The organism is Dyella solisilvae, from assembly GCF_003351225.1.
Lineage (GTDB): Bacteria > Pseudomonadota > Gammaproteobacteria > Xanthomonadales > Rhodanobacteraceae > Dyella > Dyella solisilvae.
In genome coordinates this window covers 115,344-228,235 of record NZ_QQSY01000001.1, presented here as the reverse complement: position 1 = coordinate 228,235, position 112,892 = coordinate 115,344, and the positions used below count along the sequence as shown (strand labels likewise).

General features: G+C 64.8%; 104 protein-coding genes and 1 tRNA gene (2 of these 105 cut by a window edge). 60 read left to right on the top strand and 45 right to left on the bottom strand.

All coding sequences use genetic code 11. The annotated features are described in order from the left end of the window. Positions 1–707, bottom strand: partial view of an SDR family NAD(P)-dependent oxidoreductase gene (locus DVT68_RS00975; protein ID WP_114823206.1) — the 5' portion only. It extends 109 nt beyond the left edge of the window; only the first 707 of its 816 coding nucleotides appear in the window; it begins with the start codon at positions 705–707; its stop codon lies off the left edge, out of view. Between the two features lie 121 nt (positions 708–828). Here DVT68_RS00975 and tpiA point away from each other — a divergent pair, with 121 nt between their 5' ends. From tpiA to DVT68_RS00955, 4 genes are all read left to right on the top strand, one after another. Further along, a complete protein-coding gene (gene tpiA, locus DVT68_RS00970; protein WP_114823205.1) occupies positions 829–1,578 on the top strand; it encodes a triose-phosphate isomerase in 750 nt (249 codons plus the stop codon). Positions 1,579–1,603: 25 nt separating this feature from the next. Beyond that, on the top strand, positions 1,604–2,053 hold the full coding sequence (gene secG, locus DVT68_RS00965) for a preprotein translocase subunit SecG (RefSeq protein ID WP_114823204.1): 450 nt from the start codon (positions 1,604–1,606) through the stop codon (positions 2,051–2,053). Between the two features lie 11 nt (positions 2,054–2,064). Then, positions 2,065–2,149 (top strand) — tRNA-Leu (locus DVT68_RS00960). A 166-nt stretch (positions 2,150–2,315) separates the two neighbouring features. After that, a complete protein-coding gene (locus DVT68_RS00955; protein WP_114823203.1) occupies positions 2,316–3,512 on the top strand; it encodes a DNA cytosine methyltransferase in 1,197 nt (398 codons plus the stop codon). Between the two features lie 244 nt (positions 3,513–3,756). On the opposite strand, the gene DVT68_RS00950 is transcribed toward DVT68_RS00955, so the two are convergent. Then, positions 3,757–4,230 (bottom strand): very short patch repair endonuclease, encoded by a 474-nt coding sequence (locus DVT68_RS00950; protein ID WP_114823202.1) that lies wholly within the window; start codon positions 4,228–4,230, stop codon positions 3,757–3,759. Between the two features lie 219 nt (positions 4,231–4,449). Here DVT68_RS00950 and DVT68_RS00945 point away from each other — a divergent pair, with 219 nt between their 5' ends. Further along, on the top strand, positions 4,450–4,875 hold the full coding sequence (locus tag DVT68_RS00945; RefSeq protein ID WP_114823201.1) for a GFA family protein: 426 nt from the start codon (positions 4,450–4,452) through the stop codon (positions 4,873–4,875). A gap of 35 nt (positions 4,876–4,910) precedes the next feature. On the opposite strand, the gene DVT68_RS20235 is transcribed toward DVT68_RS00945, so the two are convergent. Beyond that, positions 4,911–5,093 carry a hypothetical protein gene (locus DVT68_RS20235; protein ID WP_147281651.1) on the bottom strand — a complete coding sequence of 61 codons (183 nt, stop codon included), beginning with the start codon at positions 5,091–5,093 and terminating at the stop codon, positions 4,911–4,913. A 233-nt stretch (positions 5,094–5,326) separates the two neighbouring features. Between DVT68_RS20235 and DVT68_RS00940 the strand changes: the two genes are divergently transcribed. The 7 genes from DVT68_RS00940 (at position 5,327) to lysS (ending at position 11,299) form a co-directional block, all read left to right on the top strand. Next, a complete protein-coding gene (locus tag DVT68_RS00940; protein ID WP_114823200.1) occupies positions 5,327–5,614 on the top strand; it encodes a 2-hydroxyacyl-CoA dehydratase in 288 nt (95 codons plus the stop codon). Between the two features lie 80 nt (positions 5,615–5,694). After that, entirely contained in the window at positions 5,695–6,087 is a 393-nt protein-coding gene (locus DVT68_RS00935) for a SpoIIAA family protein (protein ID WP_114823199.1), read from the top strand. A gap of 52 nt (positions 6,088–6,139) precedes the next feature. Continuing rightward, the gene (locus DVT68_RS20785) at positions 6,140–6,268 is read left to right on the top strand and encodes a hypothetical protein (protein WP_267897391.1); all 129 of its coding nucleotides are present in this window, start codon (positions 6,140–6,142) and stop codon (positions 6,266–6,268) included. A 97-nt stretch (positions 6,269–6,365) separates the two neighbouring features. Beyond that, a complete protein-coding gene (gene asnB, locus DVT68_RS00930; protein WP_114823198.1) occupies positions 6,366–8,039 on the top strand; it encodes an asparagine synthase B in 1,674 nt (557 codons plus the stop codon). 162 nt (positions 8,040–8,201) lie between these two features. Continuing rightward, positions 8,202–9,327 (top strand): peptide chain release factor 2 gene (gene prfB / locus DVT68_RS00925; RefSeq protein ID WP_114823197.1). Its coding sequence is split into 2 segments (ribosomal slippage): positions 8,202–8,276 and positions 8,278–9,327, totalling 1,125 coding nucleotides; the frame shifts between segments, so codons are not numbered across the junction. Positions 9,328–9,369: 42 nt separating this feature from the next. Then, on the top strand, positions 9,370–9,675 hold the full coding sequence (locus DVT68_RS00920; protein WP_114823196.1) for a hypothetical protein: 306 nt from the start codon (positions 9,370–9,372) through the stop codon (positions 9,673–9,675). A 103-nt stretch (positions 9,676–9,778) separates the two neighbouring features. Continuing rightward, positions 9,779–11,299, top strand: a complete 1,521-nt coding sequence (gene lysS, locus DVT68_RS00915; protein ID WP_114824325.1) for a lysine--tRNA ligase — start codon at positions 9,779–9,781, stop codon at positions 11,297–11,299. Positions 11,300–11,350: 51 nt separating this feature from the next. On the opposite strand, the gene yidC is transcribed toward lysS, so the two are convergent. Beyond that, the gene (gene yidC, locus DVT68_RS00910; protein WP_158543434.1) at positions 11,351–11,992 is read right to left on the bottom strand and encodes a membrane protein insertase YidC; all 642 of its coding nucleotides are present in this window, start codon (positions 11,990–11,992) and stop codon (positions 11,351–11,353) included. A 120-nt stretch (positions 11,993–12,112) separates the two neighbouring features. Between yidC and DVT68_RS00905 the strand changes: the two genes are divergently transcribed. The 7 genes from DVT68_RS00905 (at position 12,113) to DVT68_RS00875 (ending at position 21,277) form a co-directional block, all read left to right on the top strand. Further along, positions 12,113–12,418: a YciI family protein gene (locus tag DVT68_RS00905; protein WP_114823195.1), complete on the top strand. Its 306-nt coding sequence runs from the start codon at positions 12,113–12,115 to the stop codon at positions 12,416–12,418. Then, positions 12,415–12,681 carry a BolA family protein gene (locus DVT68_RS00900; RefSeq protein WP_114823194.1) on the top strand — a complete coding sequence of 89 codons (267 nt, stop codon included), beginning with the start codon at positions 12,415–12,417 and terminating at the stop codon, positions 12,679–12,681. The genes DVT68_RS00905 and DVT68_RS00900 overlap by 4 nt, the downstream gene beginning before the upstream one ends. A gap of 21 nt (positions 12,682–12,702) precedes the next feature. Then, positions 12,703–14,268: a hypothetical protein gene (locus DVT68_RS00895; RefSeq protein WP_114823193.1), complete on the top strand. Its 1,566-nt coding sequence runs from the start codon at positions 12,703–12,705 to the stop codon at positions 14,266–14,268. An 86-nt stretch (positions 14,269–14,354) separates the two neighbouring features. After that, positions 14,355–17,864 (top strand): chromosome segregation protein SMC, encoded by a 3,510-nt coding sequence (gene smc / locus DVT68_RS00890; protein WP_114823192.1) that lies wholly within the window; start codon positions 14,355–14,357, stop codon positions 17,862–17,864. A gap of 11 nt (positions 17,865–17,875) precedes the next feature. Then, positions 17,876–18,901 (top strand): cell division protein ZipA, encoded by a 1,026-nt coding sequence (gene zipA, locus DVT68_RS00885; RefSeq protein WP_114823191.1) that lies wholly within the window; start codon positions 17,876–17,878, stop codon positions 18,899–18,901. A 78-nt stretch (positions 18,902–18,979) separates the two neighbouring features. After that, the gene (locus DVT68_RS00880) at positions 18,980–20,554 is read left to right on the top strand and encodes a phospholipase D family protein (protein ID WP_114823190.1); all 1,575 of its coding nucleotides are present in this window, start codon (positions 18,980–18,982) and stop codon (positions 20,552–20,554) included. Between the two features lie 405 nt (positions 20,555–20,959). Then, positions 20,960–21,277, top strand: a complete 318-nt coding sequence (locus DVT68_RS00875; RefSeq protein ID WP_233523309.1) for an antitoxin Xre/MbcA/ParS toxin-binding domain-containing protein — start codon at positions 20,960–20,962, stop codon at positions 21,275–21,277. Here the strand turns inward: DVT68_RS00875 and DVT68_RS00870 are convergent. The 4 genes from DVT68_RS00870 to DVT68_RS00855 all read right to left on the bottom strand — a co-directional run bounded on the left by DVT68_RS00870 (position 21,271) and on the right by DVT68_RS00855 (position 24,736). After that, complete coding sequence (locus DVT68_RS00870) at positions 21,271–22,860, bottom strand: PepSY-associated TM helix domain-containing protein (protein ID WP_114823189.1); 1,590 nt, start codon at positions 22,858–22,860, stop codon at positions 21,271–21,273. The genes DVT68_RS00875 and DVT68_RS00870 overlap by 7 nt on opposite strands. Before the next feature lie 3 nt (positions 22,861–22,863). Continuing rightward, positions 22,864–23,121 carry a hypothetical protein gene (locus DVT68_RS00865; protein WP_114823188.1) on the bottom strand — a complete coding sequence of 86 codons (258 nt, stop codon included), beginning with the start codon at positions 23,119–23,121 and terminating at the stop codon, positions 22,864–22,866. Next, a complete protein-coding gene (locus DVT68_RS00860) occupies positions 23,118–23,390 on the bottom strand; it encodes a hypothetical protein (RefSeq protein WP_114823187.1) in 273 nt (90 codons plus the stop codon). The genes DVT68_RS00865 and DVT68_RS00860 overlap by 4 nt, the downstream gene beginning before the upstream one ends. A 110-nt stretch (positions 23,391–23,500) precedes the next feature. After that, entirely contained in the window at positions 23,501–24,736 is a 1,236-nt protein-coding gene (locus DVT68_RS00855; RefSeq protein WP_158543433.1) for an OprO/OprP family phosphate-selective porin, read from the bottom strand. A 324-nt stretch (positions 24,737–25,060) separates the two neighbouring features. On the opposite strand from DVT68_RS00855, the gene DVT68_RS00850 reads away from it, so the two are divergent. From DVT68_RS00850 to DVT68_RS00835, 4 genes are all read left to right on the top strand, one after another. Continuing rightward, on the top strand, positions 25,061–25,630 hold the full coding sequence (locus tag DVT68_RS00850; protein WP_233523308.1) for a LexA family protein: 570 nt from the start codon (positions 25,061–25,063) through the stop codon (positions 25,628–25,630). Positions 25,631–25,642: 12 nt separating this feature from the next. Continuing rightward, on the top strand, positions 25,643–26,266 hold the full coding sequence (imuA, locus tag DVT68_RS00845) for a translesion DNA synthesis-associated protein ImuA (RefSeq protein ID WP_114823185.1): 624 nt from the start codon (positions 25,643–25,645) through the stop codon (positions 26,264–26,266). Positions 26,267–26,278: 12 nt separating this feature from the next. After that, a complete protein-coding gene (locus DVT68_RS00840) occupies positions 26,279–27,688 on the top strand; it encodes a Y-family DNA polymerase (protein WP_114823184.1) in 1,410 nt (469 codons plus the stop codon). A gap of 112 nt (positions 27,689–27,800) precedes the next feature. Then, positions 27,801–30,878 carry an error-prone DNA polymerase gene (locus DVT68_RS00835; RefSeq protein ID WP_114823183.1) on the top strand — a complete coding sequence of 1,026 codons (3,078 nt, stop codon included), beginning with the start codon at positions 27,801–27,803 and terminating at the stop codon, positions 30,876–30,878. Between the two features lie 58 nt (positions 30,879–30,936). Here DVT68_RS00835 and DVT68_RS00830 read toward each other — a convergent pair whose 3' ends face one another. From DVT68_RS00830 to DVT68_RS00820, 3 genes are read right to left on the bottom strand one after another with little or no spacing between them, the layout of a single operon-like run. Beyond that, positions 30,937–32,340, bottom strand: coding sequence for an MBL fold metallo-hydrolase (locus DVT68_RS00830; protein WP_114823182.1), 1,404 nt, complete (start codon positions 32,338–32,340; stop codon positions 30,937–30,939). A gap of 56 nt (positions 32,341–32,396) precedes the next feature. Further along, the gene (locus DVT68_RS00825) at positions 32,397–33,233 is read right to left on the bottom strand and encodes a universal stress protein (RefSeq protein ID WP_114823181.1); all 837 of its coding nucleotides are present in this window, start codon (positions 33,231–33,233) and stop codon (positions 32,397–32,399) included. Between the two features lie 17 nt (positions 33,234–33,250). Beyond that, on the bottom strand, positions 33,251–33,688 hold the full coding sequence (locus DVT68_RS00820) for a universal stress protein (RefSeq protein WP_114823180.1): 438 nt from the start codon (positions 33,686–33,688) through the stop codon (positions 33,251–33,253). Between the two features lie 237 nt (positions 33,689–33,925). Between DVT68_RS00820 and DVT68_RS00815 the strand changes: the two genes are divergently transcribed. Continuing rightward, positions 33,926–34,357: a universal stress protein gene (locus tag DVT68_RS00815; protein WP_114823179.1), complete on the top strand. Its 432-nt coding sequence runs from the start codon at positions 33,926–33,928 to the stop codon at positions 34,355–34,357. A 48-nt stretch (positions 34,358–34,405) separates the two neighbouring features. On the opposite strand, the gene DVT68_RS00810 is transcribed toward DVT68_RS00815, so the two are convergent. Then, a complete protein-coding gene (locus tag DVT68_RS00810) occupies positions 34,406–34,633 on the bottom strand; it encodes a hypothetical protein (protein ID WP_114823178.1) in 228 nt (75 codons plus the stop codon). A gap of 149 nt (positions 34,634–34,782) precedes the next feature. Here DVT68_RS00810 and DVT68_RS00805 point away from each other — a divergent pair, with 149 nt between their 5' ends. Then, positions 34,783–34,986 (top strand): hypothetical protein, encoded by a 204-nt coding sequence (locus DVT68_RS00805; RefSeq protein ID WP_114823177.1) that lies wholly within the window; start codon positions 34,783–34,785, stop codon positions 34,984–34,986. Here DVT68_RS00805 and DVT68_RS00800 read toward each other — a convergent pair. From DVT68_RS00800 to DVT68_RS00790, 3 genes are all read right to left on the bottom strand, one after another. Further along, positions 34,983–35,993: an NAD(P)H-quinone oxidoreductase gene (locus DVT68_RS00800; protein ID WP_114823176.1), complete on the bottom strand. Its 1,011-nt coding sequence runs from the start codon at positions 35,991–35,993 to the stop codon at positions 34,983–34,985. The two genes, DVT68_RS00805 and DVT68_RS00800, sit on opposite strands and share 4 nt — an antisense overlap. Before the next feature lie 8 nt (positions 35,994–36,001). Continuing rightward, positions 36,002–37,012, bottom strand: coding sequence for an MBL fold metallo-hydrolase (locus DVT68_RS00795; RefSeq protein WP_114823175.1), 1,011 nt, complete (start codon positions 37,010–37,012; stop codon positions 36,002–36,004). A 186-nt stretch (positions 37,013–37,198) separates the two neighbouring features. After that, positions 37,199–37,612, bottom strand: coding sequence for an OsmC family protein (locus DVT68_RS00790; protein ID WP_425477420.1), 414 nt, complete (start codon positions 37,610–37,612; stop codon positions 37,199–37,201). A gap of 353 nt (positions 37,613–37,965) precedes the next feature. On the opposite strand from DVT68_RS00790, the gene DVT68_RS00785 reads away from it, so the two are divergent. The 3 genes from DVT68_RS00785 (at position 37,966) to pgm (ending at position 41,713) form a co-directional block, all read left to right on the top strand. Beyond that, on the top strand, positions 37,966–39,459 hold the full coding sequence (locus DVT68_RS00785; RefSeq protein WP_114823174.1) for an efflux transporter outer membrane subunit: 1,494 nt from the start codon (positions 37,966–37,968) through the stop codon (positions 39,457–39,459). 149 nt (positions 39,460–39,608) lie between these two features. Further along, on the top strand, positions 39,609–39,875 hold the full coding sequence (locus DVT68_RS00780) for a DksA/TraR family C4-type zinc finger protein (protein ID WP_114823173.1): 267 nt from the start codon (positions 39,609–39,611) through the stop codon (positions 39,873–39,875). 185 nt (positions 39,876–40,060) lie between these two features. Further along, positions 40,061–41,713, top strand: coding sequence for a phosphoglucomutase (alpha-D-glucose-1,6-bisphosphate-dependent) (gene pgm, locus DVT68_RS00775; RefSeq protein WP_114823172.1), 1,653 nt, complete (start codon positions 40,061–40,063; stop codon positions 41,711–41,713). 394 nt (positions 41,714–42,107) lie between these two features. Here the strand turns inward: pgm and DVT68_RS00770 are convergent, their stop codons facing one another. The 4 genes from DVT68_RS00770 to DVT68_RS00755 all read right to left on the bottom strand — a co-directional run bounded on the left by DVT68_RS00770 (position 42,108) and on the right by DVT68_RS00755 (position 47,763). Beyond that, positions 42,108–43,133 (bottom strand): aldo/keto reductase, encoded by a 1,026-nt coding sequence (locus DVT68_RS00770; RefSeq protein ID WP_114823171.1) that lies wholly within the window; start codon positions 43,131–43,133, stop codon positions 42,108–42,110. A gap of 78 nt (positions 43,134–43,211) precedes the next feature. After that, positions 43,212–44,882, bottom strand: coding sequence for an ArnT family glycosyltransferase (locus DVT68_RS00765; protein WP_233523307.1), 1,671 nt, complete (start codon positions 44,880–44,882; stop codon positions 43,212–43,214). Positions 44,883–44,958: 76 nt separating this feature from the next. Further along, a complete protein-coding gene (locus tag DVT68_RS00760) occupies positions 44,959–46,728 on the bottom strand; it encodes an ArnT family glycosyltransferase (RefSeq protein ID WP_233523306.1) in 1,770 nt (589 codons plus the stop codon). Between the two features lie 6 nt (positions 46,729–46,734). Next, positions 46,735–47,763: a glycosyltransferase family 9 protein gene (locus DVT68_RS00755; protein WP_158543432.1), complete on the bottom strand. Its 1,029-nt coding sequence runs from the start codon at positions 47,761–47,763 to the stop codon at positions 46,735–46,737. 592 nt (positions 47,764–48,355) lie between these two features. Between DVT68_RS00755 and DVT68_RS00750 the strand changes: the two genes are divergently transcribed. Continuing rightward, the gene (locus DVT68_RS00750) at positions 48,356–49,441 is read left to right on the top strand and encodes a trehalase domain-containing protein (RefSeq protein ID WP_147281650.1); all 1,086 of its coding nucleotides are present in this window, start codon (positions 48,356–48,358) and stop codon (positions 49,439–49,441) included. 93 nt (positions 49,442–49,534) lie between these two features. On the opposite strand, the gene ald is transcribed toward DVT68_RS00750, so the two are convergent. Continuing rightward, positions 49,535–50,653, bottom strand: a complete 1,119-nt coding sequence (gene ald, locus DVT68_RS00745) for an alanine dehydrogenase (protein WP_114823167.1) — start codon at positions 50,651–50,653, stop codon at positions 49,535–49,537. A gap of 160 nt (positions 50,654–50,813) precedes the next feature. Here ald and DVT68_RS00740 point away from each other — a divergent pair, with 160 nt between their 5' ends. The 8 genes from DVT68_RS00740 (at position 50,814) to DVT68_RS00705 (ending at position 60,746) form a co-directional block, all read left to right on the top strand. Then, complete coding sequence (locus DVT68_RS00740; protein WP_114823166.1) at positions 50,814–51,287, top strand: Lrp/AsnC family transcriptional regulator; 474 nt, start codon at positions 50,814–50,816, stop codon at positions 51,285–51,287. A 69-nt stretch (positions 51,288–51,356) separates the two neighbouring features. Next, positions 51,357–52,598, top strand: a complete 1,242-nt coding sequence (locus DVT68_RS00735) for a molybdopterin-dependent oxidoreductase (RefSeq protein WP_114823165.1) — start codon at positions 51,357–51,359, stop codon at positions 52,596–52,598. Positions 52,599–52,608: 10 nt separating this feature from the next. Further along, a complete protein-coding gene (locus DVT68_RS00730; RefSeq protein ID WP_199535937.1) occupies positions 52,609–52,959 on the top strand; it encodes a hypothetical protein in 351 nt (116 codons plus the stop codon). A gap of 321 nt (positions 52,960–53,280) precedes the next feature. Next, on the top strand, positions 53,281–54,060 hold the full coding sequence (locus DVT68_RS00725) for an enoyl-CoA hydratase/isomerase family protein (protein ID WP_114823164.1): 780 nt from the start codon (positions 53,281–53,283) through the stop codon (positions 54,058–54,060). Between the two features lies 1 nt (position 54,061). Next, positions 54,062–55,840, top strand: a complete 1,779-nt coding sequence (locus DVT68_RS00720; RefSeq protein WP_114823163.1) for an acyclic terpene utilization AtuA family protein — start codon at positions 54,062–54,064, stop codon at positions 55,838–55,840. 87 nt (positions 55,841–55,927) lie between these two features. Then, a complete protein-coding gene (locus DVT68_RS00715) occupies positions 55,928–57,547 on the top strand; it encodes an acyl-CoA carboxylase subunit beta (RefSeq protein WP_114823162.1) in 1,620 nt (539 codons plus the stop codon). Between the two features lie 43 nt (positions 57,548–57,590). Then, entirely contained in the window at positions 57,591–58,748 is a 1,158-nt protein-coding gene (locus DVT68_RS00710) for an acyl-CoA dehydrogenase family protein (protein ID WP_114823161.1), read from the top strand. Between the two features lie 3 nt (positions 58,749–58,751). Beyond that, positions 58,752–60,746, top strand: coding sequence for an ATP-binding protein (locus DVT68_RS00705; protein ID WP_114823160.1), 1,995 nt, complete (start codon positions 58,752–58,754; stop codon positions 60,744–60,746). 61 nt (positions 60,747–60,807) lie between these two features. Here the strand turns inward: DVT68_RS00705 and DVT68_RS00700 are convergent, their stop codons facing one another. The 3 genes from DVT68_RS00700 to DVT68_RS00690 all read right to left on the bottom strand — a co-directional run bounded on the left by DVT68_RS00700 (position 60,808) and on the right by DVT68_RS00690 (position 62,969). Continuing rightward, the gene (locus tag DVT68_RS00700; protein ID WP_114823159.1) at positions 60,808–61,476 is read right to left on the bottom strand and encodes a TetR/AcrR family transcriptional regulator; all 669 of its coding nucleotides are present in this window, start codon (positions 61,474–61,476) and stop codon (positions 60,808–60,810) included. 174 nt (positions 61,477–61,650) lie between these two features. Continuing rightward, positions 61,651–62,406, bottom strand: a complete 756-nt coding sequence (locus tag DVT68_RS00695; protein WP_114823158.1) for an alpha/beta fold hydrolase — start codon at positions 62,404–62,406, stop codon at positions 61,651–61,653. Positions 62,407–62,555: 149 nt separating this feature from the next. After that, on the bottom strand, positions 62,556–62,969 hold the full coding sequence (locus DVT68_RS00690; protein ID WP_114823157.1) for an organic hydroperoxide resistance protein: 414 nt from the start codon (positions 62,967–62,969) through the stop codon (positions 62,556–62,558). Between the two features lie 311 nt (positions 62,970–63,280). On the opposite strand from DVT68_RS00690, the gene DVT68_RS00685 reads away from it, so the two are divergent. The 3 genes from DVT68_RS00685 to DVT68_RS00675 are packed head-to-tail and all read left to right on the top strand — an operon-like array spanning position 63,281 to position 65,928. Continuing rightward, on the top strand, positions 63,281–63,823 hold the full coding sequence (locus DVT68_RS00685) for a redoxin domain-containing protein (protein WP_114823156.1): 543 nt from the start codon (positions 63,281–63,283) through the stop codon (positions 63,821–63,823). A 30-nt stretch (positions 63,824–63,853) separates the two neighbouring features. Then, complete coding sequence (locus DVT68_RS00680) at positions 63,854–64,594, top strand: response regulator (RefSeq protein WP_114823155.1); 741 nt, start codon at positions 63,854–63,856, stop codon at positions 64,592–64,594. Between the two features lie 41 nt (positions 64,595–64,635). After that, entirely contained in the window at positions 64,636–65,928 is a 1,293-nt protein-coding gene (locus tag DVT68_RS00675) for a sensor histidine kinase (protein WP_233523305.1), read from the top strand. 274 nt (positions 65,929–66,202) lie between these two features. Here DVT68_RS00675 and DVT68_RS00670 read toward each other — a convergent pair whose 3' ends face one another. Then, positions 66,203–66,688, bottom strand: coding sequence for a hypothetical protein (locus DVT68_RS00670; RefSeq protein ID WP_114823153.1), 486 nt, complete (start codon positions 66,686–66,688; stop codon positions 66,203–66,205). Between the two features lie 338 nt (positions 66,689–67,026). Continuing rightward, a complete protein-coding gene (locus DVT68_RS00665; RefSeq protein WP_114823152.1) occupies positions 67,027–67,428 on the bottom strand; it encodes a YciI family protein in 402 nt (133 codons plus the stop codon). Between the two features lie 269 nt (positions 67,429–67,697). Here DVT68_RS00665 and DVT68_RS00660 point away from each other — a divergent pair, with 269 nt between their 5' ends. Continuing rightward, positions 67,698–68,009, top strand: a complete 312-nt coding sequence (locus tag DVT68_RS00660) for a DUF2249 domain-containing protein (RefSeq protein ID WP_114823151.1) — start codon at positions 67,698–67,700, stop codon at positions 68,007–68,009. Positions 68,010–68,121: 112 nt separating this feature from the next. Here the strand turns inward: DVT68_RS00660 and DVT68_RS00655 are convergent, their stop codons facing one another. From DVT68_RS00655 to DVT68_RS00630, 6 genes are all read right to left on the bottom strand, one after another. After that, a complete protein-coding gene (locus DVT68_RS00655; RefSeq protein ID WP_114823150.1) occupies positions 68,122–68,550 on the bottom strand; it encodes a hypothetical protein in 429 nt (142 codons plus the stop codon). Then, positions 68,547–68,879 carry an autorepressor SdpR family transcription factor gene (locus DVT68_RS00650; protein WP_114823149.1) on the bottom strand — a complete coding sequence of 111 codons (333 nt, stop codon included), beginning with the start codon at positions 68,877–68,879 and terminating at the stop codon, positions 68,547–68,549. Before DVT68_RS00650 ends, DVT68_RS00655 begins: the two co-directional genes overlap by 4 nt. A 489-nt stretch (positions 68,880–69,368) precedes the next feature. Further along, a complete protein-coding gene (locus DVT68_RS00645; protein ID WP_158543431.1) occupies positions 69,369–70,157 on the bottom strand; it encodes a hypothetical protein in 789 nt (262 codons plus the stop codon). Positions 70,158–70,918: 761 nt separating this feature from the next. Beyond that, positions 70,919–71,644 (bottom strand): hypothetical protein, encoded by a 726-nt coding sequence (locus tag DVT68_RS00640; protein ID WP_114823147.1) that lies wholly within the window; start codon positions 71,642–71,644, stop codon positions 70,919–70,921. 319 nt (positions 71,645–71,963) lie between these two features. Continuing rightward, entirely contained in the window at positions 71,964–73,352 is a 1,389-nt protein-coding gene (locus tag DVT68_RS00635) for a metal-dependent hydrolase family protein (protein WP_114823146.1), read from the bottom strand. Between the two features lie 192 nt (positions 73,353–73,544). Beyond that, entirely contained in the window at positions 73,545–74,486 is a 942-nt protein-coding gene (locus DVT68_RS00630; protein WP_114823145.1) for a LysR family transcriptional regulator, read from the bottom strand. 99 nt (positions 74,487–74,585) lie between these two features. On the opposite strand from DVT68_RS00630, the gene DVT68_RS00625 reads away from it, so the two are divergent. The 3 genes from DVT68_RS00625 (at position 74,586) to DVT68_RS00615 (ending at position 76,520) form a co-directional block, all read left to right on the top strand. Beyond that, the gene (locus tag DVT68_RS00625) at positions 74,586–74,870 is read left to right on the top strand and encodes a DUF4242 domain-containing protein (RefSeq protein WP_114823144.1); all 285 of its coding nucleotides are present in this window, start codon (positions 74,586–74,588) and stop codon (positions 74,868–74,870) included. 590 nt (positions 74,871–75,460) lie between these two features. Next, positions 75,461–76,069: a hypothetical protein gene (locus DVT68_RS00620; RefSeq protein ID WP_147281649.1), complete on the top strand. Its 609-nt coding sequence runs from the start codon at positions 75,461–75,463 to the stop codon at positions 76,067–76,069. A gap of 145 nt (positions 76,070–76,214) precedes the next feature. Next, positions 76,215–76,520: a hypothetical protein gene (locus DVT68_RS00615; RefSeq protein ID WP_114823142.1), complete on the top strand. Its 306-nt coding sequence runs from the start codon at positions 76,215–76,217 to the stop codon at positions 76,518–76,520. 29 nt (positions 76,521–76,549) lie between these two features. On the opposite strand, the gene DVT68_RS00610 is transcribed toward DVT68_RS00615, so the two are convergent. From DVT68_RS00610 to DVT68_RS00585, 6 genes are all read right to left on the bottom strand, one after another. After that, a complete protein-coding gene (locus DVT68_RS00610) occupies positions 76,550–77,017 on the bottom strand; it encodes a nuclear transport factor 2 family protein (RefSeq protein ID WP_114823141.1) in 468 nt (155 codons plus the stop codon). A 110-nt stretch (positions 77,018–77,127) separates the two neighbouring features. Next, positions 77,128–78,894, bottom strand: a complete 1,767-nt coding sequence (locus DVT68_RS00605; RefSeq protein ID WP_233523304.1) for a retroviral-like aspartic protease family protein — start codon at positions 78,892–78,894, stop codon at positions 77,128–77,130. 292 nt (positions 78,895–79,186) lie between these two features. Further along, entirely contained in the window at positions 79,187–81,199 is a 2,013-nt protein-coding gene (locus tag DVT68_RS00600; RefSeq protein ID WP_114823140.1) for a M61 family metallopeptidase, read from the bottom strand. A 158-nt stretch (positions 81,200–81,357) separates the two neighbouring features. Continuing rightward, positions 81,358–82,332 (bottom strand): GlxA family transcriptional regulator, encoded by a 975-nt coding sequence (locus tag DVT68_RS00595; protein WP_114823139.1) that lies wholly within the window; start codon positions 82,330–82,332, stop codon positions 81,358–81,360. A 218-nt stretch (positions 82,333–82,550) separates the two neighbouring features. Then, entirely contained in the window at positions 82,551–83,516 is a 966-nt protein-coding gene (locus tag DVT68_RS00590) for a universal stress protein (protein ID WP_114823138.1), read from the bottom strand. Positions 83,517–83,622: 106 nt separating this feature from the next. Then, the gene (locus tag DVT68_RS00585; protein WP_114823137.1) at positions 83,623–84,027 is read right to left on the bottom strand and encodes a cupin domain-containing protein; all 405 of its coding nucleotides are present in this window, start codon (positions 84,025–84,027) and stop codon (positions 83,623–83,625) included. A 92-nt stretch (positions 84,028–84,119) separates the two neighbouring features. Here DVT68_RS00585 and DVT68_RS00580 point away from each other — a divergent pair, with 92 nt between their 5' ends. The 6 genes from DVT68_RS00580 to DVT68_RS00555 all read left to right on the top strand — a co-directional run bounded on the left by DVT68_RS00580 (position 84,120) and on the right by DVT68_RS00555 (position 90,264). Further along, positions 84,120–84,503, top strand: a complete 384-nt coding sequence (locus DVT68_RS00580; RefSeq protein ID WP_114823136.1) for a hypothetical protein — start codon at positions 84,120–84,122, stop codon at positions 84,501–84,503. Between the two features lie 69 nt (positions 84,504–84,572). Continuing rightward, the gene (locus DVT68_RS00575; protein WP_114823135.1) at positions 84,573–85,388 is read left to right on the top strand and encodes an SDR family NAD(P)-dependent oxidoreductase; all 816 of its coding nucleotides are present in this window, start codon (positions 84,573–84,575) and stop codon (positions 85,386–85,388) included. Positions 85,389–85,608: 220 nt separating this feature from the next. Further along, complete coding sequence (locus DVT68_RS00570) at positions 85,609–86,673, top strand: HlyD family secretion protein (protein WP_114823134.1); 1,065 nt, start codon at positions 85,609–85,611, stop codon at positions 86,671–86,673. Continuing rightward, entirely contained in the window at positions 86,670–88,208 is a 1,539-nt protein-coding gene (locus DVT68_RS00565; RefSeq protein WP_114823133.1) for a DHA2 family efflux MFS transporter permease subunit, read from the top strand. Before DVT68_RS00570 ends, DVT68_RS00565 begins: the two co-directional genes overlap by 4 nt. After that, positions 88,198–89,658, top strand: a complete 1,461-nt coding sequence (locus DVT68_RS00560; RefSeq protein ID WP_114823132.1) for an efflux transporter outer membrane subunit — start codon at positions 88,198–88,200, stop codon at positions 89,656–89,658. The genes DVT68_RS00565 and DVT68_RS00560 overlap by 11 nt, the downstream gene beginning before the upstream one ends. Positions 89,659–89,670: 12 nt before the next feature. Further along, the gene (locus DVT68_RS00555) at positions 89,671–90,264 is read left to right on the top strand and encodes a TetR/AcrR family transcriptional regulator (RefSeq protein WP_114823131.1); all 594 of its coding nucleotides are present in this window, start codon (positions 89,671–89,673) and stop codon (positions 90,262–90,264) included. A gap of 5 nt (positions 90,265–90,269) precedes the next feature. Here the strand turns inward: DVT68_RS00555 and DVT68_RS00550 are convergent, their stop codons facing one another. After that, the gene (locus tag DVT68_RS00550) at positions 90,270–91,727 is read right to left on the bottom strand and encodes a glycoside hydrolase family 125 protein (protein ID WP_114823130.1); all 1,458 of its coding nucleotides are present in this window, start codon (positions 91,725–91,727) and stop codon (positions 90,270–90,272) included. Positions 91,728–92,257: 530 nt separating this feature from the next. On the opposite strand from DVT68_RS00550, the gene DVT68_RS00545 reads away from it, so the two are divergent. Continuing rightward, positions 92,258–93,340 (top strand): AI-2E family transporter, encoded by a 1,083-nt coding sequence (locus DVT68_RS00545; protein ID WP_114823129.1) that lies wholly within the window; start codon positions 92,258–92,260, stop codon positions 93,338–93,340. Positions 93,341–93,389: 49 nt separating this feature from the next. Here the strand turns inward: DVT68_RS00545 and DVT68_RS00540 are convergent, their stop codons facing one another. Beyond that, positions 93,390–93,935, bottom strand: a complete 546-nt coding sequence (locus DVT68_RS00540; protein ID WP_199535936.1) for a TIGR00645 family protein — start codon at positions 93,933–93,935, stop codon at positions 93,390–93,392. 479 nt (positions 93,936–94,414) lie between these two features. On the opposite strand from DVT68_RS00540, the gene DVT68_RS00535 reads away from it, so the two are divergent. The 5 genes from DVT68_RS00535 (at position 94,415) to DVT68_RS00515 (ending at position 101,728) form a co-directional block, all read left to right on the top strand. Further along, on the top strand, positions 94,415–94,873 hold the full coding sequence (locus tag DVT68_RS00535; protein ID WP_114823128.1) for an outer membrane lipoprotein: 459 nt from the start codon (positions 94,415–94,417) through the stop codon (positions 94,871–94,873). 78 nt (positions 94,874–94,951) lie between these two features. After that, a complete protein-coding gene (locus DVT68_RS00530; protein WP_114823127.1) occupies positions 94,952–95,452 on the top strand; it encodes a DUF6491 family protein in 501 nt (166 codons plus the stop codon). 672 nt (positions 95,453–96,124) lie between these two features. Further along, positions 96,125–97,180 (top strand): efflux RND transporter periplasmic adaptor subunit, encoded by a 1,056-nt coding sequence (locus DVT68_RS00525; RefSeq protein ID WP_158543430.1) that lies wholly within the window; start codon positions 96,125–96,127, stop codon positions 97,178–97,180. Continuing rightward, positions 97,177–100,317, top strand: coding sequence for a multidrug efflux RND transporter permease subunit (locus DVT68_RS00520; RefSeq protein ID WP_114823125.1), 3,141 nt, complete (start codon positions 97,177–97,179; stop codon positions 100,315–100,317). Before DVT68_RS00525 ends, DVT68_RS00520 begins: the two co-directional genes overlap by 4 nt. After that, positions 100,286–101,728: a TolC family protein gene (locus DVT68_RS00515; RefSeq protein ID WP_325050392.1), complete on the top strand. Its 1,443-nt coding sequence runs from the start codon at positions 100,286–100,288 to the stop codon at positions 101,726–101,728. The genes DVT68_RS00520 and DVT68_RS00515 overlap by 32 nt, the downstream gene beginning before the upstream one ends. A gap of 63 nt (positions 101,729–101,791) precedes the next feature. Here DVT68_RS00515 and DVT68_RS00510 read toward each other — a convergent pair whose 3' ends face one another. Next, positions 101,792–103,189 (bottom strand): tetratricopeptide repeat protein, encoded by a 1,398-nt coding sequence (locus DVT68_RS00510; protein WP_114823123.1) that lies wholly within the window; start codon positions 103,187–103,189, stop codon positions 101,792–101,794. Between the two features lie 305 nt (positions 103,190–103,494). Between DVT68_RS00510 and DVT68_RS00505 the strand changes: the two genes are divergently transcribed. Together DVT68_RS00505 and arcA are read left to right on the top strand one after the other, a co-directional pair. Further along, positions 103,495–104,919 (top strand): basic amino acid/polyamine antiporter, encoded by a 1,425-nt coding sequence (locus DVT68_RS00505; protein ID WP_114823122.1) that lies wholly within the window; start codon positions 103,495–103,497, stop codon positions 104,917–104,919. A gap of 32 nt (positions 104,920–104,951) precedes the next feature. Then, complete coding sequence (gene arcA, locus DVT68_RS00500; RefSeq protein ID WP_114823121.1) at positions 104,952–106,205, top strand: arginine deiminase; 1,254 nt, start codon at positions 104,952–104,954, stop codon at positions 106,203–106,205. Positions 106,206–106,280: 75 nt separating this feature from the next. Here arcA and DVT68_RS00495 read toward each other — a convergent pair whose 3' ends face one another. Beyond that, positions 106,281–107,258, bottom strand: coding sequence for a LysR family transcriptional regulator (locus DVT68_RS00495; protein WP_114823120.1), 978 nt, complete (start codon positions 107,256–107,258; stop codon positions 106,281–106,283). Between the two features lie 302 nt (positions 107,259–107,560). On the opposite strand from DVT68_RS00495, the gene DVT68_RS00490 reads away from it, so the two are divergent. Continuing rightward, positions 107,561–108,787, top strand: coding sequence for a YbfB/YjiJ family MFS transporter (locus DVT68_RS00490; protein ID WP_114823119.1), 1,227 nt, complete (start codon positions 107,561–107,563; stop codon positions 108,785–108,787). A 54-nt stretch (positions 108,788–108,841) separates the two neighbouring features. Here the strand turns inward: DVT68_RS00490 and DVT68_RS00485 are convergent, their stop codons facing one another. The 4 genes from DVT68_RS00485 to larE all read right to left on the bottom strand — a co-directional run bounded on the left by DVT68_RS00485 (position 108,842) and on the right by larE (position 112,215). Next, complete coding sequence (locus DVT68_RS00485; RefSeq protein WP_114823118.1) at positions 108,842–109,468, bottom strand: DNA-3-methyladenine glycosylase; 627 nt, start codon at positions 109,466–109,468, stop codon at positions 108,842–108,844. Positions 109,469–109,535: 67 nt separating this feature from the next. Then, positions 109,536–110,582 carry a HoxN/HupN/NixA family nickel/cobalt transporter gene (locus tag DVT68_RS00480; RefSeq protein WP_114823117.1) on the bottom strand — a complete coding sequence of 349 codons (1,047 nt, stop codon included), beginning with the start codon at positions 110,580–110,582 and terminating at the stop codon, positions 109,536–109,538. Between the two features lie 125 nt (positions 110,583–110,707). Beyond that, positions 110,708–111,394 (bottom strand): nickel pincer cofactor biosynthesis protein LarB, encoded by a 687-nt coding sequence (gene larB / locus DVT68_RS00475; protein ID WP_114823116.1) that lies wholly within the window; start codon positions 111,392–111,394, stop codon positions 110,708–110,710. After that, complete coding sequence (gene larE, locus DVT68_RS00470) at positions 111,391–112,215, bottom strand: ATP-dependent sacrificial sulfur transferase LarE (RefSeq protein WP_114823115.1); 825 nt, start codon at positions 112,213–112,215, stop codon at positions 111,391–111,393. The genes larB and larE overlap by 4 nt, the downstream gene beginning before the upstream one ends. A gap of 496 nt (positions 112,216–112,711) precedes the next feature. Between larE and DVT68_RS00465 the strand changes: the two genes are divergently transcribed. Continuing rightward, positions 112,712–112,892: the 5' portion of an aldo/keto reductase gene (locus DVT68_RS00465; RefSeq protein ID WP_114823114.1), read on the top strand. The gene runs 926 nt beyond the window's last position; the window shows 181 of its 1,107 coding nt (coding positions 1–181); it begins with the start codon at positions 112,712–112,714; its stop codon lies beyond the right edge, outside the window.

The following is a 112,892-nucleotide window of genomic DNA, read 5'->3' as shown; positions in this document are numbered from 1 at the left end:
CCACCCGTGACGTGCACCACTTCACCACGCTCGACCGCGTCGTGTCCTTCGCGCACCACTGCCTCGGCGGTCTGCCACATGAAGCCCGGCAGCTTGTTCATCAGCTCGCGCGTGCCGGTGACATCGTGGAATTCCGACCAGGTGAAGCCCGGACAGAGCGCGCAGACATGCACGCCAAGGTGGCGGTTCTCCAGGGCGAGCGACTGCGAGAACTTGATCAGATAGGCCTTGCTCGCCGCATAGAGCGTGTGACCCGCGGAGCCCGGCACGTGGCCCGCCAGCGAGGCGACGTTGATGATTCGGCCGTAGCCACGCTGGCGCATACCTGGCAGTAGGCGCCACGCAAGTTCGGTTGGCGCGGTCATGAGCACACGGATGAAGGCCTCGTGGGTCGGCCAGTCGTTCGCCTCGAAGGTGCCCGGCACGCCGTAGCCAGCGTTGTTGATCAGCCAGTCCACCGCCAGACCACGCGCCGCCAGGGCGTCACACAGAGCAGAGACGGCATGTGGATCGGCCAGATCTGCGGGAAGCACCGTCACGGTCGAGGTGTGGCGGGCCCTCAATTCTTCGGCCAGCGATTCCAGGCGATCAGCGCGACGGGCGGTAAGTATGAGATCGTGCCCGCGTGCCGCCAGATCGCGGGCAAAGGCGGCGCCGATTCCGGCGGACGCGCCGGTGATGAGCGAGACGGGGCGGGCTGGCGGCATCAACTGGTCTCCTTGTGGTTCGGTGGATTTTTGTCGTGGCGGCAATGGGTTGTCGGCGCTGGCATTGCCTGTCGCCGGGCCGATCGCTAAGCTTTCGGGTTTACACGCAATGGAACTGGATATGCGCAAGAAGCTCGTGGCGGGCAACTGGAAGATGCATGGTAGCCGCAGCATGGCTGCCGCCCTGGTGGGGGACATCGTCGCCGCGCTGCCATCTTCCATCGACGTCGCCGTGTTTCCACCGTATCCGTACCTGGGCGAGCTGGCCTGCCAGCACGCCGGTTCCGGCCTCGGTTTCGGCGGGCAGGATGTGAGTGAGCATGACGGGCAGGGCGCCTATACCGGCGACGTGTCGGCCGCGATGCTGGCCGACGTGGGCGCACAGTGGGTGATCGTCGGGCATTCCGAGCGCCGCCAGTACCACCAGGAAACCGACAAGATGGTGGCCCGCAAATTTGCCGCTGCGCGCGCGGGTGGCCTTACGCCCATCCTCTGCGTGGGAGAGACCTTGGCCGAACGCGAGACCGGCTTGACCGAAGCCGTGGTCGCGCGTCAGCTCAAGGCCGTGATCGAGCACAACGGCATCGCTAGTTTCGACACTGCGGTGATTGCCTACGAGCCCATCTGGGCCATCGGCACAGGGCACACGGCCACGCCGGAACAGGCGCAACACGTTCATGCGTTCATCCGTAGCCAATTGGCAAAAGAAGATGCTATGATTGCCCGTCTGACCCGGCTACTTTATGGTGGCAGCGTCAAAGCGGCGAATGCTGCGGATTTGTTCGCGCAGTCGGACGTGGATGGAGGATTGATCGGGGGCGCTTCACTGGCGGCTGCCGATTTCCTGGGAATCTGCGCTGCGGCGCACTGAGCGCTACGGACTCTTAAAGAGAACCATGTTCGTCATCTTCAGCGTTTTCTACATTCTGATCGCCGCGGCGATGATCGTGCTGATCCTGATGCAGCGCGGTGCAGGCGCAGACGCAGGCTCCGGCTTCGGCGGCGGCGCGTCCGCAACCGTGTTCGGCGCGCGCGGCTCGGCCAACTTTCTGACCCGCGCCACGGCGGTGCTGGCCGCGTTGTTCTTCCTGCTCAGCCTGGGGATGGGCATGTACCTCGGTCACCACGGTCAGCCGCAGGCTGAAGCCGGCAGCGATCTGGGTGTGATGTCCGGTCTTGCCAACAAGCCGGCTGCAACGCAGAATGCGCAGCCCGCTGCTCCGGCCAATGCAGTTGTTCCGCAGGCCACCAAGCCGGCGGCCAGCCAGGAAGTTCCGGCGGCCACCACTCCGGCCAAGCCCGCGGGTGACGTGCCAGCCGCGACGGAGCCGGCGAAGAAGAATTAAGCAAGACACCTGCCCAGGTGGCGGAATTGGTAGACGCACTACCTTGAGGTGGTAGCGCCGAGAGGCGTGGGGGTTCGAGTCCCCCCTTGGGCACCAACACAAGTTTCAGGGAATCTCAGCGACTCTCATGAAACGCACGAAACCCCGCATATGGCGGGGTTTTTTGTGCCTGCGATTTTCAGCGCGTCTCAGTGAGTCCCGGAATATTGGGTATGCTCTTGTGCATGAGGGTGACTTTTGTACACCTGAGTGGTCCTTGCTGATGCCTGAGCATGCAACGCCCTTCGTGAGTCACGACGCTTGCGCGAACTCGACGCGCCACGCCTTCTACGAATTCTTTGCCGGTGGGGGCATGGCCCGCGCCGGCCTCGGCCCTGGCTGGGAGTGTTTGTTCGCAAACGACTTTGATCCCATGAAGGCGCGGGCATACCGCGACAACTGGGATGGCGGCAGTGACTTGTTGGTTGAAGACATCAACAAGGTGGACACCTCGAACCTGACTGCCCATGCCGATTTGGTTTGGGCATCGTTTCCTTGCCAGGACTTGTCCTTGGCCGGCAACTACAACGGCATCGGCCATTGGCAGAACAAGGCGCCGACCCGTTCGGGCACGTTTTGGCCCTTTTGGCGGCTTATGCGCAGCCTGATGGATGAGAGGCGCGCTCCGAAATTGATCGTGCTGGAGAACGTCTACGGTGTTCTGACTTCGAATGACGGCAAGGACTTTGCCGCCATTGGCTCGGCGTTCTCGGGGGCTGGCTATCGCTTTGGCGCCATGGTCATCGACGCCCGCCACTTCGTTCCGCAGTCACGACCTCGTGTATTCGTAGTCGGCGTCCGGCCAGGTGTAGAAATCCCCGCCTCTCTGGTTTCGCCCGTGCCGGTGTCCCCCTGGCACCCCGACGGCATGACGGAAGGCCATCGGCGGCTCACCAAGGAAGCCAGGAAAAACTGGGTGTGGTGGAATTCTCCCGGCCCTTCTGCGCGACAGAAGAATCTTGTCGATCTGATTGAAGACAATCCGTCTGGCGTCGCCTGGGATACCGCAGAGAGGACGAAGAAGTTGCTCGCGATGATGAGCGACGTGAACCGCGAAAAGGTGCGCCAGGCACAAGCCTCTGGCATCCGCACGGTGGGCGGCCTGTACAAGCGAACCCGGCTCGACAAGGACGGCCGCAAAGTACAGCGTGCGGAAGTACGCTTCGATGATGTTGCCGGCTGCCTCCGTACACCTGGCGGCGGGTCGAGTCGGCAGCACATCCTGCTGATCAAAGGCAAGGACATTCGATCTCGGCTGCTGTCGCCGCGTGAGGCCGCGCGGCTGATGGGGCTGCCCGACACCTACAAGCTGCCGGACAACTACACCGATGCCTATCACGTTGCGGGCGATGGCGTTGCCGTGCCGGTCGTAAGACACCTGGCCAAGACCATCTTTGAACCGATACTTGGGGCGGAGTAAAACGCCATTCGAAGTAAATGCGACCTGAGGTTGCGTGAGCCACGCGCCTCACTTCAGATATTCAGGTGTTTGTGAATAAGCAGGAACGCAGAACACGCACGCATTGGCCCGCGCGCGCAACATCAAACTGTGGGTCGTAGTGATGTTCGGGATCGAGCTCACATGCACGGATGTGGAAGCGGTCAACCGCATTCGCCCGTTCTCCATCTCCGCCTGGTGAAGTGCCTTTATGCGCAACCCGACGTTAGTTGCCGGCCGTTTCCACTGAGGCGCCAGGTATGACGTGAACGGTGGCGCCGTCGTTATCGGTGCGTATCCACTCAGCGCCTTCGTCGGCCGTGGAGTCAAGAAGGCTGCTTTTAAGGGCGCATTCCCAAACGATCAATACCCGCCAGCCAAGCGCGACTAACGCGTTTAGGTTGGCCTGATCGCGCGCCTGGTTGCGTGCGATCTTCGCTTCCCAGTAGGGCCGATTGGTGGCGGGCATGCGGCTGCGGGTGCACCCATGCCAATGCCACTGGCAGCCATTCACGAAGACAACGGTCTTGGGGCCTGGCAGTACGAGATCCGGCGTCCCGGGCAGCGTTGCATCGTGGAGGCGGTAGCGCAGGCCGCGCGCATGCAGCGCGTGGCGCAGGCGCAATTCCTGCGTGGTGTTCTTGCTGCGCACGCGCGCCATGATTCGGCTACGCGTGGCCTTGTCGACGGTATCGGCCAAGTGGTGATCCGTGTATGGGAGTTGGCGCGGCGCCCCAGCACGGGCGATTCTCCGCTGGTGTTGCGCGGGGTCAAGATGGTGCTTTCAATGTTGTGAAGAGCGCGGACTGGGCGAAATGTCGCCAAGCCATCGTTCGGAGGTCTCGTGCCCCTCGTTCGCGCATGTGTCAAAGTTGGTTGAGACGATCAGTGGCAGGGGCGCCACCACGAGGAGACAGGCATGGCGATGTCGAGCAGCGAGGTACGCCTACTCGAAGGCGCGTGCTTTTGCGGCGCTCTGCGCTATCGGGTCGAGGATGCATTTCTGTATGCGGCGTATTGCCATTGCTCGCAGTGTCGCCGCACCACGGGTTCGGCATTCAAGCCGTTTGCCGGCATCGAGCGCGAAAAGCTGGTCCTGATGCAAGGGTTGGAAGAGTTGCTGATCGTTGGCGATGCGCAGGGTCACGATGCGCATTGCAGCCATTGCGGTTCGTTGCTGTACTCGGTGGTTCGTGCGGGCGCCTTCGCGCACGTGGCGATGGGTACGCTGGTGGACGCGCCAAGCATCCGTCCCGACAAACACATCTTCGTGGGCTCCAAGGCGTCGTGGTTCACCATCACCGACGATTTGCCCCAGTTCGTCGAACACGCTACAGGCAGCTGAAAGGAAAAGCCCCGCACTTTGCGGGGCTGTCGAATTCAGACGGAGAGGGCCGGCATGGCCTTGAGGCGATGTTGGTAAGTTGCCTCAGTCTCCTGGTACAGGCCGGACCATGGATTCAGCACATAGCCATCCTGTGGATCCGGCGAGACGCGGCGAGCGTCGGGGGAGTATTCGGTGTTGGCAATGGGGGCGGTAAGGGTCGCGGGATCCATAAGCATGCCTCGATGTCTTCGCTTGGGTATTCAGCGTATCGATCCACTTGTTCGAGCGCGGTTAAAGAGCGTACGTCTGGGCATCAACGCAAAACTTATGAACCACGCCGAGCATGTGAGAGTTGACGATTTGATGACGCGCCACCGTTGCAAGGCAGGTCGCGTGATCAACCGCATTCATCCACTCGCGGTGGCGCGTGCCACAATGCGTCTCCCCTCATCGCCCCGAGCATGCCGCGATGGCCATCTCCAAAGACGCGTACCGGCAGTTTCAGGAAGAGCTCGCCGCCCTCGATCGAGATCAGGAAGATCGCCGCAAGCAAGCCGCCGAAGCGCCCATGGAGCGCGCCAGGCGTGAGTTCAACGAACTGCGCGAGCGCTATGGGCTCAGCGTGGCCGACGTGGTGGCGTTCTTTCCCGAGGAAGAGGGCATTGCCTACCTGCAGCAGCTGATAGCGGCATCGGCGGCTCCCTCCGGCGCGGTGCGCAAACGTCGTGCCAGGCGTGGGGACGATACGACTCATTAGGCGCGCCGCGCGCGCCGCTCATGACGTCTTCGTGACAGGGTGTTTGCGATACAGAAGGACAACATGAGCAGGAGGTCGCCATGATCGAGCAAATCGGAGGATTGCCGCCCGGCGCGCTGGGTTTTCGCGCCATCGGGCAGGTGACGGCGGCTGACTATGCGCAGGTGCTGGTGCCCGACATCGAGGCGGCGTTTGCCATGAACCGCAAGCTGCGCTTGCTGTATCAGGTGGGGCCGGAGTTCACCGGCTTCGACCCCGGCGCCATGTGGGAAGACGCGATGCTTGGCTTTCGTCATTTCAGCGGCTGGGATCGCGTGGCGCTGGTGACAGACGTTCAATGGCTGCGCATCACGGCCAAGGCGATGGGATTCGCGGTGCCGGCGGAATTCAGGCTGTTCCAGGACGCCGAGTTGCAGCAGGCCATTGCGTGGATCAGCGAGCCGCGCGCGGACAGTGATGATGGGAACAAATGAAACTGTCGTGACACCCTTGCCAGGCGTTGCGGCATGTGCTGAACTCGGCGTCATGTCCAGCATTCACGCCCGCCTTGTCACCATGATTGCCGCCGTCGCCACGGCGAACGATCGTGCGCGCGCGCTGAATAACAATAACGCCAATAACAATACCCGCATCGACGGGTGGGCCGGCGTGTAGACAGAGCAACACACATACACACGCAAAAAGGCCCGCTACCAGCGGGCCTTTTTGTTTTTCCACCACGAGAAAAGCAGACCTCAAGGAATCCCTAGTCATGTGTTCGATCTTCGGCATGTTCGACCTGCAACCCGGTGATGACCTGGCCACGCTGCGCCAGCAGGCGCTCGAGCTTTCCCAGCGCCAACGCCATCGCGGGCCGGACTGGAGCGGCGTCTTCGTAGATGCCGGCGTGATCCTGGTGCACGAGCGCCTGGCGATCGTCGACCCGGCCAGCGGCGCGCAACCGCTGCGCTCGCGCGACGGCACGCTGGCCCTGGCGGTGAACGGCGAGATCTACAACCATCGCGAACTGCGCGCCGCCAGTGACTACGACTTCACCACCGGCTCGGATTGCGAGGTGATCAATGCGCTCTACCGGGCGCAGAGTTTGCCGACCGAATGGGTCTCCACGCTCAACGGCATTTTCGCCTTCGCACTGTGGGACAGCGAGTCGGCGCGCTACGTGATCGCCCGCGATCCGATCGGCGTTTGCCCGCTTTATTGGGGCCACGACGGCCAGGGGCGCCTGTGCGTGGCTTCGGAAATGAAAGCGCTGGTTGGGGTATGCAACGACGTGGCGCCATTCCCGCCGGGGCATGTGTACGACAGCGCCGTCGGTGAGTTGCAGCGCTACTACCACAAGCCGTGGCGTGACTATGCGCAGACCAGCGGGCATGACGTGTCAGCCACGGACCTTCGCGAGGCCTTCGAGCAGGCGGTGCACCGCCAGTTGATGACGGACGTGCCCTATGGCGTGCTGTTGTCCGGCGGATTGGATTCCTCTCTGGTGGCAGCGTGCGCGGCGCGCTTCGCGCGGCATCGCGTGGAAGAGGATGACCGCGCCGAGGCCTGGTGGCCGCGGCTGCACTCCTTCGCGATCGGGCTGGAAGGTTCGCCGGACCTGGCTGCCGCACAGGTCGCGGCCGATGCGCTGGGCACCGTGCATCACGGATTCGTTTACACCTTCTGGGAAGGGCTCGATGCGCTGCCCGAGGTCATTCGCCACATCGAGACCTACGACGTCACCACCATCCGCGCCTCCACTCCCATGTATCTGCTGGCGCGGCGCATCAAGGCGATGGGCGTGAAGATGGTGCTGTCGGGCGAAGGGTCCGACGAGATCTTTGGCGGCTACCTGTACTTCCACAAGGCGCCTTCGGCGGAGGCCTTCCACGAGGAAACCGTGCGCAAACTCGATGCCCTGCACAGCTACGACTGCCTTCGCGCGAACAAGTCGATGATGGCCTGGGGCGTGGAGGCGCGAGTGCCTTTCCTGGACCTGGCGTTCCTCGACGTGGCGATGGGCATGGATGCGCGCCACAAGATGGCCGGATCGGGGCGCATCGAGAAGGCCGTGTTGCGCGAAGCGTTCCAGGGCGCGCTGCCGGACGAAATTCTGTGGCGGCAGAAGGAACAGTTCAGCGATGGCGTGGGCTATGGCTGGATCGACGGGCTGAAGGCGCACGCGGAACAGGCGGTCAGCGATCGCGAATTTGCCGCGGCGGCCACGCGCTTTCCGCACAACCCGCCCGCGACCAAGGAAGCCTATCTGTACCGCCGGATCTTCGAACGCTTCTATCCGGGGCAGGCTTGTGCGGAGACCGTGCCTGGCGGCAAGTCGATCGCCTGCTCGTCGCCGGCGGCGCTGGCGTGGGACCCGGCGTTCGCGGCAGCGGCCGACCCGTCAGGGCGCGCAGTGAAAGGCGTGCATCAGCAGGCCCTGGCCTGATGCCTCGACCCCCTCTCCTTGCCGGGAGAGGGGGCGGTCACGGGCGAAATGAAAGAGCCCAAGGGACTGGCTGTGCCGTTTTGCGGGCTCCGGCCCGCATCCGGCGCTCCTTGCCCACACTCTGTTAACATGATGGGCCGTTTTTTTGATGATTTCCCATCCATGATCGAGACCAATCCGATCCTTGCGCAGATCGCGGACCTCAAGGGCCGCGTCGAGTCGCTTAGGGGGTATCTTTGACTACGCCACCAAGCGTGAGCGTCTCGAAGAAGTAAGCCGCGAACTGGAAAGCCCCAACGTGTGGGACGATCCGCCGCGCGCACAGGAGCTGGGCCGTGAACGCGCCCGCCTGGACACCATCGTCAGTGGCATCGACAGCCTCACGGCCGGCCTGGCCGACGCGGGCGAGCTGCTCGATATGGCCGCCGCCGATGGCGACGAGGACACCATCCAGTCCGTGGTCACCGATCTGGCCGGTCTCGAGGCCAAGGTGGCCAAGCTTGAATTCCAGCGGATGTTCTCCGGCAAGATGGACGCCAACAACGCATTCGTGGACATCCAGGCCGGCGCCGGTGGCACCGAGGCGCAGGACTGGGCGGAAATCCTGCTGCGCATGTACCTGCGCTGGGCCGAATCGCGGGGCTGGAAGACCGAGCTGCTGGAAGTCTCCGGCGGCGAAGTGGCCGGCATCAAGTCCGCCACGTTCCGCGTGGAAGGCGATTACGCCTATGGCTGGCTGAAGACCGAGATCGGCGTGCACCGCCTGGTGCGCAAGAGCCCGTTCGATTCGGACAACCGTCGCCACACCAGCTTCACCTCGGTGTTCGTGTCGCCGGAAGTGGATGACGACATCGACATCGACATCAATCCCGCCGATCTGCGTACCGACGTGTACCGTTCGTCCGGCGCCGGTGGCCAGCACGTCAACAAGACCGAATCGGCCGTGCGTATCACGCATATCCCGACGAATACGGTCGTGGCGTGCCAGACCGAACGCAGCCAGCATGCCAACCGCGATCGCGCGATGAAGATGCTGGCCGCCAAGCTGTACGAGCTGGAGCTGCAAAAGCGCAATGCCGAAAAGGATGCGCTGGAGGCTTCCAAGTCCGATATCGGCTGGGGCAGCCAGATCCGCAATTACGTGCTGGACCAGAGTCGTATCAAGGATCTGCGCACCGGAGTCGAGCGTTCGGATACGCAGAAAGTGCTCGACGGTGACCTCGACGAATTCATCGAGGCCAGCCTGAAGTCGGGCCTGGATGCGGGCGCCAAGCGCGTGGATGCTTGATTGCGAGCCATTGAACCTGCCGACGACCGAGGTGTTGCCCGCATGAACAGAAGGAAGACATTCCCTATCCTGCTCGTGTGGGCTGCCCTCGCGGCATGCAGCGGAGTGGCGAGCGCGCAGCAGGAAAACACGTCCTCCTCTTCCGGCCAGGGCATCAAGCAGGACGCCAAGGCGGCAGGCAAGGATATTGGCAACGGCGCCCGCGATGTCGGGCACGCGACCAGGGACGTAGCCATAAAAGTTGGCCACGGCGCAAAAGAAGCCGGCCAGGGCATCGGGCATGGCGCGAAAGAGGGCTGGGACGCCACCAAGCACGCGGTAAAGCACGTGTTCGGCAAGGACAATTGATCGTCGGCGCAGCGGGCAAGTACCGTCCTGCGCGCCCGGTGATCGGATGACAACACACATGCGTCCGCAGAACCGTGCGGACGCCGGCAGCTACGGAAACCCCATGACTGAAACGACCGACATCCAGCCCATCGACGAGAACAAGCTGATCGCCGAGCGTCGCGAGAAACTGAAAGCGTTGCGCGGGCAGGGCGTGGCGTTTCCGAACGACTTCAAGATGGACGCGTTCGCCGGCGACCTGCAGGCCGAATTCGCCGATGTCGAGAAGTGGACGGCCGAGGCCATCGAGGCGCTGGGCCGTCGCGTGAAGGTGGCTGGCCGCGTCATTCTCAAGCGCGACCAGGGCAAGGTCGCCTTCGTCCAGATGCAGGATTTCAACGGTCGCATCCAGCTGTTCATCCACCAGGGCACGGTGGGCGAGGACACCTACAAGGCGTTCAAGAGCTGGGACATGGGCGACATCGTGGGCGCCGAAGGCGCCCTGATGCGCACGCGCACCGGCGAGCTGTCGGTGAAGGTGGAATCGCTGCGCCTGCTCACCAAGAGCCTGCGCCCGTTGCCGGACAAGCATCACGGCATGGCTGACGTGGAGCAGCGCTACCGCCAGCGCTACGTCGACCTGATCGTCACCGAGGAAGCGCGTCGCACGTTCGCGCAGCGCTCGAAGATCATCGGCTTCATCCGCAAGTGGCTGGAGGCCGAGCCGCGCCGCTTCATGGAAGTCGAGACGCCGATGATGCACGTCATCCCGGGCGGCGCGACGGCGCGTCCGTTCGTCACGCACCATAACGCGCTGGACATGGACCTCTACCTGCGCGTGGCGCCGGAGCTGTACCTGAAGCGCCTGGTGGTTGGCGGTTTCGACCGCGTTTACGAGATCAACCGCAATTTCCGCAACGAGGGCGTGTCGACCAGACACAACCCCGAGTTCACCATGCTCGAGCTGTACCAGGCCTACGCCACGTACACCGAGATCATGGACATTACCGAGGAAGTGATCCGCGAGACGGCGAAGAACGTCATCGGGACCACCACCCTGAGTTGGGAAGGTACCGAGATCAACGTCGGTCCGGCGTTCCGTCGCTGGAGCATGGAAGACGCCGTGCTCGAACTGAATCCGGAAATCCGTCGCGAAGACCTGCGTGATCGCGGCGCCATGGCCGCGCACGCCAAACGCCTCGGCTGCCAGGTGAAGGATGACTTCGGCTGGGGCCGCCTGCTGCTGGAGATCTTCGAGAAGACGGTGGAGCACACCCTGATCCAGCCGACCTTCATCACGCAGCATCCGGTGGAAGTCTCGCCGCTGGCCCGCGAAAGCGACACGGACAAGGGCATCACCGATCGCTTCGAGCTTTTCGTCAACGGCAAGGAAATTGCCAACGGCTTCTCCGAGTTGAATGACCCGGAAGACCAGGCGGCGCGCTTTCAGGCCCAGGTGGAGGCCAAGGCCTCCGGCGACGACGAGGCGATGCACTTCGACGCCGACTACATCCGCGCGCTGGAAGTGGGCCTGCCTCCGACCGGCGGCCTGGGCATCGGCATTGACCGTCTGGTGATGCTGCTGACCAACTCGTCGTCAATCCGCGACGTGCTGCTGTTCCCGTACATGCGACCGGAAGCGTAAGCACCACGTCCACCGAAAGCCCCGGCCTTGCCGGGGCTTTTCTTTTGAGGGTCAGAGAGCGAGGCGGCGCAGGCGGCGACGTAACAGCGCCGCCTGCAACACATTCACCCCGCTGGAGGCGGCCCAGTACAGGCCGAGCCCCGCGGCGGCGTGCCAGACCACCACGAAGGACACCAGTACCGGCAACACCTGCAGCAGGGTCTTGGCCTGCGTCGACATTGCCGGATTCAGTGCGATCGCGGCGTAGCTCAACGCCGCCACCAGCAGCGCCAGCCACAGGTCGGGCCGGGCCAGGCGGGGAATCCACAGGAACGAGCCGGCTCCGGCAAGGCCTTGCCGTATGGCGCTGTACACGCCAAGGCCCAGCGGGGCCTGCACCAGAGCGGTCAGCAGGCCGCCGCCCATGCCCAGGCCCACGCCATGCTCGCGGTACATCGCGCGCATCGCTGCGGCATGCGCCGCCGGGTCGCTGGCGTGGCGTTTGGCCAATTGCTCCAGTTGGGGCTTCAGCGCTTCCATCTTGCGCCGTTGGACCCACCCCTGTTCGGCGGCGCGCAGTGTCCAGGGCAACAGGCCCAGGCGGACCGCCAGCGCCATGGCGATGATGGCCAGGCCGTAACTGTGGTCCAGCCCTTGCGCCAGGCTGCCGAGCAACTGGCGTATCACGGCGACGAATGCATTCCATGGTTCCATGTCGATCTCCCCCTGGTGATGGCTGGGACATGGGCGTGTTGGGTGGCGTTTCAAGCCCGCCGAGACGTCGCCGTGGCGATAGTCGGCTAAACTTCCGCCTTTGCCTGCAGGAGCTGCGCCATGTGGTTTGCCATCACCGGTACCGACGTCCCTGATTCCCTGGAGAGGCGCAAGGGCGCGCGTCCGGCGCATATCGAGCGCCTGCAGAAGCTGCTGGACGAAGGCCGCCTGTTTGTGGCGGGCGCCTTCCCGGCCATCGAGTCGGAAGACCCGGGCCCGGCCGGCTTCACCGGCAGCCTGATCCTGGCGCAGTTCCCGTCGCAGGCAGAGGCCGAAGCCTGGGCCAAGGACGATCCGTACGTGGCGGCTGGCGTCTACGCCAGCGTCAGCATCAAGCCGTTCCGCAAGGCGCTGCCGGCCGCATGAGCACGTCGATGGCCGAACAGATCCGCGAGCGCCTGCAACAGGCGCTCGACCCAGTGGCCCTGGAAGTGCTGGACGAGGGCTACAAGCACGTCGGGCATGCCAACGAGGGCAAAGGGCATTTCCATGTGCGCATCGTCAGCACCGCCTTTGCGGGGCAGCTGCCGATCAAGCGTCATCGGATGGTCTATGCAGCGTTGGGTGATCTGATGGAGCATGGCGTCCATGCATTGTCCATCGATGCGGACGTGCCAAAGCAGGGGTAAGGCGTCATCCGGGGAGGGGATATGGGGTTGGCAACCGGCGCGGCGGATCCGCGCCGTCTGGAAGGTTGGGCGATTTGGTCGCTTGTGGCTTTGTTTGTGGCGTATTACGCCATCTACATCCTGCGCCACTGCGACTTCAACAACGACGATCTGGATAACTTCCTGCTCATGCGCAGGATGGCTCTGTGGCCGTTCTTGCTGACGCCCACCGACGTCCACTTCGTTCCCGGGCACCGGTTGCTGACCTGGCTTGTCTACCATCTGGCGCCGATGAACTTCGGCGTAGCCGTGGCCGTGCTGATGGCGTTCCACGTTGGAACGCTGGTCTATCTCAATCGAATCTGCCGTCTGCTGGCTCTGGAGCGCGGCGGCCAGGTGATCGTCGGGCTTTACGCCGTGTCTTGCCTGGTCGCCTTTGGCCTCATCTGGTGGGCGCACGCGCAGCATCGCGCGCCGTATGTTTTCCTTGGCATGGTCGCGGTATTCCACTACTTGGCGTGGCTGCGGAGAGGTGGGCGTTCGCATATCGCCATCGCCGCGATCTGCACCGTGCTGGCGATGGCGTTCTATGAAAAGGCCGTGCTGATCCCCGTACACATGCTGGTATTTGGCTGGCTCACCCGCGAACGCCCGTGGGGGCGCGATGCACTGAGGCTGGCAGCGCCGCCGCTGGCCCTGCTGTGCGTGTCCGCCCTGTACGTGGTTCTCTACATTCGGCTGAATCAGCCCGGGCTGGCGGACCAGGTGATCCAGATCCGTTCCCTGAAAATGGCGGTGCTGGCCCAGTACATCAATCAGCCTGCCGAGCTGGAAAAGCTCCGGGCGATGCGGCCACTGCTGTTGCGCTGGCATCTTTTCCTGTTGTCGTGTCGTACCGAGCTCGAATTCCTGAAGCAGATGCTGGGGGCCGTGACTGGCCTGAGTAGTGAAGGCAATCGAGATCTGCCTTTGGGCGGGCTGGGGCCGCGTGGCTGGTTGGCGCTCTGCCTTGCCGGCGCCTTCGCTTCGTTCAGCGTCTGGAAGTTTCCCCGGACGTGGGTCGTTCTGTTGGGCCTGCCACTCGTGCTGGCTCTTGACTTTGCGCCCATCGCGTTCTCCAGCCGTGGCACGTTGCTTGGCTTTCAGACGGCTCACTTCGAGCGATTCCTCTACGAGGAATGGCACATCGTCGCGCTGTTCGCCGTGGCGTGGTGGCATTGCGTTCTGTCGACAAACCCTGAATTCAAGAATGGTCGGTTAGCGTGGTCTGCTGCGTTGGCGGGGGTGGCGGCCTATGGCGTCATCAATGCCGTCAATTTGCACGCCACCGGACATTCGCAATGGAGCATGTTGTGGTTCATGAATCAGAGTCATGACTATGCCCACAATCTGCGCGCAGGACTGAGCTCGATCGACGAGTCTCGGCCGTCCTTTGTGAATAGCGACGTGCCCAAGTGCATGTCCTTGCTGCAGCTCGTCAAGGACACCCGGACCTTGCTGCCGCTTTACAGGCCGGATGCCCGCTTCGACGCGCCTGATGCGGCCTACAGGGTGGCGCCTGACGGCAGGATCGTCGGTCTTTCGGCAAATACAGGCCGGGCGCCCTGATCTCCGGACCAGATGTCGTCGTCTGAGGTCGAGATCACGTTCCGGAAAAGCTAGCTTTCGCCACCACTTTCAAGTATTTACCTCCCATGCGCCTGACCACGATCAAACTCGCCGGCTTCAAGTCCTTCGTGGACCCGACCACTCTGCACCTGCCGACCAACATGACCGGTGTGGTCGGGCCCAATGGTTGCGGCAAGTCCAACATCATCGACGCCATCCGCTGGGTGATGGGCGAAAGCGCGGCGAGCCGCCTGCGCGGTGACTCGCTCACCGATGTGATCTTCTCCGGCTCCAACGCGCGCAAGCCGGTGGGTCAGGCTACGGTGGAGCTGATCTTCGACAACGCCGACGGCACCATCCAGGGCGAGTACGGGCAATACGCCGAGATTTCGGTGAAGCGGCAGGTGACCCGTGACGGTCAGTCGGCGTATTTCCTCAACGGCGCCCGCTGCCGTCGCCGTGACATCACGGATCTGTTCCTGGGCACCGGCCTGGGGCCGCGCAGCTACTCGATCATCGAGCAGGGCATGATCAGCCAGATCGTCGAGGCCGCGCCCGATGAGCTGCGCACGCACCTGGAAGAGGCGGCCGGCATCTCCAAGTACAAGGAGCGCCGCAAGGAGACCGAGAGCCGCATCAAGTCCACCCGCGAGAACCTCGACCGCGTGCGAGACGTGCGCGACGAGGTGGACAAGCAGCTCGAGCACCTCAACCGCCAGGCCCGCGCCGCCGAGCGCTGGAAGGCGCTGAAGGAAGAGCAGACGCGCAAGGAAGCCGAATTGCGTGCGCTCGAGTACCGCGGGCTGAAGGGTCAGCACGACCGTGAAGGCTCGGGCCTGACGGCCGCCGAGATCGAGATCGAGAAGCAACTGGCGGGGCAGCGCCATGTCGAGGCGCAGCTGGAAAGCGTGCGCGAGCGCCACATCGGCGCCACCGAGCATCTCAATGGCGTGCAGGCCGAGGTCTACAAGGTCGGCGCCGAGATCGCCCGCGTCGAGCAGCAGGTGCGCTTCAACCGCGAGACGGCCGAGCGCCTGCTGCGCGCCCAGGGCGACACCGAGCGCGAACATGCCGAGTTGGCCGAGCACATCGCCAACGACCGCACGCAGGTGGAAACCCTGCGCATGGCGCTGGCCGAGGGCGAGCCCAAGCTCGAGGCCCTGCAGCAGATGCAGGACGACACCGCCGAGGCGGTTCGTGACACCGAGACCAAGCTGGCCGACTGGCAGCAGCGTTGGGACGCGCATACGCGTACCGCGGGCGAATCCAGTCGTGCCGCCGAGGTGGAGCGCACCAAGCTCAACTACCTCGACCGCCAGACGGTGGACTTGTCGCGCCGCCGCGAGACGCTGGAAGCCGAGCAGAAGGCCACCGACGTGGCGGCGCTCGATGCGGCCGCCGAGCAGTTGCACGTCGAGCATGACACCCAGCGCGAACGCGTGGAGTCGCTGGGCGTCCTGCTCGATCAGCACAAGTCGGCCTACGAAAAAGTGCTCGACGAAGAACGCCAGGTGCAGTCCTCGCTCAACGAGGCGCGCCAGCAGCTGCAGACCGCGCGTGGCCGCCAGGCCTCGCTGGAAGCGCTGCAGCACGCGGCGCTGGGCCAGGAGGAAAGCGCGGCAAGCGGCTGGCTGGCTCGCCTGGGCCTGGACAAGTCGCGCCGCCTCGGTGAGTCGCTGCAGGTGGAGGCCGGCTGGGAAACCGCGGTCGAGACCGCGCTGGCGGGTTTCCTCGACGCGGTGATGGTCGACGAATCGCACGGGCTGGCCGCCGAATTCGGCACCCTGCAGAACGCGGATGTCGCCCTGCTCGATGCCATCGAAGGTGGCGTCAACACGGCCGGCACGCTGGCCGCGCATGTGCGTGGCCCGGCGGCTGCAATCTCCATTCTCGGGCATGTGTTGACCGCCGATTCGATCGAGCACGCCCACCAGATCGTGGCGGGCCTCTCGGCGCTGGCGCCGTACCAGTCGGTGATGACGCGCGACGGCGAGTGGCTGGGACCGGGCTGGGCGCGCGTGCGCCGCGCCCAGGGCAACCAGGTGGGCGTGCTGGCCCGCGAGCGCGACATGCGCACGCTGGCCGAGCAGATCCTCGCGCTGGAAGAGCGCATCGAGGAGGCCACCAACACGCTCGATGACCTGCGCACGCGCAAGTTCGAGGCCGAGCGCTCCCGCGACGACGCGCAGCGCGAGCTGTACAACGCGCACCGCCGACAGTCCGAGCTGGCCGGTCAGCTGCAGAGCCACCGCGGCAAGATGGAAACCGCGCGTGCCCGCGCCGAGAAGGTCGCTGGTGAACTCAACGACCTGGTCAACCAGTTGGATGAGTTGCAGACGCAGACGCGCGAGGCGCGCGCCCGGCTGGACGAGTCGGTCGGCCACATGGGCGACCTGGAGGACGAACGTCGCGAGCTGGAGAACGAGCGCCGCGCGCTGCTCGAGGCGCGCGAGGAAGCGCGCATGAATGCGCGTGAGGCGGCGGACCAGTCGCATGCACTGGCGCTGTCGATGGAGTCGAAGCGCTCCTCGCTCACCTCGCTGGAGCAGGCGCTGGCCCGCATGGAAACCCAGCTGCGCCAGATCGAGGCTCGCCGCAGCGAGATTGCCGAACAGCTCGCCGCTGGCTCCGATCCGATTGCCGAGCTGGAAGCCGAGCGCCAGACCTACCTCGACCAGCGCCTGCTGGTGGACCGGCAACTGGTCGACGCGCGTCGCGCGGTCGAGGATTGCGACGCCGAGTTCCGCCGCCTGGAGCAGGAGCGCCAGCGCATCGAGCAGGGTCTCAACGTCCTGCGCGAAAACCTTTCGCAGAAGCGCCTGGCCGCCCAGGCGCTGCAGCTACGCGCCGAGCAGTTGGCCGAGGCGATCGCGGCTTCCGGTCTGGAGTTGGAGCAGCTGCTGGCCGAGCTGGCCCAGGATGCCGACGCCAGCCAGTGGCGCACCCAGCTCACCGACATCGGCCAGAAGATCGTCCGCCTGGAGCCGGTCAACCTCGCGGCCATCCAGGAGCATGCCGAGCAGAGCGAGCGCAAGACTTATCTGGACAATCAGCTCGCCGACCTCGTCAGCGCGATGGAAACGCTGGAGGCGGCGATCAAGAAGATCGACCGCGAAACGCGCCAGCGCTTCAAGGAGACCTTCGATCGCGTCAACGCCGGCGTGCAGGAGTTGTTCCCGCGCCTGTTCGGTGGTGGCCATGCCTATCTGGAACTCACCGGCGACGACCTGCTCGACACCGGCGTGGCCATCATGGCGCGCCCGCCCGGCAAGCGCGTGTCCAACATTACCCTGCTTTCCGGTGGTGAGAAGGCGCTCACCGCCGTGTCGCTGGTGTTCGCCATCTTCGGCCTCAATCCCGCGCCGTTCTGCCTGCTGGACGAGGTGGACGCGCCGCTCGACGAGGCCAACGTGGGCCGCTTCTCCAACATGGTGAAGGAGATGAGCGAGAAGGTGCAGTTCATCTTCGTCAGCCACAACAAGGCCACCATGGAAGCCGCCACACAGCTGTGCGGCGTGACCATGCGCGAGGCTGGCGTATCGCGACTGGTGCAGGTGGATCTGGCCGAAGCCGCTAAACTTGCGGGAGCAGCTTGAGGATTTTCGACATGACCCTACAACCCGTACTCGCCTTTGCCTGGAATCCCGCCGTGGGCATTCCGATGCTGATCGTTGGCCTGATCGTGCTTGCCCTGATCTGGTTGTTCGGCCAGCCAAAGAAAGAGCAGGGGCGGCGTAGGGTGGCGCCGGGCGCAACCGGCGAGCGGCGCGAGCCGACCTTCGGCGGCGACGGCGATGGCGAGGTGATCGACGAACCGTCATTCAGTGCGCGCGACGACTTCCGGCTCGATCCGCTGGAGGAGCCGCATCTGCCGCAGCAGGGCGAGCTCGACATGGGCCTGCGCGAAGAACTGGAGCGACTGGGCGCTACGCTGGCCGGCAAGGACCGCTCGGATGCGGTGACCGCCAAGCCGCAGGGCATTGCGGCATCCATCGTCGATGCGCTGCGCGCGCCGCCGGAGCAATTCGAGCACAGCCTCGCTCATGGCGCAGGCGTCGATCCGGTGTCGTCGCGGCCGGTCGAACCCGCGCCGGCGGCGCCGGTAGCCGCTCCCGCGCCATCGCCGGCGCCGGCGGCGCCGCGCGTGCCGCCGACTTCGGAGGTCGGTCGTCGCCCGGAGCGCATGGCGGTCGAGCGCATCGTCACGCTGTTCGTGGTCGCCCGTGAAGGCAGCGTCTTCAATGGCGCGGACCTGATCGTGGCGGCGGAGAAGGCGGGTCTCGAATATGGCGACATGGGCATTTACCACCGCCTGGTCGACGGCAAGCGCGATCTGGGCCCCATCTTCAGCGTGGCCAACATGGTCAAGCCGGGCAACTTCGACCTGACCCGGCTCGACGCGCTGCACACGCCGGGCTTGAGCTTCTTCATGACCCTGCCGGCGCCGATCCCCGCGCTCGATGCGTGGGACACCATGCTGCCCACGGCCCAGCGCCTGGCGGAGCTGCTCGACGGGCAGGTGCTGGACGAGGAGCGCAATGCGCTCGGTCGCCAGCGCGTGGCGCACATCCGTGACGAGCTGCGCGGTTGGGACCGCGACCACGAAGGCAAGGAAATCACCTTCGGCCGTTGATCCCCCGCGTGACCGCTTCACGGCGGCTACGCGCATGCCTTGCGCGCCTCCATTAGAGTGGGCGCCAAGGAGGGGAGCATGACACGTGCACCGCTGCGTCACCTTGCCTGCATCTGGCTGCTGGCGCTGGCCGCTTGCACCCACTCGGACTTCCGCCCCGACTATCCACGGGTGGCCAGCACCGTGCTCCCGGTGCAGGCGGATGCGCCACTGGTGGCCTATGCGGGCCGGCTGACCGCCAAGCACGGCTCCGAATCGGGTCTGCGCCTTATCAGCGACGCCAACGACGCCCTGCTGGTGCGCATCGCGCTGGCCAACCGCGCCGTCCATTCGCTGGACCTGCAGTACTACATGTTCCACAGCGATGCGACCGGCGAACTGCTGGCGCAGCGGTTGTTGGCGGCGGCCGATCGCGGCGTGCGCGTGCGCCTGTTGCTGGACGACCTGCACGTGGCGGGCAACGACGACGTGCTGCGCATCCTCGATGGCCACCGCAACATCGAGATCCGGTTGTTCAATCCGTTCCTCGAGCGCAACTCGTCGATGTGGGGCATGGGTAAGCAGTTCGCCGGCGACTTCTCGCGGCTGAACCGGCGCATGCACAACAAGGCCTTCATCGCCGACGGCGCGATGGCGGTGGTGGGCGGACGCAACATCGGTGACGAGTACTTCAACGCGAACAGCAACGTCAACTTCCGCGATCTGGACGTGCTCGCGGTGGGTCCTGTGGTGGCTGAGATGGGGCAGACCTTCGACCGCTACTGGAACAGCACGCAGTCGTATCCGATCGGGGCCTTCCATCTCCACCAGACTTCGCCAGCCCAGCTGGACCAGCTGCGCAAGTCGATGTATGCCAATGCACGCCAGTTCAGCCAGACCAGTTATGCGCAGAACCTGGTGACCCGTGCGGGCGATCTGGTTCACGAGGCGCCCGCTGGCGAATGGGCCTGGGGGGCGGCCACTTTCCTGGCCGACGATCCGGACAAGGCGAACCCGGCCGCCAACAGCAAGGACCTGCACATGGCGCCAGCGATCCATGCCTGGCTGGACGGCGCGCAACATCAGCTCGTGCTTATCTCGCCGTACTTCGTGCCGGGCAACAGTGGGGTGGCCTACCTGAAGGGCATGCGCGGCCGCGGCGTCGACGTGGAAGTGCTCACCAATTCGCTCGCCTCGACCGACGCGGGCGACGTGTATGCCGCCTATGCCTCCTATCGCGTGCCGATGCTGCAGGCCGGCGTCCGGCTCTATGAGCTCAAGCCTGAAGCCACGCGCACCAAGGGGGGAGGCAGCCACATCTTCGGCTCGTCGTCGGGAAGCAGCAGCCTGCACGCCAAGGCCATTGTGGTGGATGCGACGCACGCCTTTGTCGGCTCGATGAACCTCGATCCGCGCTCGCGCGATTACAACACCGAAGATGGTGTGATCATCGACTCATCGGTGTTGGCGAAGGAACTGCTGGTGATCTTCGCCGACATCACCGAGCCCATCGACAGCTATCAGGTGCTGCTGGCGCCGGATGGGCGTGTGTACTGGGAGGGGCGCGAGCCGAACGGCGAGATGGTTCGTTTCGACCATGCCCCCGGAACAAGCGGGTGGCGCCGGTTCCGGGTCAGCGTGGGCGGCCTGTTGCCGATCGAGGGTCTGCTGTGACGATCCCCCAGGCTCGCTGACGCGGCGCCGTCGTGGGCCGGTCGATGGGTGAAGCCGGTTCACACGATGAAATTTCGTCATCGGTGACGTGGTTGGGCGGCGATGGGCGGGGCGAGATCCGTTCGCCGCGTGGGTCGGTTACCTCAGGCAGAACAACCGTCGCGACGGCCTATTTCGGCCTTGGCATCCCATCCAAAAGTCTTAGGCAATACGCCCTCCGTTTTCACGCCAATTCAGCATTTGCTTGCGCATGATCCAAGCGCGCGAAGCCGTCATGGGTTTCGTCGTAGCAGGCAGTCAGAACGCTCATGGAGGAGAGGTGGCGGTCCGGGCGCGGCCCTGCCGACAGGGGCGTGCTTCGGATCCAGTGAGCGGACGGCGTGGGGGGGGAGAGGGAGTGAGCGTATGCGCAAGATGACCATCAAATTTCAGGACGTCGCCACCGAGCTAGCCCAGATCAACGCTCAGCGGGATGGGGTGATGGAGCGTGCCTTCAGCGTACTCGAGGAGCGGCACGCCACGCTGGCCGCCATGCTGGTGCAGAGCCTGGGTGATCGCCAGCGCGCCGTGCGCTGGATGTGCCGGCATCAGAACGCGTTCGGGGGACGCACGGCCTACGAGCTGATTTCCGATGGCGAAGAGGATGCCATCTGGGATGAGATCGCCCTGATGAGCGAGGCGCCGGTTGCGGCCCGGGTCCATTCGGCCCGCATGGCCTATTGAGTTTGCTCCGATTCGGCAGAAGCCTCGGGCGTTGGCGGGTACGCCCACAAACTGTTGACGTCGCCGCTGCGGGCGCGGCGTGCGGTGGCGCGAGCCAGGCAGGCAAAGCCCATCGCGAGTGCGATGCCGGTGAGGTCGACGCCGAGTGCGCGCCACGCCAGGGGGCCGGTGTCCTGCAGCATCGACGAAGCGCTACCGGCGAGATCGACCAGGGCCACCAGACCGGTCAGCGTCGCGGTCATCCATAGCAGTTCCACCGCTGCGCGTGCGATCGGCCGGACGCACGCGTAGGCGCAGGCGGCCAGGAACAGGCCGTAACAGGCAACGCGTTGCGGCAGTCCCGCGTCCACGCCGTTGCGCGTCGCGATCCAGGTCGCCGCAAACGCGCCGGAGATCCCCAGGCAGGCGCCGATGAACACGCCGACGGTGGCGCGCGCCATCACCTGCGTGCGGCGCGGCTGGTCGGCATGGCGGCGTTTGCGCCTCGATTCGATCCACAACAGGTTGCCGGAGTAGAACAGGAAGGCGCCGGCCAGGCCCAGGACAAAATAGAGCCACTGCACGGTGCGCCCGCCGAAACTGCCGAAATGCAGGCCGAACAGCGCCGCATAGCTGATCCCGTTGAGGCTGAGGCGATCGCCGACGTAGTTGGCCAGCACGCGGCCATCGTGGGCGGACAGCGCGACCGTGCCGTACGTGCCGAGCGTGTGTAGTGAGCGTCCGCGCACCTCGGCTACGGCGTTGCGATCGCCATAGTGGACGAAGTGCAGGTAATCAGGATCAAAGCTGGTGACGCCACTGGCCAGTGCTTCCGTACGCGCCCGTTCGATCAGCGTGTGGGTGGGCAGCATGGCTGCCGGCACGCCGCTGGCCGTGACCGCCGGCGTGGTCTGGGTGGCCCTCGCGAAGGCGTCGAACAGCTTGCCGTCGAAGGCGACCGTGTTGAGCGCGGCGAGCGTGATGGTGAGCAGGCAGAACAGCGCGCCGGTCACGGCGAAGATCACGTGGAAGGGCAGGCTGATCACGCCGATGGCGTTGTGCGCATCCTGCCACAGGCGCTTCAGATTGCGCCCCACGCGCATGGCGAAGAGGTTGCCCAGCAGCTGCGGCAGGTGAATGAGGACGCCCGAAACCAGGGCCAGACCGTACAGCACGCTGACGATGCCCATCAGGTAGAGGCCGACCACGGGCAGGCCGAGCGAGTCGTGCAGGGCGTAGATGAAATCGGCCAGCTCGTTCTCCGCCGCGTCGCTGCGCGGCGCGCCCATCTGGCTCGCGGTGGCGAAGCGCGTGTCGCTCCCATCCTGCCAATAGGCGTAGGCGGCATGGGCGTCGTCGGTGGGCAGGACGATGCCGAAATCTGCACGCGCCGCCGGGTGGGCGGTGAGTAGTCGTTCGATCAACTGGTCGGTCGGCACGCCGGCATCGGTGGCGCTGCGCCAGGGCGGGTTTTGCCAGGTGGCGATGTCGTCGTGGAACACCGTCAGTGCTCCCGCGTAGAACGCAACGAACAGCGCGAAGCCGGCGAGCAGCCCCGTCCACGTGTGCACCGTCTGGTAGGTGCGGATGGTGGCGGCCTTCATGGTCTAGGGCCCCGGCTGCCGGCCCGCCCACAGGGCGAGGAACGCGACGGCATTGGCCAGGCCCAACAACAGCCACGCGCGACGTCCGCTGCGAAACTGGTAGGCGCCGGCCATCAGCGCCGTCCACAACGGAAAGAACAGGATCAGCGCTGGGACCAGCAGGGCTTGGCCGTGGTTCGGGAGCCAGTACAGCGCCAGCGCCAGCAGGGCGGCGGCGAGCGGAAAGCCGAGCAGGGCGCCGGCCAGGCAACGGGCGATCATCGTTCGGACGCATCCGTGGCGGGAGCCCGCCACCAGGCCAGGTAAGGCAGCGCCACCCACGCGAGCATGAGTGCACTCAAGGCGCCTGCGATGCCCGCGCCTGCGCCCGCCATGCGCCACCAGTACAGGGTGCCCATGGCGATGAGCAGCCAGCCCGCCGCACGGGCCGCGGCCGGCAGCGGCGCGAGACGCAGTCGCTGTTGGGTGCTGGTCAGGTAAACCAGGGTGGCGCCTGCCAGGATCGGCAGCAGCGCGATGAGCGAGGACACGTCGGGTCTTCCTTGCCGGCCGACGGGAGTCGGACCGGATATCTTTTTGGTGAGAACAATTCTTATTTGCGAAGCGTGGGCTGTCAACCAGTTATCGCCCACCGGCCGGCTCAGAACTGGTATTGCAGGCGGCCTACCAGGGCCGAGGGATGCTTGCCGTCGTAGGGATTGCCGGGCTTGCTCAGGTCGACGGCGTGCACCACGTTGGCCGAGAGGCGCAGCGACTTGTCCAGGTACCAGTTCACGCCGAGCGTGAGGTTGGTCTCCTGGCCGCCGCGGACGTCGTGGTCGTTGAGATTGGTGCGGCTGAGTCGCACGGCCAGTTCCAGGGCGCCGCCGCCATGGCCATTCCAGGCAACCTGGGGCACGACCTGGCCGAACGTGGCGTTGCTTTCGCGGTAGTTGCGGCTCTCCCCGGTAAGCATCCAGCTGGCGAAGGCATACCAGCCCTGGAAGCGCAGCGTCGGCAGGCCGTTGTCACGCTGAAGGTGCGCTTCCATGTACTCCGACTGCCAGGAGAACGGCCCGCTGACGTGGGCTGCCTCCAGGCCGTAGCGCTGCACGCGGTTGGAGCCGGTGATGTTGCCGGTGTCGAGGAAATGGTCGCCGGAATTGAGCGCCACTTCCGGCGCGGAATCGAAGCGCTGGTCGTTATCGGGGCCGTAGCGCCGGGTCGAGTAGTTGATGGCCAGGTGATACGGGCCGCGCTCCGTTTGCAGCATGTAGGCCAGGCGGCCGGTCAGCGCCAAGCCGCGCTGCTGGCGTCCCTCGTCCTTGCCGCCCGCGGTAAAGAAGCCGTAGCTCCAGATCCACGGACCGTGGAAATCGCTGGAGGTGATGCCGATGCTTCGGCTGGGCGCCAGGGCGCTGGTGGTTGCGCGTTCGAGGAACGTGGTGTTCCTGAAGCTGCCGTACTGCTCCAGCCCGAACGGCTCCTGCTGGTTGCCGATGGTCACCACGCCGAAGTACGGGGTCTGCTTGCGGAGGTAGATGTCCTTGAGTTCGAGGCGGCCATCGACCAGTTGCGTGTCGGCGTAGAACAGCCAGTCGCGCCACAGCTGGCGCTGGAAGTTGATGTCGGCGCGGCGCAGGCTGAACTGGGTGTCGCCCAGCCCCCTGCTTGAGTAGGCGGCAGCGTCGACCATCACGTAGCCGTGGATCTGGATATGGGTCAGCGGCGTGTTGATGCCACCCTCGAGTGGGCGGAACAGCGACAGGCGGCGCAAGGCATCGGCCGCCGCGCCGCTGTCGGCCGACGGCGGGCTTGCCGTAGGCGTGGTGTCCTGCGTCGGCGAAGGCGATTGGGCGTCGGGCCGGGACTGCGGAGTGACGCAGCCGGCCAGCATGACGCAGGCCAGGGTCGGCAGGAACCGCCTCGACGCCCGGCATGTCGGTGACTGGCGCCCAGGGCCTGTCCTCATAGTCCCGATCGTCCTCGATCGCTGCGCATCGACTGGCGATGGCGGCTGGCTGGTCCGTTCCGTCGTCTCATTCCGCAGTGATTGCGCGGGTGGAGTGTGGATGGGGCCATGTATGGGAAAGGTGGTTTTGCGATGGGGCAGCGCCGGATGGGGCAGTCGGTTGCGGCCTGCAAAAACGTCAGATATCTCAACCCGTGAGATGTTGATGGTGGTATCTTGATTGCCGTCCCGGTAATCAAGTTGCTGCTCATGCCTCCTTCCGATCACGGTGGAAGTCGTCCGGGCGCCGGCCGTCCCGCCGGCGAACCCAGCCTGCGCATCCGTGTGCCTGAAAGCCAGGCGCCGGCGGTGCTGGCTTATCTGGAGGCCTACCGCAGCAAGGCGTCACTGGAGGCGCCGCGACCGGTGTCGCTGATGCCCTCGACGGTCGCGCTCACCGCCTTCCTCAGCCGCGTGCCGGCCGGCGTGCCATCGATGGCTGGCGACGATGTCGACGAGGTGGTCGACCTCAACCAGCACCTGGTGCTGCCCGGGCATGAGCCGAGCACCTTCATCATCCGCGTGTCGGGCTGGTCGATGATCGGCGCGGGCATCTTCGATGGCGACGAAGTGCTGGTGGACCGTGCGCTGGCGCCGCGCCAGGGCGACATCGTGGTGGCGGTGGTCAACAACGAGCTGACCATCAAGCGGCTGGGCAAGGTGGATGGGCATATCGCCCTGTTGCCGGAGAACGCGCACTTCAAGCCCATTGTTTTTCGTGACGGCGAAACCCTGTCGATCTGGGGCGTGGTTACGCGCTGCCTGCGCACCCTGCGCTGAGGGTGGCGCGCCATGGGTCAGGTCGTTGCGCTCGATAGCTTGCTTCACGCCCGCCAGGTCTGGCACGGCCGCGCCACGCCAGCGCCCGACAGCAGCCAGCCCACCGGCTGGCCCGACCTCGACGCCATCCTGCCGGCGGGTGGCTGGCCCGAGCATGCGCTGACCGAAATCCTGTTGCCCGCCGACGGTGTCGGTGAGCTGCAACTGCTGCTGCCCACGCTGGCCCGGCTGACCCGCGCCGCGCGCAGCGTGGTGGTGATCGCGCCGCCCTACCTGCCTTGTGTGGCCGGCTGGGAAGCACGCGGCGTGGCGATGGCGCAGGTGGATATCGTGCAGGCCGGCGAACGTGACGTGCTGTGGGCGGCCGAGCAATGCCTGCGATCGGGCAGTTGCGCGGCGGTGCTGGCGTGGCCGGTACAGGCCGACGATCGTGCGCTACGCCGCCTGCAGGTGGCGGCCGATACCGGCAAGGCGCTGGCCTTCGTGTTCCGCGATCGCCGTCATGCCGTGCAGGCGTCGCCAGCCGCCTTGCGGCTCGAACTGGAAAGCACGCCCGGCTGGCAGGTGCGCGTGCGCAAATGCCGTGGCGGCAATCCGCCGGTCGGCGCCGTGCCGCTTGCCTCAGGCTGGTCGTGAGGAGCGCGCCGCATGCTGTGGGCTTGCGTATTGCTGCCGCAACTGGCGCTGGACGGTGTCCTCCGGCGGCGGCCGCCCTCGGACGAGCCATTGGTGCTGGTCAGTGGCCCGGCGCAGGCGCGCGTGGTGCATGCGGCCAATCCGCCGGCACGCGCGGCGGGCCTCTATCGCGGGCAACGGCTGGCGGCGGCGCAGGCCTTGCTCAGCCAGTTCGCGATGGTCGAGCACGATCCGGACGACGAGGCGCGCTGGCATCGCCTGCTGGCGGCCTGGGCGTATCGCTACAGCGCCGAGGTGGGCCTGTTCGCCCATGCGGTGGTGCTGGAGGTCAGCCGCAGCCTCAACCTGTTCGGGCCGTGGCCGCGTTTTGAATCCTTGCTGCGCGACGACCTGAAAGAGCTGGGCTTCCGCCATCGCGTCGCGCTGGCGCCGACGCCGCATGCCGCCTATGTGCTGGCCGGCGTGCACGACGGCATGGCGGTGATGTCGCCGGACATCCTGCGGCAGGCGCTGTCGCCCATCGCCATTGCCCATGCGCGGCTGCCGCCGGAGGCGGCGCAGGCGCTGCCGTCGATGGGCGTGCGCACGCTGGGGCAGCTGATGGCGTTGCCGCGCGCGTCGCTGCAGCGCCGCTTCGGCGGCGAGCTGGTGGCGCAGCTGGATCGCCTCAGCGGCGACGAACCCACGCCGATGGAAAGCTACCGGCCGCCCGACACGTTCGAGCAGCGCATGGAATGGACGCACGAGATCGAGCACGTCGAGGCGCTGGTGTTCCCCTTGCGCCGCCTCACCGGCGACCTTGCTGCCTACCTGGCCGGTCGCGACGGCGGCGTGCAGCGCTTCGAGCTGGCGCTGGAGCATCGCAGTGGCCCGCCGACTGTGGTGACGGTCGGCATGCTCACCGCCGGGCGTGACGCTACGCTGCTGTTCGACTGTGCGCGTGGCCGCCTGGAGCGGCTGGCGCTGACGCAACCGGTGGTGGCGATGCAGTTGCTGGCGCGCGAGTTGCCGCCGTTCGTGCCGGCCGGGCGCGACCTGTTCGATATGCGTCCCACCCATGCCGTGCCGCTGGAGCAACTGCGCGAACGCCTGCGTGCGCGACTGGGCGAGGCGTCGATCCAGCACCTGCGACGCACCGTGGATCCGCGTCCCGAACGCGCGCAGACCTGCGCACCCGGTGTGTCGTCGGCACGGACGATCACGCTGCCGCGCCCGACGTGGCTGCTCGATGCGCCACACCCCTGGCGCGGCCCGCCGCCCGAAATTCTGGCTGGCCCCGAGCGCATCGAGACCGGCTGGTGGGATGGCGGCGACCTGCGCCGCGACTACTACGTGGTGCGCACCGCACAGGGCCAGTGCGCGTGGATGTATTGCGCGCCGGGCGAGCAGGGCGCCTGGATGTTGCACGGGTGGTTCGCATGAGCGGGCTGTGGATGGCGCGTAATTTCTGTTCTTTGCCTTGGAGGGTGAAGTCACTGGATCCCAGCGCAAGCTGGGATCCAGTGACTTTCGCCCCGGCCCTGCCGAGCCCCGCATGAGCGACTACGCCGAACTGCATTGCCTGTCCAACTTCTCGTTCCAGCGCGGGGCCTCGAGCGCGCGCGAGCTGTTCGAGCGGGCCAGGGATTGCGGCTACCGCGCGCTGGCGATCACCGACGAATGCTCGCTGGCCGGCATCGTGCGCGCCTATGAGGCTTCGCGCGATACCGGCGTGGCGCTGATCGTCGGCGCCGAGTTCCGGCTGGAGGACGGGCCGAAGCTGGTGCTGTTGTGCGAGAACCTGGACGGCTACACCGCGCTGTGCGCACTCATCACGCGAGGCCGTCGCGTGGCCGAGAAGGGCTCGTACCGTGTGACGCGCGCGGACTTCGCCGATGGCCTGCCGGGCACGCTGGCGTTGTGGCTGCCCGAGGCGGAGCCGCAGCCAGAACACGGCGCATGGCTGCGCACGCTCTTCCCCGGACGCCTTTGGCTGGCGGTCGAGCTGCATCGTGGCCCCGACGACGCGCGTCGCCTGGCGCAGTTGCAGGCATTGGCCGAGGCACTGTCGCTGCCGATGGTGGCGGCGGGCGACGTGCACATGCATGTGCGACGGCGCCGCGCCCTGCAGGACGTGATGACCGCGTTGCGCCACCATCGCACCGTGGCCGAGGCGGGTGACCTGCTGTTTCCCAATGGCGAACGCCACCTGCGCACGCGCGAGGCGCTGGCGGCGATCCATCCCGCCGAATTGCTGGCCGAGAGCGTGCGCATCGCCAGTCGCTGTCATTTCGTGATGACCGACCTGCAGTACCGCTATCCCGCCGAGCTGGTGCCGGCAGGCCATACGCCCACCACCTGGCTGCGGCAGTTGACCGAGGAGGGCGTGCTGCAGCGCTGGCCGCAGGGCGCGCCGCCCAAGGTGCGTGCGCAGATCGAGCACGAGCTGACGCTGATCGCACAGCTCGAATACGAGTCGTACTTCCTCACTGTGCAGGAGATCGTGAGCTTCGCGCGCAGCCAGGAGATCCTCTGCCAGGGGCGCGGTTCGGCGGCGAACTCGGCGGTCTGCTACGCGCTGGGCGTGACCGCGGTGGACCCGGACAAGACCACGCTGCTGGTCGAGCGCTTCATTTCCGCCGAGCGCAACGAGCCACCGGACATCGACATCGACTTCGAGCACGAACGGCGCGAGGAAGTCATCCAGCACATCTACCGCAAGTACGGCCGCGAACGCGCCGCGCTGGCCGCCACGGTGATCTGCTACCGCGGGCGCAGCGCGGTGCGCGACGTGGCGCGTGCGCTGGGCCTGCCGCCGGACCAGATCGACCTGCTGTCGCGCACCTTCGCCTGGCAGGACGGCGACGATCCGATCGAAGGTCGGCTGCGCGAGCGCGGCTTCGACCCGGACAGCCCGGTATTGCGGCGCGTGCTGGCGCTGACCGCGGAGTTGCAGAATTTTCCGCGCCATCTCTCCCAGCACGTGGGCGGCTTCGTCATCTCCGACCAGCCTTTGTCGCACCTGGTGCCGGTGGAAAACGCCTCGATGCCCGACCGCACCATCATCCAGTGGGATAAGGACGACCTGGACACCATGCGACTGCTCAAGGTCGACTGCCTGGCGCTGGGCATGTTGACCTGCATCCGCAAATGTCTGGACCTGCTGCGTACGCATCATGATCGCGTGCTGACGCTGGCGACGATCCCGCCGGAAGATCCGGACACCTATGCGCTGATCCAGCGCGCCGACACCATCGGCGTGTTCCAGATCGAATCGCGCGCGCAGATGGCGATGCTGCCGCGGCATCGCCCGCAGAACTTCTACGATCTGGTGATCCAGGTGGCGATCGTGCGGCCCGGGCCGATCCAGGGCGATATGGTGCATCCCTATCTGCGCCGCAAGCGTGGCGAGGAGGAGGTCACCTTTCCTTCGGAAAAGCTGCGCAGCGTGTTCGAGCGCACCCTCGGCGTGCCGCTGTTCCAGGAGCAGGTGATGAAGCTGGCCATCGAGGCGGCTGATTACACGCCGGGCGAGGCCGACCAGCTGCGCCGCTCGATGGCGGCGTGGCGACGCAATGGCGACATGGAAGGCCATCGCCGGCGGCTGATGGACGGCATGCTGAAGAACGGCTTCACGCCGGACTTCGCCGCGCGCCTGTTCGAACAGATCAAGGGTTTCGGTTCCTATGGCTTTCCCGAGAGCCACGCGGCGAGCTTCGCCTTGCTGGTCTATGCCAGCTGCTGGCTGAAATGCCATTACCGCGCCGCCTTCATGTGCGCCTTGCTCAACGCGCAGCCGATGGGCTTCTACGGGCCCAGCCAGATCGTGCAGGACGCGCAACGCCACGGCATCAAGGTGCGGCCGGTGGACGTACGCCACAGCGACTGGGACAACACGCTGGAGGCCGATGCCTCTTCGCGCGACGGCTATGCCTTGCGGCTGGGCTTTCGCCAGGTGCGCGGCTGCCGGCAGGACGTGATGGAACGGCTGGTGGTCGAACGTACGCGCCGCGACTTCGACGACGTGGCCGACCTGTGCGCCCGCGCCGGGCTTAATCGCCACCAGCAGGAAGCGCTGGCCGAGGCCGATGCGCTGCGCGGGCTGGCCGGTCATCGCCATCGGGCGCGCTGGGCGATGGCGGGCATCGAGCCGCAACTGCCGCTGTTCGGTCATGTCAGTCCGGCCGAAGAGGCGGTGGCCTTGCCGCCGCCCTCGCAGGGCGAAAACACCCTGGCCGATTACGCGCGCACGGGTCTCAGCCTTGGGCCGCATCCGCTGCAACAGATCCGTGACCGGCTGCGCGCCGCGCGTTGTCTGGATTCGCGCAGCCTGCATGCCCGTCCGAACGCCAGCCAGGTGCGGGCGGCTGGCCTGGTCACCCAGCGACAGCGCCCGCAGACGGCCAGCGGCGTCACCTTCATCACCATGGAAGATGAGTTCGGGTCGATCAACGTGGTGGTGTGGAGCCAGGTGGCCGAGCGCCAGCGCCGCATCTTCCTGGAGTCGCGCCTGCTGGGCGTGGACGGTCGCTGGGAACAGGTGGATGGCGTGAGCCACCTGATCGCGCATCGGCTGATCGATCTGAGCGAGCTACTGGGCACGCTGGACAGTCGCTCGCGCGATTTCCACTGAGGCGGGTTGTTGCCAGCTGAGCCTGCGTGACGTCGCCCAAGTCGAGCCCGAGCGGAATTCAATCCAGCACAATGGGCTCATGCATGCCCGGCAGACGCGTGGTCACGCCACGCGCGGCGAGGGCTGATTCCATGGCCTGCATGCCGCGCTCGACCTCGCCATGCACGAGGAACACCGTGCGCCGTGGGTGCGATCCCAGCCAGCTGATCAGTTCGTCGCGACCGGCGTGGGCCGAAAAGCCGTTGATGGTCCAGACCCGCGCGTTCACTGCGATGTCCTCGCCGAAAATCGACACGCGGCGGGCCCCGTTGATGATGCGCCGGGCCAACGTGCCTTCGGCGGCATAACCCACGAACACGATGCCGCTCCTCTCGCGCCACAGGTTGTGCCGCAGGTGATGGCGCACTCGGCCGCCGTTGCACATGCCTGAGCCGGCCATGATGATCGCGCCGCCTTCGATGCGGTTGATCGCCATCGAATCGCTGGCGTCGCGCGAAAAGCGCAGGTTGGGCATGGAGAACGGATCGTCCTGCCGCAGCGTCGCGGCGAATTCCTCGTCGAAGCATTCGGGGTGGCGACGGAAGACATCCGTGGCCGAGATGGCCATGGGCGAATCGAGGAAGACCGGTGTGTGTTCGGGAATGCGTTGCTGGCGCATGCCCTGGTGCAGGTAGTACAGCACCTCCTGTGCGCGTTCGAGTGCAAAGGTGGGAATGATGACGTTGCCGCCGCGCGCCAGCGTGCTGCTGACCGCTTCGTACAACTCGTCGATGGAGTCGGGCAGGGCGCGGTGGTCGCGATCGCCATAGGTGCTTTCCATCACCACGTAGTCCGCTGGCGGCGCCGGCGTGGGGTCACGCAGGATTGGCCGGCCGGAACTGCCCAGGTCGCCGGAGAACAGCATGCGGCGCTGCTGCGCGCCTTCGCCGAGCGTGAGCAGGATGCTGGCCGAGCCGAGGATGTGCCCCGCGTCCAGGAACTGCGCGGTGATGCCCTGAGCGACCGGAACCACCTGGTCGTAGCCGGCCGGATCGGCGAACAGGTTCAGTGCGCGGAACGCATCGTCCAGCGTGGACAACGGCTCGGGCGCGGGTTCGCCGCGGCGATGCCCACTGCGCTCGTTGCGCGCGGCATCCTCCTCCTGCAGGCGTGCAGCGTCGAGGAGCACGATGCGCGCGAGGTCGCGGGTGGCCGCCGTGGTGATGATGCGGCCGCGAAAGCCTTGGCGGACCAGGCGCGGAATACGGCCGCAATGATCCAGATGGGCATGGGTCAGCAGCAGCGCATCGACCTGTGCCGGATCGAAGCCGAACGGTTCGGTGTTCGCCTGCTCTTCCTCGTGTCTCCCCTGGAACATGCCGCAATCGATCAGTACCTGGTGCTCGCCACAGCGCAGCAGATGGCAGGAGCCGGTGACCTGCTTGGCGGCGCCGTGACAGCTATAGACCAGGGACGACTGCATGCCGGGTTTCCTTGGTGAAATGGGGGGAGCGGACTTTCGTCGAGTGGTCGCCCCGGTCAGTGCTGCATGAACACGGGCACCCGCGCGTGCTGCAGCACGTGGCGGGTGGCGCCGCCGAGCACCCGCTCCCGCACGCGGGAATGGCCATAGGCGCCCATGACCAGCAGATCGCCGTGCACCTGCGCCGTTTCGCGCAGCAGCGCCTCGCCCGCTTCATGCGGCGCGACGTGCAGCCGACGCGTGCGTGCCCGTACGCCATGGCTGGCGAGGTAGGCCACGGCGTCGAAGTGCGGCGCGCGCGGCTGGTCGTCTTCGTAGTGGGGAGATTCGCCGTCGATGAGCACGGTCTCCTGCGCCATCTGCAGGAACGGCAAGGCGGCATGGATGGTGCGGATAGCCTCGATCGAGCCATTCCACGCCAGCACGATGCGGCCGAAACGCGGGGCGCCGTTCCAGCCCGACGGCAACACCAGGCTCGGCGCCCGGCACATCATCAGCGCTTCGCCGAGTACGTCGAAGAAGATGCTTTCGTCCACCAGGTCGCGGTCGATCACCACGAGGTCGTGCCACGCGCCGAGCTGCCGCACGGTGGCGGCGATGCTGGCGCGGGTGACCAGCCAATGCGCATGAGGGACATTGGCGGCGCGTGCGAGCGAGGCAAAGGCGTCGCGGTCGTCCGCATTCTCAGTCGGCGCATCCAGCAGCAGGGCAAGCACGGACGGCTCGGCCTCGCCGCCATGCAGCATGCGAAGCGACGCATCCACGTAGCAGCCGCTGACGTTCGCCTGGCACTTCGCCGCGATGGCGATCGCAGCGGTGGCGGCGGCGCTCCACGGCGAAGTGGAGGTCACCAGGGCCAGTACGTCGCCGGGCAGGCGGGTGGGCGTGTTCATGGGCGCCTCCCGCAGCGTCAGTGGCACACCAGGACGGGAACGTCGCAACGCAGCAGCACCTTCTGCGTCTCGCTGCCCAACAACAGGCGGGTCATGCCGCGCCAGCCGTGCGAGCCCATCACCACCAGGTCGCACTGCTTGTCGGTCACTGCCTGCACGATGATCTCGAAGGGCTGGTCGCCGAAGATGGCCTCGCCCTGGCAGGGCACGCCGGCCGCATCGGCAACGGCCTGGACATCGGCCAGGTAACGCTCCGCGTTGTTCCTGGCCTCCTGGTCGTAGGCGATTTCGGTAGCCGCGAGGATCGCGCCCATATAGGCAATGGTCTTGAACGGCGAGATCACGTGAAGGATCGAGACGCGCCCTTGGCTCATCTTGGCCAGCTCGATGCCGGTGCGGGCGGCGCGCATGGAAAGTTCCGAGCCGTCGTAGGGAATCAGGATGTGCTTGAACATGGAAATCCTCGTTGGGTGGCGTGAGGACAAGTCGGTTCGAAGGCCGTCATCCAGCGTCGCGCACGGCATGTGCAGTACCTGTCACGATGACTGCCGGTGCTCAGGGTAGGCGCGAGCAACCATGGATGGCGCGCAGGGCGGCAATCTGTCGCGCCGGCTGCGACCACGGCAATCTGCACGCGGTGCAAACAGTGCCCGATTACACTGAAGCAGGATGCTGCGAATGGAGGGCGTGCCATGTTCCAGTGCATTCTCTTGCCGGTCGATGGATCCGAACAGGGTTACCGGGCTGTCGATATCGGCATCGAGCTGGCCAGCCGGCTGCAGGCGCGCGTGGTGGCCGTACACGTCTTGCCGCCCCTGTCCGCCGTTTCCTATGTTTCAGAACTGATCCAGTCGCAGGGCTCCTACACGCAGCCTGCATGCGAGCGTGCAAAGGCCTTTCTGAATGAGGTTTCGGCGCGGGCCAAAGCGGCGAACGTGCCGTGCGAAACCGAATACGTCTCCGACCTGCGCCCCTATGCCGGCATCGTCGGTCTTGCGGCGAAGCATCAGTGCGACCTCATCGTGATGGGCTCGCGGGGGCACCAGGGTCTCGAACGGTTGCTGCTGGGTAGCCAGACGCACAAGGTGATGCTCAGCACCGATGTGCCCGTGTTGGTTTGCTAGGGCGATGGGGGTATCCGTCCGCGCCGTGCGGCAGATGATGCGGGGAAATCAGATCTGGTCGGCGGGCGGCACCAGATGGTGCTTCACCTGGATCGCATCGAGGCGATCGCAGACCCATCCATGGTCATCGGGGCCAGCGCAGGCCTGAACCTTGTTGGCCATGCTGGCGAAGGCCGTCCAGAAATCCTCGGCGCGGGGCTTCGCTTCAACCAGTCGCGGGATGGCGGCATCCACCGCGTCCAGCATCTGCTCGAGTTCGGCATGGGAGCGAGCCATGTTTCGAGCGTACACCCGGCGAACATCAAGGTTCCGCGAAATCCTTACCCAAAGGGTCACACTGGCTTAACGGGTATCAGGGCAGCTTCATTCTCCCCACCGGCGAAAAGGCGGTGCCTGGTATGGAATGGGATAGAGAAAACGACCTCTTGTCCCGCGCTTGCGACGAACTGCTGGAGCAGAACTCGTTGCTGCAGCAGGAAATCGAATTGCTGCGCGCGCAATTGCGTCGGCATCCCACCGGAGAGCTGCAGATCCGGGAGGCGCGGCGTCAGATGGACGAGCTGCTGGAAACGACGGGCGGCCATACGCCATTCCCCGCGCAGGCACACCAGCAGGCTTCCGCCTACTAGGCGACGTCGACGGCCAGCACGATCTTGCCTATGTGGCTGCCTTCTTCCATGGCGCGGTGCGCATCTGCTGCGCGCGCCAGCGGATATATCGCGTGAATCAATGGCAGGCAGCGCCCCTCGGCCAGCGCCGGCCACACCTGTTCGCGTAGCGAGGTGGCGATGGCTGCCTTCTCCGCTGAGGTGCGTGGTCGCAAGGCCGAACCTGTCACTACCGCGCGTTTGGCCATGATCACGCTCAGGTTGACCTGCGGCGCCACCTGGCCACCGAGAAAGCCCAGCAGCAACAGCCTGCCGTCGCGCGCGAGGGTGGCGAGGTTGTCGGCGAAATAGCTGGCGCCCATGATGTCGAGGATCAGGTCGGCGCCATGGCCGTCGGTCCGGGTCAGCACGACATCGGCGAACGACTCCTGACGGTAGTGGATCGGCTCGCCGCCCAGCTCCCGGATCGCCTCGCACTTGGCCGCGCCGCCGGCCGTGGCGAAGGTGCGGAGGCCAAACTCGCGACACAGCATCAGCGCGGTGGTGCCGATGCCGCTGGCGCCGCCATGGATCAGCGCCACCTCGCCGCGGCGGGCGCGCCCCATCAGGAACAGGTTCGCCCAGACCGTGAAGAAGGTCTCCGGTATGGCTGCCGCCTGCAGCATGGATACTCCGGCGGGGATGGGCAGCACCTGACCGGCCGGGGCGGCGCAGTACTCGGCATAGCCACCGCCGTTGGTGAGGGCGCAGACGGCGTCGCCTACGGCAAATCCGCTGACGTCTTCGCCCAGTGCCACCACGGCGCCGGACACTTCCAGCCCGGGCGTGGGGTTCGCGCCGGGTGGGATGGGGTAGTGACCAGCCCGTTGCAGTACGTCTGGCCGGTTTACACCGGCGGCCGCCACCCGTACCAGCAATTCGTCGCTTGCCGGTCGTGGCGTGGCGACCACGCGAGGCTGCAATACCTCGGCGCTGCCCGGCGAGGTGATGTGGATTTCCGTCATCGTCGCGGGCAGCGTCGAAAGCATGTGAGTGATCAGGTGGGAAGGGAGGTGGCCAGCGCCGGGTCGGCGCGCCGCCGACGGCGATGGCGCAGCCACCACACTAGGGTCAGCGTGATGATGGCGAGGAGAAGAAGCGCAGCGGCAGCCATGAGCTGGAGCATGCGGGCCTGGCTGTACATCACGTATTCGCCGGACTGGCCGTAGATGCCGTTGAATCCCGCCAGCATGGCCGGCAGTTTGCGCAGGTCGGCCATGTCCAGCGGCAATGGACGCTCATCCGGATGGAAGTTCGAGCCCATCGGCTCGGGCTGGCCGTGGCGATCAAGTTCGATGTGGCCGCCAAGGATGTAGCTCACCGGCCGGTTGCCCAGGAAATCGAGCAGGCGACGCGCGCTGGCGCGGTCGGCATCGACGTCATCGATGATCAGACGGCCTGGCAGGAAAAAATCACCGCTGAAGACCAGGCCGGTGGAGCGGTCGTAATAGCTGACATGCGACGGCGTGTGCCCCGGCGTGGGAATCACGTCCACCACGCGATCGCCGAGGTCGACCTGCGCCACGTCGTCCGGCCAGTGGCGGAAGCCGAACGTCTGAATCACATGGGGAAGATCGGCGCCGACGACCGTGACCTGGGGCAGGCCGGCGAACTGCACATCGCCCGCGCGGTGGTCCAGGTGGCTATGGGTGTGCACGACTTCCAGCGGCATGCGCGCGCCATTCACCTGGGGCAGCAGGGCGATGACGGTGGCTGCCAGCGGCGCCTTGCTCGCGTCCGCCACGTCGCCGCTGTCGATCAGCAGCGCCTTCGACGAGCCGATCAGCAGATAGATGAAGGGGCCCTCGTAAGTCTGGCAAAGGCTTTCGCGCAGGATGTAAGTGCGTTCGTCGTAACGATGCACCTGCAACGGGCGGGGCGGGTGTCCCTGGCAATCCGCCGAACCGGGGTCCCAATGCACATCGATCGATCCGGTGGAAGGTTCGGCGTTGGCGAGAGGCGCCATCAGGCAGAAAAGCGACAGCAGCGCGGCGAGGACGGTCTTCATCGTGGCCTCTGGGGCGCCCGTGAGGGCGTCGGGAGTGACGGAACCTGCGTTTCGGGCATCGGATGCACGCGGGCCGCGCTCGGTTTAGTGGCCCGCGCGGTGATCGGGCCTATCCATTCAGCGTGCAGTTGCCTTTGGCCGGGCTATCCGCCACATCACTACGGCGACCGGACCATCATTCCTTTCTCAGCCGGTGGTGGTGTTGCCGCGTCGGCTCTCGATGGTCGCGCCCTCGCGCATGGCCTTGGTCACCGGCGTGTTGGCCACGATTTCGAGCAGGCGCTGCCACTGTTCGTCGCTCAGCGGCTGGTCCGAATGCAGGGTGCGCTGCACGTGCAGCTTGCCGTCGTCGTCGCGTGTCAGTTCCAGCTCGGCGCGAAACGCGCCCAGGTTCCAACCCTTGCGTTGCGCGTACATGCGCAGAGTGATGGCCGTGCAGGCGGCCAGCGAGGCGAGGTAGTAGTCGAATGGCGCCGGTCCCTCGCCCTGGCCACCGAGCTTCACGGGCTCGTCGGTGTCCATCACGAAGTGGCCTGCATGGATGTGATGCAGATAGTTGCTGTCGGTGGAATCGATCGTGGCGGACGACACGTGTGTCATGGCGCGGGACTCCTTCAGTGCCGCATCGGCACAGGTGGGCGGTGTGTGGGCGAGCCAGCGTAGAAGCCCTGCACGACGACGCCAAGTGCACGCGGAACGAAACATCCTCGCTTGCGCTATTCGACCAAGGTAGATGTCGGGGCAATGCATCGGCTCGCCTGGCCGCGATACAGCATCGACGCTGCGCCGATATAATGTACCGCCGAGTCTGTTCTCCTCCCCCGCCAGGCCTCACCGGCGCCTGGCGACGCCGCCGTCGAGCGAACCCCGCGCCATTCGCCAGCGCGCACGTCGACAAAGAAGCCGCGCCGCCACCTCGCCGCAGCCTGACCCACGCCCGGATGCCCCACGCCATGCGTTCTTCCACACTTACCGCTTCCATCGCGCTCGCACTCCTGCTCTCCGGATGCGTCACCAGCCGTGGACTGCATACCACCGGCACAGTGACCGATGCCGCGCAGCTCAAGTCAGAGCGCAGCCTCGCCGATGTGCAGCTCAGTCCGACCGCGTGGCCTGCACAGGACTGGTGGGTCAGCTACGGCGATCCGCAGCTGACCGCGCTGATCGAAGAGGCGCTGAAGAACAACCCGAGCCTGGACCAGGCCCAGGCCCGCGCGCGCCTGGCGCAGGCGGTCGCCCAGAGCGTCAACGCCGGCCGCATGCCGCAGATGGAAGGCTCGGCCTCGATCACCGGCGCCTGGCTGTCGGAGAAGAATCCGATCTATCCCAGCTACGTGCTCGGCAAGTTTGCCTGGAGCAAGGAGATCGGCGTGGGCTTCTCCTGGGATCTGGACCTGTGGGGCGGCAAGCGCGCGGCGTGGGAGGCTGCGCTGGGACGCAGCCGTGCCGCTGAAATCGACGCCTACGCGGCCCGCATCGAATTGTCGGTGAATGTGGCGCGCGCCTATGTACGGCTCAGTTACGCGTTCGCCCAGAAAGACGTCGCCGATGCCGAACTCGAGCGCTCCACGCGCTCGCTGGAAGTGACCAAGCGACTGGTCGCTGGCGGTCTGGACACGCCACAACAGCAACATCTCGCCGATTCCCAGGTGGCCGGCGCCGAGCAGCAGAAGGTGGCGGCCGACCGCGCCATCGATGCTGCGCGCAGCAGCCTGTCGATCCTGCTCGGGCAGGGACCGGATCGCGGCCTCGCCATCGAGCGCCCGCACATGGCCGATCTCGGGCCGGCGGTCGTGCCGGACAAGTTGTCGGTGGACCTGATCGGTCGCCGCGCCGACCTGGTGGCGGCGCGCTGGGAGATCGAGGCCGCCAGCAAGGAGGTCAAGGCGGCCAAGACCGAGTTCCTGCCCAACCTCAGCCTGTCCGCGATGGCGGGCCTCATTGCCGTGGGCGGCAGCACCAATTTGTTCCAGCTGCCGGCGCGCAACTATGCCTTTGGTCCGGCGCTGAGCCTGCCCCTGTTCGACGGTGGTCGTCGCCGTGCCGGACTGTCGATGGCCGATGCCGAATACGACGCCATGGTGGCGCGCTACAACGGCCTGTTGATCAGCGCGATCAACGATGTCTCCGACCAGGTTTCGGCGCTGACCTCGATTCGCCAGCAGATCACGCTAGAGAAGCGGGCCGTGGATGATGCGCAGAAGAGCTGGCAGGACGCCCTGAAGGCCTACCAGGGCGGGCTGAGCGGTCCGCTCACGCCGCTCACCAGCCGTCAGCAGTTGCTCACCGCCCAGCAGAGGCTGGCCTTGCTGGAGAGCGAGCAAGCGGAAATTTCCGTGCGGTTGATCGAGTCGCTGGGCGGCGGTTTCGATGGCGGCGCGGACGTGGCCACGATCGACCAGGCGCAGTCACCGCAGGCCTCGGCGGCCGCCAGCGGCTCGCGCTGATCCCTTGCTCGTAGCGTCACGTAATTAACGTCAGAGGGCGTGGTGGCTGGAAAGCGTCGGCCATGCCCCCATGTTCGATGGCAGCGGGCGCGTCACGGGAATTTCCGGGCGCTGCATCGCGTGCAAGGTCCTTGTGACCGGGAGATGACATGGCGACGGGCTGGGCCGGCGACGGCGCGGTACAGGATCAGATCGATGCGACCGTGGAAGACGCGGTCAAGCGTGCGCGCAGCCGCATGCAATCGGGTCCCGGTCTGACCCATTGCGAAGAGTGCGATGCACCGATACCGGAGGCGCGACGTCACGCCGTGCCCGGGGTGCGCCTGTGCGTGGCCTGCCAGTCTGCACATGATCGCGACGAAGCGGCGTTCGCTGGCTACAACCGTCGCGGCAGCAAGGACAGCCAGTTGCGCTGAAGTCGCGTTTCACGCGTCGGCTGCAAACATGAAGCGTGGCTTGGCGACAAGCGGCCGCCGCTATTGACGGCTGGGGCGGGCGAGGGTCAATGTCTCCCTTTCCGTCGCCAACGAGTACACCCTCGCATGACTCAGTCAGTCCGCCGCCGCATACGCCAATTGTCGATGTCTGGCGAGGTGGCCCGATGAGCGGCCGGTTCAGTACGCTGGCCGGCAAGCCGGCGCCCGAGTCGATGCTGGTGGATATCGCGCGGCTGCGTGATGCCTATGTCGACCTGCGCCCCGATGCAGGTGTGCCGAGCCAGCGCGTGTCGTTCGGCACCTCCGGCCATCGCGGCGTCTCGTTCGAGCGCAGCTTCAACGAATGGCATGTGCTGGCGATCACCCAGGCCATCTGCGAATACCGCACGGGGCAGGGCATCGATGGCCCGCTGTATATCGGCATCGATCCCCACGCGCTGTCGCAGCCGGCCTTCGAGAGCGCGCTGGAAGTGCTCGCGGCCAACGGCGTGCAGACGCGCATCGCCAAGGGCGGCGAATACACGCCGACGCCCGCCATCTCGCATGCGATCCTCACCCACAACCGCGGGCGCACAGCCGGTCTTGCCGACGGCATCGTGGTTACGCCCTCGCACAATCCGCCCGATGGTGGCGGCTTCAAGTACAACCCGCCCAATGGCGGCCCGGCAGACACCGACGTCACCGGCTGGATCCAGAAGCGCGCCAACGCCTTGATTGAAAGCGGCCTGCGCGATGTGCGTCGCACCCCGTACGCGCAGGCTTTGCGCGCATCCACCACGCACGAGCATGACTTCATCGCTGCCTACGTGGCCGACCTCGCCAACGTGGTCGACTTCGACGCGATCCGCGGCAGCGGCGTCCATCTGGGCGTGGACCCGCTCGGCGGCGCGGGCGTGCACTACTGGGGGCCGATCGCCGAGCGCTACGGCATCGACCTCACGGTGGTGAGCGACGAGGTCGATCACACCTTCCGTTTCATGAGCGTGGACTGGGACGGCAAGATCCGCATGGATCCCTCGTCCTCGCATGCGATGCAGCGGCTGATCGGCCTGAAAGACCAGTACGACGTGGCTTTTGCCTGCGATACCGACCATGACCGCCATGGCATCGTCACGCGCAGCTCGGGCCTGTTGCTGCCCAACCACTTCCTGTCCGTGCTGGTCGACTACCTGTACCAGCACCGCCCGCACTGGCGCGCCGATGCCGCGGTCGGCAAGACGCTGGTCAGCACCGCGCTGATCGATCGCGTGGCCAAGCGTCTGGGCCGCCGACTTCACGAAGTGCCGGTGGGCTTCAAGTGGTTCGTCGATGGCCTGTTCGATGGCTCGCTGGGATTTGGCGGCGAGGAGAGCGCGGGCGCCTCGTTCCTGCGCCGTGACGGCACGGTGTGGTCCACCGACAAGGACGGCATTGCGGCGGCGCTGATGTCCGCCGAAATCACCGCGCGCATGGATCGCGATCCGGGCGAGTTGTATCGCGAGCTGACCGGCGCCTTGGGTAGCCCAGTGTCCGAGCGTGTCGATGCGCCGGCCAATGCCGAACAGAAGGCGCGGCTGTCGAAGCTGTCGCCGCAACAGGTGAAGAGCACCGAGCTGGCTGGCGAAAAGATCGAGAGCGTGCTCGATCGCGCGCCAGGCAACGGCGCTGCGGTCGGCGGCATCAAGGTGTGTTCGGCCAACGGCTGGTTTGCGGCGCGTCCGTCGGGGACCGAGGACATCTACAAGATCTACGCCGAGAGCTTCAAGGACGAAGCGCACCTGCAGCGTCTGCTGGAAGAGGCGCAGGCGATGGTGGATGAGGCGCTTGGCGCGACTTGAGCGAACGACATTGCTGAGGCAGAAGGGATTCGGCGCCTTGACGCACCAGTGAAAAGGCACTGGATGACTCGCTGCGCTCGCCCCTTCGGGGCCGCCCTGCGGGCGTTCTCCGCGCTGCGCGCTACGTCCGGCCTTCGCCGGGATGACGGTGTTGAGTCGTGGGGGTGCTTCCAGTTCAACACCACCCTTCACCCCCGTCATTCCTGCGAAAGCAGGAATCCAGCGCCTTTGCTCACGAACTGGAAGGCACTGAATGACGAGCGGCGCTCGCTCCTCCGATGCCACCCGGTGGGCGCTCTCCGCGCCACGCGCTCCGTCCGGCTTTCGCGGGGATGAGGTTGTTGAGTCGTGGAGGGCGCCTTCTGAGTCAACGCCACTCCACAACCCCGAAACATCACACCGGTGACGGATTCAGTTCCTGGAATCCGCGCTGGTGCCAATACGGGTACACCGGCGCCACTTCGCTGGCCTGGTCGAGTCGGGCCACCTGCTCCTTGGTGAGGTTCCAGCCCACCGCTCCGAGGTTCTGCCGCAACTGCTCCTCATTGCGGGCGCCGATCACCACGGTGGAGACGGTGGGGCGCTGCAGCAGCCAGTTCAGTGCGATCTGCGGCACGCTCTTGCCAGTTTCGGCCGCGATCTCCTCGAGCGCATCGATCACGCGATACAGATAATCGTCGGTCACCTGCGGACCCATCTCGCCGGTCTTGTGTAGGCGGCTGGTACTCGGCAGCGGGGCGCCGCGGCGCAGCTTGCCGGTGAGGCGGCCCCAACCGAGCGGGCTCCACACCACCGCGCCCACGCCCTGGTCCAGGCCCAGCGGCATCAGCTCCCATTCGTAGTCGCGGCCGATCAGCGAGTAATAGGTCTGGTTCGCCACGTAACGCGGGTAGCCGTAGCGATCGGCTACCGCCAGCGACTTCATCAGGTGCCAGCCGGAGAAGTTGGACACGCCGACGTAGCGGATCTTGCCCGCGCGCACCAGGTCGTCGAGCGTGGACAGCGTCTCCTCGACCGGCGTCTTCGCATCGAAGCCGTGCAGCTGGAAGAGGTCGATGTAATCCGTGCCCAGGCGCTTTAGCGCGGCGTCGCAGGCCTTGATCAGGTGGAAGCGCGAGGAGCCGACGTCGTTCGGGTCTTCGCCGGAGCGGAAGGTGGCCTTGGTCGAGATCAGTACGCGGTCGCGGCGGCCCTTGATGGCCTCGCCCAGCACCGACTCGGCGACGCCGCCGGAATAGATGTCCGCACTGTCGAACATGGTGAGGCCGGCATCCAGGCAGATGTCGACCAGTCGTCGTGCCTCGTCGGCCTCGGTGTTGCCCCAGGCGCCGAAAAATTCACCCTTGCCGCCAAACGTGCCGGTGCCAAAGCTCAGCACCGGAACCTTGAAGCCGGATGCACCCAATTGCCGAAATTCCATGAGAAAGCCTCTTGCTGGGACAGAAGCTTTCTTCATGGGGCCGGACGTCGGCGATCCAAGTCGCCGTGAGCGTGCGGCCTAGTTGGTCAGTGCGCCTTTCGACTGCGCCTCGACGAAGGCCTGCACCGGCCACACGGCCAGCCAGATGCCGCGGAACGGCTGGATGTACACCGCGTGGGCGTGATCGAGTTCGGTGAGCCGCTTCGGATAGGTGATGATCAGGCCGTCAGGATGGTCCTCGGCCCAGCGCCGGACGTCCTGCATGCCGTGCAACTGCGTCACCGGTTGGGTGAGGCGTCCGAGGAAGGTGTACTGGCCGTCGTTCGATTCGAGGTTGGCGATCGGCTGTCCGCTTGCCTCGGCCTTGGACAGCATGGCGGCGACCGGATTGAAATCGTAGGCCGGCCACAGCGTCAGCGTGAACAACCCATTGGCGGCGACCACCGCAATCAGGCCAGCGCCGGCGACGCGGAAGAGCTCACCCCGACGCAGCAGCACGAGCGTCGCGGCGATCAGCAGGAACAACACGCCGAACGGCAGGCCGTAACTCACCAGGCTGGCCAGTTGCGCGTGCTCGAGCCGGGCATGCAGGGTCGGAAGGCGGAGCGCGATCAACACGGCGCCACAGATCGCATACGCCAGCGCCAGCGGCCAGGGACCCAGCCACCGCGAGGTCGAGGGACGGCGCTCATGCAGCAGCACGAGCGATGCGGCGATCAGCAAGGCAAAGCCGCCGTACTCGGGCAGCGGGTAGTAGGCCTGCTTGCCGCTGACCAGCGAAAAGCCAAGCAGCACCGGCCCCAGCCAGGCAAACAGGAAGCGCAGGCCGTCCTCGAATGGGCGGCGCAGCGAGGCCAGCGCCACCCACATCCGCGGCCACAGCGCGAACGGGAAGATCAGCACCGGCAGCAAGGGGATGTACCACCAGAACGGTTCGGCATGGGCGAAGGCGTCGACCACGCGGCCGGCGGTCTGGTGCACCACCAGCCTCTGCCGGTAGGCCTCGCCGCCGGCGCCGGTGGCCAGCAGCACCCAGGCCACCAGCAGGAGGCTGCCGACGAGCAGGGCGATCGCGCCGCGCACGTACCATTGGCGACGTTCGCGCCTGGCCCAGGGATGCCACAACGGCCCAAGCAGGAAGGGGAAGGCGACATGCAGGAACATCACCGGCCCCTTGGTGAGCAGGCCCAGTCCCACCGCCAGCGCGAACCACCCGAAGCGCGGCGCCTCGCGTTCCGGTTTTGGCGTCAGGCAGAGCAGGGCGGCCAGCACGCAGTTGGCCAGCAGCACCTCGTACATCACCTGCAGGCCGAACAGAAAGCCGAAACTGAAGGCGGCGAGGATCCACGGCGCGGTGCGCGCCACCTCGGGGCGCTGGGGAAACAGGCGCTGGGCCAGCTTCCACAGCAAGACCAATTGCAGGCCGCCCAGCAGTACCTCCAGCAGGCGCGGCCACACGTCGCCGACGCCGCCGACCGCCCAGCCCAGGTGGATCAGCCACAGCAGCAGCGGCGGCTTCTCGCTGTAGGGAAGTCCGTTGAGGTAGGGCACGATGAAGCTCTGCCGCTCCCACATCTCCCACGCGACCGACAAGGTGCGCGTGGAGTACATCGGCATCGGCCCGTGCTGGAAGATCGCCACCAGCGCCGCCACCAGCCAGCACCAGAGCCACGGCGTGGCCATGACGCCTTCACGCAAGGCGCGAAAGACGGAAGGGGCCGGGTCACGTCGGGTGTCGATGGATGTCACGCTGGAAACTCGTAGTGGGTAAAAGACTCAGTCGGCCTTGAACGCACGAACGGGCGCTCGTGCCGACCGGCGAGGCTCAACGATGCTTGTCGACGCCGCCCCAGTCCTCGACGGCGCCCACCGGCACCACGCCGCCGCGGCAGGCCGGCGCCACGGCATCCAGCCGATAGAGCCGCCAATCGCGCCCGCTGGTGATGCCCATGTCGATCGTGGCGTCCTGGTTGATGCATGGCGCCATGACGTCGGCCAGGATCAGCACCCAGCGGTCGGCCGGCGCCTGCTCTTGCCAGCGAATTGAATCCGCCAATTGCTGGTGCCACGGCGTCACGAAGCCGAAGTCGATGGTGGGGCGTTCGAAGGCCAGCGGCAACTCTTCCTTCCACGCCACCAGGGCCAGTTCCGCGTGCGGCCCGATGGTCTGTTCGACGCGTTGCACCAAAGGCGCTTGCGAGCTGGCTCTGGCCAGCAGCGGCGCGGCCCACAGGCCCCACAGCAGCCACACACCGGCCAGGCTCGTCAGCACGGCCAGGCCGGCCCGGCGCAGGCGGAATGCCGCCACGCAAACCAGGATCCAGGCGCCCAGCACGATGAACATGATCCACAGCGCGTTCGTCTGGTCACCGAGTTGGCGAGCTTGCGCAAAACGCATGGTCCACGCCGACGGATGCCACAACGCTTGCAGGCCGAGGGCCAGCGTGGGCAAGGCCAGCGCCAGCAGGAACACCAGCGCCGTCCACTGCGCCCAGCGGCGCTGCAGGATGTCGCGCAGGAACGGGCCGGCGCACAGCGCGAGCAGCGGCAGCGCCGGCATGATGTAGACGTCACGCTTGGCCCGCGTGATGCTGAAGAACACGATCAGCAGCACCGACCACGCCAGCGGCAGCAGGAAGCGCGCATCGCGCTCGCGCAGTCGTTGGCGCCAGGCAGGCAGCAGGCCCGGCAGCGCCAGGCTCAGCGGCAGCCACGAGGTGAAGATGACCTCGATGTAGAACCACGGCGGCTGGAAGCTGTTCCACGGATGCACATATCGGTGCACCGTCTGGTTCACGAAGATGTCGCTGATGTAGGCGCGCGCCTCGGCGCTGTCGTGCGCGTGCACGTAGAGCAGCAGCGGGACCAGCCACAGCGCGAGTGCGGCGATGAACGCCACGACGCCACCCAGCCAAGTCGCCACTCCGCCAGTGGACGGCGACAGGCCCTGCCATGCGCGATGCCGCGCGAACAGCCACGGTACGACCATAAGGAACGCCAGCACGCCGACGCCCTTGGTGATCACACCCAGGCCGGCCGCGAAGCAGCCCACCCAGAAGGCGCGGCGATCCGGTCCGAGCAGGAAGTGCCGGAGCAGGCCGGCATTGGCCAGCGTGACGAAGAAGGTGACGGTGGGGTCGATCTGGCCACGTTTGGCCTGGAACACGAATTGCACCGTGCACAACAGGCCCAGCGCTCCCCACATGCCCGCGCGGTGTCCCCACAGTCGGCGGCCAAGGTCGTAGACCAGCCACAGGGTGCCGAGTGAGCACAGCAGCGAGGGCAGCAGGAAGGCGATCTCCCAGTTGCCCGTCAACGCATGGGACGCAGCCTGCATGGACATGAAGGTCGGCGGCTTGTCCGAGTACCAGTCCGTGCCCCGATGCGGGATCAGCCAGTTGCCGGACGCGGCCATCTGATGCGCGACCAACGCAAAGCGCGGTTCATCCGAAGGCGTGGGCGTGCGCATGCCGATGCCTGCGGCGAGCAGCAGCAGGCTGCCCAGCATCAGCAACCAACGCTCGATCTTTTCACGCCGCCCATCGGCACCCGCGGCCGACGGGGTCAATCGGCCCGCCTCAAACACGTGCAACACCCGGCATCAGTGCGTCAGCCCCAGCTGGCCCAGTTCGCCCGGCGCGTTGATGCCTTCGGCTCGCGGCGTAGTGGCGGTCGCTGGCTTGGCGTCGACGGGGCCAGCCTGGCCCAGCACGGTCGCGTAGTCGCGCACGATCTGCATCGCGGTCTCTCGCGCGGACAGGCCCTTGGTCAGCAAGGCGCGGCTGCCACATCCATAAGGTTCGTACACCGAGGCATCGGTCACGCTGAACATGCCCACTGTCGGAACCCGCGAGGCCACGGCGAGGTGCATCACGCCGCAATCGGCGGTGATGAACAGGTCCATGCCCGCCATCACGGCGCCCATGCGACGGATATCGGTGGAGTAGTAGCCCGGCCATTGGTCGCCGAGCATGGAACGCCCATGCATGGGAATCAACTCGATGAGGCTCGAGGCTGGGCACATCTCCTTGAAGGTGGTGATGAACTCGTTCCACCATTCGGCGGGATAACGCTTGGCGCCCGTGGCGTTGCCGAAAATGCCCACCACCGGCGACGTCGTCGTGCGCTGCGACGCCGGCGACAACTGCTCGATCACCGCGCGCCCTTGCGCCAGTTCGGTGTCGGTCAGGCGGATGTCCAGCGACGGATAATCGGTGGCGTCGTCGACCACACCGGCATAGTGCTGGCGCGCCCAGCGCAGCAGGTTGATCGGACGCTGGGCCATATGCTGCCGGGCCGCCTCGGTGGGCACCGGGTGCGTCAACTTCGAGTCGGCCGGCTTGTCGCTGAAGCCCAGCTTGAAGCGCCCCTTCAGGAAGCCGGTGACTGCACGGGCGAAGCCCGAGCCCAGGCAGGGGTCGACGATCAGGTCGTACTGGACCTTGCGCACGCGAAACAGCGTGGCCAGGAATGAAACGGGACGCTTGAAGCCGCGCTTGGGCAGGCAGTAGATGTTCTTCACGCTGAAGAAGGTCGAGAACACTTCTTCGGCGATATCGCCCTCGGAAAGGATGTCGATCTCGACGCCCTTGTAGAGGCGCTCCAGCTCAGCGATGAGGGGGGTAAGCAAGATCGTGTTGCCCAGCCGATGATTCGGCCGGCACACGAGGATGCGGTAAATCCCTTTTCGTGGCATGGGCTCCTGCCCTGTATTCACGACGGATGTATTCAAGCGACACCAGCAACGATAGACGTTGTCATTGAGTTAAAATCCGCATCCCAGCGCAAACGCCTGATCACAAAGCGTTTCCCGCGAGCTCTCGGCAGACCGCCCCCAAGCTTCTGCAAGTTGGCGTTCGCCAAGTTTATCCGGGGTCTCCATGCGTTGGCGATCTCGCTCCACCGTCAGACGGCGGACCGGCGATGGATCGCGAATGGCATGCGACGGGTTCATTCGCATCGAGGGGCGAACGAGGCCTCACCTCCGGGTCATTCGCGGGTGGAGACGGCAGACGCCTGCAAAATGGTGATGCCGGTCGCCCAAAACAACCTTCCGGCCCCCGCCGCCATTGGCGAGCGCCAAGTCGTTGGCTAGTCTCCGGGACGCCGCCGTCCTTGGGCGGGCAAGGAGTGGCGGGGCAACCGGCCTGGCCATGCAGCCATCCACGTGACGTCCAGGAGCTCCGGTGGCCTATCCACCCTTTTGGTACCGAATGTTTGCCTTGCTGGTCCTGGCGCTGGTTCCTGCCAAAGCAACCCATGCCGTGCCGACGGATCCGGCCATGGAGGATGCGAACCATCTCGATGTGCTGGATTTTCACGGCACACCCAGGGGCATCAAGGACCGCAGCTTCAACATCTTCTTCGATGCGGGCGCCTGGCATGGCTACAGCCTGCCGGCGTCGGGTGACGGGGCGACGGGGTTCTCCGGCCCTTTCGTCCATAGCCTGCAGGGCGGCGTATGGGCCGGAACGCAATTTGCGCAGATGCGGCTTGAGGATGCGGACAACGGACAGGCCATGGTGCTGACTCCCGTTGACGACCATTCGGGCCCGGGATACCTGGAGCGCCACGCCGTGGCCCCAGGCCTCGATGTTCGCCAGACGCTGTTCTATGCCGATTCGAGGACGGCCGTCGTCAAGATCGAGCTTGCCGCTTCCGCGGCTCGCGCGATAAGGCTTTCCATCGAGGGGGCCACCAAGCCTCTGGCTGGCAGTCGGCTGGAGGTGTGGGGCGCCGATGTCGTGCAGCATTTTGCCGGTTCGCCCTCGCGACTGATCACCCGGTTGCGTGGCGATGGCGAGGCGATCACGTGGGCCTCCGTGAATGAGCGGCGCTATCGCATCGGGGTGGGTTCGGCGTTGTCCCTGCGGCCCGGCGAGAGCGCGACGATCTTCGTCGAGCAGATGCTGACGGATGACCCCAAGGGTGGCATGCCCGCCTCCGTTGATGATCGCGAGGCATGGAAGCGCAATCGCGAACGATGGCAGGCGTATCTGAAGCCCGTGCAGGCGAGCCATCTTTCCGGGGTGCCTGACGAGGTGGCGCAACGGGTCTTGCTCAAGGCCGTCACGACGCTGTTGGGCAACTGGCCCGCAGCGCGTGGTGACCTGCACCACGACGGCGTCATGCCTTCGTATTCCAATCCCGACGCCAACGGCTTCTGGACCTGGGGCTCGGGGAAGCACGCCGCTGCGCTCGCGCATTTCGCGCCGGCGCGGAAGGCATGCAGCTCACCGGGTAACCCTTCCCGACGGGTTGGCGGTGTCGCCGGGCGTCTGGAAGGCGGCGGACGCGCTGCTGGATGACGCAAAAAAAACGGGCGCCTCGAGGGACGCCCGTCTTGTTTCTCGGCGCGCCATCCCGCGCCTCATGGGGTGGGGATGGCGGCGGCTGATGGCTTACAGGCCGATCGCCGTTTCCGCCTTCACGTACGGCAGGCCGTGGGCCTCGGCCACCGGCTCGCAGGTCACCTTGCCTTCGCACACGTTCAGGCCGTTGCGCAGGTGGATGTCCTGCGCCAGGGCCTTCTTCCAGCCGCTATTGGCCAGGGCCAGGGTGAACGGCAGGGTCACGCTGTTGAGCGCGAAGGTCGAGGTGCGAGCCACGGCGCCCGGCATGTTGGCCACGCAGTAGTGCACCACGCCGTCCACCACGTAGGTCGGGTCGGAGTGGGTGGTGGCGTGCGAGGTCTCGACGCAACCGCCCTGGTCGATGGCGACGTCCACGATCACCGAACCGGTCTTCATGGTGCGCACCATGTCGTGGGTCACCAGCTTGGGAGCAGCGGCGCCCGGCACCAGCACCGTGCCGATCAGCAGGTCAGCGCGACGCACCAGCTCTTCGATGGCCGAGCGGGTGGAGAATACGGTGGAGATCGAGGTGCCGAACTGCGTGGCGAGGCGCTTGAGCGCTTCGGCCGAGCGGTCGACCACGGTCACCTTGGCGCCCATGCCCACGGCGATGGTGGCTGCGTGGGTGCCGGACACGCCGCCACCCAGGATCACCACTTCCGCAGCCGGCACGCCCGGGACGCCGCCCAGCAGCACGCCGCGGCCACCCTGGGCCTTCTCGAGCGAGTGCGCGCCCACCTGCGGAGCAAGGCGGCCGGCGACCTCGGACATCGGGGTCAGCAGCGGCAGCGACCCGTTCGGCGAGGTCACCGTTTCGTACGCAATGCAGATCGCGCCGGAGGCGATCAGGTCGTTGGTCTGCTCCGCGTCAGGGGCGAGGTGCAGGTAGGTGAAGAGGATCTGGCCCGGGCGGAGCTTCTTGCGCTCGACGGCCAGCGGCTCCTTCACCTTCACGATCATGTCCGCTTCGGCAAAGATCTGGTCGGCGCCTTCCACGATCGTGCCACCGGCGGCGACGTAGTCCGCATCGTTGATGCCAGCGCCGACGCCCGCACCGGCCTGCACCAGCACCTGGTGGCCGTGGTGCACCAGTTCCTGCACGGACGACGGGACGAGGCCCACGCGGTACTCGTGATTCTTGATTTCTTTCGGCACACCGATGCGCATGGCTTGCTCTCTCTTTGGAGATAGGGAAGTTGGGTGCCCGCCCGAAGGGCGGTGGCGCAGCAGTATGATCGAGTCTTCGCGCAATTGAGTGCCGATTTGGCCCCTGCTTGCGGTAAGTTATCGAATCATTGAATCGATTATTGGGAATTCGTGGAATTTTATGTCAATCCAGGAACAGGCACTCGATGACCGCGACCGCGCCATACTCCGGCTGCTCCAGCAGGACGGTCGATTGACCAATCTGGAGCTCGCCAATCGCATCAACTTGTCCCCCTCGGCCTGTCTGCGCCGTGTGAAGCTGCTGGAGGATCGCGGGCTCATTTCCCGCTACGTGATGCTGGTGGACGAGAAGGCGGCCGGCTTGCCGGGTACCGCCTTTGTCCTGGTCACGCTGGACCAGCAGGGCCGCGCGGCGCTGGACACCTTTGAGGCCGCCATCCAGCACCATCCGGAGGTCACCGAGTGCTGCCTGCTGGCCGGCACGGCCGATTACATGGTGCGCGTGGTCTACGCGGACTCGGCGGATTTCGAGCGCATCCATACCGAGATCCTCACCCAGTTGCCGGGCGTGGTGCGCGTGCAGTCGACCCTGGCCTTGCGCACGGTGAAAAAGACCACTGAATTGCCCGTTTGAGGGGGTGCGACCTTTTTGGAATTTTTTGTGGCTATCCTGTAGCCAACCATCGGGGCGTGGGGGCGTGTCATGGGCAGCGAATCGGACGTCGATGCACTCTCGCGGCGCCACTTCCTGAAGGCCGCCGGCCTGTTCGGCGCCATGGGGATGCTGGGTGGGCGAGCCGCGTGGGCGGCATCGGGCAAGGGTATCCAGTTGCCGTTCGCGAATGGCGAGCGGGAACTCACTAGCGACTTTCCGCAGAAGGGCGAGATGATCCTCCTGCGTACGCGACCGCCGATGCTGGAAACGCCCTTCGAGGTGTTTGACCAGGGCGTGTTTACGCCGAACGACCGATTCTTCGTGCGTTGGCACCTGACCGACGTGCCGACGCAGATCGACGCCGACGCGTTTCGGCTGCAGGTGCGCGGCCAGGTCGGCAAGCCCTTGTCGCTGAGCCTGCGGCAGCTGATGACCGAGTTCGATCAGGTTGAGTTGGCCGCCGTCAACCAGTGTTCCGGCAATTCGCGTGGCTTCTTCACTCCGCGCGTGCCGGGCGGCCAATGGGCCAACGGCGCCATGGGTTGCGCACGCTGGACCGGCGTGCGCCTGAAGGATGTGCTGGACCGGGCAGGGGTGAATGCCAACGCTGCGCGCGTGCGTTTCCACGGCATGGACAGCGGCGTCATCAAGGCCACCCCGGAATACCTCAAGTCCATCGACATCGATCACGCCCGCGATGGCGAGGTGATGCTCGCCTATGGCATGAACGGCGAGCAGCTCCCGCTGTTGAACGGTTTTCCGCTGCGGCTGGTCGTGCCCGGCTGGTACTCGACGTACTGGGTCAAGATGCTCGATGACATCGAGGTGCTGGACAAGGCCGACGACAATTACTGGATGGCCAAGGCTTACCTCATCCCGGACATGCCGTACGCGAACGTCGTGCCCGGGCAGACGGGATTCAAGAGCGTGCCCATCAACCACATGGCGCCGCGCTCGTTCATCACCAATCTTCGCGATGACGACCGGGTGTTGGTGGGGCTCGCCGTGCAGCTGCGCGGCATCGCCTTCGGAGGTGATGCCGGCGTTTCCCGTGTGATGTGGTCCAGCGATGGCGGCAAGCACTGGAAAGAAGCCGCGCTGGAAGCGGACCACGGAAAGTATGCATTCCGCCGCTGGAATGCCGTTTTCACGCCGGTGTCGCGGGGAGAAACGGTGCTCATGGTCAAGACCATCAACACCAAAGGCGTCGAGCAGCCCGAGGTGGCGAACTGGAACGGGGGCGGCTTCATGCGCAATGTCGTCGAGCAGACCCGACTCACCGTCGCCTGAGGATGCCGCGATGAACCTCCGACTCATGGCCTGCGTCGCCACCACGATCAGCGCGTTTGCGGTCAGCGCCTGCTGGGCGCAGGAGCGCAGCCCGGTGACGATCCACATTCATTCGGTAACCGTGGATCTGCCGCCCAGCACCGATGCGTTCCCGCCTGGGCCCAACGCCGAGCTCGCCGGCAAGTGCCTGATCTGCCACTCGGCCGGCATGGTGCTGCGACAGCCGCCGCTATCGCAGGAGCAGTGGAAGGCCGAGATCAACAAAATGCGTACCGTCTATGGCGCGCCGCTCGAGGACGCCGACGTGGAGCCGCTCAGCGTTTATCTGACGGCGATTGACTGGAAGCCGAAGAGCCAGTGAGCGGATGGGCTGGATGGTTTCGGCCTGTCTCGTGTTGAACCTGCCGCAGTGGCGGCAAGCTCCCGACACATGTTTGTGGCGTTTCCTCGGCTACGGGGTGGATACCGATCGCTTGTGGTTGAGCCGCCTGGCGACCCGCGATGGGTTCGCCTTGCCGCGCGCGGAAGAAACCGGCGCTGGAACAGTGGCTTGGCAAAGGATGGGCGCGCAGAGGCGATGGGGTGGCGCCCCAGCGGTGACCGCTGTCATTTATTCAAGCAAATGATTTAGCATTGTCCGGCAGACGGCCCAGACGAACTCCTCGACCAAGGTGAGCATCGCGTGAGCACGGACCCGGAACTCCTCATCGAGCGGCGCGGCCAGGCATTGTGGCTGACCATCCAGCGCGAAGATCGCCGCAATGCCATCAATGGTGCGGTTCTGGATGCCCTGGGTCGCGCGCTCGCTGACGCCGGAGGGGACCCGACCGTGCGCGCAGTGGTGTTGACTGGCGCCGGCACGCGCGCGTTCTGCGCCGGAGCCGATCTGCAGACAGGGCAGTCCTTCCGTTTCGACTACTCGCAGCCTTACCAGGGCCTGGCTGACCTGTTCCGCGAGGCGCGCCGGTGCACGTTGCCGCTGATCGCCCGCGTCAACGGCGCCTGCATGGCCGGCGGCATGGGCCTGCTTGCGATGTGCGATTTGGCGGTGGCCAGCCGCAACGCGACGTTCGGACTTCCCGAGGTGAGGGTCGGGCTGTTTCCGGCACAGGTGCTGGCCGTGCTGCAGCATCAGTTGCCGCGCCGCGTGCTCAACGAACTTTGCCTGACCGGCGAGCCGATGGATGCCGAGCGTGCGCTCGCAGCCGGGCTGGTCAACGCATTGGCGGAACCGGAGGGACTTGATGAAGCCGTCGAGGCCTTGCTCGCGCGCTTGCTCGACAAATCGCCGTCGGCGATCCGGCGCGGGCTGTACACACTCAAGCAGGTTGAAAACCTGGGTTTCGAGCAGGCCATCGCCTTCGCCGAGAGCCAGATCGGCCTGTTTGCACTGACCGAAGACGCGCAGGAAGGGCAGGCGGCTTTTCGCGAAAAGCGCGCGCCGAAGTGGACGGGTCGCTGACATGCGGAAAGACATCGTTTCCATCGGTGGCGCGAGCGGTTTCTGGGGTGACAGTGTCACTGGGCCGATGCAACTGGTCGCTTCGGGTCGCATCGACTTCCTCGTGTTCGACTACCTGGCCGAGCTGACCATGTCGCTGCTGGCTTCCGCGCGTGTGAAGGATCCCGCACTGGGCTACGCCACCGACTTCGTGAGCGTGGCGATGCGCGCGGTGCTCAAGGAGGCGATGGCGAAGAACATCCGCATCATCGCCAATGCAGGCGGCGTCAATCCGCGCGGTTGCGCGGCAGCGTTGCAAACCCTCGCTGATGAACTGGGGGTGCAGGTGCGCATCGCCGTGGTGGAAGGTGACGACGTGTTGCCGCTGTTGCCCGCGCTGCGCGACGAAGGCGTGCGTGAGCTTCAGAGCGGTCAGCCGTTGCCGGACAAGGTGGTGAGCGCCAATGCCTATCTCGGCGCCTTGCCGATCAAGGCCGCGCTCGACGCAGGCGCGCAGGTGGTGATTACCGGGCGCTGCGTCGACAGCGCCGTCACGCTGGGCGCATTGATGCACAGCTTCGGCTGGGCCGCGGACGACTACGACATTCTGGCTGCCGGCAGCCTCGCCGGGCACATCCTCGAATGCGGCTGCCAGGGCGCGGGCGGCCTGCATACCGACTGGGAAGACGTGCCCGATTGGGCGCACAGCGGTTATCCGGTTGCCGAGTGCCGCGCTGACGGCAGCTTCACCGTGACCAAACCGGCGGGCACGGGCGGTCTGGTGACGCCGGCCACCGTGGGCGAGCAATTGCTGTATGAGATCGGCGATCCGGCGAGCTATGTGCTGCCCGACGTGGTCTGCGACTTCACGCAGGTGACCATGGTGCAGGACGGCGAGCATCGCGTGGAGGTGCGTGGTGCACGCGGTCGCGCGCCCACGCCCGACTACAAGGTCAGCGCCACCTATGCCGATGGCTATCGCGCCTCCGGACAGCTCACCGTGGTCGGCTTCGACGCGGATCGCAAGGCGCTCCGCACGGCGGAGGCGATCCTCGAGCGTACGCGCGGACTCTTCCGCAAGCTGGGCCTGCCGGATTACAGCGCCACGCATATCGAGACGCTGGGTTCGGCGTTTCTGTTTGGTCCGCACCAGCCGGCCGCGCCGCGCTTCGAATCGGTGATGTGGCTCGCGGTATCTCATTCGAACAAGCAGGCGCTCGAACTGTTTGCGCGCGAGATTGCCCCGGCAGCCACGTCCTGGGCCCCCGGTACAACCGGCGCAGGCGGGCGACCCCATGTGGCGCCCTCGATCAAGCAATTCGCCTTACTGCTCGACAAGGGGCGGGTGCAGCCCAGGGTGACACTGCTGGGCGGCGAGGCCACTGATGTGAGCGTGGCCATCGGCGGCGCCCCGCTCGAGCTGGAATCCGTCCCCGATGCGCACCTTCCGTCTGCGCTTCCCACAGGCGCCACTCGCACGGTTCCACTGATCGAGCTGGCCTACGCACGCAGCGGCGACAAGGGCGACACCTCCAATGTCGGCGTGATTGCGCGTCGGGCGGAAGACCTGCCACTGCTGCGGGCGCAATTGACCGAAGAAGCCGTCGCCTCCCATCTCGCGCATGTGGTCAAGGGGCGCGTCACGCGCTACGAGCTGCCGGGCATCCATGCCATGAACTTCGTGTGTGAGCAGGCGTTGGGTGGCGGCGGCATGGCGTCGCTGCGCAACGACGCGCTGGGCAAAGGCATGGCGCAGGTGTTGCTGGCGATGCCGGTGCGCGTACCGGCCGATCACCCATGAGCTGAGGGATGACCATGACTGCCAGTCCCTTGCCATTCCGCCGCCTGCTCGATCACGTGGTGATGTCACATAACCAGGAGACCATTGGTGCCAACGCTTGAATCGCGTGTCGTACCGCAAAGCGACAGCTACCGGCAAAACCACGCCGCGCTGAGCGGGCTGGTCGCACAGTTGCGTGCGCTGGAGGCACGCGCGCGCGACAAGTCCGAGGCATCCCGTGAACGCTTCGAAAAGCGCGGCCAGCTGCTGCCGAGCGATCGGCTCGGCCACCTGCTCGACGCGGGCGCGCCGTTCCTGGAGCTGTCCACGCTGGCGGGATTCTGCCTGGATCAGGCTGACCCCGCGCGCTCGGTTCCCGGCGGCGGCCTGATCGCCGGCATCGGCTGGGTGAGCGGCGTGCGCGCGATGATCGTGGTGGACGACGCGGGCATCGATGCCGGCGCCGTGCAGCCGATGGGCATCGAGAAATTCCAGCGGGCGCAGTGCATCGCGCTCGCGCAGAAGCTGCCGTTCATCCATCTGGTCGAATCGGCGGGCGCCAACCTGCTTGCTTATCGCGTGGAGACCTTCATTCACGGTGGCAGCGGCTTCTACTGGCTCGCGCGTTTGTCGGCCGCGGGCATTCCGGTGATCAGCGTGGTGCATGGCTCCAGCACGGCGGGCGGCGCCTATATGCCCGGACTGTCGGATTACGTGGTGATGGTGCGCGACCGTGCGCGCGCTTTCCTCGCGGGGCCACCGCTGCTCAAGGCCGCCACCGGCGAGGTCGCCACCGAAGAGGAGCTGGGCGGCGCCGAGATGCATGCCACCGTCTCTGGCCAGGCCGAGTACCTGGCCGAGGATGATGCCGACGCGCTGCGCATCACGCGCGAACTGCTGGCGGCGCTGGACTGGAACCGGGATATGCCGGCGTCCCAGCGCGCCTATGCGCCGCCACGCCTTGATGTTGAAGAACTGCTCGGCATTGCGCTGACCGACCATCGCAAGCCGCTGGACATGCGCGAGGTGATCGCGCGCATCGTCGATGGTTCGGACTTCCTCGAGTTCAAGCCGGACTACGGACCCGCCACCATCACCGGTCACGCCGCCATCTGCGGCATGCGGCTGGGCATCATCACCAACAACGGTCCGCTGGATCCGGCCGGCGCCAACAAGGTGGTTCACTTCATCCAGGCCTGCTGCCAGTCGGATCTGCCGCTGCTCTACCTGCAGAACACCACCGGCTACATCGTCGGCAAGGTCTCGGAGCAGGGTGGCATGATCAAGCACGGCTCGAAGATGATCCAGGCGATGTCCAACGCCACCGTGCCGCGCATCACCGTGCATTGCGGCGCGTCGTTTGGCGCGGGCAACTACGGCATGTCGGGGCGCGGCTTCTTCCCGGATTTCTGCTTCAGCTGGCCCAACGCCAAGACCGCGGTGATGGGAGCGGAGCAGGCGGCAGACACCATGGCCACTGTCATGGCCGCCAGCATGCAGCGCAAGACCCAGACCGTCGACCACCCGGCGATCGAGGCCATGCGGGCCAAGGTGATCGACACTTTCGAGCGGCAATCGGACGCCTTCACGCTTTCCGGCCGCCTGCTGGACGATGGAGTGATCGATCCGCGCGACACACGCAAGGTGCTCGCCAGCGTGCTGGCCGTCTGCGACGAGGCGCGTCGCCGTGTGTTGCACCCCATCCAGTTCGCCGTCGCCCGACCGTAACGCCGACCGCACTCACCAGCCCAGGATCACCGGAGCGAGACACATGCAGTTCACCCACGAGCACCAGGAGCTGCAGCGCAGCCTCAAGCGCTTCATCGACAGCGAGATCAATCCGCACGTTGACGAATGGGAGGCGGCGGAGATCTTTCCCGCCAGGGAACTGTTCAAGAAGATGGGCGAACTGGGCTTTCTCGGCATCGCCAAGCCGACACAGTTCGGCGGCCTGGGCCTCGATTATTCCTATGCGATGGCGATGGCCGAGACGCTTGGCCATATCCACTGCGCCGGCGTGCCGATGGCGATCGGCGTGCAGACCGACATGGCGACGCCGGCGCTGGCGCGCTTTGGTTCGGACGAACTGCGTGCCCAGTTTCTGGCGCCTGCCATCAGCGGGGAAGCGGTGGCGTGCATCGGCGTGTCGGAGCAAGGCGCCGGTTCGGACGTGGCCGCCATCAAGACCCATGCGCGCAAGGACGGCGATGACTACGTCATCAACGGCAGCAAGATGTGGATCACCAACAGCCTGCAGGCCGACTGGATGTGCCTGCTGGCCAATACGTCGGATGAGGCGGCCCACCGCAACAAGTCGTTGATCATCGTGCCGATGGACACCAGGGGCGTGTCGGTCGGCCAGAAGATCCGCAAGATCGGCATGAATGCCTCGGACACCGGCCTGATCCATTTCGACGACGTACGCGTGCCGCAGCGCTACCGGATCGGCGAGGAGGGCAGGGGTTTCACCTACCAGATGCTGCAGTTCCAGGAAGAGCGCATGTGGGCGGCGGCCAGCAACCTGCAGATGATGACCGCGTGCATCGACAGCACCATCGAATACGCTCGCGAGCGCAAGCTGTTTGGCGCGAGCGTGCTCGACAACCAGTGGGTGCACTTCAAGCTGGCGGAGCTGAAGACTGAAGTGGAAGCGCTGCGCGCGCTGACCTATCGCGCGTGCGAGCTGTATATCGCCGGGCAGGACGTGACGGAGCTGGCCTCCATGGCCAAGCTCAAGGCCGGGCGGCTCGCGCGCATCGTCCCGGACAACTGCCTGCAGTTCTGGGGCGGCATGGGTTTCACCTGGGACAACCCGGTCTCACGCTACTACCGCGACGGGCGCCTCGCCTCGATCGGCGGCGGCGCCGACGAGGTCATGCTCGGCATCATCTGCAAGTACATGAACACCCTGCCGGGCCGGAAGGATTGAGCGATGGCCACGCCGCATGCCGCCTTTCGCTCGATCCTGATCGCCAATCGTGGCGAAATCGCGCTGCGCATCCAGCGCACTGCCCGGCGACTGGGCATGCGGACGATCGCCGTGTATGCCGAGGCCGATCGGGGTGCGCCGCACTGCTGCGAGGCGGACCTCGCCTTGCCGATCGGGGCATCGGCGCCACAGGCGTCTTATCTCAATATCGAGGCGCTGCTGGATGCCGCGCGCCGCTCCGGCGCCGAGGCGGTGCATCCCGGCTATGGCTTTTTGGCGGAGAGCGACGCTTTTGCCCGCGCATGTGGCGAGGCGGGTCTCGTCTTTATCGGCCCATCAGCCGAGTCCATCCGCGCCATGGGCAACAAGGCAGGCGCGAAGCGCCTGATGGAAGCGGCCGGTGTGCCCTGCGTGCCGGGCTACCACGGTGACGATCAGTCCGGCGCGTGCATGGCGAAGGAGGCGGCGCGCATCGGCTACCCGGTGATGATCAAGGCCGTCGCCGGCGGCGGCGGTCGGGGCATGCGGCGGGTCGACCAGCCTCAGGATTTCGTCGCCGCGTTGCAATCGGCCCGCTCCGAGGCCGAGAACGCGTTTGGTTCCGGCGCACTGATCCTCGAGAAGGCCATCGACGAACCGCGCCATATCGAGATCCAGGTGTTTGCCGATCAACACGGCAACGTGGTGCACCTTGGGGAGCGCGACTGCTCTGTACAGCGACGACACCAGAAGCTGATCGAGGAGTCGCCATCGCCTGCGGTGTCGCCTGAATTGCGCGCCCGCATGGGCGAGGTATCGGTGGCGGCGGCGCGCGCCATCGGCTACGTGGGCGCAGGCACGCTGGAGTTTTTGCTCTCCCCGGGCGGCGCGTTCTACTTCATGGAAATGAACACGCGCCTGCAGGTCGAGCACGCGGTGACCGAGGCAGTGGTTGGTGTCGATCTGGTCGAATGGCAATTGCGCGTGGCGCTGGGTGAAGTATTGCCGCTGACCCAGGACGAGATTGACGTGCGGCTGGGCCAGGGCGGCCATGCGATCGAGGTTCGCTTGTGTGCGGAGGATCCCCGGCGCGAATTCCTGCCGCAGAGCGGCACGATCAATCGCTGGCGTGCGCCGGGCGAAGTACGCACTGACCACGCGTTGGTCGACGGGCTTGTTGTGTCGCCGTACTACGACTCGATGCTTGCCAAAATCATCGCGCACGGCACGGATCGCGCGGATGCATCCCGTCGTCTGGCCCATGCGCTGGACGATTGCCTGCTGCTTGGCCTGCCGACCAACCGGGCCTTCCTGCGCGAGTGCGTGACGCATCCGGCATTCCTGGCGGGCGAGGTATCGACCGCATTCATCGAGCGGCACTTTCCGTCATCGGCACGAAAGCCGAGCTTGCCTGATGGCCCGGCTCGCCAGGCGGCTGCTGCGTTGCTCACGCATGTACGAGGGGATATCGCGGGCCGCTATCCCGCGGAGTTGCAAGGCTGGGCAAGCAGTCGCGCCTATCCTTCGCTGTGCCGCTTCACGCTCGACGGCGAGGACGTGGAGATGCGCGTTCGCACGCTCTCTGCCGGGCGGTGGGAGCTGGCATGGGATGGCGAAAGCATTCGGGCGGAGCTCGTGTCAGACACTCGAGGCCGCCTGACCCTGGCCCTGGGCGACAGCTTGCACCAGCTTGAATATGCCGCAACAGACGCCGCATGCCAGTTTGTACTGGACGGCCACGAGCACAGCGCCGTGGACACTACCTATGCAAGGACCGAGCGCCAGGGCGCGTTGTCCGGCAGCGGGCGCATCAGCTCGCCGATGAATGGTCGCGTCGTTGCGGTGCATGTCACCGAAGGTGAGGCGGTTGCCGCCGGACAAGCCCTGCTGGTGGTCGAGGCCATGAAGATGGAGCACAGCATCGCCGCGCCGTTTGCGGGCCAGGTGAGCGGCTTGTTCACCCAGGTTGGCGCGCAGGTGGCGCCGGGCGGGTTGCTGATGGAAATTGCAGCCGCCTGAGCGAAGATCACCGATCGATCAAGCGTGACGGCGCTTCGTCACGGCGAAGCCCGGAAGGGTGTCAGGCCGCAGGCGGGAGCGGCGTGCGCAGGATGAAACGCACGGCCTGGTCGGCCAGCTCCTCGATGCTGATGCCGGCGCCGGCCTGGTACCACTGCGCCGTCCAGTTGAGTGCGCCGAACATCAGCAGTCGGTCCACCGGCGTCGGTTGCGCCCATTCGCCGGATGCGCGAAGGCGATCGATCACGCGCGTCCAGATGGACTCGTAGCGGTCCTTCAGCGCGATGATGCGCTCCTGCGCCTCCGTATCCAGCGAGCGCCATTCGTAGAGCATCACCGGGATGAAGTCCTGGTTGGGCGCCAGCAAGGTATGCAGATGCGCCCGCACCAGCCGCAGCAGCGCCTCGCGCGGCGGCAGCTGGTCGACATCGATGGACGCGATATCGGCCAGCGCCACCGTCAGCCCGTGTTCGATGACGGCCTGCAGGATGTCCTGCTTGGTCTTGAAGTAATAGAACCAGCTGCCCGCATGCACGCCGGTGGCGGCAGCGATGTCGCGCACCGTCGTATCGCCGTAGCCCTTCTCGCGGAACAGCCGCGCCGACTGCTCGATCAACGCCCGACGCAAGCCTTCGTTGGCATCCTGCGCAGGCCGGCCGCGCTTGCGGCGCGGCGCGGCGGCGGCATCGGGGCGCGACTTCGACGGGGTGGGAGCGGCGGGTTTTGGCATGCGCTGGCCAGGAGAAGAAGCTCGCCGGCATTGTAGCGGCAGGCGCGCGCCGCGTTTCATGGGCCGCCAAACGGCGTTTGGGTCATCGAAGCCCCGGTTGGCGCGCCTCGATGGTGCAGGCGTGGCGTTCCCGGGCAGGACCAGAGCACGGCGCCATGGCAGGTGCGCGAGACCTTACCGCACGTCGTTGGCGGCTTCCTCGATGACCCTCGCCACGGCCTCGGGCTGCGAGATATAGACCGCGTGGCTGGCCTTGATCTCGGTGACCCTGGAACCGGCGCGCCTGTACATCCAGCGCTGGAGATCCGGACTGAGCGCATGGTCGTCGGTCGTGACCACGGCCCAGCTCGGCTTGGCATGCCACGCCGCCACTTGCGCGGCTGCGCCGAAGGCGGCGGCGCTGGCCGGTACCTGCGAGGCAGCCATGAACGCCGCGCGGTTCTTGTCCACGTCGCCGGCGAAGTCGTCACCGAATTTCTTCGCATCGAGATACAGGCGGCCATCCGGCGTGGCCACGACATCATTGTTTGGCGCGGGCATCGAGCCGACCAGCTGCGACAGGCTCTCGCCCACATCGGGTTCCAGCGCCGCCACGTAGACCAGCGCCTTGACGTTCTCACCGTTGCCGGCCTGCGTGATTACGGCGCCACCGTAGCTGTGGCCCACCAGCACGACCGGGCCCTTCTGGCGGCGGACCAATTCGCGCACCTCGTCGACATCGTTGGCCAACGTGTCGATGCGCGGCTGCGCCACCGTCACCGCATAGCCCTTGTGGACGAGGATGTCGTGGACGGCGCGCCAACCCGAGCCGTCCACGAAGGCGCCCGGTACGATCACCACGTTCTTGATGGTGGGGGCGGCGGCATCCGTGGCCTCCGCGGCGCCGGAAGTGACTGCCAGCGCGATGGCAATGCCCAGCAAACTGCGCATGGTGGGACTCCTTTATGGAAGATGGAACGAATCAGGGGACTGCCTGGCCCATCGTTCACGCGACCACGGACGATCGCCGGACGCGATGGGCCAGAGCAGGGGCGGCGAGCCCAGGCGAGCCGCCCGGGTCGCGCGGCAGGGGTAATGGTTCAGATCACCGTGATGGCGACGTCGATATTCCCGCGGGTGGCCTTGGAATACGGACAGGTCTGATGGGCCCGCTCTACGATGGTCTGCGCGACGTCGCGGTCGATGCCCGGCAGGCTCACCTGAAGGCGCGCCTGCAGGAAGTAGCCCTGTTCGCCCGCATTGCCCAGGTCCACTTCCGCCGCCACCTCGGCGTCGGCCGGCAGCTTCAGGCCCAGCTCCTGCGCGACGTGCGTCATGGCGCCGATGAAGCAGGCGGACCAGCCGGCGGCAAACAGCTGCTCCGGATTGGTGCCGGCGGCCGGCGAACCGGGCGGGGCCAGCTTGATGTCGAGACGCTTGTCGTCGCTGTGCGACTGACCGCTGCGGCCGCCGGTGGTGAAGGTCTTGCCGGTGTAGAGGATCTTCTTGCTCATGGTCGGGTTTCTCGTGGAAGGCCGTTCGCGTCGACATGACGGTGAACTCGTGGCCGGTGGGCAAAGGAAACCGCGGCGACGTATCGGGCGCGTGTCGCCGAATCGGCCGAACGGCAACGCAATGTGTAGCGGAGCGCGCGATACACGATTCGATACAAAAGCCCCGGCGCCGAGTTCACCACCCGGCGCCAAGGGCCGTACATTCGGATACAAAAAGCCGTCGGAGTCGACACGCTGGCGACAACGCGAGGCGGTCCAATGCCTGCCAGGGCGGCGCAGGCGCGCCGCCATCGACATTCCGCGAGGCGCCCATGTCATTCCTTCGAGTTTTTGCCCTCATCGTGGTCGTGGCGGCGCTGGGCGCCGCGGCCTGGCCAGGAACCGGCCGTTTCGCTTTCGCGCAGGAGCACGAGGCTTCCAGTCCGGCGCCGGATTTCGCAGGCCCCGGCCCCTGGTTCAATTCACCGCCGCTGACACTGTCGGGCTTGCGCGGCAAGGTCGTGCTGGTCGAATTCTGGACTCGCGAATGCATCAACTGCATCCACGTGCTGCCGCACACCCGCGAACTGTACGACCGCTATGCCGCCGACGGCCTGGTGGTGGTCGGCGTTCATACGCCCGAATACGACGAGGAGCACGACCTCACCGCGCTGAAGGCCGCCATCCACCAGTACCGGATCGACTGGCCGGTGGTGGCGGACAACGACTCCCGCATCTGGAATGCCTATGGGAACCAGTTCTGGCCTGCCATCTACCTGATCGACCGCGACGGACGGCTGGTGTACAGCCACTTCGGCGAGGGAAACTATGAGGAGACCGAGCGTCGCGTCCGCGCGCTGCTCGGCAAGGCTTGACCTCGCGCCACCGAACCAGGGACAGACGGCATGGAACACATCGACCACATCCTCGTGGTGGACGACGACCGGGAGATACGCACCGGCGTGGTGGACTACCTACGCAAGAATGGGCTGCGCGCCAGTGCAGCGGTGGACGGCCGCGACATGTTCGCCCAGCTGGACACCTCGGCGTTCGACCTCGTGGTGCTCGACATCATGATGCCGGGCGACGACGGGCTGGTGTTGTGCCGCACGCTGCGCAGCGGCAAGCACCGCGCGGTGCCGGTGGTGCTGCTGACCGCGCGCGATGACGAAACCGATCGCATCATCGGCCTGGAGATGGGCGCTGACGACTACGTGGCGAAACCGTTTTCCCCGCGGGAGTTGCTCGCTCGCATCAAGGCGGTGATCCGCCGCACGCGCATGCTGCCGCCGAATCTGCGTGTCACTGAAGCGGCGAACCAACTGGCTTTCGGTCGTTGGCGCCTGGATACCACGGCGCGCCACCTGCTCGACGAACAAGGCACCATCGTGCCGCTCAGCGGCGCGGAGTTCCGCTTGCTTCGCGTGTTCCTCGACCATCCCCAACGGGTACTGTCACGCGACCAGCTGCTCAATCTGACCCAGGGCCGTGACGCCGAACTGTTCGATCGCTCGATCGACCTGCTGGTGAGCCGGCTGCGCACCCGCCTGAGCGACAACGCGCGTGACCAGGCCTACATCAAGACCGTGCGCAGCGAAGGCTACGTGTTCTCGATGGCGGTCACCGTGCCGGGTGATGGCGGATGAGCGTCATTCAGCGCGGGGTGGCTCGGTGGATGCCGCGCAGCATGGCTTCGCGGCTTTATCTGATCATTCTCGCGGGGTTGTTGCTGGCACAGGGGTTATCGCTCGCACTGCTGCTTTACGAGCGCTACCAGAGCACCGTGCAGGCGATGTACAACACGGTGGAACACGACGTGGCCACCTCGGTCACCGTGCTCGACCGGCTGCCTGCCGCGGAGCGACCGGACTGGCTCGCGCGGCTGCGGCGTGACAACTATCGCTATCTGCTTGGCGAAGGACGGCCCGGCGTCCCTCTGGTCTCGGAGCGCTCGCGCGAAGTAACGCGCCGAATCGCGATGGAATTGGGGCCGGCGTTCCATGTGCACGGCCAGACGGTCTCCACGCGGCCGGAGCTGTATCAGGTGCATTTCACCCTGAGCGACGGCTCGCCGCTCACGCTGGAAGTCACGCCACACCTGACGCCGGTGGCTGCATGGCTTCCCGTGATGCTGGCCCTGCAGCTGTTGCTGCTATTGCTGTGCACCTGGCTTGCCGTGCGCCTGGCGACACGGCCGCTCACCCAATTGGCCCAGGCAGCGGAGGCCATGACGCCTACCGCCGACGGTCCGCGCATGAGCGAGGACGGTCCGACGGAAGTGGCGCAGGCCGCAACCGCCTTCAACACCATGCAGGACCGCATCGCGCGTCACCTCAAGGAGCGCCTGCACATCCTCGCTTCCATCTCTCACGATCTGCAGACGCCGATCACGCGCATGCGTTTGCGGGCGGAGTTGCTGGACGAGGGCGAGGAACGGCAGAAGCTTCTGGGCGACCTGCGCGCCATGGAGCAGCTCGTGCGCGAGGGCGTGGCCTACGCGCGCAGCGCACATGGCGGCGCGGAGGCGCCGGTGCGTCTGGATGTGGACGCGTTCCTGGAGAGCCTGGTGTTCGACTACCAGGATATCGGCCAGCCGGTGACCTTGGCTGGCTCCGTGGGCGGCACGGCGATGGTGCGCCGGCAGGCCCTGCAACGCGTGGTGGGCAACCTGGTGGACAACGCCATCAAGTACGGCGGCTCGGCCGAGATTTCGGCGTGGCGCGACGGGCAGGGCGAGCTTTCCATTGCCGTCGCTGACCGGGGGCCGGGCATTCCGGAGGAAGAACTGGACGCCGTACTGCAACCCTTCTATCGCCTGGAGGCGTCACGCAACCGCGACACCGGCGGTTCAGGGCTTGGGCTGGCCATCGCGGCGCAATTGGCGCGCGCCATCGGCGGCTCGCTCACCTTGGCCAATCGTGAGGGTGGCGGCCTCTGCGCGACGATTGCGCTGCGATCAGTATCGATTGACCCTCGATGACGTGGCGTCGAACGTTGCATGCGCGACGTTGAATGGGTCGGGGGCGAGCCAGCAATGTACTTGCCAGCATGGCCGCCATGCTGGACGCAGGTGGCAGGGCGGCTTACGGATTAGCTTTTGAAGGCTGCAGCCGCAGCCCTCGCGGATTGCGCCGGACACGCGCTATTGCAGTGCCCCAGCGTCGCGTGTCGTCGGCAACCGCACCAGGCCTGTGGTCGGTGCGGCGCCTCGATGCAAGCGGCTTTCGTTGCTTAGCGCCGCGGCTTGCGCATCATTAGGGCAGCATGGACTTGCTGCTCTCCGTGGACGAACGGAGTGCCGCCACCGCGCCCTTCGGGCTCGGGCCATCGGGACCGAGCTGGGATGGGTAATCGACGTTCCAGTAGACGCGCACCTCGCTCTCGACGATCGGCGCCTGCCGCTGGTCGCGCTGCACGCCATCAGGGCCCAGCTGGGACGGATAGTCGACATTCCAGGCGGCACGGGTATCCGCATCCGACGTCCGGGGCGAGCCAGTAGCGGCGGATTCCGGCAGCGGGCCGTCCGGCCCCAGTTGGGACGGATAGTCGACATTCCAGTCAGCGCGCCCGTCGATGCGGGAAGCCTGGGTGGACGCCGACAAGGACGAAGCGGGCAGGGTGGGAGCGGCCAGGGCCTGGCCGGCAGTGGCGAAACCGAATGCCATGACGATGGCGGAGAGGGCGAAACGCGCCGGGCGGGCCGATGCATGGCGGACCAGCGAGGAGACATGTGAACGCATGGGTAAGATCCTCAGGTTGGAAGGCAACTCGGCGGCCCATCGGCCGACGTGCTTAGGAGACGCCTTCCAGGTATCCCTGATGTGTCCCATGCGCGGTCATACGGCATCACAGTGTGTTGTTGTCGATGGTGGATACGCTCAGATACAAATCGCAACGTTCCGCCAAGGCGCATGACGCCCCGCACGTGCCCCATGGAGCCATGCGCTACGGGTGTCTCAACGAAAGGTGGTTTGGATCGCCTTGCGCTTGTGGTCAGCCATCAGCATGCCTTGCGGGGTAACGCCATTGCGACGGCGGCTGCGGGTCCTGGTTTTCGCTGGCCTGCTCGCGCGTCCGCTCATGAACCTCCGCGACCGCCGGCATCGGAGTCGCGTCGCAAATCGGCCATCTCGTACAGCGGTCGGATTTCAATGTCGCTCGGCCCTGGCATGGGGTTGGGACAGCGTTTCACCCAGGCGACCGCCTCGTCCATGTCCTTGACCTCCCACAGCCAGAACCCCGCAATCAGTTCGTGCGTCTCGGCGAAAGGCCCGTCGGTGACGGTGCGGCTGCGTCCATCAAACGCAACGCGCTTGCCGTACGAAGAGGGCTTCAGCCCGTCGGCCGTGCGCAATATGCCGGCTTTGGCCAACTCCTCATTGAATCGACCCATGGCTTCGAGTGCCTCCAAGGCCTCGGGCGTTGGGCGAAAGCCCTGTTCGCTGTCCTCAGTCGCTTTCACGATCACCATCACGCGCATCGTCTCTCTCCTGGCTCGAGGCGGCCGCAAGGCCACCCATGGGAACGACGAAAGGCGTCTCCAGAAATCGACATCGCGAGGCCACGTCTTGGGGCGCCGACGTGAAGGGCGTCGATGGTCGCCGTGCGTCGTCCAAGCGGCGGGAATTCGCATGAATCTGCGCAAGCCCGGTGACCCGCCAGGGCATTGCGCTGACCTAAGTCAGCGACACCGCGCAAGTCGGCGGCTTACTTTGAGACTCCCCAATCCACTGGTCCTACCGTACTGCCATGTCCACTGACACTCTCCTCGACGCCAGCGTTCATATCTTTGATGCCCGCGGCGTGGCTCGTCGCTTTCGCCATGCGGCCATCTTCGGCGCCCTCGACGCCTTGCATCCTGGTGAAACCATGCGCTTCTTCAACGACCACAATCCGCTTCCGTTGATTGCCCAGTTGCGCGATCGTTTTGGTGACAAGCTGACCTTCACCTATCGACAGACCAATCCTGATCTGACGGTCATCGACATCAGTGTCGCTGACTTGTCCGTCAAGGCGCGGGACAAGCATGCCGAGGGCGGCTGCTGCGGTAGCTGCGGTTGACACTGTGATGGCCATGGACCCGCTGAACCGGTGTTCGGCGGGTTTCAGCCCGTTTTCGACAATGCAGTTAAGCGTGAGCCGGAAAACCCTGGAACATTCCAGGAGATCCGGCTCAGTCGCTTCTCGGGGCGCGGAAGGTGATGCACTTCCACGTCGCGTAGCCCAACATGATCGCGACGCTCGCGCCTACAGCAATCACAGAACCGATGGACGCGAGACGCTGGGGCGCAAACGCCCATAGCGCAGTCCACACAAGCAGTCCGACGGTCATGACCCAGCCGCCGACTCGCAGCACGGCCTGGGACAACGTCGCTTCACGGGTGGAGCGGGGCGGTCGTCCCAGCATCTTTGGCATGCTGTTGCAGAATGCCGCCAGGGCGAGACCGATGACGACGTTTTGCGCACGCACGACCTGTGCCCCCTCGATCCATCCTTGCTTGCGGGCGAGGGTGAGCAGCAACGCAGCGGCGATCATGGCGGCCGCGAGCTTGAGTGCGAAGATGATCTGTTTCCGGGCACGGGAATAGCTGCTATCGCTCATTCGTCGGCTCCTTCACGGGTTGCTTTGGGTCGGGCCCCGCCAGTGGGGTCCGTCGTCATGTGATCTGCCACGCCGATGCCGAACAACTGGCTGAAGCCCAGCAGTGCATCTTCCAGGACCGACAACTTCAACTGATAGAAGATAGTCGTGCCGACCTTGTTGGCTTCTATCAGGTCCGCCTCGCGGAGCACCGCAAAATGCGCCGACATGGTCGGTCGCGACACCGGGAAATGGTCCGAAAGCTCCCCAGCCGTCATCGAACGCTGACGGAGCAATGCCAGCACCTTGCGGCGAGTGGGGTCGGCAATGGCTTTGAAGACGGCGTTCATTGTCGCTATTTAGCTAATCATCGAAATTGATGTCAAGTAAAATTTCGACGACTGGCTAAACAAGGGCCGATGCCGCATTCAGATGGGTGACGCGCCGCGCCGGCGTAGCCCAGATTTCGCTTGGCGGACTTGCTACGTCAGGCTGGCCGGTTGGTCGCGCAAGCGCAAGCTGTCTGCTGGTTCTGGCCTGGCGCGGGGTACAGGCTTTGGGCTGCAACCTTGGCCGATCGTTGCACCACGTTGCTGCCTGAACTTCGGATCGCCACAGATGCGCCCGATTGGGCGGCGAGGGAATGGCCTGTTCGGCCCACGAGGGCATCCTCGCTGCGCCGAGGATGTCCCGGACAAAAAAATGCGCACCCCGAAATTTCGTGAGCGCGCGCTTCCACTCGATCGCGACGACGCATCATCGCGATCGCCCATTCGTGTCCGCAAGCCACGACTCGACACGGCGGAGCATGTGGCCCCGCCGTGCCGTTTCGCTGTTACTTAGTGTGAGAAGGTCAGGTTGGCCTGAACATTCACACTTTGCTGCACCAGCGCGGCCGCGCCACTGTTCTGCGCCAGGATCGAGACCCCGGCCGCCGCAGCGGCTGAACCGTTCATCTGGTTGGACATGTTGAAGGAGCCGCCATCGGCATAGGCCGTACCGCCGTTGCCACCTGCAGCGCCCGCGCCGCCCGTGCCACTGCCGCCAGTGCCCATGCCGCCCGTGCCGCCGTTGCCACCGGCGCCACCCGTTGCTGCGCCGCCGGCGCCGCTCGCGCCACCCGTGCCGGCCGATGCGCCAGTTGAGGCGCCTGCCGCGCCGGACGTACTGGACCCGCCCATCGAACTGCTGGATCCTGAGGTGGCGGTGCCGTCGCCTCCGTTCAGGCCGGCCTCGCTGGCATCACCCGAATGCGAGTGCGCCGATGCGCCCGAGGACCTGCTTCCGGCAAGAGCGTCGCCGCTGTACGAATCACCATAGGCGCCGTTGCCGCTGCTGGAGCTGGCGTCGCCGCCGATGCTGCCCGAGGCTGCCCGGCCTGCGTGGCCGTTGCCGCCGTAGCCGTCACCGCCGTTACCACCGTGGCCGCCGTTTGCGTTGCCGTTGTTGGTTACGTAGTTGCCGATGTTCGACACACTCACGTAGCTGACTGAGCCCGACAGCGTGCTGTTGGATTCGGCATTGTTGACGTTGAACGAATCGGTATTGCTATACGTTTCGTTGTTTGTGGTGTTGTTGTCGATGAGGCTGGACATGCCAGCCTGGTTGTTGGTGGTAGTGCCCGCCATGGCAGGGAGTGCCAACCCCATTCCCAGCATGATCGCGGTTGCAAGAAGAGTCTTACGCATAGTCATTACTCCGGAAGCGATGCGACGCACCCCCTGAGGTGCTGGTGCTGCATACCCAGCGCACTTGTTTCGCAACTTGCGTGCCACGTGTGAAGCAGGCGCAGACCCGCGTGCGACGGCCTTCAAATCAATTGCTTGAGCCAACTCTTGATGGGTGAGTCTGGCTTCGGTCAGGCTGGCCCGGCGAAATGTGGTTCACAGTTGTTACATGCAGCGAAGGCAATCGCCGCCCCGCGCTCTGATAACCGCGCAGATATAAGCCACGCATTCAATGCGTTGCCGCGGATATCAAAACGGCAAGCTCACTTTGAAGCCGATGTATCAAACCTGATACACCGATGCACACAAAAAGATAGCAACCTGAAACAGGTTCTTGAGCCACAAAGAAAATGTTGACGCGACCGGGCCCGAGACGGGTGCGGGGCAGGCCGAGCGGAATTTGGGTCGGTCGCGAAGGGTGGTGAACAAAAGTGGACGGATGTGGACAACTGAGTTGGCCGTCCAGCCGGCACGAAGGCAACAGCCGTCGCTCACAGGGCATGCTCCGTTGCAACTGGCTGCGTGCTCTGCGTGTGGAACATCTCGAAGCGGAGAACTTTCAGCTCCCGCACGCGACTGGCGTCCGTCGAGCCCGCCAGCGCCGGCGAGACATGGCGTTCGGAGTTTTGGCTACACAGGCGAGCAATTTGATGACTCGCCAATCACCTGTAGGCAAAACAGGTTGTCCGGGCATCCCACAGCTGCGGCGTGCTGACGATCGGGCGACCTTGCCCATCCATGCCCGACCAGAAACTCCCGACGGCCGCCACGGAACGGATCATTTCCCCTCGCTTCAATTGATCGGCCTGCCGGATATTGAGCACCACCGAGAGATTTCCCTCGCCGCGCTGCACGGTGATGTGAGGCGGGTCCGGCACGACGATGGGGTGTGAGCCACGGGGCTCGCTGCAACCGTCATCGGCAGGAAACGCCACGGCGCGAGCCACCAGGATCATGGAGTCGGCCGATTGCAGCCGGTAGTGGATCGTCAACGCAATGGTGTGCGCCATGTGCGGCGACAGGGCTGTCCCGGGCTTCGGCGTAATCGACGTCACTGTCGCGGAGTCGCCCGTGGGTGCTTTCGCGTCTCCCGAGCCTGTGGCGGGAGCACCAGTTGCCTCGTTTGCGACGGGCGCTGGACCGCTGGTTGTGCCGGGCGCCTGTGCGGAGTCGCTCTTTGGGGCAACGGGATCGCTGGCCGGAGCGTCCTTTTGAACGGTCTGGACGGTCGGGCTGGGCGCTGGATCCGATCTGCGAAACAGTCCAGCCTGATTGAGGCCAAGGACAAGGCCTGTGATGGCGGTAAGCAGGCCGGCAACGGCCGTGAGCACACCCGGCAAGGTCTGAAACCAGCTCCCACCCGACTGACTGTCGCTGCTCTTTGCCATGCGGCAACTCCTCGTTGCGTAGTCGGCCGTGGCCGCTATAACCGGGACCTGATCGCATCATCCCCGTGGACGGGGAGAACCGTCCCCCGCATTGTCGCTGCGACGCGCCGCCCGTGGCCTTACATCAAACGTTGTATGCCGGGCCCGCGCGCGCATGCTGGCTTTCAATCACGCCCGCAGAGAAAACCCGCCTGTCTGGCGGGTTCGTCGTGGCGGATCCACGAGAGGCTGCACAAAAGGGCAGGAACGTCGGACCTCTGTCGGACCTGTTCAACGAGCTCTTCGACTCGGGAATGCACGCTTGCATCCCGAAATGCGTTCACTTGGGCATCGTGTTCTTGAAGACGCGCCCGTCCTTCATGATGACCAGGAAGTTCTTCGCAGGGTCCTCGATGAGCTTGATGTCCTTCAACGGATCGCCGTCGACCAGCAGCAGGTCGGCGAGCGCGCCTTCCTCGACCACGCCCAGCTTGCCGCGATAGGGGCTGCGGTCGCCGGACAGCGCGAGGAGCTCGCCGTTGGCTCCAGTGGCCATGGCCAGCGTTTCGGCTGGCGTATACCAGCGGCTGAGGCCCACCAGCAGAGCGCCCTGGCGCTTGGCCAGGTCGGGCGAGAACAGAATGTCGGAGCCCCATGCGGTCTTGAGGTGATATTTCTTCGCGAGCTCGTAGGCGCGGTTGGTGCCTTCCATCACTTCAAGCATCTTCTTGGCCTGGTCGGAGCCGGGCGGGAAAATATGCGCAAACTCGTCGGGGAACGGCTGGATGCTGAGCCATGTGCCTTTTTCGGCCATGAGCTTCGCGGTTGCTTCGTCCATCAGTTGCCCGTGCTCGATGCACTGGACGCCCGCGAGAATCGCGCGCTGCATCGCCTCCGGGGTGTAAGCATGGGCGGCGACGTAGGTGCCGCGGTCGTTGGCTACACGCACAGCGGCTCGCAGTTCTTCCGGGGTGAAGGTGATGACGTCGATCGGACTGTGCGGCGAGGCGACGCCACCGCTCGCGGTCAGCTTGATCTGTGATGCGCCGAGCATCATCTGCTCGCGCGCACGGCGCGTCACCTCGTCGGGCGAGTCGGTGACCTTGGCCGCGCCGAGCTCCTCCATGCGCGTCAATGGCATCCCGTCAATTCGCGGCACTTCAAACATCTGACGGAAATCACCGTGGCCACCGGTGACGGTGAGGATGGCCCCTGACGGAAAAATACGTGGGCCCGGCAGCAGGCCTTCGTCGATGGCGCGCTTGAGGCCGAAGGACGGGCCGCCCATGTCGCGCACGGTGGTGAACCCGCGCATCAGGGTATCGGTGGCTTCGGCGCCGGCGACGAGCATGGTGTAGCCGACGTCGGAACTCAGCGCCTGCGCAGGCGTGGGCCGCACCAGCGTGGTGTGCCAGTGCGCATCGATCAGTCCCGGCATCAGCGTACGGCCGCCGCCATGGATGATCGTGGCGCCCGCGGTGGCGTCGGTGGGTATCGGCGTGGCCGAAATCTTCTCGATCCGGTTGCCTCGTACCAGCACGTTGGTCGGTGCTGACAGGGCGGATCCCTTGCCGTCGAAGACGCGGACGTTTTCGAACAGTACCTGCGACGGCGTTGACTGAGCTGGCGGACTCGCTCCGGGCGTGGGCCCCTGCGCCCATGCATTCACCGTACAGGCGATGGCCAGAATGCAGGCGACCAGACGGAACGTGACCCGGGGCTCATGCATGGCTCGATGCTCCTTGCAGAAGTGATCGAGCTAATAAAGTAGCCACCGTGACAGATGCGTGATCACGCGTCGACGCTTCCGTACAGCCGTTACCAGTGATCGAGCGTGCGGTGGCATCCACATTGGCGTTCGCCCGAAAAGAACGGTGTCAGACCGTCCCGTGGGCAAGGCCGTCGGCACCGAGCGGGTTAATCAGAGGGAACCATTCGCTGACCGCGTGAACTGCGAGAGCCAATCACGGGTGACCGTAGCCTGAGCCAGCAGCCAATCGCGAAAGCGCGTCACTTGCGGGCGGAGCAGGGCATCGGGGCGAAAACGTGCTTGAAAGACATGCTCTGTCCAGTGTCCGCTCGATACCGGAAACGGCAGACTGAGTGAGCCGTCACCGATGTCGGCAGCCAACAGCGCCAGGCCCGAGATCGTGAGACCCGCATTCGCGCGAACCGCCTCGAGCACGCCGCTGATGCGCTGGAAACGAATGCCGCGGTTGGGCGCTGTTCGCTTGAGTTGTTGTGCCTTGATCCAGGTGGACCAGTTCGGCGCGCTCGGATCCTCCTTGTAAAAATCCAGATGCAGCAGGGGGAAGCCCTCGAGACAATCGCGCAGGGCGAAGTTGGCCAGGCGGCGCGCGTTTTCCGGCGAGCTGATCGGCAACAGGAAGTCCCGAAAGAGTAGGTCATCGTTGGCATTGGCGCGCTGCCGACCAAAACTGATCTCGCAATCGACCTGGCCGATGCGCAACGGCACGTCACCCTCACCGTTGATGCAGAAGAGAACGTGCGGATACTCGGCCTTGAAGCTACCCATGCGGGGCTTCAGCCAAAGGTCGGCGAAGTCGGCCGTGGCCGCGATATGGATCTCGTCTCCGCGCTGCAGGTTCAGTATCGCGGAGACGGTGTCCAACTCCTGGAATGCAGCCCGCAAGTGCTCGAGCGCTCCGGAGAGTTCAGGGGTGGGGCGCAGGCCCGAACGACCACGCACCACCAGATCGACCCCCAGATATTCCTCAAGCGCCTTGATGCGCTGCCCGACCGCGGCGGGAGTTATCCAAAGGGCGTTCGCCGCCGCCTGCAGTGACCCCAGCCGCAAGGCCAATTCGAGCGCCTGCAAGGACTTGAGATGTGAAAGCGCCATACCACTAAGCTAAAGGTGATCTTTAGCTCTGGCAAGAACTCTTAGCTTTATTCTGGATCGCGACCAGCCGAAAATCGGCGCAACGGGAGGGCAAGGCTCATGGCGCACCTGAAGAGATACCTGATCGAGCGCGACATTCCTGGCGTTGGCGGCATGTCGATCCTGGAATTGTGCGGCGCCGCTCGCGCATCGAATCGCGCCATTGAGCAGCTTGGCGAGGGTATCCAGTGGCAACACAGCTATGTAGCGGGAGACAAGACCTTCTGCATCTACCTCGCCGCCGATGAGGAGCTGATCCGCAAGCATGCGGAACTCAGCGGGATCCCCATCACGCGCATCGTAGAAATTCCGCAGATCATCGACCCGCTGACCGCCAACAACTAACGGACCCGGCAGCTGCGCTGCCGAGGCGAAGAACCAAGAATCAATCCGCACTTAGATGGTTTGTTTCACTGTGTGCGACGCCTGTCCTGGTATTTCCTCTCATCGTTGTTGCCGGTGACGGCGCCGCTCCGTTGATCGACCAGATGCACACAGGAGGCGATCGATGAAGGCGATATAGGCCACGTTGCTTGGCGTCATCGCTGTGCCGGTCCTGGGTGGTGTTCGTATGGCAGGCGCGGGCGAGAGAATTCCGCAACTGGCGTCCCCGGTTACCTGATCGGCATGGCTAGAGCGCTACATCACGCGATTCATCGTGTTGATGGCAGAGCAGGTGAAGTAGTTCGACCTTCCTGCCCGGCTCAAACCGTAGTCATCCACGGCCTGTTTGCCTTCGCGCAAGTCTTCAGACTCAACCCATACATGTATTAGCCGAGGAACTGGCGATACCGATCGGTATCCGCCGTTGGCCCTGCTTATGCTGTTCGCGCGCACCGATACAACGGTGTGATGGGCTTCTGCGCGAGCACGTTATGCCTTCGACGTAAATGACCTGGACCGATGGGTGTCGCTCCCCGGCGGGAGTGACGGTCATGAACAAGGTCACGAATCATCTTCTTCTCTGCGTGGCGATGGCTGCCGGCAGTTTGTCCGTCCGCGCCACGCCAACAACTTTCAAAGGGCAGGCATGGGTTGTGGGCGCCTACGTCAGCGTTCCGGGCGAGCAACACGATGCCTTTGTGCTGCGCGTGGCAGAGGCGCTCAAGGCATGGACCGACCAAACCGGTACTGAGGCCTGTGGCTCGATCGCCCGCACGAACGATGGCGGCTACTACGTGCAACTGACCACGCTAAAGGCCCAGATGGTCTGCCTCCGCTCTACGGTCATGCCCGATGGCATGACCTATACGGGTGACGACATTCATTCACACGTGCACCGGCATCCCGGGAATGTGACCGTAACCTTCCAGGATGAGGCCGCGATGGATGAGGTGGGCGAGCAGGGGACGCTGGAGAACATGAGGCGACTGGGCATCCACACAGTTCATGTGGATTCCGTCGACTTCTCGGACGACGACTATGCCGGCGGGCCGGGTTATCTGGTGGTCAACGATACCCTGCGTTACCAGCATGGCCGCGGCACTTCGGTGAAGGTCGCTGACCTCAACCGGCCACGATCCATCTTTGGGCCACCCTGGTAAGGATTCGGCGGCGAGCTCCCGCGTTGGCGTCGGCGTGGGAGCGAAAGTTCGTGCACAAGCGCTGACCGTGCAAGAAGGCACTCGTCTGCCCGATTGCCCGTCTTCCCAGCGGCGCCGATCAGTACCCGCATTAGGAGGTCATCCCATGAAACGTCTGACTATTTCCATGCTTGTCGCCCTTGGCTTCGCCTGTATCGGGCAGGCCAGCGCCTCCATTGAAACCTACACCGTCAACATGGATGGTCATACGGTTGTCGGTTTCGTCGGAGCCACGCCGGCCGAAGTCGCCCAGGCAGAACGTCTGGCAAGGAACTGGGAAAACCAGCGTCACCTGATGCTTAAACCACCATCGATGAAGGCCGTTGCGATCCGCCAGTCGCCGAGCATCGCCCTGACGAAGGCTGAGCTTCGCCGCGCAATCGTGTCGGCCGCACTGACAAAGGAACCCTGAGACATCGTTCGCTTCCGTGTGACGGATCCTCAAAGTCCAAGTTCGCTAAGGCCCGGGTGGTCGTCCGGTCGGCGTCCCAGTGGCCAGTGGAACAGGCGCTCGCTTTGGGCGATGGGCTGGTCATTGATGCTGGCGTGTCGCTTGGTCATTTGGCCGTGGTCGTTGAATTCCCAATTCTCATTACCGTGGCTGCGGTACCAGTTGCCGGAATCGTCGTGGCATTCGTAGACGAAACGGACGGCGATACGGTTGCCAGCGAAAGTCCACAGCTCCTTGATCAGGCGATAGTCCAGTTCGCGGTTCCATTTGCGATGAAGAAAGGCCTTGACAGCATCACGACCGTCCACGAATTCCGCGCGGTTGCGCCAGTGCGTGTTGGGCGCATAGACCAGCGAAACCCTTTCGGGGTCGCGGCTATTCCACGCATCTTCTGCCAGGCGCACCTTCTGGATGGCCGTTTCGAGCGAAAACGGCGGGACGGGTTGGCGGATTTCCATGGAATACCTCGAGCTATGTGTGGGATGTGGCGTTTCACGTCGACTTTGGGTATCTGCGAAAGAGGGTGAAGCTCTGCAAATCATTCCATCCAATGGAAGGGGTTTCCCGCCTAAGGGCCTGAGACCTTCAAGCCATACTTGGTGGCGCGAGTGTCAATTTGCGGGTCAAGGGTGCGTGCGGCCACGAGATCGGCATTGCCCGCTTGCTGCTGGCCGCCGCGGATTTCCGCCAGTCCCAGGCCATAGTGGGTCCAGGCGGAACGCGGCTTTTGCACCAGGGCTTGCTCGTATGCCTTGATCGATTCGGGGTAGTGCCCCAGCCGCAGTTCGACCAGGCCGAGACTGTCGAGGTAGGCGGGGTTCTGTCCGTCGCGCTTGATCGCCTTATGACAATCCTTCAAGGCATCGTCGAGCATCTGATTGCTCAGTCCGCGCGCCCAGCATCGCTCGTTGAGTGCGGAACCAAGCATCGCATCATCGTTGTGCAGGCGAATCCAGTCGTCGAGCATGGGGAGCGCCGCACCCGGTTGATCGAGTTCGATGTAGAGAGAAGCAATCGCGCGGGCTTGGGATGACCCCGCCGGCGCCACCGTGCTTGCCGCCGCCGCATCGGATGCGGCGCCCGCGCGGTCCTTGTGCGCGAAGCGGAATTCGGCGCGCATCAGCAGTGCGTCGACGTTCTTGGGGTCCAGACTCAAGGCCTTGTCCAGATCCGAAAGCGCGGCGTCTGGCTCGATGTCCGCGGCGTGGGCCCTGGCGCGGGCGACATAGAAGGCGGCTTGATCGGGATCCAGACGGATGGCCTGATCCAGATCGGCGATGGCGGCCTTCGGTTCACCGCGCGACAGGTGTGCCTCACCGGAAAATGCATATTCAGTGGCGGTCTTTGGCGCGGTTCCATTCTCACCCGCCGCACCGCCGGAGTCGGATTTGTCGCCGTCGGATGGAGCTGTCGCGAACGTAAAGACGCGCCCGCCGTTGTAGGTGAAGAAAACCTTCCTGATGCTGTTGGCGATGAACATGCGATGGGCGAGGAGGAAATCCACGCCAAGCAGCATGTCGGTGTCGTCGCCGATCCTGCCGTCAAGGACCTGCATCTGGCTGTTCCGGATGGTTTCCGAGCCGACGGAGAACGAATCCACCTTCACCGTCCAAGTCTTGACCGGCTTGGAGCCAACGCCAGTGCTGATACTGCCGCCCCTGGCGTCGGGCGCATTGAGGTTGATGCCGGCGCGCTCGGCGGCGTCTCGAGTCAGCAGGGTGGCGGATGCGCCCGAATCGATCACCGCGCGTACTTTCCGACCATTGATCAGGACGTTGATGAACGTGCGGCGATCGTAAGGACTGTCGAACGGCGCAATGTCGGCGACGTTGTAGTTGCCATCCTTGGACCAATAAGCCAGCGACGCATTCGCGCAGTGATCCGCCTGGAACAGCGTCAGCTTCCCATGCGCCAGGTCGATTTCCAGATCGGCGTAGTCAAGCAGATTCGCGCCAAGGAATCCGTTGCCGGCATCGGTGCCGCCCACGATGAAGGCGACATTCTTGAGTGTCGTATCGAGGATGCCGAATTCCTTGACGTGCGCCTGCTGGACGTATACGTCACCACCGATGCCTCTGAGCCGGTATCCGAAGGGCGCAGGTTCCAGCTTGAGCCCAAGCGCCGACGCGTTGGCGCTCGACATGGTGTTGAAGGAGGCGCCGGTATCGAGAATGAAGCGTGTGTTGGCGCCGTTGATCTTCACCATGGTCGTGGCGCGATTACCGACCATTTCCACGGGCAACGTGCCGAAATCCTTCAGGCGGCAGCCGTCAGCCCAGGCGTGACCTGCAACCAAAGCGGCTATCCCAATGCAGAAGAAACGCAATGTGCTCATGACGCGCCTGTATGCCGTGGTCACAGGTCCTGGCGACGATGCGTGCTGCAATGATCATAGCGCCGCCGGGCCAAGCGGATGTCTGTCGGCTGGACAACGTCCATCGTGGGCCGCCAGTGGACATGACGGTTGGCCGGTCGGCGCCCTCCGTCCGGCGCCTGGCGGGCCAGCTTGAACGAACCTTGGACGAGTCTACCCGGCGCGAATCCCATCGAGGCTCCGTGCATGGCCGCGGCGAAGCGAGGTTGTGGCCAACGAGGCGTTGGAATAGCCAAGTTGAGCTGGGCAAGCTTCAGCGCGCCTTGAGCAGGTCCGAGAGCCTGTCGGGTGTCCCGTCGATGCGTTCGAGATGGGGGTATCTCAGCCCGCCGTGGTAGTCGATCGCCACAGTGCGCGGGTTTCCTCCCATTTTGACGCTCAGACTGATGGGCTTTGAGGGAGAGGACTGGACGGCGCCGATCAGAGCACGCGTCGAAAAGGCTTCCCCACCTACGTCGGTAATCCGCACGCCGGGCGACAGACCGGCCTGGAACGCCGGGCTGTCCCATTGAACGGATTGAATGCGGCCATCCTCCCCAACCTGAAGGCCGATCGAGTCATCGAGATTGATGGCCCCGGCTCCCTTCTCGTCCTGAAGGAATGTCTCCGTGGGGGTGTCGTTAAAGGTGAGCTTCCACCCCGCGCGGGCGAGGCCGGCAATCGCGTCCTCGGTACTGTGGCTAAGGAGATGACGGTTCAGAAAGGCCGCCCAATCATCCGGACTGACCTGGTTGAGGGCGTCACAGACATTCTGGAAGGTATAGGTTTTCGTTGATCGAGTGCTGTCCGTGGCGAAAAAGAGGCGGGCGAAATCGTCGAGACTGCGTTTGCCGTGGCTCAGTTCACGCAACCGTGCGTCGACATCGAGCCACAGCAACACCCCTTCGGGGTAATAGTCTTCCCGGCGCTGCCAGTCGCGCCACGCGATATGACGCTTTGCCATGTAGATCGCATCGTTGGTGCTGTCCTGCAGATCTTTCCAGCGTCGACCGGAGCGGCGAGCGACGTTGGCTGCATCCATCGCAAGCTTGTCGAGGGTCTGCTGGTGATCGCGCAGGCCGGCGCGCGCCGCCATCATGCGTCCCCAGAATTCAGTCTGGCCCTCATAGACCCAGAGCAGTGATCCATCGACCGGTCGGTTGAAGGTCGGCGACCACAGGTTCGCCGGCTCTCGCCATAAACCATTCCACACGTGGGCGTATTCGTGCGCGATCAGGTCGCGATTGTTGAGTTGTTCCGCGGCGCGGGTGAAGTACGCGGCGGGAAGATTGTTTTCTCCTTCCTCCAGATGTTCGACTCCGCCACCGCCGCCGTCGGGAGACAGCACGTCGCTGAGGGTGACCATGATGTCGTAGTGGCGATATGGCGCCGTGCCGAACGTCTTCTGGCTCTGAAGAATGAGCCGTTTGGTCAGCTCAATCTCCGATGGACGAATGGCGAGGTCTTCCTTGGCGTCGGCCAGCATGTCCAGCGCCACCGGCTTGGCGGCGTCTCCGTTGAGAAGGATCCGGCGCGTAAATCGGCCGGCATAAACGGGGGCGTCAACCAAACGGTCCAGCATCACTGGCTGAAAGCGCAGCTCGTCCGTGTCGTTGGTTTCGAAAGCCAGCGCCGTGTAGGGCGTTAGTCCGCGTGGGAGCGTGAGCGTGGCGGTCACGGGAATATTCCGCACATACCAGCCCGCCGGGTAAAGCAACACGCGATGCCAGGGAACCATCGCCATGTCAGGTCGCAAGAGATTCGCGGAGGCCGGGGCCAGAAACTGGAAATCCAGCGTGATTGAACTCGCTCCGTTTGGAACCTTGACGTGAAAGGCGTGCATGTCGACAGGATCGCGCGCCCATTCAGCAGGCTTGCCATCGACCTGCACTATCAAACCGGCCAGTTCCGCCACCGTCGCGGTCGGGGCGTGGCTGGCCGTTTCCCATTCCGGATAGAGCAGGACCGTGTCGCCTGGCGTCTGGACAGGGATCGTTTCGTGGACGGAATAGATCTGGTGATCGGTGTCGGTCGCATTGACCGCCAGTTGGATCGTGCCACGAAAGGGCGCGTCCATAGGAGTGGGCAGCGCCGGAGGCAGTGGCGTGGCGATCGGCCCCGCACCGACCTGTGCGATGGCGCTGCACGTCATCAATGCAGAAAGCATCGCAGCCGCAACAACGGTGCGCAGGGAGAAGCGATCTCCTCTCTCGAGGAAACGTCTGGCTTGACCGACGCGCACAAGGAAAGCGCTGATCTTTCGAGCCTGGACAGCAGGTTCAGTCATGAGTGTTTCCCGCGTGGAGGAATACCGCCATCCGAAGGAGTTCCGGGGGAGCTGACGCCGAGCATTCGCAGCCGACCGGGCGGTGCCATGATCTACGCTCTGGGTCGAAAGCAGTAATCATTGCCCCGGATCGATGTGTCGGCCGCCTGGCCGTCCATTCAGGCCACGCGTGAAGCCACGTCCACCGTCGCCCCCGCATCCGGCTCGGCCGCATGACGGCGCATCGCCTGCGGTGGCTGCCCGAACGCCCGGACGAAGGCCCGCCGCATCCGCTCCCGGTCAGCAAACCCCACTTCGCGAGCGATCACCTCAATGGGATGGCGCGTCTGCTCCATCATCAGGCGCGCCGCTTCCACGCGCAGGTGCTCCACCGCCTTGGCGGGTGACTGTCCGGTCTCGGCGGTAAACGCGCGGCTGAACTGGCGCGGGCTGAGGCTCGCGGCAGCCGCCAGTTCCTCGACGGAGAGGGTGGAACGCAGGTGGCTCTTGGCGTAGGTCAGCGCGTTCTGGATGCGGTCCGATTTGGGCTCGAGTTCGAGCAGCGCCGAGAACTGCGACTGGCCGCCGGTCCGCCGATGGTAGATGACCAGCTTTTGCGCCACCTGTCGCGCCACCTCGCTGCCCAGGTCCTTCTCCACCATGGCGAGGGCCAGGTCGATGCCCGCACTCATGCCGGCGGACGTCCAGATGTCACCGTCGATGATGAAGATGCGGTCTTCCTCGACCGTCACTGCGGCATGTTCTTGCTTGAGTCGCTGGGCCACCAGCCAGTGCGTGGTGGCGCGACGCCCGTCGAGCAGGCCCGCCTGTGCAAGCAGGAATGCGCCCGTGCAGATGGCCGCCACGCGCCGCGACCGGCGGGGTGATTTGCGAACGATATCCAGCAACGACGCGCTGACCGCGGGAACGCCCACGCCACCGCCGATGAGCAAGGTATCGAAGCGTTGCCTGCCGATGGCTTCGGTCTGGATGGGGGCGCCAAGGGAGCTCGCGATGGGCCCGCCGGATTCGGAGACGACATGGACCTCATAGTTGGTCCGTCGCAGCGTGAGGTTCGCGAACTCGAAGACCGACGCTGCGGCCAGCGACATGATCTGAAAGCCCGGGTAGACCAGGAAACCGATGCGCTGCATGGGGCGCCTCTCGCATGGCATAAAAGGTGGCAGCCGGGTTATTTAAGTCCAATGGGGCCGTGCGCGCAACCGGCGGCCCGCCACGGCTCCTTGGCGCTTATGGAAGGGCGATGGCGGAGAGTGGAATAGGGAAGCTCGATGCATCCCCTGCGCTTTGTGCGACGAGGCCCATGCGCGACGCAGTACCGATCGCCCTGGCCGAAGATTGGCGCGTGAATTCAGTGGCGCATGAAGACCGGCAGGTTGAGGTTCTCCAGCACCCCGCGGGTGGCTCCGCCAAAGATCCACTCCGAAATGCGCGTGTGACCATAGGCGCCCATCACAAGCAGGTCTGCCTTGGCCTTGTTCGCCGCTTCCAGCAACAGGTCGTCGGCGGCATCCGCGGATTCGGACAGCAGGACGCTCTCGCTGGCGACGCCATTGTCCGCCAGGTACTTCGTCAGGTCGAAGGGCGGCCGCCAAGGCCCCAGGCTGGCAGGTGGGCGCTGCTGGCCGTGGAGGATCGTGACCTTGCGCGCGCGCTTCAGGAAATGCCGAGCCGCATGGACAGCTCCGATGGCCTCGCGGGATCCGTTCCAGGCGATGGCGATGCAGTCCAGCGATGTTGCGTCGGCATCGTCGTCCGGCACGACGATGCATGGCATGTCCGTGCCAAGGACGATGCTGCCTACGCTTGACGCGGAGCCCCACGGTGAGTGTGGCGTGCGCCCGAGCACCAGTACGTCATGCCAGCAGCCAGCCAGCTGAAGCGCGCGCACGACCTCTTCCTCCGCCACTTGCCAGGATGCCCGGGTCGCGCCGTGGGCTTGGGCGAAGGCTTCAAAGGAGGGCGCTGCGTCAATTGCCTGCTGCTCCAGTTGCCGCAGCGCCTCGATCTGCTCCGCCATGAGTCTCGGCATTTCGTAGGGAGACAACATGACGCTGGGGATGGGGCACGTGTAGATGCCGGTGAGTCGACTTTCGAAGGAAGCGGCCAAACGGGCGGCATAGCCGAGGCTGGCTGGCCAGCGCGTGTGGTTTTCACAAAACGCCAGTACGTCGAACATGACTGAAACCTCGCGGCGGATGCTTCCCGAAGTTTGAGGTCGAAGACGGCTAAACGCCGGCAAGCGTAATCGATGAGGCCCCGAATAGACAGGATATGCCGTGTAACACGGATGAATGCCAAGCGTCGATGCGCGCATTCGGCCCGGTGTCCTGACGTCCGTCGTTTTCGATACCCCATGCGTTATTGCGCCCCTGCCGAACAAAGGACCGCGACGCAGCCACGCATGGCGGGCCCAGGCTCGATTACTTCACCAGTTCGACCAGTGGCTTTCCCTTCGGCACGACGTAGGTGGCAAGTTCGGCCGCATTCGTGTGGCCAACGTTCTTCGCGTTATGAACCACGCCAGCGGGGATAAACAATACGTCGCCGGTCCGGAGTGTGGCGGGCGGGCTGCCTTCGAGCTGATATTCCAGCGTGCCCTCGATGACGTAGATGATTTCTTCGCCTGGGTGCTTGTGATTCGGCGCGGCTTTCCCGGGGTCTATATCGACTCGCAACTGCACTTCTTCCCATCCCGGCATGCTCAGGTCATGGCGGGACAGCTCCTGGCGATGGGTACCCTCAAGCTGTTGCGCCTGGGCTGTGTGTGGCGAAAACGCGTATGCGACGCCGAGTAGCGCCACGGCTGCAACGATTGTGGCCTTCATGTGAGTTTCCTCGTTGACATGGGTTGATACGTTGTCGATGCGTGTCTCGACTCGTTGCATGGAGGCAACACGCCACCACAGGACGAGAAGAGATGCTCGAAACCGTACATTCTGCCGCGGACCACGTGACGATCGTGGTTTCCATGAGCATCGCGGCGCAGCACGACGCTTCGGTCATTCAAGACTTGGCGCCTGGCCGCCCGGACGCCATGCCTGATTTCTCTCTCGACATCCCGTCGCCCGGACGGGTGTCGCCGGGCGCCATCGCAGTTGATGACGAATCGAAGGCGTGTATCTGGTCGGCGGAGCTGCAGAAGGGGGCGTCAATCCTGCAGAAGCGATTTCCCAGGCAGTCGGCCGCGTCACCGCGGGCTTGGCGGCCGCCGGCGCCAAGGCTCGAGCGCCAAGGCGCCACCCCAGGCCAGACGCCGCTTCACCACTGCAATGGCATAAAACGCTGCATATACGACATTTAAGTCTTTTCCCGGCGACATAAGACTAGAACCACTGGCCCGCATCCCGCAGGCACACGTGGAGCATTCGACATGAGCAACTACAGCAAGGGCACGGCCTTGATCACCGGCGCATCGTCCGGCATTGGCGCTGTATACGCCGACCGCCTGGCGCGTCGTGGTTACGACCTCGTCCTGGTGGCGCGCAATCGTGATCGCCTCAGCGAGCTTGCACGTCGTCTTACCGACGCGACAAGGCGATCGATCCAGGTTTTTCCCGCGGACCTGAATGACCCGGCTGAGCTGGCCAAGGTCGAGAGCCTTCTGCGAACCGACCGCAGCATCTCGCTTCTGGTGAACAACGCGGGGTTCGGCGCCACGACGCCGCTGCTCGAATCCGACGCGGGCCGGATGAGCGACATGATTTCGCTCAACGTGAATGCGCTGACGCGCCTGACCTATGCCGCCGTGCCCGGGTTCGTTGAACGCGGCGCCGGCACGGTCATCAACGTTGCGTCCATCGTGGCGGTTGCTCCCGAGATCCTCAACGGTGTCTACGGCGGCACCAAGGCGTATGTACTGGCGTTCTCGCGCTCCTTGCACCATGAGCTGGCGGGGAAGGGCGTGCGCGTGCAAGCCGTACTGCCGGGCGCCATCGCCACCGAGTTCTGGGATCTGGCGGGAACGCCGGTGAGTCATCTGCCGTCGCCGATCGTCATGACGGCCGAGAACCTGGTGGATGCGGCCTTGGCCGGCCTGGATCAGGGCGAACTCATCACCCTGCCGGCGCTGCCTGATGCTGAGGACTGGACGGCGTATGAAAACGCCCGACAGAAACTGCTGCCGAATCTCTCTCGCTCAGAACCTGCCCTCCGTTATCGGGTGGCGCCGAAGGCACAGCGGGCTTGATGGCTCTAGTGGCGATGCGTGGCGTTTGCCGCGATGGGCGCTGGACCACGCGGCCCTGACAGCGAGCCCGCTCATCGCCATCCCTTGATCCACTGATCAATCACCCACCCGCGTCAGTCGCTAACGCCGCAACGCAAGGCTTGCGATCCCTCGCGCTGGATCGTCCGTGTTAGGCATCGATTGAATGACGACCATCCTTTCATACTCGAGGTTTGCACTCATGTCCGCCATAGCTGAAGAAATCATCACGGAGCGGCCCAGAACGCGGATTCTGAAGCCACTGGTAGGCGCCATCGTTGGCCTAGGCATCGCCATCTATGGGGTGCACTGGGGGAGCGCCGGACGCTTTATCGAGGACACCGATGACGCCTATATCGGCGGCGACACCACGGTGATCGGTTCCAAGGTGCCCGGCTATATCGGTGTCGTCGCCGTCACGGATAACCAGGTCGTGCACAAGGGCGACCTGCTGGTGAAGATTGACGACCGCGATTATCGGGCGGCCCTGGCGAAGGCCAACGCCGCCGTGGCCGCGCAAGAGGCATCGCTTGGCAATCTCGATGCCCAAAAGCACCTGCAGGAGAGCGTAGTCGCCCAGGCCAAGGCCTCGCTGGCCGCCGCCAATGCCGAAGCCAAGCGTTCCAGGCTGGACAACGCGCGTTACCAGGAGCTTGCGGGGCGCGCAGCGGTTTCGGTCGAGAGCGCCCAGCGGGCCGAGGCGGATTTCGCCACGGCATCGGCTTCGTCCGATCGCGCGACAGCAGCGACGGAGGCCGCGCAGCGGCAGCTGGATGTGATCGAAACGCAGAAGAGCCAGGTCGAGGCGGCGCTGACGCAGGCCAAGGCAGAGGCCGACATCGCGAAACTCAACCTGTCGTACACCGAGCTGCGTGCGCCGATCGATGGCGTGATCGGCAATCGCCGCGCACGTCCAGGCGCCTATGCGGCGGCCGGCAGCCAGATGCTGGTCGTGGTGCCCGCCCATGGCCTGTGGGTCGACGCCAACTTCAAGGAGGACCAGCTCGAGCGCATGCGCGTCGGGCAGGAAGTGGATGTGCGCGCGGACGTGATGCCTGATCGCGTGTTCAAGGGACACATTGCCAGCCTCGCTCCCGCGACGGGATCTCAATTCAGCGTGCTGCCGCCCGAGAACGCCACGGGCAATTTCACCAAGATCGTTCAGCGAGTGCCGGTGCGCGTGGTGCTGGATGGCGCTGATGGCGACCTTGGCATTCTCCGCCCCGGCCTGTCCGTGACGGCACAGATCAATACGAAAGCGCCATGAGCCCCGTCGCCCAACTCACCCAGGGGCAGAAGATCTTTGCCTTCGCGAGCATGTGCCTGGGCATGTTCATTGCGTTGCTGGACATCCAGATCGTCTCCGCCTCCCTGCGCGATATCGGTGGTGGCCTGTCGGCCGGAGCCGATGACACTGCCTGGGTGCAGACGGCGTATCTGATCGCCGAGATCGTGGTCATTCCCCTGTCAGGCTGGCTGAGCCGCGTGTTCTCCACGCGCTGGCTGTTTGCGGCATCCGCCGCCGGCTTCACGTTGACCAGCCTGCTGTGCGGCATGGCGTGGGACATCAGGAGCATCATCATCTTTCGCGCACTCCAGGGCTTCCTCGGCGGCTCGATGATCCCGATGGTGTTCACCACCTCGTTCGTGTTCTTCCAGGGAAAGCAGCGCGTCATTTCGGCCGCCACCGTCGGCGCGATTGCCTCCCTGGCGCCGACCCTCGGGCCGACCCTGGGCGGATGGATTACCGATAACTACTCCTGGCATTGGCTGTTCTTCATCAATCTCATACCCGGGACCTTCGTCACCTTCGCCGTTCCGGCGCTGGTGAATATCGATGAGCCGGACCTTTCCTTGCTCAAGAAGGGCGACTGGTTGGGAATCACCCTGATCGCGCTTTTCCTCGGCTGCCTCGAGTACACGCTTGAAGAGGGGCCGCGCTGGAACTGGCTGGAAGACTCGACCATTCGCATCACGGCATGGGTCAGCGCCATCGCTGGCGTGCTGTTCGTGTGGCGCGGACTCAACGCCGAGCATCCGGTGGTCGACCTGCGGGCGCTCAAGGATCGCAACTTTGCGCTCGGATGCTTCTTCTCCTTCGTCACGGGCATCGGGTTGTTCGGCACGATCTACCTGACACCGCTCTTTCTCGGGCGGGTGGAGGGCTACAGCGCGTTTCAGATCGGCAAGGCGATTTTCTCGACCGGTCTTTTCCAGATCATGTGCATCCCGCTGTATTCCTTCCTCGCCACGCGCGTCGACTTGCGCTGGTTGCTCATGGCAGGGCTCGCACTGTTTACCGTGTCGATGTTCGAGTTCACGCCCATCACGCACGACTGGAGTGGCCGGGAGTTGCTCTTCCCCCAGGCCCTGCGTGGCATGGCGCAGCAATTCGCGGTTGCCCCCACCGTCACGCTTACCCTGGGTGGCCTGGCGCCGGCCCGCCTGAAGTTCGCGTCGGGGCTGTTCAACCTGATGCGCAATCTCGGTGGCGCGCTCGGTATCGCCGGTTGTGCAACCGTACTCAATGACCGTACGAACCTGCACTTTTCCCGCCTGGCGGAGCACCTGACGCCGGCGAACGAAACGATGAACAGCCTCTGGCCGGACCTCTCCAGTGTCTCGGAAGCGTCGCAGGCCGCTGTCTCCCAGCTGTGGCAACTGACGCTGCGCGAAGCCCAGACGCTGACGTTCAGCGACGCCTTCTTCTGCATCATGCTGGCCTTTGCCGTCACCACGGTGATGGTTCCGCTGATGCGCAAAGTCCAACCTCCCCAAGGACCCTCCGCCGATGCGCACTAAGCTCATTTCCTCGCTGCTCCTCCTCGGCCTGGCTGGCTGCACCGTCGGCCCCAATTATGTGAAGCCGCAGCTCGCCACCAACCCGACCTTTCACGAGGTCAACCCCACCCAGGCCTCCACGGCTCCGGCGCCTGCGACGCTGGATGCCTGGTGGACGGGATTCAACGATCCCGAGCTGGTCAGGATCATGGACCGCGTGATAGCGCAGAACCTCGACCTGGCGGCTTCTTCCGCGCGCGTGGAACAGGCGCGTGCCGCCGCCCGTCACGCGCAGGCCGATCGACTGCCGCAAGGCTCACTCGACGGCAGCATCACGAGGGAACATCAGTCCGAACTGAGTCCGCTCGGCAAGATTGCCAGCCATTCCCCGAGCTATGACCGGGACCAGACGCTGGCCGAGGTCGGAGCGGGCGCAAGCTGGGAGCTCGATCTGGCGGGCGGCCTGCGTCGGGAGGCCGAGGCGGCCGATGCCGAGTACCAGGCGGCCGAAGCCAGTCACGCAGGCGTCCGAGTCTCCCTGGCGGCTGAAGCGGCGGATGCCTATTTTCGTGTGCGGGGCGCGCAGGCGCGCATCGCCATCGCCGAAGACCAGATTCGCAACGAGCAGGGGCTGCTCGACCTGGTGAAGTTGCGTACCGAGCATGGCCTCGGCACCGCCCGCGAGACGGCACAGGCGGAGGCCCTCCTGTTGCAGGCGCAGGCGACCATTCCGCCGCTCAAGATCGAACTGGAAACCCAGCTCAATCGACTCGATGTCCTGATGGGCGCGGCTCCTGGCACGTATGCGGCCGAGGTCACGCCCAACACAGGCGCCTTCGTGGTGCCTTCGATCGACACGGCGGAAGGGCCGGCCTCGCTGCTGCGCCGGCGTCCCGACGTGATCGCGGCCGAGCGGGAACTGGCGGCGAGCAATGCACGTATTGGCGCCGCCGTGTCGCAGTACTATCCATCGTTCTCGCTTTCGGCATTGCTTGGATTCAGCTCGCTCTCAACTGGCAAGCTGTTCACGGGAGCTGCCTTCCAGCCTGCAGCCGCCCTGGGCCTTCACTGGCGCTTGTTTGATTTCGGGCGCGTGGATGCGGAGGTCCAGGGCGCCAAGGGCGCCAACGCCGAAGCGCTGGCGAAGTACCGCGGCTCCATGCTGCGGGCCACGGAAGACGTGGAAGACGCCATCGTCAACCTGACGCAAGCCGAAGCCCAGCACGCCGTGCTCAACGACGAAGTCGCGGCGCACGTCAAGGCGCGTGATGCGGCGCAGGATGCCTACACAGGAGGCGCCGTCAGCCTGATCGAGGTGCTGGATGAAGATCGCCAGCTTCTCAACGCCCGAGACTCGCTTGCGCGTACTCACACCGATGAGGCTCGTGCCGCCGTCGCCGCGTTCCGGTCGCTTGGTGGCGGCTGGGATGCGCAGGCATCCGGGCAAGAGTCTGTGACCTCGCTGCAGTGATCGGGGTGTTCCATGCGATACGCCAGTCACCACAAGCAGGCCACCCGGGAACGCATCGTAGAGGCGGCGGCAAGGCGCTTTCGAGAGAAAGGATTCGATGCGTCGGGCGTGCAAGGCCTGATGGAAGCGGCCGGCCTCACGCACGGCGCATTTTTCAATCACTTTGCTTCCAAGGAGGACCTGGTCGCGGAGGCCACCTCCGCTGCGCTCGATCAGCGCGTCAATGGTGTCCGCAAGCAGTTGGAGGCCGGACGCGGCATTGAGGGCTACATAAGGAGCTACTTGTCCCTGGGGCATCGTGACAACCCGGGCCGTGGCTGCGCCGCGGCCACGCTGGCCGCGGAGGTGGCCCGTCGAAGCGTGGAAGTGCGGCAGGCATTTGCCGAGGGTGTTTCGCAGCTTATCGAGATTCTCGCTGCGCACTGGCCTGACCTGCCACCGGAGGAGGCGAGTGCGCGCGCCATGGCGCTCTACGGCTTAATGTCAGGCACGATGCAATTGGCTCGCGCCACACCGGACGAAGCGTTGTCTCGTCGAATCCTTGAAGCGGGAATCCAGGCCGCCTTGGAGTTGCTTTCGGGCAAGCCCGGCTCGGCGCCGGGCTGACGACTTCAGGCGCGATCGCCGACGTAGGCTTTGCGCAGCACTTCCGGATGGCGCCGGGCCAGGTCAACGATCAGTTCGCCGAATAGCGAGTTCGCCCAGGCGAACCAGCTGCGCGTGTATTTGGTCGGGACGTCCTGATCAAACGCCTCATGCATGAATCCGGTGCCGGCGTGGGTCGCCTTGAGCCATGCCAGGCACTGGGTGATCTCACGGGTGTCACTGGCGGTAAGGGCGCGCATCATGATGGACATCGGCCAGATCATGCGCAGCCCAACGTGTGGGCCGCCAATGCCTTCGGCGGCGTTTCCCTTGAAGAAGTAGGGGTTGCGCGTGCTCCAAACCTTGGCCCGCGTGCGCAAATAGTTCGCATCATCCCGGGAGCAGGCGCCGAGGTAGGGCAGGGCGATCAAACTCGGTACGTTGGCGTCGTCCATGAACAGTTGATTGCCAAAGCCATCCACCTCGTAGGCCCAGTAGTCACCCAAGTCGCCATGAATGACGCCGTGGATTTCCACCGCGCGTTGAATCTCGTCGGCCAGCGCATGGCATTCGGCCCCAGCAGAGGCGTCGTGACGGACCCCTGCCAGCATCTCGGCGAGCTGGCGCAGGCTGGTCACGGCGAACAGGTTGCCCGGGATATTGAACGGGTAGATGGTGGCGTCGTCCGACGGACGGAACATGGCGTGGACCATGCCTACCGGCCGGGTCGGTTGGCCGAAACCCTGCAGGTACTGCGTGTCATTCGGCGTCGGCGACGCTCGCTGGAAATGGTATGGGCCAGGTCCGTCCTTGCGCTGCTGTTCGCGAAAAGTCCTGATGACGGTGAGCATGGCCGCATGCCAGTCATCATCAAAGGCGGTGACATCCCCGGTGGCTTTCCAGTAGCCGTATGCAAGTCGGATGGGGTAGCAGAGAGAATCGATCTCCCACTTTCGCTCAGCCACGCCAGGTTTCATGTCGGTGAGGTCGTGCTGCGACCATGTCAGGTTGGACTTTGCCGCCGGGTCGCGCGTCAGCGCATTGGCGTAGGGGTCGATGCGGATGCTCAGCGCCTGTCGATGAATGAGCCCCTGGAAAAGTCGTTGCAGGCCCTTGTCCTGAGCAGCGAGCTGCACGTACGGCCACACCTGTGCGGACGAGTCACGCATCCACATGGCGTCGATATCGCCGGTGACAATGAAAGTGTCGGGCTTGCCGTGCAGCGTGCCGATCTGGACGGTGGTGTCCAGCGTATTGGGGAAGCAGTTCTCGAACATCCACGCCAGCTCAGGGTCGGCCATGCCCGCCTTGGTCCGCGCGATCAGCTGCTCCACAGCGGTGCTGGTGAACTTGCGCTTGCCCACGGGCGGACGTCGACTGATGAAGGCTGGCGCGCTGCCGGCCGCGGCGTAGGCGCCGCCCGAGAGCAGTCCTGCAGCGGGCGCCAGCGCCATCCATTTGAGCAGGTTGCGGCGGGTTGTCATCAATGAGCGGCCCTCAGCTGCGTGATGTTGATCGGCGAGGGTCGACGTAGCGGAGCCGCCATGCCCGGAGCCGGCAGCTTCGCTATTCCCCCAGTGACAGGGTGGCGCGATATCACACGCCTGTCACGGGGCCTACTCTATTACCTCGATCACTTCTGCAGGGGGCGCCTGGCCATGCATAAGCCCCGGGTCGAGCTACTCATGGCCGCTGGCCTTCCGGCGATCGGCTGCCCGGTAAGCGTATTGGCGCAGGGGGGCGTGCCAGGAGTGAGTCAGCCTCCCTGGTCGGAGCCGATCCTGAGCGGAACCGTCTGGTCATCGTCAGGGATGGTGTCAGCTGCAAGAGCGTTCCATGGGCCGGTTGAGCACTGCACTAGTCGGCGGTCATCGCGGTTCGGCTGACGCGACGACCAACGCAAACGACGTGACACGAAGCTGATGGACGGAAGCAACGCCAAGGCAGGCCAAGGACTTTCGCCATATGACGCCACGGAAGCGATGAGAGTGCAGACACTTCGCGAAACTCACCCATGAGCGAACGATTCCCGTCCTTGATGCGTGGCGTCGTCTTCGTGCTCGCCGTGGGCTGGGTGCTGCACATTGGCCGGCAGATATTCGAACCGATCATCATCAGCGTGCTGGTGGTCTACGTGATCGTCGGTGTGGCCAGGCTAACCCAGCGCATTCCGTGGCTTGGGCCCTTAATGTCGGTGAAACTGCAGTACACGTTGGCGATTCTTTTGATCGTCCTTGCGGTAGTGGGCATCGCCTCGCTGATCATCAGCAACATCGCGCGAATTACGCTGCTTGCGCCCAAATACCAGGCCGGCCTGATAGAGCTTATCCAGAAATGGTTCGTGATACTGGGGGGCGCGTCGGAGCCAACGTGGGACTCGCTGCGTCGCGACATTATTGGACAGATCAACATACACCGTGTCATCAGTTCCACCTTGTCATCGGTGAAATCCATCGTAGGTGGCGCTGCGGTGGTGCTTTTGTACGCCGTGTTTCTGTTGATCGAGAAATTCAACCTTCCCTACAAGATCTCCAATATCGCCAAGGAATTCCCCGGGGCCGCCATCTGGGAGAGAGCGATCATCGATATCAATGATCGCATCGGCACCTATCTCGCGCTCAAGACGTTCTGCAGCGTGCTGCTCGGCCTGATCAGTTGGGCGATCATGGCGTGGTTCGGCCTGGAGTTCGCAGCTCTGTGGGCGATCCTGATCGCTCTTCTGAATTACGTGCCTTACCTCGGCACCTTTCTTGGCGTTCTCTTTCCGGTCGCCTTCTCGATCGTCCAGTTCGGCCAGCTTGAGGCCGCGATCAAGGTGGCGATCGCGTTGTCGGTACCGCAGTTCTTCATCGGAAATTTCCTCGACCCCTACCTCATGGGCAACTCGCTGAACCTCAGCCCGTTCGCCATCCTTGTCAGCTTGGCCGTATGGGGGGCGCTGTGGGGCATCACCGGAGCCTTTTGCGCCGTACCCATCACCGCCTGCATAGCGATGGCGCTTTCCGAGTTTCCCGAAACGCGACCGATAGCGATCATGCTCTCGCGAAATGGCGATCTCGGGCCGGCGCTTAGGTCCACGGCCGGTCCTGACGGGTGATTTGGATTGCCGTTGCGCACGGCATTCTTGCAACCCTTGCGCGAGTTCTTCAGTCGCCGGTCGTCTTGCGCCTTCTCGTGGTCAAGGACGAAACGCGATCGGAAATCGCCAGTGCTATGGCCGACAGCAAGAGCGTGCAGTGAATGATCGCCATCCAGATCAGCTGGCCTCGTTCAAAGGTCTCGCCTTCCTCCATCTTCATGAAGGCCCTCAGCAGGGCAATAGCGGAGATGGCGATGATGGAGCCCATCAGCTTCATCTTCATGTCGGTGAAATCGACCATGCCCATCCACGATGGACGGATCTCGCTGGCGGAATCGATGCGGTCAACGAAATTCTCGTAGCCAGCCAGAGTGACGATAAGCAGCAGGTTGGCAACCAGCGTCAGGTCGATCAGCGCGAGCGCCATCAGGATGGCGGCAGTCGGCGTAAGCTCGAACAAGTGCCTCAGGTTGAACACCAGTTCGCGCAGAAACACCAGCAGCAGCGCGAAAATCGTAAGCACCAGGCCGAAATAGAACGGCACCATCACCCAGCGAGCGCCGAACAGGAGTCGGGACAGGGCGTTGCGGAAATGGCGAGGTTGGTCGTTCACGGCATGCTCCTGGCTCGGCGAGAGATGCGCTCGGGCTTGCTTCGTCTGCGTGCCAGGGGCATGCAGCTCAACCTTTCATGGGCGCCGTGTCGCTACGTCTGGCGGCGCGGCGCGATGTGTCTTCGACGGGCCCAGTGCGTGCGGCGGGTCGAGGTGACCGGAACAGCGCCAGACTCCAGGACGGATTTGCCTGTCTTACCATCCCGGATCCGCCAGCGATGCGCCATCGGAGCACTTCAGGACGCCGCATAGATGGGTTGTCTGGTGCAACAAAGTACACCCGATCTGCGTTCGCGCCTATGTGAAGCCTCGGAGCTCGCCGAGGAACATTTGCGAGTCATGAAAGGCCAGGAGCGTACGCCGCATTGGTACGGTTGATTTCACAATCACTTCATTGACCTCCTTCTAGGTTCAGTTGCACAGGGCGAGAGATTCAGGGGCGGTGTTCAGGAAGATCCGACCTCCATGGAGTCGCGCACATGAAGCACTCAAACTTTGGCCTCGGCTTGCTGGTTACGGTCGGCCTGCTGATCGCGGGTTGCGCCACACACACAACGCCGCAGACCTTCAATCGATCCGAAGTCGGTGTCGCCCGGTCGGTGCAGTGGGGAATAGTGCGTGGCTTGCGGGATGTGACCATCCAGAGCGATTCGCGTGGTGTGGGGACGGCCACCGGCGCCGCGATCGGCGGCATCGCAGGCAGTACGGTCGGTGGTGGCAGTCGCGCCAATGCCGTCGGGGCCATCGCCGGTGGCGTGGCGGGCGGCGCGGCCGGCAATGCCATCGCGCGCAATGCCCGGCCTGGCGTGGAAATCACCGTCGAACTGGACGGAGGTCGCACGGTTGCGGTGACCCAGGACGGCACGTCCGGCGATTTCCGCGTAGGGGATCGGGTGCAGGTCAGTTCCGACGGCGGCACCACTCGTGTGACCCGTTAGGTACGAGCCCGCCCTGGGGTACTCGGCGGCATCCTGACGTAGCCGTTGTGCGTCATCCGCTTTGAGGCAGAGATCACCATGCCAAAGGCACCGTTTGCGCTGTTGGCGGCCGGCCTCCTGGTCGGTTGCGCCAGCACGTCCACCACCTTGACGACGCAGCAACGCCTGGAGTTGTACCAGCAACACGCCGGGGCGCCGATCGAGTCATTCCGCATCGACAACTTCATCCGCACGCGAAGCTGGACGCCATTGGGCGACCAGGCGCTGGCCGTATGGCCCCTGGGGAGCGATGGCTACCTGCTGGAATTGCGAGGTCAATGTTTCGGGCTGTCGACATCGCCGCGCATTTCCATCACCAATTCCAGGAGTCAAATTGTCACGCGCTCCGACAGCGTGGTTCCGGCACCGCTGACGATCAAGCGCCCGATCGGGGCATATTCCTGCCGGATCCAGTCGATACGTCCGCTGGATACGCGTGCGCTGCATGACGCCAAGCGTGAACTGCGGGACGCCGAGCTGATCGACCGATCCGCCGCGCCACCGGAGCAGGACGAACAAAGCCATCCCGCCGGCAACTGAGCAATCGCGGCGACGCATGGCGCCGCAGCCCACTGGCGAACGAATCTCATCGCCAGCCAGGGACAGCGCGTCCTTCGTTGCAGAGGGACGAAAGGCGCCCGACCACGACCGGATTTTCGCGCCAATCGTCATATGCCTGCTGGTGGGTGACGCGATTACTGGCATGCCCGCGCAAACGCGTCGCACGCCGGCAGGATGCGTCTTCCAGAACGAGCTGATTTGCGCTGAGGACTGTCGCAGGCCTGTCGTCGATGCCTTCACGGGGCGATGACGGCTCTTTGTATCAACTCGATGCCCGGCGCGCATTTTCGCCTGCACGGCGCTACTGTCATGGGCAAGAAGGTCAGGGCATGCAGGGGGCGAGCGTTTCGCGGCGCCGCGTGCCAGATGAGTTGAACCTGGGACTCCGGGGGCAATGTGACCTTCTGCAGATGGATAGGATTCCTTCCTGGGTCAGCGTTCTGGCGCCGCTGTCGCGCGCGTTGCGATCGCGCAGCGGTTGACGGTCGCATGCAGTCACCGTACCGCGGCTCAGCCGTCGTGACTAGCGCCGACGCCAGGCCTCACGCCACGCGGATTTCCTGGCATGTGTATTCGGCTGCACTCTGCGGCGGCGTCATTTTGCTCGCTGGTTGCGGGCAGGGCGGCACGCCTGGAGGCGGGGGAGCGGGCATGTTCGCGCCCACCGTCTCCGTCGAAAAAGTACATGCCAGCCCGGTGCCCAACCTCATCGAACTGCCGGGAAGGGTAGAGGCCGTGCGATCGGCGCAGGTGCGCGCACGCGCCGACGGCATCGTCGAACGGCAGATCTACGTGGAGGGAACCGACGTGGCGGCCGGCGCCCCGCTGTTCCAGATCGATCCTCGCGACCTCCAGGCACGCCTGCAGCAGGCACGTGCCTCATTGGCTTCGGCGCAGGCCGGACGCTCCCAGGTGGCAGGGCTGCGTTCCCGGCTGTCCCAGCTGGTGGAGCGCAAGGCGGTCAGCGTGCAGGAATACGAAACCGCGCAAGCCTCGTTCCAGCAGGCCGATGCGGCCTTGCTCGAGGCGCAGGCCGCCGTCGATCGCGCGCAATTGCAGCTGGACTACGCCACGGTGCGGTCGCCCATCGCGGGGCGCGTTGGCCGCGCCCAGGTCAGCGAAGGCGCCCTGGTCAGCGCGGCGTCGGCAACCCTGATGACCCAGGTTGACCAGCTCGACCCGGTGTTCGTCACGTTCCACCCGTCCAGCGCCGTCATGGGCGAGTTGGAACGCGGCATCGCAAGCGGCCGGATCGAGCCAGGCGACAGCAAGCACATGCGGGTCACGCTGCTGCTTGAGGATGGCTCTCGCTACCCCCTGCAGGGCGAGACCGACTTCACCGAGAAGACCGTCGACCCCGCCACCGGCAGCCGCATGCTGCGCGCGCGCCTGGACAATCCGGACCGACGCCTGCTGCCTGGCCAGTTCGTGCGCGGCATTCTCGCTGCGGGCACGCTACGCGACGGAATCAGCCTGCCCGAACGCGCCGTCGCCATCGGCGAAGACGGTGCAACCGTCATGACGGTCAACGCCGAAGGTGTGGCCGTGCGCCAGCCCGTCACGCTGGCTGGCCAAGCCGAGGGGCGCTGGGTGATCCTGTCGGGTCTCAACTCGGGCGACAGCGTGATCGTCGATGGCTGGCACAAGGTTCAGCCGGGCCAGCACGTGAATGCACAGCCGGCGAAGGCCGCGCCGCCCGGGTCATGAGCGGCTTCTTCGTCTACCGTCCGGTATTCGCCTGGGTGGTGGCATTGTTCGCCATCCTGTTCGGCGGGATCGCGTTGTATTCGTTGCCGGTCGAGCAATTTCCCGACGTGGCGCCGCCGTCCCTGAGCATTTCCGCCACCTTCATCGGAGCCGATGCTCAGACGGTGGACCGCACCGTGACGTCGCTGATCGAGAACGAGCTCAACGGCGTCGACGATTTCCTGTTCCAGAGTTCCACCAGCCGCTCCAACGGCACGGCGCAGATCCGCATCACCTTCCGCAGCGGCACCGACCTGGACCGCGCCCGCTCGCAGGTGCAGGACCGGTTGGCGCGCGTGGAGCCCCGTCTGCCGGAGGAAGTGAGGCAACGCGGCGTGCAGGTTACCCAGTCGACGACCGGGTTCCTGATGCTGGTGACGCTGAGCTCGCAAAGCGGCCAGCGCAGCGCGCTGGAACTGGGTGATTTTGCCTCCAACAACATCGTCGAGGAACTGCGGCGCCTGCATGGCGTCGGCGACGTTTCGCTGTTTGGTTCCAGCTATGCGATGCGCATCTGGCTGGATCGGGAAAAACTGGTGAGTTACGGCCTGTCGCCGGCCGAGGTGATCGCGGCGGTGCGTGAACAGAACGCGCAGACGCCCGGTGGCGGACTTGGCCTGCAGCCCCTGACGCCGGACACGGAAACCACCGCGCAGATCGTGACGCGCGGACGCTTCACCAACCCCGAGCAGTTCAGGCAAATCATTGTGCGCGCCACGCCCGGCGGCGCGACGGTGCGGCTGGGTGACGTGGCCCGGGTTGAACTGGGCAACGACAATTACGGCTTCGAGATGACTCTCGACGGTCGACCCGGCGCTGGCATGGCGATTTCGTTGACCTCGGGAGCCAACGCACTCGCCACGGCCACCGCGGTGAAACGGCGCATGGAGGATCTGCAATCGTCCTTCCCGTCGGACGTCCAGTGGAGCGTGCCGTTCGATACCACGCCGTTCATCAGCGAATCCGTGCGCGGTGTTTTGCGCACCATGATCGAGGCGATGGTTTTGGTGTCCATCGTGGTGCTGCTGTTCCTGCAAAGCTGGCGGGCCATGTTCCTGCCGACGCTGGTGGTTCCGATCTCGCTGATCGGCACCTGCCTCGGCCTGGCCATGTTTGATGCGTCCATCAACCTGTTGTCGCTGTTCGCGATGGTGGTGGCCATCGGCATCCTCAACGATGACGCCATTGTCATTGTCGAGAACGTCGAGCGCATCATGCGCGATGACCATTTGCCCCCGCGCGAGGCGACGGTCAAGGCCATGAGCCAGCTGACGGGCGCCATCATCGCCACCACCCTGGTGCTGTTGGCGGTGTTCATTCCCCTGGGTTTTTTCCCGGGATCGGCAGGCGGCATCTACCGGCAGTTTTCGATCACCCTGAGCGTGTCGCTGGTGGTGTCCACGATTCTCTCGCTGACCCTGGCGCCGGCGATTTGCGGCGCCATGCTTCGTCCGGCGGAGCCGGGCGGGCAGGGGCCAGCTCCGGTCAGGCGGCTGTTTGACGCTATCAATCGTGGCCTGGATCGGGCAACGCGCGCCTATGTCGGCGTGGTGGAACGGATGCTTCGCCGCCCCTGGCTGTGGATGGGGCTGTTCGTGTTCGTGACGGGACTCACGGCGCTGGCCTACTGGCGCCTTCCCGCCAGCTTCCTGCCTGACGAGGATCAGGGCATCCTGTTCGTCGCCTACATGGGAGCACCGGGCACGACCGCGCCGGTGACGCGGCAGGCGGTAAGGCAGGCCGAGGCCATCCTGCACCAGCAGCCGGAAGTGATCAGTGTTTCCACGGTCATCGGCTTCAGCTTTTTCGGGCAGGGGCAGAGCATGGCGATGTCCTTCGTCAATCTCAAACCCTGGTCTGAGCGTGGCCGCGGGCACAGCTCGCTCGATCTGGCGCGGCGACTGAATGGTGCGCTGTCGCGCATTCCGCAGGCGCAGATTTTCGCTCTCAACCCTCCGCCGATCCAGGCGCTGGGCAACGCTTCCGGCTTCACCATGAAAGTCGAGGATCGAAGCGGTGTTGGCACGCGTGCACTGCAAGGCATCGCCATGAACATCGTGCAACGCGCGGCGGCCAGTCAACGAGTCACCGGCGTCAGGCCCGAGGGACTGCCGCTCGCGCCGCAGCTGTTCGTGGACATCGATCGCACCCAGGCCCGGGCGCTCGGCGTGAACCTCGCGCAGGTCAACCAGACGCTTGGCGTCATGTTCGGCTCGTCCTACGTCAACGACTTCATCCACCAGGGCAACGTGCTGCGCGTTTTCGTTCAGGCGGATGCTTCACAACGCATGCGGGCCGAAGACGTGGCGGACCTGCGGGTGATCGGCAACAACGGTCAGTCGGTGCCGTTCTCGGCTTTCGCGACCGCACACTGGACCGTCGGTGATCAGCAGGTGGAGCGATACAACGGATTCCTGTCGACGACCGTCTCAGGCCAGGCGGCCCCCGGCGTATCCAGCGGCACGGCCATGCGCGAGATGGAGAGCATCGCCGAGGCCGTGCTTCCGCCCGGGACGCGCTTCGAGTGGACCGGTACCGCTCGCGAGGAACAGGAGGCCGCAGGACAGGTGGGCCTCCTGCTCGGGCTGGCCCTGCTGGTCGCGTTCCTGTTGTTGGCGGCGCTGTACGAAAGCTGGAGCACACCGGTGGCGGTCATGCTGGTGGTGCCGTTCGGCATCTTTGGCGCCGTGCTGCTGACCGGCGCGCGCGGCATGTCGGCCGATGTGTACTTTACCGTTGGCCTGATCACCATCATCGGCCTGGCCGCGAAGAATGCGATCCTGATCGTGCAGTTCGGTCTGGACGAGGAGGCGCGCGGCGTGCCGACGACGGAGGCGGTGCTCGCCGCCACGCGCCAGCGCCTGCGTCCCATCCTGATGACCAGCCTGACCTTCATCGTCGGCATGCTGCCGCTGGCATTGGCCAGCGGGGCCGGCGCCGCCAGCCGACAGGCGGTCGGCACGGGTGTGCTCGGAAGCATGTTCACTGCGACGGCCTTCGGCATCTTCTACACGCCGTTGTTCTATTTCCTCTTGCGGCGGCGCGCCGCTCCAGCGCAGGCCACAGATGTCACTGGCGTCGAGGCGAGTCATGAGTAGGCGCGCGCTACTCTGCGGACTCCTGTTGCTCTCGGGGTGCAATCTGGCGCCGCGGTACGAGCCGCCACCCGTGGCGATGGCGGATCAATTTCCTTCTCCCGAGACCCACGGCGCGCGTGCGCCGGAGCTCCCCTGGCAGGATTTCTTCCACGACCCGGTGCTGCGCGATCTCATTGGCAAGGCGCTGGACAACAACCGGGACCTTGCCGCGGCCGCCGCGAGGATCGAGCAGGCCAGGGCGCAATTTCGCATTCAGCAGAGCCAGAGGTTGCCGAGCGTGAATCTCGGCGGCTCCGCGGATCGTCTACGCGCGGCAGTCAGCCCGGCCGAAGATGCGCCGCGGGTGACCGTGGACAGCTACGCCGTGCAAGTAGGCATTCCGGCCTTCGAACTGGATTTCTGGGGAAGGGTCGCGAACCTGAGCGAATCGGCCCGTCGCCAATACCTGTCGACGGTGGAAGCGGAGCGGGCTTTCCGGCTGTCGCTGATCGCCAACGTGGCGGCCAGCTACTACGCCATGCGTTCAGCGGAAGAGGGCATCGTTCTGGCGCAGAAGTCGCTGGACAGCCGGCGCGAGACCATGGAGTTGGCCCAACTGCGCATGGACGTGGGGTTTACGTCCTCAATCGACTATAACCAGTCCTATACACTGGTGACGCAAGCCGAGACCCAGTTGGCTCAGCTGAAGCGTGGTCGCGAGCAAACCTTGCACCTGCTGCAACAGTTCGTCGGCGTGCCCTTGCCCGATCCCTTGCCGCCCAGCCTTCCGCTGGAAGACACGACGCAAATTGCGCCCCTGGCGCCCGGCCTGCCTTCGGACCTGCTCAACGATCGCCCCGATGTCCGAGCCGCCGAGGAGCGGCTGCGCGCGGCCAACGCCAACATAGGGGCGGCGCGCGCGTTGTATTTCCCGACCATTGCATTGACTGGCGCGGCGGGTTACGCCTCCGATGAACTGTCCAACCTGTTCTCCGGCCCCAATCACTTGTGGACGTTTGGCGTCGGCGCGACGCTTCCGCTGCTGGACTGGGGGCGTCGGCGCTCACAGGTGGAACTGGCGCAAGGGCAACGCAACGAACTGGAAGCGACGTATCAGTCCACGGTGCAGAATGCCTTTCGCGAGGTGGCCGACGGGCTAAGCGCCACGCAGCACAATGCCGAACAGATCCAGGCACAGATACGTACGGTCGAAGCGCAGGCCGCGCTGGTGACGACGGCGGAGGATCGTTACGGCGTTGGCCTGACCCCTTACCTGGAAGTACTGGACGCCGAACGCAACCACTTCGCCGCCGAGCAAACCCTGCTGCAGCTGCGCGCCTCCGACTTGCAAGACCGGGTGAATCTCTATGCCGCGCTCGGCGGTGGTGATCTGCCGCCGCCGCAAAAGACAGTGGCTTCGCATGACCGTTAGCCTGCCTGGTGCAGCGGCGCAACTTCCAGGCGCCAGGCACGGCCGATAGTGGCGAAGGTCAACCTAGAAACTCTTTCGCACATTGATGAAGAACTCGGTCGAGCTGTAGTTGAAACCGATGTCGGCATTGCTCTGGTCGTGGATCCACAACAGCTGAGGTCGCAACGTCCAGCTCGGCGCGAACTTCCAGGTCAGATACGCGCCCACTTCGTAAAGATTGTCGTTACGCTGGATCAGGATCGTGTTGTCGTCTGTGTCGGGGTGAAAGTGGAGTTGCTCCATGTCATAGGCATTGTGCTCCCACCAGACGTGGGCGCCCCAGTCCACCGTATCGTCAAGCGCGAAATCGAGTGACGCAGAGGCGCCGTAGAGATTGGAGTCGCCATCCGGAAGGCTGGTCGAGACATAACGTCCGATGCGCCCGTCGATGCTGAAAGTGGCGCGGCCATCCAGGAATGAATGGATCCAGCCGGCCGAGCCTTGGGCGCTGGTGCGGGTCCAGGTGATCGATGGTTGCCCCGGGTACCAGCGTCGGGAATAGAGGAGGTCGAAGGTGATCTGATTGGAAGCATCGAGGCGGTGGCGGTAGTCCGCGTAAATCCCGGCGTCATTGCGATAGTTGCCGTTGCCGCGATAGCTGGTCCGCCCCCTGAAGCCAACCGCAAGGTTGTCGTCGCCAAACGAGCGGCTACCCCCGAAATTCCAGCGCAGGTCGGAGTTGTCCCGACTGTCGTTGTTGTCGTAATAGCGGAATCGATAGTCCAGCGTCGCCACGAGCGCGTAACCGTTGTCCAGCGCGTAGTTGACGCCGCCGCCGGCGCGGAGGTTGTAAAAAACGTCTCGGCGATCGGCGCCTCCGAAGGTTCTCGTGCCTACCGTGTCGTTCACGTCATAGACGCCGATGCCGGTCTCCAGGTACGCGAAGCCGGTCAGGCGCTTGTTTTCGTCCAGGGATTGCGTGGCTGCCTGGTTGTAGATGTCGACCTGGCTCAGCAGATCCGGCGGGAGGTTTTCGAAGCGAAAGACGGTTTCGAACTCGATCTTGGCTTCCGCATAGCGTCCAAGTGCGTAGTAAGCCCGCCCGAGGGCGAGGTGTGTCTGGGGTGCATCGGGTTGCGCCGTAAGGCTGGCCTCGAACAACCGCTTCGCTTGTTCAGCGTGGCCGCTGCCCAGGGCGGCACGGCCAAGCAGGTAGTTGAAGGTAGGATCACCGCCGTGCGAAGCCGCGATCGGCGAAAGAAGAGCATAAGCTTCAGCGTACTTGCCCTCGCGTAGTAATTGTTGCGCAGCGGCAAAATCAGGGTCCGCCGTACTCGCAGCCGGCGAAGCCTCCTCTGCTGCATGCGCGGGGTTCGCGTCCAGGGACCCCGCAAGCAACATGACAGCGAAGGCGAATGCGAGCGACCGCTTCAATCCCGGATCGCTGCAGTGAATGTCACAAGAGGAAATCAATCCGTTCATGGGATCCCCTCGCCACTCTCTGGACCGGCGGGAAGGTTATCGGGCGACTCGAATGGTGTGAACGGTCAGATGGACGACCATGAACCTGTGCATCGACCGGCTCGCAAGCAGAAAGCTTCACATTACGTTTTTCCGCTATCAAACATAATTTTCCACCAGGATCATTGTCAGTGGTTTTGTCGATACGCGGCAACAAAAAAACATGACGACCAGGCTTCTTCACTGAACTCGATGCCTGGTGAACAGGGTGTCATTCCAAATCGTATCTTGTAGTTCCGATCTATGACTCTGGATGGGGAGCTGGCATGGCTGCGACCGAGAAGAGAATGCCCCTCACCCAGCTCACCGCCATGGTGGTGGGCGGCATGGTCGGCGCAGGCATATTTTCGCTTCCGCGAACGTTCGCCAACGCCACAGGGCCCCTGGGCGCTGTCGTGGCATGGCTGATCGCGGGAAGCGGCATGTACATGCTCGCGCGCGTATTCCAGTCGCTGGCGGAGCGAAAGCCGGATCTTGATGCCGGCGTGTATGCCTATGCAAAGGCTGGCTTCGGCGACTATCCCGGTTTTCTCTCCGCGTTCGGTTACTGGATAGGTAGCTGTATCGGCAATGTTTCCTATTGGGTGCTGATCAAATCCACGCTTGGCGCGTTCTTTCCGATCTTCGGTGACGGCAACACCGTCGTCGCCATCCTGGTCGCGTCGATTGGGATATGGCTGTTCCACTTCATGATATTGAGGGGGATACAGCAAGCGGCGCTCATCAATAGTGTCGTGACGGTGGCCAAGGTCATTCCGATCCTGACGTTCATCGTGATCCTGGCTTTCTCGTTCAAGTCCAGCCTGTTCCACCTCAATTTCTATGGCGGAGGCCTGGAAGGAGGCATATTCGAGCAGGTGAAGGCCACCATGCTGGTGACTGTTTTCGTGTTTCTCGGCATCGAAGGCGCCAGTGTCTACTCGCGCTACGCGAAAGAGCGCGGGGACGTGGGCAAGGCGACGATCACTGGCTTCATCATCGTGACAAGCCTGATGGTGTTGGTAACGTTGCTGCCGTATGCCGTGCTCGATCGAAGCGTGGTCGCCGAGATGCGCCAACCGTCGATGGCCGCCGTCCTTGAAGCGGTCGTCGGTCATTGGGGCGCCATCTTCGTCAGTATCGGACTTCTGGTGTCAGTGCTCGGCGCGTACCTGGCCTGGTCGCTGATCTGCGCTGAGGTGTTGTTCACGGCGGCAAAGACCAACGACATGCCATCGGTCTTTGCCGGGGAGAACAAAAACAAGGTCCCGGCAGCGGCCTTGTGGCTGACCAATATCGTGGTCCAGCTGATCGTGATCACCACCTATTGGTCGCGCGACGCGTTCTCCTTGATGCTCAACCTGACCAGCGCGATGTCGTTGATACCGTTTTTCCTGGTGGCTTCCTACGGCCTGCAACTCACCAAGCGCGCCGAAACATACGAGCATCGCCCGCAGGAACGAACTCGCGACCTGATCATTGCGATTCTCGCCACGATCTACACCGCCTTCCTGCTCTATGCCGGCGGCATCAAATTCATCGTGCTGTCGGCGGTTCTTTATGCGCCGGGATCGGCACTCTATTTCTGGAGCCGGCGCGAACAGCACAAGCCTGTCTTCTCCAGGCTGTGGGATCGGATTCTGTTCGCCCTTGCGGTCATCGGGGCGGTCGTCGGCATTTACTGGATTGCGACGGGATACATCACCATCTAGTCGCCCATGGGTCTTTGCTTGTGGAGAACATCATGGCAAATGGCAACGGAACCGAATTTGGCGTCCATTCCGAAGTAGGGCAGCTCCGCAAAGTCATGGTGTGCGCGCCCGGCCTCGCTCATTCGCGTTTGACGCCGAGCAACTGTGACGAGCTTTTGTTCGACGACGTGCTGTGGGTCGACAACGCCAAGCGCGACCATTTCGACTTCGTCAACAAGATGCGCGACCGAGGCATCGATGTGGTGGAGATGCACAATCTGCTGGCAGAGACGGTCGCGGTCCCGGAAGGGAAGAAGTGGATACTCGACAATCAGGTCGTTCCCAATCAGGTGGGGCTGGGCTTTATCAATGAGCTTCGTGGCTACCTCGAAGAACTGAGTGACCGAAAGCTCGCGGAGACCCTGATTGGCGGCCTGTCGATGCACGACTTTCCGGAGGCGGTGGGTGGCAAGGCGCTGGAGGTCGCGCGGGAGGCGGCAGGTGTCACGGAATACCTGCTGCCACCGCTGCCTAATACCTTGTACACGCGTGACACCACCTGCTGGATCTATGGCGGCGTGACGCTTAATCCGCTGTACTGGCCCGCTCGCCATGAAGAGACTGTCCTCACGACGGCAATCTACAAGTTTCACCCCGACTTCGCCGGCAAGGTGAATGTGTGGTGGGGCGACCCGACCGAGGATCATGGACTGGCCACGCTGGAAGGCGGGGATGTCATGCCCGTTGGCAACGGGGTGGTATTGATCGGCATGAGCGAGCGCACTTCGCGCCAGGCGATCAGCCAACTGGCGGCGAGCCTTTTCAAAAAGGAGGCCGCCCGCCATGTCATCCTGGCCGCCATGCCCAAGATAAGAGCAGCCATGCACCTCGATACGGTATTCACATTTGCCGATCGTGACTGCGTGCTTGTGGCGCCCGAGTTCCTGGCGAGAACCCGCACGTTCTCCTATCGACCCAGCAGTCATCCGAGCGGACTTGAACTCCACCGGGAGGAGAAGCCGTTCGTCGATGTGGTGGCCAAGGCGCTAGGCCTCAAGGAACTCCGTGTGATCGAGACGGGCGGTAACGACTACCAGCGAGAGCGCACGCAATGGGACAGCGGCGCCAACCTGGTCTGCGCGTCGCCGGGCGTGGTCTACGCTTATGACCGCAACACCTACACGAATACCTTGCTGCGCAAGGCCGGGATTGAGGTGATCACCATCGTCGGCGCGGAGCTGGGTCGTGGGCGAGGCGGCGGCCATTGCATGACGTGTCCCATCATCCGGGACGCTGTCGATTTCTGAGGGTGGGTGTATAGGACCGGAAACCTGACCGTCGCGAAAAGCGCGGCGGCGCAAGGCTGGAACAATTCGTGGCTTTCATCGCAAGCCAGAATGGCGTGAAGCACGCGGCTTTTGCGTAGCCGGTTTTCGTTTGCCCGATCCGCCCGGGCCTGCCCTTTTTACCGCTCGTGCGTCCAGCCCGGCCGCAGCCCAAAATTTCCTGCTCATCTCGATGAATGTCGCCATCGCGCTGGACACGTAAGCATCCCGGCGGAAGACAAAAAGCGTCTCGGCCATGCCGAGTTTCCGGGGGAGATCATGGCAACGGACGCTTGAATTCATCGTGCTCGACGACACAACACTCCTGGGCAGGAGGGTCACTCCCACGCCAGCGGCCACGCAGCTCAGAATGGCGTCGAGCGAGCCGAACTCGAGCGGCTTGGCGACGACAGCACCGAGGTCGGAAAGGCAGGTCTCCAATCGCTGGCGATACGAACAGCCGGACTGAAAGACGATGGTTCGCAGATCGGTCTGGCGGGTCAGGTCCCGCAGGGACTGGATCGCAGGGCTCGTCACGAGGACGAGTTCTTCCGTGAAGATGGCCTCGTGCGCGAGGTCCGGGTGATCGACGGGGCCCGCGACGAAGGCGCCATCAAGCTTGCCCAGGATGACGTCCCTGGTGAGATCGGCGGTGGTGCCCGAGCGCAGGGTCAGCCGGACGCCCGGATAGGTGCGCGCGAACTGTATGAGCACAGGTGAAAGGCGCAGTGCCGTCGTTGTTTCCATCCCTCCGAGGGCGAGCAAGCCTCCGGGAACACCGTCATCCGTTGCGGCAACTTGCGCCTCGGTGAGCAATTTCATGATGCGGCCGGCAAAGGGCAGGAAACGTTGCCCGGCGGGAGTGGTGGAGACACCGCGCGCGTGGCGCTGCAGCAGCAGGATGCCAAGCTCGTCTTCGAGCGCCTGGATCCGGGTGGTGACGTTCGATTGCACGGTATGCAGTTCGGCGGCGGCCTTGCTCATGCTGCCCAGTCGGACAACGGCCTCGAACGTCTTCAGTTGGTTGATGTCCATCGACGCTTTCCTCTGGCTGCCCTGGCGCGTTGTCCTCCATGCTATCTCAATTGGAGATGGACTCTATCAATAAGTTCCGTTTCTAAAGATGGGTTTGGGGGCGTAGCTTGTACTCACCGCGACAATGGCGTCCTGTTCGTTTTTCGAGCCCTGGGCCGGGAAGGGAGCTCCCGTGGCGCGCGAAATGTCGGCAGCGGACTTGGCCGGCAGGTTGGCGAGAGAACTGAATGGCGCTTGCGCCCAGCGTTCGCCCCGGAGCGGACGCGGCCGTCATCTGAATGGTGTGAGGTTTGGAGCCGAGCATGTCTTCCCTGAGCAATACGGCGGTTCATCTCCGGCAAAATAGCCAGAGCCGGGAGCAAGTCACGACCTGGCGGATGACGCTTTCGGGCTTCTGCGCCAGCCTGGTGGGTATCGGTGTTGCGAGATTCGCTTACACGCCGCTGCTTCCGGCCATCATCGACGCCCATTGGTTCGCCGCATCGAGTGGGGCATACCTGGGCGCCGCCAATCTCGCGGGGTATCTCGCGGGCGCACTGTTTGCCCGGCCCGCACTCAGGGTCATCCCCGACGTGGCAATGATCCGCCTGATGATGGTCGTGGCGGCCGTGGCGCTGATCGCGTGCGCGTGGCCACTGTCGTTTGCGTGGTTCTTTGGGTGGCGGTTCGTGTCCGGCTTGGCGGGGGGCGCGCTGATGGTGCTCGCTGCGCCAACGGTGTTGCCGCATGTGCCGGCCAACCGGCGAGGGTTGGCCAGTGGCGTCATCTTCATGGGCGTGGGCGCGGGCATCGCAGCGTCCGGAACGCTCGTTCCGCTGTTGCTGAGGCAGAGCCTGGTCGCTACGTGGATAGGACTCGGGGTGTTTTCGCTCGCGCTTACGGCAGTCGCGTGGAATGGCTGGCCGCGTGGCGGTGATCCTCGGGCTGAAGCCCGTGTTGAGCTCCAGCGGCGCAGTCACGCGGTCACGTTGCGATCGCTGTACGTCCAGTACGCATTGAATGCGGCCGGGCTGGTGCCTCACATGATCTTTCTTGTCGATTTCGTGGCGCGCGGTCTTGGCCTTGGCGTGCAGGCGGGCTCGGAGTATTGGGTGCTTTTCGGACTCGGCGCACTGTTCGGCCCTGTGTTGACCGGTCATCTCGCGGACCGCATAGGCTTCGGGCCTGCCTTGCGGCTGGCGTATCTCATCCAGGCCCTGGCTGTGCTGCTTCCTGCCATGGGGTGGGGAACATCCTCATTGATGTTGTCCAGCGTGGTCGTGGGCGCATTCACCCCTGGCATCGTTCCGCTCGTATTGGGGCGGATCCACGAACTGCTCGCTCATCATCCGGCGGAACAGAAGGCGGCATGGAGCGCCGCTACCACCAGCTTTGCGGTATTGCAGGCGGGGTCCGCGTATTTCATGTCCTATCTGTTCGCCCGGAATGGTGGCGATTACAGCTTGTTGTTCATCGTGGGGGCCCTGGCGCTTGGCCTGGCGTTGGCGATGGATCTGGTGGTCGCTGTCGCCCGGCGTGGAGCCCGTTGATCAGCCGTCGATGCTCAAGCACGCAGTCCATTCGAAGGGGCTCAGGAAGATTCGTCAGCTTCGCGATGAACTCGCGGATACATAACGGTTACCGGGCACGCTCCACCGCCAAGGGAAATCCTTGCCGAGGCGGATGCCAACGCGTGGTGTTCCCGCGAGGTCTGGAGGCGGAGGCATGCCGTCGCTGACAACGGTATAGCCGTCGCGGGCGGCAACCAGGTCAATTCCGTTCTGGGCTCCGCTGATGCCCATCGCCTGGGTGAGCCGGGCCGGACCCCGGCACAGATCGCGATCAATCGAGGCCCGTCGGCGCGCGTCGCGCATTTGCTCGAGCCCCTGGAGGGGTTCCAGCGCGCGGATGAGTACGCCGGAACCGTCGCCTTCAGGGTCGCACACGCAGTTACAGCACCAATGCATGCCATAGGTAAAGTAGACATACATATGCCCCGGCGGCCCAAACATGGTCGCATTGCGTGGGGTCTTTCCGCGGAACGTATGTGCAGCTGGATCGATGGCCCCAGCGTAGGCCTCCACTTCCACGATGCGACCCGCCCGGCCATCCGCTGCGGCCAGGATCTTGTTGAGGAGTTGGGGCGCCACCGTGGTGGCGGCGCGATCGAAGAACTCGCGCGATAAAGGACTGCCGGGCCAGATCAACGGAGCAGGTCTGTTTTGAGCCAACCGAATTCTCCTTCGGGGTTTGTCGAGCTGGGTACGCCGCCAGTTCGTCCCCGGCGATCGCGTCGAATCAGTCCCACAGCTTGTCGTAACCTTTTGCCCGGTAAACCGCAATGGAGACGATCCACGCCGCCAGGAAGATCCCGACAACGCCGAAACTGAGATTGCCAAAGTGGTCGTTCAGCCGACCCACGACATTCCAGAAGTCCCCTTGCAGTCCCAGCCTGTCGCGGATGAGTCCGAGCGCCTGGACTCCGCCGATAAACAGGGCGACCACGACTGACGCGGCGGTGATGGTCAGGTTGTACCAGAGCTTTCGGACCGGATGGATGAAGGCCCACCCGTACGCTCCCGCCATGAACACGCTGTCTGTCGTGTCCAGCAACGTCATGCCGGCGGTGAACAGCGCGGGAAAGACCAGGATCGTCCAAACGGACATGCCTTGAGCGGCCTGGGTCGCCGAGATGCCAAGCAGGCCGATCTCAGACGCCGTGTCGAAGCCAAGGCCGAACAGAAGGCCGATGGGATACATGTGCCATGAACGGCGTACGACACCGAACAGCGGCCGGAATAGGCGAGCCAATAGCCCCCGTCCATCGAGCAACGCATCGAGGTCTTCATCAACGATCTTTCCGCCCCTGCGACCTCGTTCAAACACCGTCCACACACCCCGGAGAATGAACAGGTTGGCAATTCCAATGCCGAGCAGGAAGAGCGACGAGATCGCGGTGCCGATCAGGCCGCCCATGCTGTGGAAGGCATCCAGCCGGTCTTTCAGGGCCGCTGCCGTGGCCGCTATGGCGACCGACGCGAGTATCACGATGGTTGAATGGCCGAGGGAGAAGAAGAGTCCCACCGAAAAGGGTTGGCGGCCTTCCTGGATCAGCTTGCGCACCACATTGTCGATCGCCGCGATGTGGTCCGCATCGAATGCGTGCCTGAGCCCGAACGTATAGGCAAGAAAAGCCGTCGCCAGGATCACGGGCCGATCGGCAAACGCAACGATGGCCCAAACCCAAGCGAGCACATTGGCGGCGACGATCAACGTGTAGGCGACCGCAATCTTTGAAGAAAGAGACGCGGGTTGATCGTCGAATGGATTGGCAGTCCAGTTCATCCGGCCTCGTGAAAGCTTGCGTGAGGATGATGACGGTTCCGCTTCGCGGAGGAAACTTCGTCGACGCCGGGCCAGGGCTGCACGGCTGCCGCTGAACTCAACAGACAGATTTGTTTTGCATTGTCTCAATCAACGCCTTCGCCTGACTTCTGCAACGCCGCCACGACGCGGGATATGCGCAAGGCCGCGCAAGCCGCGCCGTAGCCATTGTCAATATTGACCACCGATATTCCTGGTGCACAGCTTGCCAGGCTGGCGTGCAGGGCGGCCGCGCCACCCGTCGCCACTCCGTAGCCGACCGATGTCGGCAGGGCGATCACGGCGCTTGAAACCAGACCGCCGACAACGCTGACCAGCGCCGCATCGGCGCCGGCAGCCACGATGACGACGGGAAAGGATCGTATTTCGTCCATCCGTTCCAGCAGTCGCCAGAGGCCGGCCACGCCGACATCGACGTACTCGCGAAAGGCCTGGCCGGCGAAAGCAAGCGTCCGCGCAGCCTCGCGGCCAACTGGAAGATCAGCGGTCCCGGCCATGACGAGGGCCACCGGCGGCGCGAGGAGCGCGCCATGGGGCTGGCCAAGTATGGCGGTGCGGGAGAGGGGATCGAAATCGAGTTGTTCGCCGTGACGCGCGAAGAGCACCTCATACTTCGATGGCTCGAGGCGGGTGAGCAGGAGTCGCCCCGTCTTCGCCTTCACGGCGTCCACGATGGCCGAAATCTGATCAACGGTCTTGCCCTGACAAAACACCGCTTCGTCCAGGCCGATTCTCGCCCCGCGCTCAAAATCGAATTTGAATTCCGGCGTCATGCGTGCGAATGCAGGAACGCGCTGCCATTGCGATAGGGCGCGAACGAGAGATCGACCGTGGACGCAATGCCGGCGAAGGCGCGATCGGCCACAGCGCGCACCTCATCTTTGTGCTCGACGTCCATCCCTGCCAGGGTGCCAGGATCAAGCTCGATCACGACACGATTCGCACGCACGCGGCAACGAACGACTCCGGCGGGAAATTCCCTCGCAATGCTTCGCTCAACCGCATAGATTGCCTTGAGCACTTCGGGCCGGATGGCAATGCCCGTCTCGACCCGACTGGAGAGGCAGGGCGCAGCTGGCAACTCGGAAATGGCGCCAAGGCCGAGTTCATGCGCGAGCAAGCGCACCGTCTTCTTGTCGATGCCTGCCTCAAGATAAGGGTGACGGACCGCATGCTCTTTGGCGGCCTCAAGCCCGGGCCGATATTCGCGAAGGTCGTCCAGGTTGGCGCCCGAAAGTATCTGCGCGCTGCAGTGGCGCGCGATGCAGTCGTACAGATGGGTCTTGCAATAGAAGCAGCGATCGACCGGATTGGCCAGATAGTTCTCGTCCTTGAATTCGCCCGCGTCCACAACTCGGAGGCGCCAGCCTTGATCCCTCGCAAGCTGCTGCACGCGGTCTGTCGCCTCATCCGGTACCGCCGGCGAGACAGCATGAAACATCTCGACGCGATCCGCGGCCGACCTGTGGGCGAAAGTGGCCAGCGTGACGCTGTCCACGCCGCCGCTCACGGCAACGGCGAGCGGCCCGCTCATGTTAGAAAAAACAGCCGCCAAACGATCCTGGGCGTTCCCGGTGGCTTGATGGGTCTGCATTCCAGAGACCTCCTGCGCAGGGTGCGCGGCGTCTTTCCGTCTCCGATCGTTCGGGACTATCGCCTCGCCACTCAGCTGCGCCGTCACCCTCGTCGTGTCGGTGCGCCGATGGTCATGATCGCGGCGAAACAAACCAACAGGACGTAGCTGAGTTAAGGGAGCGCAACCGCAACCCGCGTACTGCGCCGCCATTTAGCCGAGCGAGCATAAACCTCAGTCCGTATGCCGCAGGTGACGACGTTCTGTTTCAGATCGTTATGGCATGCCTCGTCGATGACGTGTCGCAGTTCGGCGCGGTCTCGTCGCGGCAATCGAGCAGTTCTGGCAGCCCGCAGGCTCGCCACGAAGTGTTGCCAGCGCTGCCAGCAAAAGAGGCCTGAGTGCTCGTTGCGCTTCATTTCGTCGCTCCCAGCTCTGCAGAGCATTGCTGCAGCGTTGGCCGGAGAGTAATTTATCGCGGGCCTCATTCTCTTCGACTTACGTGGAGAGGTCCCCCATGAAGCGCAGCCCGTCTTTCCCTGATCGCCGACGATTCCTCAAGACCGGAGGCGCCATCGCCGCGGGCATTCTTTCGCCCGCAGGACTACTTGCCCTCGAAGGTCAGGCCGCGGCGAAGCAACTTCCAGCGCTGCCTGACAATCCGAAGACGCTGGAGTCCATGCCCACCCGAAATCTCG

Excerpts from the sequence above, each read along its gene's own strand:
- DVT68_RS00790 (WP_425477420.1), bottom strand. The coding sequence starts at position 37,612 with ATGACACACGTGTCGTCCGCCACGATCGATTCCACCGACAGCAACTAT.
- DVT68_RS00875 (WP_233523309.1), top strand. The coding sequence starts at position 20,960 with ATGCGCAAGATGACCATCAAATTTCAGGACGTCGCCACCGAGCTAGCC.
- DVT68_RS00800 (WP_114823176.1), bottom strand. The coding sequence starts at position 35,993 with ATGCTTTCGACGCTGCCCGCGACGATGACGGAAATCCACATCACCTCG.
- DVT68_RS00600 (WP_114823140.1), bottom strand. The coding sequence starts at position 81,199 with ATGACTGAACCTGCTGTCCAGGCTCGAAAGATCAGCGCTTTCCTTGTG.
- DVT68_RS00635 (WP_114823146.1), bottom strand. The coding sequence starts at position 73,352 with ATGCATGAGCCCCGGGTCACGTTCCGTCTGGTCGCCTGCATTCTGGCC.
- DVT68_RS00695 (WP_114823158.1), bottom strand. The coding sequence starts at position 62,406 with ATGCGCAGTTTGCTGGGCATTGCCATCGCGCTGGCAGTCACTTCCGGC.
- DVT68_RS00705 (WP_114823160.1), top strand. The coding sequence starts at position 58,752 with ATGGCCACGCCGCATGCCGCCTTTCGCTCGATCCTGATCGCCAATCGT.
- DVT68_RS00530 (WP_114823127.1), top strand. The coding sequence starts at position 94,952 with ATGCCAAAGGCACCGTTTGCGCTGTTGGCGGCCGGCCTCCTGGTCGGT.
- ald (WP_114823167.1), bottom strand. The coding sequence starts at position 50,653 with ATGCGCATCGGTGTGCCGAAAGAAATCAAGAATCACGAGTACCGCGTG.
- DVT68_RS00580 (WP_114823136.1), top strand. The coding sequence starts at position 84,120 with ATGCTCGAAACCGTACATTCTGCCGCGGACCACGTGACGATCGTGGTT.
- DVT68_RS00785 (WP_114823174.1), top strand. The coding sequence starts at position 37,966 with ATGCGTTCTTCCACACTTACCGCTTCCATCGCGCTCGCACTCCTGCTC.
- DVT68_RS00670 (WP_114823153.1), bottom strand. The coding sequence starts at position 66,688 with ATGCGTTCACATGTCTCCTCGCTGGTCCGCCATGCATCGGCCCGCCCG.
- DVT68_RS00680 (WP_114823155.1), top strand. The coding sequence starts at position 63,854 with ATGGAACACATCGACCACATCCTCGTGGTGGACGACGACCGGGAGATA.
- DVT68_RS00770 (WP_114823171.1), bottom strand. The coding sequence starts at position 43,133 with ATGGAATTTCGGCAATTGGGTGCATCCGGCTTCAAGGTTCCGGTGCTG.
- DVT68_RS00825 (WP_114823181.1), bottom strand. The coding sequence starts at position 33,233 with ATGAACACGCCCACCCGCCTGCCCGGCGACGTACTGGCCCTGGTGACC.
- DVT68_RS00630 (WP_114823145.1), bottom strand. The coding sequence starts at position 74,486 with ATGGCGCTTTCACATCTCAAGTCCTTGCAGGCGCTCGAATTGGCCTTG.
- zipA (WP_114823191.1), top strand. The coding sequence starts at position 17,876 with ATGACCCTACAACCCGTACTCGCCTTTGCCTGGAATCCCGCCGTGGGC.
- yidC (WP_158543434.1), bottom strand. The coding sequence starts at position 11,992 with ATGGAACCATGGAATGCATTCGTCGCCGTGATACGCCAGTTGCTCGGC.
- DVT68_RS00570 (WP_114823134.1), top strand. The coding sequence starts at position 85,609 with ATGTCCGCCATAGCTGAAGAAATCATCACGGAGCGGCCCAGAACGCGG.
- DVT68_RS00655 (WP_114823150.1), bottom strand. The coding sequence starts at position 68,550 with ATGAGCGATAGCAGCTATTCCCGTGCCCGGAAACAGATCATCTTCGCA.
- DVT68_RS00590 (WP_114823138.1), bottom strand. The coding sequence starts at position 83,516 with ATGCGCGCATCGACGCTTGGCATTCATCCGTGTTACACGGCATATCCT.
- smc (WP_114823192.1), top strand. The coding sequence starts at position 14,355 with ATGCGCCTGACCACGATCAAACTCGCCGGCTTCAAGTCCTTCGTGGAC.
- DVT68_RS00545 (WP_114823129.1), top strand. The coding sequence starts at position 92,258 with ATGAGCGAACGATTCCCGTCCTTGATGCGTGGCGTCGTCTTCGTGCTC.
- DVT68_RS00515 (WP_325050392.1), top strand. The coding sequence starts at position 100,286 with ATGTCACTGGCGTCGAGGCGAGTCATGAGTAGGCGCGCGCTACTCTGC.
- DVT68_RS00955 (WP_114823203.1), top strand. The coding sequence starts at position 2,316 with ATGCCTGAGCATGCAACGCCCTTCGTGAGTCACGACGCTTGCGCGAAC.
- DVT68_RS00850 (WP_233523308.1), top strand. The coding sequence starts at position 25,061 with ATGCCTCCTTCCGATCACGGTGGAAGTCGTCCGGGCGCCGGCCGTCCC.
- DVT68_RS00710 (WP_114823161.1), top strand. The coding sequence starts at position 57,591 with ATGCAGTTCACCCACGAGCACCAGGAGCTGCAGCGCAGCCTCAAGCGC.
- DVT68_RS00525 (WP_158543430.1), top strand. The coding sequence starts at position 96,125 with ATGTTCGCGCCCACCGTCTCCGTCGAAAAAGTACATGCCAGCCCGGTG.
- DVT68_RS00615 (WP_114823142.1), top strand. The coding sequence starts at position 76,215 with ATGAAACGTCTGACTATTTCCATGCTTGTCGCCCTTGGCTTCGCCTGT.
- DVT68_RS00905 (WP_114823195.1), top strand. The coding sequence starts at position 12,113 with ATGTGGTTTGCCATCACCGGTACCGACGTCCCTGATTCCCTGGAGAGG.
- DVT68_RS00565 (WP_114823133.1), top strand. The coding sequence starts at position 86,670 with ATGAGCCCCGTCGCCCAACTCACCCAGGGGCAGAAGATCTTTGCCTTC.
- DVT68_RS00605 (WP_233523304.1), bottom strand. The coding sequence starts at position 78,894 with ATGAGCACATTGCGTTTCTTCTGCATTGGGATAGCCGCTTTGGTTGCA.
- larE (WP_114823115.1), bottom strand. The coding sequence starts at position 112,215 with ATGCAGACCCATCAAGCCACCGGGAACGCCCAGGATCGTTTGGCGGCT.
- DVT68_RS00520 (WP_114823125.1), top strand. The coding sequence starts at position 97,177 with ATGAGCGGCTTCTTCGTCTACCGTCCGGTATTCGCCTGGGTGGTGGCA.
- DVT68_RS00555 (WP_114823131.1), top strand. The coding sequence starts at position 89,671 with ATGCGATACGCCAGTCACCACAAGCAGGCCACCCGGGAACGCATCGTA.
- DVT68_RS00560 (WP_114823132.1), top strand. The coding sequence starts at position 88,198 with ATGCGCACTAAGCTCATTTCCTCGCTGCTCCTCCTCGGCCTGGCTGGC.
- asnB (WP_114823198.1), top strand. The coding sequence starts at position 6,366 with ATGTGTTCGATCTTCGGCATGTTCGACCTGCAACCCGGTGATGACCTG.
- DVT68_RS00650 (WP_114823149.1), bottom strand. The coding sequence starts at position 68,879 with ATGAACGCCGTCTTCAAAGCCATTGCCGACCCCACTCGCCGCAAGGTG.
- DVT68_RS00840 (WP_114823184.1), top strand. The coding sequence starts at position 26,279 with ATGCTGTGGGCTTGCGTATTGCTGCCGCAACTGGCGCTGGACGGTGTC.
- DVT68_RS00835 (WP_114823183.1), top strand. The coding sequence starts at position 27,801 with ATGAGCGACTACGCCGAACTGCATTGCCTGTCCAACTTCTCGTTCCAG.
- DVT68_RS00740 (WP_114823166.1), top strand. The coding sequence starts at position 50,814 with ATGTCAATCCAGGAACAGGCACTCGATGACCGCGACCGCGCCATACTC.
- DVT68_RS00645 (WP_158543431.1), bottom strand. The coding sequence starts at position 70,157 with ATGGCGGGCACTACCACCAACAACCAGGCTGGCATGTCCAGCCTCATC.
- tpiA (WP_114823205.1), top strand. The coding sequence starts at position 829 with ATGCGCAAGAAGCTCGTGGCGGGCAACTGGAAGATGCATGGTAGCCGC.
- DVT68_RS00700 (WP_114823159.1), bottom strand. The coding sequence starts at position 61,476 with ATGCCAAAACCCGCCGCTCCCACCCCGTCGAAGTCGCGCCCCGATGCC.
- DVT68_RS00535 (WP_114823128.1), top strand. The coding sequence starts at position 94,415 with ATGAAGCACTCAAACTTTGGCCTCGGCTTGCTGGTTACGGTCGGCCTG.
- DVT68_RS00945 (WP_114823201.1), top strand. The coding sequence starts at position 4,450 with ATGGCGATGTCGAGCAGCGAGGTACGCCTACTCGAAGGCGCGTGCTTT.
- imuA (WP_114823185.1), top strand. The coding sequence starts at position 25,643 with ATGGGTCAGGTCGTTGCGCTCGATAGCTTGCTTCACGCCCGCCAGGTC.
- DVT68_RS00480 (WP_114823117.1), bottom strand. The coding sequence starts at position 110,582 with ATGAACTGGACTGCCAATCCATTCGACGATCAACCCGCGTCTCTTTCT.
- DVT68_RS00815 (WP_114823179.1), top strand. The coding sequence starts at position 33,926 with ATGTTCCAGTGCATTCTCTTGCCGGTCGATGGATCCGAACAGGGTTAC.
- lysS (WP_114824325.1), top strand. The coding sequence starts at position 9,779 with ATGACTGAAACGACCGACATCCAGCCCATCGACGAGAACAAGCTGATC.
- DVT68_RS00720 (WP_114823163.1), top strand. The coding sequence starts at position 54,062 with ATGCGGAAAGACATCGTTTCCATCGGTGGCGCGAGCGGTTTCTGGGGT.
- DVT68_RS00675 (WP_233523305.1), top strand. The coding sequence starts at position 64,636 with ATGGCTTCGCGGCTTTATCTGATCATTCTCGCGGGGTTGTTGCTGGCA.
- DVT68_RS00575 (WP_114823135.1), top strand. The coding sequence starts at position 84,573 with ATGAGCAACTACAGCAAGGGCACGGCCTTGATCACCGGCGCATCGTCC.
- DVT68_RS00935 (WP_114823199.1), top strand. The coding sequence starts at position 5,695 with ATGATCGAGCAAATCGGAGGATTGCCGCCCGGCGCGCTGGGTTTTCGC.
- DVT68_RS00595 (WP_114823139.1), bottom strand. The coding sequence starts at position 82,332 with ATGCAGCGCATCGGTTTCCTGGTCTACCCGGGCTTTCAGATCATGTCG.
- DVT68_RS00490 (WP_114823119.1), top strand. The coding sequence starts at position 107,561 with ATGTCTTCCCTGAGCAATACGGCGGTTCATCTCCGGCAAAATAGCCAG.
- DVT68_RS00690 (WP_114823157.1), bottom strand. The coding sequence starts at position 62,969 with ATGAGCAAGAAGATCCTCTACACCGGCAAGACCTTCACCACCGGCGGC.
- DVT68_RS00855 (WP_158543433.1), bottom strand. The coding sequence starts at position 24,736 with ATGCTGGCCGGCTGCGTCACTCCGCAGTCCCGGCCCGACGCCCAATCG.
- DVT68_RS00665 (WP_114823152.1), bottom strand. The coding sequence starts at position 67,428 with ATGCGCGTGATGGTGATCGTGAAAGCGACTGAGGACAGCGAACAGGGC.
- DVT68_RS00865 (WP_114823188.1), bottom strand. The coding sequence starts at position 23,121 with ATGATCGCCCGTTGCCTGGCCGGCGCCCTGCTCGGCTTTCCGCTCGCC.
- DVT68_RS00920 (WP_114823196.1), top strand. The coding sequence starts at position 9,370 with ATGAACAGAAGGAAGACATTCCCTATCCTGCTCGTGTGGGCTGCCCTC.
- DVT68_RS20235 (WP_147281651.1), bottom strand. The coding sequence starts at position 5,093 with ATGCTTATGGATCCCGCGACCCTTACCGCCCCCATTGCCAACACCGAA.
- DVT68_RS00735 (WP_114823165.1), top strand. The coding sequence starts at position 51,357 with ATGGGCAGCGAATCGGACGTCGATGCACTCTCGCGGCGCCACTTCCTG.
- DVT68_RS00550 (WP_114823130.1), bottom strand. The coding sequence starts at position 91,727 with ATGACAACCCGCCGCAACCTGCTCAAATGGATGGCGCTGGCGCCCGCT.
- DVT68_RS00730 (WP_199535937.1), top strand. The coding sequence starts at position 52,609 with ATGAACCTCCGACTCATGGCCTGCGTCGCCACCACGATCAGCGCGTTT.
- DVT68_RS00625 (WP_114823144.1), top strand. The coding sequence starts at position 74,586 with ATGGCGCACCTGAAGAGATACCTGATCGAGCGCGACATTCCTGGCGTT.
- DVT68_RS00620 (WP_147281649.1), top strand. The coding sequence starts at position 75,461 with ATGAACAAGGTCACGAATCATCTTCTTCTCTGCGTGGCGATGGCTGCC.
- pgm (WP_114823172.1), top strand. The coding sequence starts at position 40,061 with ATGAGCGGCCGGTTCAGTACGCTGGCCGGCAAGCCGGCGCCCGAGTCG.
- DVT68_RS00810 (WP_114823178.1), bottom strand. The coding sequence starts at position 34,633 with ATGGCTCGCTCCCATGCCGAACTCGAGCAGATGCTGGACGCGGTGGAT.
- DVT68_RS00900 (WP_114823194.1), top strand. The coding sequence starts at position 12,415 with ATGAGCACGTCGATGGCCGAACAGATCCGCGAGCGCCTGCAACAGGCG.
- DVT68_RS00895 (WP_114823193.1), top strand. The coding sequence starts at position 12,703 with ATGGGGTTGGCAACCGGCGCGGCGGATCCGCGCCGTCTGGAAGGTTGG.
- DVT68_RS00880 (WP_114823190.1), top strand. The coding sequence starts at position 18,980 with ATGACACGTGCACCGCTGCGTCACCTTGCCTGCATCTGGCTGCTGGCG.
- DVT68_RS00660 (WP_114823151.1), top strand. The coding sequence starts at position 67,698 with ATGTCCACTGACACTCTCCTCGACGCCAGCGTTCATATCTTTGATGCC.
- DVT68_RS00940 (WP_114823200.1), top strand. The coding sequence starts at position 5,327 with ATGGCCATCTCCAAAGACGCGTACCGGCAGTTTCAGGAAGAGCTCGCC.
- DVT68_RS00495 (WP_114823120.1), bottom strand. The coding sequence starts at position 107,258 with ATGGACATCAACCAACTGAAGACGTTCGAGGCCGTTGTCCGACTGGGC.
- DVT68_RS00610 (WP_114823141.1), bottom strand. The coding sequence starts at position 77,017 with ATGGAAATCCGCCAACCCGTCCCGCCGTTTTCGCTCGAAACGGCCATC.
- DVT68_RS00640 (WP_114823147.1), bottom strand. The coding sequence starts at position 71,644 with ATGGCAAAGAGCAGCGACAGTCAGTCGGGTGGGAGCTGGTTTCAGACC.
- DVT68_RS00685 (WP_114823156.1), top strand. The coding sequence starts at position 63,281 with ATGTCATTCCTTCGAGTTTTTGCCCTCATCGTGGTCGTGGCGGCGCTG.
- DVT68_RS00870 (WP_114823189.1), bottom strand. The coding sequence starts at position 22,860 with ATGAAGGCCGCCACCATCCGCACCTACCAGACGGTGCACACGTGGACG.
- DVT68_RS00505 (WP_114823122.1), top strand. The coding sequence starts at position 103,495 with ATGGCTGCGACCGAGAAGAGAATGCCCCTCACCCAGCTCACCGCCATG.
- DVT68_RS00820 (WP_114823180.1), bottom strand. The coding sequence starts at position 33,688 with ATGTTCAAGCACATCCTGATTCCCTACGACGGCTCGGAACTTTCCATG.
- arcA (WP_114823121.1), top strand. The coding sequence starts at position 104,952 with ATGGCAAATGGCAACGGAACCGAATTTGGCGTCCATTCCGAAGTAGGG.
- DVT68_RS20785 (WP_267897391.1), top strand. The coding sequence starts at position 6,140 with ATGTCCAGCATTCACGCCCGCCTTGTCACCATGATTGCCGCCGTCGCC.
- DVT68_RS00780 (WP_114823173.1), top strand. The coding sequence starts at position 39,609 with ATGGCGACGGGCTGGGCCGGCGACGGCGCGGTACAGGATCAGATCGAT.
- DVT68_RS00795 (WP_114823175.1), bottom strand. The coding sequence starts at position 37,012 with ATGAAGACCGTCCTCGCCGCGCTGCTGTCGCTTTTCTGCCTGATGGCG.
- secG (WP_114823204.1), top strand. The coding sequence starts at position 1,604 with ATGTTCGTCATCTTCAGCGTTTTCTACATTCTGATCGCCGCGGCGATG.
- DVT68_RS00585 (WP_114823137.1), bottom strand. The coding sequence starts at position 84,027 with ATGAAGGCCACAATCGTTGCAGCCGTGGCGCTACTCGGCGTCGCATAC.
- DVT68_RS00510 (WP_114823123.1), bottom strand. The coding sequence starts at position 103,189 with ATGAACGGATTGATTTCCTCTTGTGACATTCACTGCAGCGATCCGGGA.
- DVT68_RS00830 (WP_114823182.1), bottom strand. The coding sequence starts at position 32,340 with ATGCAGTCGTCCCTGGTCTATAGCTGTCACGGCGCCGCCAAGCAGGTC.
- larB (WP_114823116.1), bottom strand. The coding sequence starts at position 111,394 with ATGACGCCGGAATTCAAATTCGATTTTGAGCGCGGGGCGAGAATCGGC.